This window comes from Bacillus sp. FSL M8-0025 (assembly GCF_037975475.1).
Lineage (GTDB): Bacteria > Bacillota > Bacilli > Bacillales > Bacillaceae > Bacillus > Bacillus subtilis.
Map to the genome: position 1 here is coordinate 395,687 of NZ_CP150258.1, position 115,343 is coordinate 511,029.

Genomic DNA, 115,343 nt, shown 5'->3' on the forward strand with positions numbered 1-115,343 from the left:
GTTTATCCTGCGCTTGAAATCTCAGCTTCTCACAGCAATTCAGCAGCTCATCCAGAATCCGGATCAGCCTGTCAGCACGATCAACCTCGTTGACGACATGGAGAGAGAATTTTTGCTTACCGGCTTAAACCCGCCGGCTCAAACTCATGAGACAAAGCCTCTGACCGATTGGTTTAAGGAAGCGGTGAATGTCAATCCGAATGCACCGGCGCTTACGTATTCCGACCAGACCCTGTCTTATCGCGAATTAGATGAGGAAACGAACCGCCTTGCACGCCGGCTGCAAAAACACGGTGCGGGCAAAGGCTCTGTTGTAGCGCTGTACACGAAGCGCTCACTTGAACTGGTGATCGGCATTCTCGGTGTATTAAAGGCGGGAGCAGCCTATCTGCCGGTTGATCCGAAGCTGCCAGAGGACCGAATCTCGTATATGCTGGCTGACAGTGCGGCAGCCTGTCTTCTGACGCATCAGGAGATGAAAGAACAAGCGGCTGAGCTGCCGTATACAGGCACAACGCTCTTCATTGATGATCAAACACGGTTTGAAGAACAGGCAAGCGATCCTGCAACCGCGATTGATCCTAATGATCCGGCATATATCATGTACACGTCCGGCACAACCGGAAAGCCAAAGGGCAATATCACCACTCATGCCAATATTCAAGGATTGGTCAAGCATGTAGACTACATGGCATTCTCTGAGAAAGATACATTCTTATCTGTTTCCAATTACGCCTTTGACGCATTTACCTTTGATTTCTACGCTTCAATATTGAATGCGGCACGGCTCATTATCGCAGATGAACATACGCTGCTTGATACAGAGCGGCTCACTGATCTGATCAAGCAGGAGAATGTCAATGTCATGTTTGCCACAACTGCGCTGTTTAATCTTCTCACAGATGCGGGAGAGGATTGGATGAAGGGGCTTCGCTGTGTATTATTCGGCGGAGAGCGCGCGTCAGTGCCTCATGTTAGAAAAGCGCTGCGGGTCATGGGGCCGGGCAAGCTGATTAACTGCTACGGGCCGACCGAGGGAACAGTGTTTGCGACTGCTCACGTCATGCATGATATACCGGATTCCATCTCCTCATTGCCGATCGGAAAGCCAATCAGCAATGCCAGTGTTTATATTATGAATGAGCAAAGCCAGCTCCAGCCATTCGGGGCGATCGGTGAACTGTGCATCAGCGGAATGGGCGTGTCAAAAGGATATGTAAATCGTGCTGACCTCACGAAGGAAAAGTTTATCAAGAACCCGTTCAAGCCGGGAGAAACGCTTTACCGCACAGGGGATTTAGCGCGCTGGCTGCCGGATGGAACGATTGAATACGCCGGCCGTATTGACGACCAGGTCAAAATACGCGGACACCGGATTGAGCTTGAAGAAATCGAAAAGCAGCTGCAGGAATACCCAGGTGTGAAAGATGCGGTCGTTGTGGCGGACCGCCATGAGTCTGGCGATGCATCAATCAATGCCTACCTTGTGAACCGAACGCAGCTTTCAGCTGAAGACGTGAAGGCGCACCTGAAAAAACAGCTTCCTGCTTACATGGTGCCGCAAACCTTTACCTTCTTGGATGAGCTTCCTTTAACGACGAACGGGAAAGTCAATAAACGGCTGCTCCCAAAACCTGATCAGGATCAGCTGGCGGAAGAATGGATTGGACCGCGGAACGAGATGGAAGAAACAATCGCACAAATATGGTCTGAGGTTCTCGGCAGAAAGCAAATTGGCATTCATGACGATTTCTTTGCGCTCGGAGGGCATTCCTTGAAGGCCATGACCGCCGCGTCCCGCATCAAGAAAGGGCTCGGGATTGATCTTCCAGTAAAGCTTTTGTTTGAAGCGCCGACGATCGCCGGCATTTCAGCGTATTTGAAAAACGGGGGTCCTGATGGCTTGCAGGATGTAACGATAATGAATCAGGATCAGGAGCAGATCATTTTCGCATTCCCGCCGGTCTTGGGCTATGGCCTTATGTACCAAAATCTATCCAGCCGCTTGCCGTCATACAAGCTGTGCGCCTTTGATTTTATTGAGGAGGAAGACCGGCTTGACCGCTATGCGGATTTGATCCAGAAGCTGCAGCCGGAAGGGCCTTTAACATTGTTTGGATATTCAGCGGGATGCAGCCTGGCGTTTGAAGCTGCGAAAAAGCTTGAGGAACAAGGCCGTATTGTTCAGCGGATCATCATGGTCGATTCCTATAAAAAACAAGGTGTCAGTGATCTGGACGGACGCACGGTTGAAAGTGATGTCGAAGCGTTGATGAATGTCAATCGGGACAATGAAGCGCTCAACAGCGAAGCCGTCAAACAAGGCCTCAAGCAAAAAACACATGCCTTTTACTCATACTACGTCAGCCTGATCAGCACAGGCCAGGTGAAAGCAGATATTGATCTGTTGACTTCCGGCACTGATTTTGACATGCCGGAATGGCTTGCATCATGGGAAGAAGCTACAACAGGTGCTTACCGTGTGAAAAGAGGCTTCGGAACACACGCAGAAATGCTGCAGGGCGAAACGCTAGATAGGAATGCGGGGATTTTGCTCGAATTTCTTAATACACAAACCGTAACGGTTTCATAAATGAAGTGATGAAAGGAGGAGACAGCCAATGAGCCAACTCTTCAAATCATTTGATGCGTCGGAAAAAACGCAGCTCATCTGTTTTCCGTTTGCCGGCGGCTACTCGGCGTCGTTTCGCCCTCTCCATGCTTTTTTGCAGGGGGAGTGCGAGATGCTCGCTGCCGAGCCGCCGGGACACGGCACGAATCAAACGTCAGCCATTGAGGATCTCGAAGAGCTGACAGATTTGTACAAGCAAGAACTGAACCTTCGCCCTGATCGGCCGTTTGTGCTGTTCGGACACAGTATGGGCGGAATGATCACCTTCAGGCTGGCACAAAAGCTTGAGCGTGAAGGCATCTTTCCGCAGGCGGTTATCATTTCTGCAATCCAGCCGCCTCATATTCAGCGGAAGAAAGTGTCCCACCTGCCTGATGATCAGTTTCTCGATCATATTATCCAATTAGGCGGAATGCCCGCAGAGCTTGTTGAAAATAAGGAGGTCATGTCCTTTTTCCTGCCTTCTTTCCGATCAGATTACCGGGCTCTTGAACAATTTGAGCTTTACGATCTGGCCCAGATCCAGTCGCCTGTTCATGTCTTTAACGGGCTTGATGATAAAAAGTGCATACGAGATGCGGAAGGGTGGAAGAAGTGGGCAAAAGACATCACATTCCATCAATTTGACGGCGGGCACATGTTCCTGCTGTCACAAACGGAAGAAGTCGCAGAACGGATTTTTGCGATCTTGAATCAGCATCCGATCATTCAACCGTGATCAAAAGCGGACAGCTTCGGCTGTTCCGCTTTTTTTGTGTTGAATGCCAATTTTTGCATGGTATAATAGTCGAAATACTCAAATAAAGGCAGGTCGAAACATGCGCACGTCTCCCAGGATGAAATGGTTTGTATTGCTGTTTACGTTTGTTTTCGCCATCGGAATGAACTCATTCAGAAATTCCTTTCAATTTTTTATGCTGCCAATGGCAGATGCCTTCCATGCCGACAGGTCGCTGATCTCGGTTTCTGTCAGCATTTTTATGATCACAACCGGCATCGTCCAGTTTTTTGTCGGTTTTTTTATCGACCGTTTCAGTGTCAGAAAAATTATGGCGCTTGGAGCTGTCTGCATCAGCGCAAGCTTTTTGGTGCTTCCTTATTCACCGAATGTTCATGTGTTTTCCGCCATTTACGGTGTGCTTGGCGGAATAGGCTATTCCTGCGCGGTCGGCGTGACGACCCAGTATTTCATCAGCCGTTGGTTTGACACACACAAAGGTCTGGCGCTTGCTATTTTGACCAATGCCAACTCTGCGGGCCTGCTGCTTCTCTCGCCCATTTGGGCTGCGGCTCCGTATCATGCCGGCTGGCAGAGCACCTATACGATTTTGGGAATCGTCATGGCGGCTGTTCTGCTGCCGCTCCTCGTCTTTGGGATGAAGCACCCGCCACATGCGCAAGCGGAGTCTGTGAAAAAATCTTATGATTGGCGGGGATTTTGGAACGTAATGAAGCAATCCCGCCTCATTCATATCCTGTACTTCGGCGTGTTTACTTGCGGATTTACGATGGGAATTATTGATGCTCACCTCGTCCCGATACTGAAGGATGCGCATGTCTCTCATGTCAACGGAATGATGGCCGCGTTCGGGGCGTTTATCATCATTGGCGGATTATTGGCGGGCTGGCTGTCCGATCTCCTCGGCAGCAGAAGCGTCATGCTATCCATCTTATTTTTCATTCGGCTGCTCAGCCTAATTTGCCTGTTCATTCCCATTCTCGGAATTCATCACAGCGACCTTTGGTATTTTGGCTTTATTCTGTTATTCGGGCTCAGTTACACAGGCGTGATCCCGCTGACCGCGGCGTCAATTTCGGAAAGCTATCAAACAGGATTGATCGGATCGCTGTTAGGCATCAATTTCTTTATCCATCAGGTTGCCGGAGCTCTCAGCGTGTATGCGGGCGGTTTGTTTTTTGACATGACTCATGGTTATTTGCTGATTGTCGCTGTGTGCATCGTGTTTGTGGGTTTATCAGCTGTAATAGAGCTGGTGCCGTTTTTAGATAAACAAAAGGCAAAAGAAACCCACCAATCAATATAAAAGGATCAGCACTGTCAATGCTGATCCTTTTTAAATTTGAGTTTTTTTTTTTCGGTATTTTTAAGGATAATCTCCTTGAATCTGTTCATCTCCACTTCGGAATGGAAAAAATGTTTTGGGATCGCAATATATTGTCCACTTGATGTATTGACCCTGAAGATATTTTTATATTCGAAAACAGCTGTGATTTCATTCCAATTGAAAATGAGGTCATATTTTTTAGAACATATACGAATTCCTTCTTGGTTCAGAGTATATGTTCTTTTCGATTTCATCCGTTCGTTCTTCTTGTATGCTCTGGAAAACTTCACATATAGAAGAAGGAGGAGCAGCAGTGTAAACAGAACGGACATCACGATAATCAACATACTGTTCATAAACAAGTTAAGCGCGTCACTGCCATAAACGATACGGGGCCATCCGTTAATGAAGTTAACTGCAGCAAATATGGCGCAAAACAACAGAAAGTAAAAGCATGATATTTTTGCGATTTGATAAAAAAAGATTTCTCTTACATCCTTAAAAGCGATTTCTCCTGGAAGATTGATACTTTCACTAGCATATTGAATCATACGGTAAACCTACACCTCTAACCATGTTTTTCCTTTCAGTCTAGCATAATTTCTCATTTTTTTGCAGGCATACCAGGGCGCTTTGTTTTTTTCTCCAGATTGATATTGCTCCCCACCACGCCAATCATAATACAAACAGCCCCGGCAAGATGATACCAGGCCAGGCTTTCGTTGAGAATCACAACTCCTGCAATCATCGTCACAATGGTAGATACATGATTAAAAGCGCTCATTTTAAACGCCTCAATTCGCGACAGCGTATAGTTAGACAGAAATGAAGTGACAAGTGAAGACAGCACGCCCAAATACACAATGGCGAGAACGAAGCCGGGCTCCCGGAACGGCAGAAAATAAGTGCCGACTGTTCCCGCCGCTCCGTGACGCACAAGGGCGATGGCGTTGAAGACGACAAAGCCGATGGCTGACATGATGTAGGTGAGCTCTGTCAGCTTGAACCGCTGCGTCATTTTTCTGGCAGCAGTATTGTACATCGCTGAAGACAAAGCGGATAATAGGATCAGCAAAGACCCTTTTAAGCTGGCTGATTCCACGTCAACGCCTTTCATCACAAAAATAAACATGACGCCGGCAACGGATAAAACCGTGAACCCCTTTTGCGTCCACGTTGGGCGTTCCTTTAAAACATAAGCGGCAAAGACCATCGTGAAAATCGGAATGGCTGCTTGAATAATTCCCGCTTCAGAGGAGGACGAGTACACAAGGCCGAATGCCTGAAAGCTGAAAAATAACGCGGGATACAGCAGGGCGAGCGGCAAAATGGCAATGACGTCCTTTACGCGGATTGATAGCTTTACCCAGCCGAATAAGATCGGTATAGTGGCCGCAGCAAACGCAATGGTGAACCGATGCGCCAAAATATCAAACGGCTCTGCTGTTTGCAGTGCGATTTTTACGAATAGAAAGGATAAACCGATAATGAACGAATATAAAGTAGCCGCTATATAAGCGGGGGCTTGCTGATGTTTAACCATAATGGGAAGTGCTCCTTTACCTGAATTGCAGCGCCGGTCGCTCCCTTTATTGTATGGCCGCGGTCAGAACGGTACAATGAGAAAAACAATGAACTGTACCGGTACAAAACAGGGGGAGAAGGCATGGAGAAATATATGAGTCTAGTAACGAGGATAGAGGAGATGATGCAAAGCCCCGCCTATCAAGAAGGAGACAGGCTTCCATCTATCCGTCAGCTGTCCGCCCGCTACCAAGTTAGCAAAAGCACAGTGATCCGCGCGTTGCAGGAGCTGGAAAAACGCCACCTTATCTATTCTGTTCCGAAAAGCGGCTATTATATTGTGAAAAAGACAGGGAAATCAAAAAGCGGGCAGCCTGACCCCATCGACTTTGCCACATCTGCGCCGGACCCAGATGTGTTTCCGTATCTTGATTTTCAGCACTGTATCAACAAAGCGATTGATACATACAAGAACGATTTGTTTATTTATGGGACGCCAAAGGGTCTTCCATCACTCATCCGTGTACTCCGAAAGCTCTTGGCCACTCAACAGGTATTTGCGGATGAACGGCATATTTTCATTACATCAGGTGTCCAGCAGGCGTTATCCTTGCTTTGTGCCATGCCGTTCCCAAATGGGAAAGAGAAGATCGCCATTGAACAGCCGGGCTACCATTTGATGGTCGAACAGCTTGAGACGCTCGGGATTCCCGCCATCGGGGTGAAACGAATGGAAGAAGGGCTTGATATAGCCGAGGTTGAGCGGTTATTTCAAACAGAATCGATTAAATTTTTTTATACGATGCCGCGCTTCCATAACCCGCTTGGCTGCTCATTGTCAGAGCGTGATAAACAGGAGCTTGTGAGACTGGCAGAAGCGTATGATGTCTATCTCGTTGAGGATGATTACCTCGGTGATCTGGAGGAAAATAAAAAGGCAGATCCGCTGTACGCATATGATCTGTCCTCACATGTCATCTATTTGAAAAGCTTCTCGAAAATGATGTTCCCCGGCCTTCGCGTGGGGGCGGCTGTTTTGCCCGAAGCGCTGACTGACACGTTCTATGCGTACAAAAAGCTGAACGACATCGACTGTTCGATGATTTCTCAAGCGGCATTGGAGATTTACCTGAAAAGCGGTATGTACGGCAGGCATAAGGAGAAAATCAGAGATTCTTATAAAGAGCGGTCACTGAGGCTACATCAAGCCATTCGAACTCACAGGCAGCTGGGAAGCGGACGCTTTACGTTCTCCAGCGGGCAGGCACCCTGTATGCACACCCATCTGGTGCTTCCTCAGGATCTGCCCGCCTCAAGAGTGATTCATAGACTGAAAAAACAAGGGGTTCTCCTTGAGGCGATAGACCGTCATTATTTATCAGATTATCCGAAAGAAAATCTATTAAAAATCAATATTTCCAATGTGAAAACGGAAGATATTGAGCGCGGTGTCAAGCTGTTGATGAGCCATTTATAAAAGCTCTTCGTACGAGACCATTGTGATATCCTCGGGGAAATCAGGGTGTGCGGCGCATACAGCCATTTTGTAGCCGGGATCGACCTCATACGTTTTGATATAGCATGGGGAATGGCTGTCCGGAAGCTCAATGGATACTTGTCCGTCCTGATGCAGGCACACTGAAAAGGAATCAAGCGGAAGCGATAAACCTTTGCCTTCCTGTTTGATAAAGCTTTCTTTCATTGACCATAGATGATAAAAATAGTCTGTCTGCTCGTCCTTGTCTTTTGCTAAAAGGTCGCTGTACTCTGTTTTTGAAAAGAAGCGCTTGGCGATCTCAAGGCTGATCGGTTTCGTTTTTTCGATATCTATGCCGATCGGCTGTGAATCAAACGCACCAATGACCCAGCGGCCGGAGTGAGAAATGTTGAAATGAGCGTCGGGAAGATCAGGGATGCACGGCTTCCCGTATTCCTGCGTGCTAAAGCGGATATCGGATTTGTCCAACTGATACTGCCTGCTTATGACTGAGCGAACGAGCACATCTCCCAGCAGGGTGCGGTGAGCATCTTCTTTATGATAAAATCTCCAGCATTTCTCCCGTTTTTCAGGTGATATGAAAGACATGAACCGTTCATTTTCTTCCTGTGAAAGCGGGCGGTCCATATAAATTCCGTAAATCTTCATTCTAGATCCTCCGTCTGCAAAAGATTGTCAAAACCATCCTATCATACTTCCACAAGACTCATATAGAGGAGAAAATAAAAAAACAAAGCCAAGGCGGCTTTGTTTTAGTGTACAGGCGGAGATGCTTTCACAGCGGCTGTCCGCCTTGCCACAGCATAATTCAGCAACTGGATTGACTGGGGCAATGAAAAGCGCAAAATAAGTCCGGTGAGGATGGCGGTCAAAATGGTGCCAAAACCGATCGGGCCGCCCATGCCCCATGCCGCAAACAAAATGGTTATTTCCATGCCGTTCCGCACCCATTGCACATTCCAGCCGGTTTTTTCTGTAATCAGCATCATCAGTGAATCACGCGGCCCCGCACCAAGGCCTGCTGATACGTAAACACCGACGCCGTAACCGATCAGCACTACGCCGAGAGAGAAGACGATGATCGAGCCTGTGTAGGTCGAGGGGGCAGGCAGAATGAAATTGAAAAAATCTATAAATACACCGATGAGCACCATATTCAGGAGGGCCCCAATTTTCGGCCAAGCTCTCGTAAACAATGACGTGAATCCGACGATGAGCGCTCCAATAATGATGGACCACTGGCCGACGGTAAGCCCGAAGTGCTGAAACAGGCTGTAATGAAATGCATCCCACGGACTAATGCCGAGTGCTTTTCCTTCTATCGTCAGGGATACACCAAAAGCCAAAATGATCAAACCGGCAAAATAAAATGTCCAGCGCAGAACAAGTTCTTGCTTCACGTGAGGTCCCTTCTTTCGTAAAAATCAGTCGATTGTCATTGTAGCACATCTGACAGAAGGGCGGAATAGGCGAAAGGGGCTCAACAAAAAAACAGGGCCGCCGCGGGCGCCCTGTTTCAGTGTGTTGGAAATCCCTTGCATTCGTTGTCAGGCCTGCGCTTCGGTGCTCACGAATTTCACATTCGCTGTGCTCCAATGCTCGCCCTTCCTAGACTTCAAAGGTTTTCAATCACGCTGAAAATCACAAAATCCTAAAACGAAAATCGTTTTAGGATTTTGTCAACAATCTGTAACAGGGCGCTGACGCCCTGTTTTTCTTATTACAGCGGGTTCAAAATCCGGTTCAAGAACCGCTGTGTCCGTTCTTCTTTTGGTGCGGAGAAAATTTGCTCCGGCGGTCCTTGCTCCACGATAACGCCGCCGTCGATGAAGATGACTTCATCCGCAACTTCCTGCGCGAACTTGATTTCGTGGGTCACGACGACCATGGTCCAGCCTTCATTGGCCAAGTCCTTGATAACCTTCAGCACCTCTCCGACAAGCTCGGGATCAAGCGCTGAGGTCGGTTCGTCAAACAGCATGAGCTCAGGCTGAATCGCCAGTGCGCGGGCGATGCCGACGCGCTGCTGCTGTCCGCCGGAAAGTTGGAATGGATATAAATCCATTTTGTCCTTCAATCCGACTTTATCAAGAAGCTGAATCGCTTCTTTTCTGACTTCCTCTTTGTTCCGTTTTTGCACCTGAACAGGGCCCTCCATCACATTTTCGAGGGCTGTGCGGTGCGGGAACAGGTGATACGCCTGAAACACCATTCCGGATTTTCGGCGAAGCTTTAGGATATCCGCCTGTTTCACCTTTTTGGAGAAATCGATGGAGAAATCATCAAATGCAAGTTCTCCGCGATTCGGGATCTCCAGAGCGTTCAGGCAGCGGAGCAGCGTCGTTTTCCCTGAACCTGAAGGCCCAAGTATGGCGATGACTTTTCCTTTTTCAATCTTCATATCTATCTTTTTTAAAATTTCATTTTCACCGAATGATTTGTTTAATCCTTTAACGGTAAGCATACTCGGAACCTCCTTATTTGGCCACGTAGCGGTCAAGACGCCGTTCGATGACATGCTGGACGAGTGAGAGCAGGAAGCAGATAATCCAATAAATAAAGGCTGCTTCAATATAGATCACTAAAATTTGATCAAGATTCCGCGCGCCGATTTCCTGGGCTTTTCTGAACAGCTCAGCGACCAGAATTTGAGAGGCGAGGGATGTATCTTTAATCAGGCTGATAAAGGTATTGGATAATGGCGGGATCGACACACGAAACGCCTGCGGCAAAATGACGCGGAACAGCGTTTTTTGATGTGTCATGCCAATTGTGTAGCCGGCTTCCCATTGCCCTTTCGGAACGGATAAAATAGATGCCCGAATAATTTCAGATGCATAGGCGCCGACGTTTAATGAAAAGGCGATAACTGCGCTTGGAAATGGATCTAATGTGACATTAAAGGCCGGGAACAGATAGAAAATGATGAACAATTGAACGAGAAGAGGAGTGCCGCGTATTGCGGATACGTATACGCTGAACACCCATCTCAAAGGTCTCACTTTCGACATTCTGGCAAGCGCCGTAATCAGCGCCAGGATCATTCCGAATATAAAGGAAAGAATCGTAAGGGGAATCGTATAGTAGATTCCCCCTGAAAGTATCGGCCAGAATGACTGCTGCACCAGATCCCACGGGATCGCCGTGCCAAGCGTCAATGCCGGCAGATTATTTAGAAACATCTTCGCCGAACCATTTTTTAGAAATTTTAGAAAGAGTCCCGTCCTCTTTCATTTCTTTTAATGCTTTGTTGACTTGATCAACAACCTCGCCGCTTCCTTTACGGAACGTGAAATATGTTGACTGAGGCTCACCTGTTTCAAACGCGATTTTCACGTTTTTATTGCCAGATGTTTTTAAGTAGTTCAATACGGCAAGCTTATCGTTGTATGTCATATCGACGCGGCCTTGCTGGATCATTTGAAGGGCCTGCGCCATGCCTTCAACGCCTTCTACTTTCGCGCCGGCATTTGTAGCTAATTTGTTGTAGTTGCTTGTCAGTGATTGAGCTGACGTTTTTCCTTTTACATCTGCTTCAGACTTAATATCGTTGTTGTCTTTTTTCGTTACGACAACGGCACTTGATGTTGTGTATTTATCTGAGAAATCATATTGATTTTCACGATCTGTTTTTCCGACTTGGTTGGCAACAACGTCAAACCGTTTGGAATTCAGGCCGGCAAACATACTGTCCCACTGTGTTTCCTTAAAGTCGACTTTAAGCCCGAGGCGTTTTGCGACTTCTGTGATAACTTCGACATCATAGCCAGTCAGTTTATCAGTGTCTTTGTCGTGGTAAGTGAACGGCTCATATGTTCCTTCCGTTCCGACTGTGAGCACACCTTTTTTCTTAATTGAAGCCCAAAGATCGCCACCTTTGGCATTATCTTTTGACTGATTGTCATTTCCTGCTCCGCAAGCTGCAAGAGCTGCAATACTTACGACCATGAATAAAGCCAATAATGCTTTTTTCATCTTATTCCCCACTTTTCTGGTTGATTTTATTGAAATAAAAAAATAGCTTACAAATCTAAAGGATAACTTTTTTTTAGTATGAGTCAAGTAATTGGTTTTCATAAGGCGAAATCTTTTAAAATAAATCCAAAAATTGCTGTGCCGGTTTAGGCAAATAACTGTCCGTTCTCCACATGACAGCCGGTGTCATAATGAAGGGATTATTTTCGATATGGACGGTGTGAACGTGATTTCTCATATGAACGGGAATCATTGTGACAGGCAAAATAGACGCGCCGAATCCGGATGACACGAGGCTGAGCAAAGTTGCAGAGTCGTGGCATTCACAAACAATGCGCGGCTCCAGGTTCAAACGATGAAATTCATTCATGACCTGATTATAGACGCCTTTTCCGTTGACAGGCCGCAGCAGGATCAGCGGAAATGAAGGAATGTCCACCATCTTAATGGTGTCTCCGCACGGATATCCGGCTTCATCTGAAAGCACGAGCACACATGGAATGTCATCAAGCTGCTTGAATTGTACTGTGTCACTTTTGATCAGTGTTGTCGTGACCGCCGCATCGATTTGCCGGCTTTCCAGCAGCTCCAACAGTGTCGCGGGCTCATTTTCCCAAATATTAAAGGTGAGATGGGGGTATCTCTCTTTGATCTGTGTTACTTTTTCAAGCATCAGAGCCGCGCAATAAATTGTTGATCCCACGGCAAGTGTGCCGGCTACTTCCTCCTTCAGCTCCTGTACCTCAATGACTGCATCTTCAAACCTATGCAGAATCTCTTTTGCTCTTTTTAGAAAAACAGCTCCTTCATATGTAAGAGTCATTTGTTTTTTCTTGTTCCGGTCGAACAGAACAACACCAAGCTCGTCCTCCAGCTGTTTGAGCTGCCTGCTTAAAGGCGGCTGCGCCATGTGAAGCTTTTTGGCTGCGGACGTGATTTTCTGTTCTTGGGCAATGGTAATGAAATATCGAAGCTGGCGAATGTCCAAAAGAAAGCGCCTCCTTATCATACCTTTTAGGTATGAAATATAGATTTAATAGATATTTTTCATATGGATATATCAGGAGTATGATTGAAATGAAAGCAGAATTCAAGCGTAAAGGAGGGGGCAAAGTGAAACTCGTTGTCGGAATGACAGGGGCAACAGGGGCCATTTTCGGGGTCAGGCTGCTGCAGTGGCTGAAGGCCGCCGGAGTGGAAACCCATCTCGTTGTGTCTCCTTGGGCAAACGTCACGATCAAACACGAAACAGGCTATACCTTACAAGAAGTAGAACAACTGGCCACATACACTTACTCACATAAGGATCAGGCGGCAGCCATTTCAAGCGGGTCGTTTGATACCGATGGAATGATTGTTGCGCCGTGCAGCATGAAGTCTCTCGCAAGCATTCGCACCGGAATGGCGGATAATCTGCTGACACGTGCGGCGGATGTCATGCTCAAGGAGAGAAAAAAACTCGTCCTCTTAACGAGAGAGACGCCTTTGAACCAAATTCATCTCGAAAATATGCTAGCGCTTACGAAAATGGGCACCATCATTCTTCCTCCGATGCCGGCATTTTATAATCAGCCGAGAAGCTTAGAGGAAATGGTTGACCATATTGTTTTTAGAACGTTGGACCAATTCGGCATTCGGCTTCCTGAAGCGAAGCGCTGGAATGGGATTGAAAAACAAAAAGGAGGAGCTTGATCATGGCTTATCAAGATTTCAGAGAATTTCTCGCTGCCCTTGAAAAAGAAGGACAGCTGCTTACAGTGAATGAAGAGGTAAAGCCGGAACCGGATTTAGGGGCCGCCGCACGGGCAGCCAGCAATCTTGGCGATAAAAGCCCTGCGCTCTTATTTAACAACATTTACGGCTATCATAACGCGCGAATTGCGATGAATGTCATCGGCTCTTGGCCAAACCATGCCATGATGCTGGGCATGCCGAAAGACACACCGGTAAAAGAACAGTTTTTTGAATTCGCAAAGCGTTATGACCAGTTTCCGATGCCGGTCAAACGTGAGGAAACAGCGCCATTTCATGAAAATGAAATCACAGAAGATATCAATTTGTTCGATATACTGCCTCTTTTCAGAATTAACCAGGGTGATGGAGGCTACTATTTAGACAAAGCATGTGTCATTTCCCGTGATCTTGAGGACCCTGACAACTTCGGCAAACAAAATGTCGGCATTTACAGAATGCAAGTCAAAGGAAAAGACCGCCTTGGCATTCAGCCTGTCCCGCAGCACGATATTGCAATCCATCTGCGCCAAGCTGAAGAACGCGGCATCAACCTTCCGGTCACTATTGCGCTCGGCTGTGAGCCGGTCATTACAACGGCGGCATCGACTCCGCTTCTCTATGATCAATCAGAATACGAAATGGCAGGTGCGATTCAAGGCGAACCATATCGCATCGTCAAATCAAAGCTGTCTGATCTTGATGTTCCGTGGGGCGCTGAAGTGGTGCTTGAAGGTGAGATTATTGCCGGAGAGCGCGAATATGAAGGGCCGTTCGGTGAATTCACAGGCCATTATTCCGGCGGACGCAGCATGCCGATTATCAAAATTAAACGCGTCTATCACAGAAACAATCCGATCTTTGAACATTTATACTTAGGCATGCCTTGGACAGAATGCGATTACATGATCGGCATTAACACATGCGTGCCGCTTTATCAGCAGTTAAAAGAAGCGTATCCGAACGAAATTGTGGCAGTGAACGCCATGTACACACACGGTTTAATCGCGATTGTTTCCACAAAAACCCGCTATGGCGGATTTGCGAAAGCGGTCGGCATGCGCGCACTCACAACGCCGCACGGACTCGGCTACTGCAAAATGGTCATAGTCGTTGATGAGGATGTCGATCCATTCAACCTTCCGCAGGTCATGTGGGCGCTTTCGACCAAAATGCATCCGAAACATGATGCGGTCATCATTCCGGACTTATCTGTCCTGCCGCTTGATCCGGGATCCAATCCATCAGGAATCACTCACAAAATGATTCTCGACGCCACTACACCGGTTGCGCCGGAAACAAGAGGCCATTATTCACAGCCGCTTGATTCTCCGCTAACAACGAAAGAATGGGAACAAAAACTAATGGACTTAATGAATAAATAAGGAAAGGATGTTCGAAATGCATACATGTCCTCGATGCGACTCAAAAAAGGGAGAAGTCATGAGCAAATCGCCTGTAGAAGGCGCATGGGAAGTTTATCAGTGCCAAACATGCTTTTTTACATGGAGATCCTGTGAACCGGAAAGCATTACAAATCCCGAAAAATACAATCCAGCGTTTAAAATTGATCCAAAGGAAACAGAAACAGCAATTGAAGTTCCGGCGGTGCCGGAACGAAAGGCTTGATCCGCTTGAACTGTATGTCAGACCGTCTCTTTGAGCTGCTTGACGGGAGCTGCCTGAATGAGAAGCAGCATGAGGCCTTCGTTCTGCAAACAGTATCAGAGGATGGCTGGCGGCATTCCGCTATGATCAGTGCAGGTGAAATCATCGCGCTGAGCCGAACTGATATCCGAATCGCTCTGTGGAAAAACACAATGACTTCGGCCAACATCCTTCGCACAGGAAAAGCACAGTTCACGGCGTGGTGGAAGGGAGCGGCCTATTATGTAAAGCTTGAATGCGCGCCTTTACCGCCTTTGAAAGATGCCGAATATGAAAGAGACCGTTTTTCCTGCCGCATCGTTTCAGTGAAGGAGGACGTTGCGAAATACGCTGATTTGACTTCAGGTGTCCGTATACAGCTTCACAGCGCTGAAGAGGTGCTGAGCAGATGGGAAAAGACCCTGGAAGATTTAAAGCGGTAATATCGATAGCCTGACGCCATGCGTCAGGCTTTTTTTATATAATGAAAACAAAGGGGGCGTGAGAAATGGAACGTGCGGGGATCTGTCACTCGGACGGCTTTGATTTAGCTTATCGAATTGAGGGCGAGGGCGCACCCATCCTTGTGATCGGGAGTGCGGTTTACTATCCGCGCCTTTTTTCCTCAGATATCAAACAGAAATATCAATGGGTCTTTATCGACCATAGGGGATTTGCTAAGCCTAAGCGGGAGCTTCGTGAGGAGGATTCGAGGCTTGATGCCGTCTTGGCTGATATCGAAAGGATGAGAACATTTCTTCAGCTTGAGGATGTTACTATCCTGGGACATTCCGGGCACGCTTTTATGGCTTTAGAGTATGCCAGGACATATCCCAAACAAGTTCGGAAGGTGGCGCTCTTCAATACTGCGCCTGATAACAGTGAAGAAAGACAGCGAAAAAGCGAATCATTTTTCATGGAAACAGCCAGCCTTGAGAGAAAGAAACGCTTTGAAAAAGACATCGCGAATTTGCCGCAGGGCATCGACAAAGATCCTAAAAGGCGCTTTGTGCACATGTGTATTCGCGCTGAAGCGAAAAGCTTTTATCAAGAGCGGCCGCATGCTGCGGCCTTATGGGACGGTGTATTCACGAATATGCCGATCATGGATGAATTATGGGGCAAAACATTTGCCCGGCTTGACCTTATTCAGCGGTTAGCTGATGTTCGTATGCCGGTGTATATCGGATTAGGGAGATATGATTATTTGGTTGCGCCTGTTGCGCTATGGGATGCTGTTGACGGTTTATATCCCCATGTGGATAAGGTTATTTTTGAAAAGAGCGGCCATCAGCCGATGCTGGAAGAACCGGAAGCCTTTGATCAAAGCTTCAGCAAATGGCTGGATCAATAAAAAAACAGCCCGCAGATCAACATCCGCGGGCTGTTTCTGATTATAAGACCCCTTTCATCGCGCGTTTGATTACCGGCGAGAGCAGCAGGAGAATACCGCCAAGAACGATAGAAATCAAACCGATGGTGCCGAAGTACATTGTTTCAGGAATTTTATCAAACAATCCGGCTACTTGGGCATTGATCGCTTGGGCTGCTGCGTTCGTCAGAAACCACATACTCATTGTCTGTGCAGAGAAGGCAGCTGGGGCCAGTTTCGTTGTCACGGATAAACCGACTGGAGACAGGCACAGCTCTCCAAGCACGACAAGCAGGAAGCTGAGAACGAGCCAAAGCGGGCTTACGAGTGCTTCTTTTCCTTGCATAGCAGGGAATACCATAATGATAAATGACAATCCGGCTAAAATAATTCCGATTGAGAATTTAACTGGTGTAGACGGCTGGCGTTTGCCAAGCTTCATCCAGAGCCATGCGAATATTGGTGCAAAAATGACAACAAACAATGGATTTAATGATTGGAACCAAGATGACTGAAGTTCGAATCCGCCCAATGAAAGTCTTATGCGTTCATCAGCGTATACCGCAAGAATGGTCGCTCCCTGTTCCTGAATGGCCCAGAACATGACAGCACCGATAAACAAAGGAACGTAAGCGGCAAGACGGGATTTTTCTGTTTTGTCCGCTTTTTTGCTTGTAAACATGATGATGAAATAAATCACAGGAATCAAAATACCGAGAATACTTACAAGGTCGATAAAACGATTGATCGTCAGCACGCCTGTTTGTACAGAGATAATCACTGCGATCGCCACAATGATAACACCGATTCCGGTGCCAATTGCAGATTTTTTAGACAGCGGATTCGGCACATTGGAACCTGCAAGCCCGAGGTTTTTCTTTCTTGTCAAAGCAAAAACGATAAGTCCGAGAAGCATTCCGACCGCGGCAGCTCCGAAGCCGAGATGATAGTTGTACTTCTGTCCGAGTGTTCCGACAATTAACGGTGCAAGTAAACCACCGAGGTTAATCCCCATGTAGAAAATACTGAAACCTGAGTCGCGGCGCGGGTCTTCTTTCGTGTAAAGATCCCCAACCACGCTTGAAACGTTTGGTTTTAATAAGCCTGTTCCGACAATAATAAGCACCATGCTGATATAGAATGCGATCGCGCTGCCCGGATAGGCGAGTGCAATGTGGCCGAACATAATGAATATGCCGCCGTAAAACACGGTGTTTGCGGTACCGAATACCCGGTCAGCGAGCCATCCGCCAATAATGGTGGACATGTATACGAGTGATCCGTAAATCGACATAATGGCAACCGCAGTGCCCTTGTCAAAGCCGAGCCCTCCGTTTACCGTCTCTGTATACAAATAGTAAAGTAAGATTGCTCTCATTCCATAGTAAGAGAAACGCTCCCAAAATTCGGTGAAAAATAGTGTAAATAGTCCTCGCGGGTGACCAAAGAACCCTTTTTGCGGGACGCTTTTAATGATACTTTCGTTATCAATCGAAGCCATGTCAGCCAAACCCTTTCTAAAAAAAGTGTATTATAAAAATCATATTCTTATATAATACTTGTGTCAATATAATTTATACTCATTTCAAATAGTTCCATATTGGAAAAATTATAAATACCTAAAAATAGTGATTTCCTCCTAATTTTTAAACTTTTTATCGTGAGATTTTCTTACACAACTATTCCTTTATATTTTTTTAATAAAATTTTAGAGAAATGTACAAGCAGATCGGGCCTTTGTGAGTAACATGATAGTAATCATAGAGAAGGAGGCTCGCAATTGGCTGAATTCATATTAAATGCAGCGGATTTCGGTGTTCCTGGAGATGGTAAAACGGATTCGACAGAACGGATTAATCAGTGCCTCAGTACAGCTGTTTCGAAAGGCTATCATACTGTCTGGTTTCCAAAGGGAACATATTTAATAGACGCAACGCTTGGCGGAGATCTTAATCAGAGGTTTCGAAACGCGGGGATCATTGTTCCCGGCAACCTTGAGATTATGATGGACCCCGAATGTATCATGAAAGTGATACCGAATAGTTCGTGGGGTTATTCCGCATTTTATGTAGGCAAGCAAGAGAATATAACCATTTCCGGGGGACAAATTATCGGCGAACGGGATGAGCATACGTATGCCTCGGCAGGGATAAGGTCAACCCATGAATGGGGCTTTGGCATATGTATTGAAGGATGCTCGAATGTTGTCATTGATGATGTGAAAATATCCGATTTTACTGGCGATGGGATCATAGTCAGCCCAAGGGGATTAAAGACCAATCAAGATTATCAAACGTCAGAGCAAATTATCATCCGCCGCTGTGAGGTTCGGCGGTCAAGGAGAAATAACATTTCCATTACCGGATGTGACATGGTCACGGTGGAGGAATGCTTGATTGAAGATGCCGGAACGGGGAATGGAACAGCGCCGAAATTCGGAATTGACATTGAAGGATATGGCGAAGGTGACGTTGATTATGAGGAACCGATTAATGTATCAATTCGCAATAACCACTTTGTTGGAAACGTTTCAAGTTCTGTGACCAATTTTAACGGGTATGGCATTTTAATAGAAGGAAATCACTCTGACAATACAATCAGCTACGGATATGGGACGCAAACAGTGATCAAGGGAAATATTCTGAGACGCCCTGAAGACGCGGCGGCTGCGCCAAGAGTCGGGATAACCGGACTCGGTGTATCACAAGGAAAAGAGACCAGTGATGCAGTGATCGCTGGCAACCTCATTACCGGATTTTCAACTGGAATTGATGTCAGGGGAAAGAGCGTTCTTGTGACCAACAACAAAATCAGCAACTTTGAAAACACAGGGATATTGGTTTACCAGTCTTCCGACGTAAAGGTAGACGGAAACCAAATTCAAAACGGACTGTCTGAAACAAGGCGCAGCATCGGTCTTCGCGCAGTGCTGTCAGATGACATCGCTTTTCTGAATAACTGCCTCATTCAAGTCGTTGACGGTGTGAACGTTTCCGGCGGAAATATGATCATTAAAGATAATCTCCTGAGAAAATTCAGCCGGGGCATCTGGATTGCTCAAGGGAACGCGGTGATTGAAGGGAATACACTGAATCCTGACGCGTTTGAAGCAGTGACGGAATCATATTCTGTTTCCGTCACAAACAATGCCAGCGCCATCATCAAAAACAATACATTTAAAGAGTTCAAAAATTACCCCATTTACTGCTCCACAAGTGCAAAAACCTCAATTATCGGCAACCACTTAGAGAGATCTCCGCTTTTGGTCACCATCTATATCAGCGCCGGTGTGCATGAGATTTTTGATAATACCATTTCAGTCAACAGAACAGCCGGGAATCCGATTGTGATTTATCTCAATGGCTCTGCAGGCTCTATCATCTCAGGAAACACCATCAATAACCTCTCCGCGGGCACTGCGACAGCTATTCAAACAAACACGTCAACCAACTCCAAAATCATCGGCAACCGCATTTTTAAAGGGACAATCAACAAACACAGCAGTGATGCAATAGACGGCAATATTATCGTCTGAAAAAAGCGCCCCCTCTAGGGGTTCTTTTTTTTCGATTTATAGATCACGTACATTTCTCTCACAAGTACTAAAACAAAAAATAAAATTACAACCCATTCCGCAAATGTTGTCATCTTAAAGCTGGACATATTGTTATAAACGGCTTTTGTTAAACTGAACCCTTGAAGCATGTCCATCAATACAGAAATAGCTAATAAACAAATTAATATGACTCCAGTCACGCCCAATATCTTCATGCTTCATCATCCTCCGCTTTTAGTGTCTATCGTTGGCGGAGAAGTTATACCGCATCTAACCCTAATGCATAATCTCAATTTTAAAAGGAAGAATATGAGAAAACGACAAGGAAAGGTATTTGTGTATGCCTTTATTTTCTAAGCGAAAGAACAATACCGATTCAAAAGACAAGCAGAATACAGACGAAAGGAACCAGGAACAGCAGCAAGAAAAAGAAAGGCCGGTTCTCATTTCTCCAAGTTTGGCAAAGAATATAGCGGAAACGAAAAAGGAAGTCGGAAGCAGCTCTGACGTCATCATTCGCGAGATTAAAATCGGGGAGCAGGATCATGTCCACCTAGCTGTTATCTATATTGCTGGGCTGGTCGATAATAACACGATCCATGAGTCGTTAATTGACCCATTGGTACAGGATGAGTCTATCCAGAATACTCATGCGATCCAGCAAATTCTTGAAAAAACGCTCCCGCTGGGCGGGGTGAAAGCGGAAAAGAGCTGGGACAAGCTTTTTTCCGAGTTAATGCTCGGCAATGCGCTCATTTTTGCTGATGGCCATGATGAAGCTTTGATTTGCAGCACTCAAGGGGGAGAGCAGCGCTCCATCCAAGAGCCGAGCACCCAGGTGTCATTCCGCGGTCCGCGCCAAGGGTTTACAGAGTCTCTGCAAACCAATATTTCCATGATCCGGCGATACATTAAAAATCCGAATTTATGGGTTGAAAAAATGAAAAAAGGTTCTGTTACGAATACGGATATCGCTCTCATGTACATTCAAGGAATATGCGATGAAAAGGTGCTGAAGGAAGTGAAGCAGCGCCTGGAAAAAATAGATATTGACAGTATTTTGGAATCTGGATATATTGAGCAGCTGATTGAAGATGAAACCTTTACGACGTTTCCGACTATGTATCATACAGAACGCCCTGATGTAGTAGCGGGTAATCTGTTAGAAGGAAGATTCGCGATTATTGTGGACGGAACACCGTTTGTGCTTATTGCCCCGGCCTTATTTGTCCAGTTTTTTCAGTCTGTTGAGGATTATTATTCGCGTTTTGACATTGCGACAAGCATAAGAATTCTTCGTGTTTTAGTCTTTTTCATTTCGCTTGTGGCTCCGGCTGTATACGTGGCAGCCACGACGTTTCATCAAGAAATGATACCGACTCAGCTGTTAGTGGTCATTGCGGCCCAGCGGGAAATTGTCCCGTTTCCGGCTGTTGTGGAGGCGCTGACGATGGAGGTTGCTTTTGAGATTCTGAGGGAAGCGGGATTCAGGCTGCCCCGGGTTGTTGGCTCGGCAGTGTCAATCGTAGGCGCGCTCGTAATCGGCCAGGCTGCCGTACAGGCTGGTATCGTCTCTCCGGCAATGGTGATTATCGTGGCACTCACCGCGATTGCGAGCTTCGCAACACCGGCGTTTGCAATGGCGATTTCAGCCCGGCTTATTCGGTTTATTTTTATTATTGCCTCAGCTGTTATGGGTTTTTACGGGCTGATTTTAGGGATCATTATGATGTTTGTCCACTTATGCAGTCTTCGTTCATTCGGCGTTCCATATATGTCGCCGCTTGCACCCTTTTCTTCACAAGGCGTAAAGGACGCGCTTTTCCGGGTTCCGTGGTGGGCCGATGAAAAAAGGCCGGAATCGGTCAGCAAGGAAGATAAGGTGCGGCAGGGGCAAGATCAACGCCCAGAGCCGGCCGCTTCACGAGGAATGGTGAACAAAGATTTGGAAGAAGGGGATCAGAATGGTACGTAAATGTCTATTAGCCGTTCTCATGCTTTTGAGCGCCATTGTGCTGCCCGGCTGCTGGGATAAGAGGGAGCTGACGGATCTTGCGATTATCTCGGCGATTGGCATCGATCGGACAAACGACAGCAACTACGTGCTGCATCTTCAAATTATCAATCCAGGAAATGTTGCCGGCGGCCTTCAGGGAGGCGGTGCTGGAGACAGGCCGCCTGTATATGTCTATTCGATTGAAGGTAACAATATAACGGAAGCACTCAGAAAAGCCTCCATGAAGGTATCACGGCGGCTTTATTTTGCCCATACCAATCTAGTCGTGATCAATGAAAAGCTGGCAAAAGAAGAAGGTTTGGATTTTGTATTAGATAATCTTGACCGGGACACAGAATTCAGGACAACAGCAACATTCGTCGTTGCCCATAAAACAAAAGCAGAAAATATTGTGAAAATCTTGACGCCAATTGATAAAATTCCATCAAATAAAGTCAATAAAACCTTGGATTTCACGGAGGCGCAATACGGGCGGGTGGTCAAAACCAATATTCAGGACGTTTTGAAAACACTTGCCGCCAACACTATGGCACCGGTCATCCCCGGATATATGATGATTGGTGACGATAAAAAAGGAGTCAGCATGGAAAACACGCAGGCGACTGACCCGAAAGCCATTCTTCAGGCAGATGGTCTGGCGGTTTTTGATAAGGCAGGATATTTAAAGTATTGGCTGGAAGATGATGAAAGCGTGGGGGCAGTCTGGCTTATGAATAAGATCCAGCATACGTTTATTAATGCTGACTGGGGCAAGACGAAGGATGCGGTCAGCTTGCAGGTTACCCATCAAGATACAAAGCTGGTACCGAAAATGCGGAACGGACGTCCGTACATCCATGTGAAAGTGTCGGTTGAAGGTATTATTGATGCTGTCAAATACCCTTTCCAATTGTCTGATCCCAAGGTGCTGGCCGCTATTGAAAAAGCGCTCAACAAAGAGCTTGAAAAGGAAATCAGCCATACTGTGAAAAAGATTAAGAAGAATAAAATAGATTTTATCGGTTTTGGTGACACGATATATAGAAAGTATCCGGAGCAGTGGGAGAAAATGAAGGACACATGGGACAAAGAATATTTGCCCGAACTGCCCATCGATGTGAAGGCCGAGACGTATATCAGAAGGACGGGATTGCGAAACGATCCGATCAAACACCAGTTTAAAGATGATTAGGTCTGAAGAAAGGGGAAGTGACAGATGGAAAAAGCCAGAATAAGCATAAGGCAGCTGTTTGTCATGATTATCATTTTTGAACTGGGCAGCTCCTTATTGATTACACCGGGATCAATGGCGGGCAGGGATGCTTGGATAGCAGTTTTATTAGGCTGTGCGATCGGACTGTTTCTTTTCTATTTGTATCAAGGCATTTATCAATGTTATCCGAATTCTTCTCCGAAAGAATATATGGATGATATGCTGGGAACCAAGCTGAGCTGGCTGTTTTCATTTCTCTATATATTGTACTTTGCCTATATTGCCGCAAGGGTGCTGCGTGACTTTGGAGAAATGCTGCTGACGTTTGCTTATCATGATACACCTATCATTATTGTAAATGCTTTATTAATGGTAGTAAGCATATATGCCGTAAGAAAAGGAATTGAAGTACTCGCACGCGCTGCCGAACTTCTTTTCGGGGTCATGTATTTACTGGGCGCGATCGGGCTCGTGCTGATTATTGTCTCAGGCACTATAGACCCGCACAATTTAAAGCCGGTTTTGGCAAACGGTATTTCTCCTATCCTTCACTCTGTTTTCACGCAGACCATGTACGTCCCATTTGGTGAAGTCGTTTTATTTGTGATGATTTTCCCTAACCTGAATGACAGAAAAGATGTGAAAAAAATGGGGATGATTGCCATGGCTATTAGCGGATTGGTTGTGGCGCTCACCGTGGCGATTAATATCATCGTGCTTGATGTTGATCTTACACTCAGATCCCAGTTCCCGCTTTTAAGTACGATTCAGACAATCAAGGTCGAAGAATTTTTAGACCGGCTCGATGTCTTTTTTATGCTGGCGCTGATCATCGGCGGCTTCTTTAAGGTCAGCCTCTACTTATATGCCACTGTGGTTGGGACATCTACGCTCTTTAAGGAAAAGAATCCCTCTCAATTGGCTTATCCGATGGGATTGGGCATCTTAATCCTTTCTTTAACGATCGCAACTAACTTTTCAGAGCACTTGAACGAAGGCTTGAACGTGGTGCCGCTGTATATTCATTTGCCTTTTCAATTATTGTTTCCGCTCTTTCTGTTTATTGTGGCTGTTTGGAAAAAGAAACGAAGAGAGAAGTCAAAAGGGACAGGAGCAAAGGAATGATAAAAAGAGCGGGGGGGATGCAGCCGCCGCTCTTTTTATGTTCACTTCTATATAAAAGGGGGATATAGGGTGCGCCCCTGTCTGCACTGGCAGAGGCGCGTTTTGTTATACCACTGCGACGTTTTCCTTCACAGTAAAGCTTCCTCTTGAAAGTCTGATATTGATGTCTGACACTTTTGCAATTTGTTCATCGTGCGTCACCATAATGACGCATTTATTTTCCTTGTGCGCCAGATCTTGAAAGAGGCGTACGATCTCTTTTGATGTGTCCTCATCAAGGTTTCCGGTCGGTTCATCGGCTACGATAAGATCCGTGTCACAGCAGAAAGCCCTTGTAATTGATACCCGCTGCTGCTGTCCGCCGCTCAGTGTGAGCACTTTTTGCCGGGCTTGTTTTTCGTTGATGCCAACCTTCTGCAGCATGTCAAGCGCATATGATTCTTTGTTCTTTTCTTTAGATCCTGTGATTTCCATAGCGGTTGTGACGTTCTGCAAAGCCGTCATATACGGGAGCAGGTTGTACGCCTGAAAGACGATTGATACATATTGATTTCTGAAATTGGTTAAGCCGATTTTAGAAACCGCTTTTCCGTCGTAAAGGATGTTTCCTTCTTTTGGTGCGTCAAGTCCGCCTGCCAGAGACAGGAAAGTGGTTTTCCCCGTCCCTGATGTGCCGACGATTGTGTAGAATTTTCCTTTTTGAAAGCTGATGTTAATATCCTGAAACAATGGCTGGCTTTTGTCTTTATACCAGTAGCCGACTTGTTGAAATTCTAATAAGCTCATAGGTTCCGCCTCTTTCTATTCCTGTTTTGTCAATATCGTTTTCGGATGAAGCCGCAGTACTGAAATTGACGGCAGCAATGTTGCAATGATTGCGATTAGGATGCCGATCCCGCCCAGAATAAGCATGTCGTTCATAGAAACCGCGACGTTCAGTGAATCGATAACGTCCACGTTTGATGAACTGTGGCCGAACATTCCGCCGCCCATGCCGCCACCGCCGCCGGGCATTTGTCCGCTTGCGGTTTGCGTTGAATCGGTTGATGAACTGATCTGCTGGGATAAAAGCTGATTTCCAAGCTGATTCGCGACGAGATTCCCCGTCACAGATGCAAGGCCGATAGCGATAACGGCCACAATCAGAATCTCAGTCAAGAACTGTCCAATCAATTTCCATCGTTTTTCACCGATGGCCATTAACACGCCCATTTCGTATTTGCGCTCCCTGATTGACATCATGACAATCAGGCCAAGGATGACGGCGCCTGCTACTGATACAAGATACACGACGTTTTTAGAGAAAGAAGCCACATTTTCAATCGGGCCGACCATTTGCTGGTAAAGCTGATCGTTTGTATTCAGTGTGTACGTATCGAAGTCAATTGATGTTTTCTTCGCTGCTTTTACGAAAGCATCCATATTTTTCGCGTCGTCCATATAGTAAACAGCTGAGTCAATCGTATTTTTATAGTCGTCACCTTTCAGCGCCGCTGTTGCTGTGTAAGGTGTATAAAGCTTGTTATAAGGATTTAAGAAAGAGAAATTTTGGGCTTGGTCATCACCTGAAGATGTTGTTTTATAAATACCGACGATCTTCAGCTTTACTGTTGTATCCTCATCCGTTGCTGATTCAATTGTGATCGAATCGCCAACGCTTAAATCATTTTCTTCCGCTAATGTTTCGTTGATCACTGTTACTTTTTTGCCGACATCTGATTTTGTAATCGCGCGTCCGTCAGTGATTTTTGAATCTCCGTCAGAGAAGTCATCAACTAATGCTGTGCTGATGACACCTTCAATCGAAAGATCGGCTTGAACCATTTGCGGTCCGCCTTGTCCGCCGCCTTGGCTGTTTTTAGCGTTTGAGCTTGAACTGCTGGAGCTGGAATCACTTGAACTAGAGCTTTCAATCGCATCAAAGTTTCCCGCGTTGGCTGAAGCTGATGTGGTGTAATTGTAGCTCTTCACATGGTCAAGCGCTGCAAGCTTATTCGCATCAGACACTTTGATCGGTGTTGATTCGAAGCTGCGTTTTTCACCGCTGTCCTGCTGTTTTTCCATTTGCTTTTGGCGGTCAACCTGAAGTGTCACGCTTCCGCCGAGTTCCTGTCTGGCCAGTTCGCTTGACTTTTGTGCTGCCGACTGGATGGTGAGGCCTGATAGAACAAAGACACATATGACTGTAAACACAAATAATTGCAATAACGTTTTTCCCTTTTTAGCCTTCATATTCCAAAAGGCCCGTTTGATAAAGTTCATTTATGTTCCTCCGTATAGGTTTTTTTATGGATAAGACCGCCTCTGGGGCGCGTCCCCTTGCTGATAAATTAATTGTAGTCCAAAGGTATGAAAAAAATATGAACAATCTATTTCTAGTTGATGAAATAAAAACTAACAATTGTGAAACGCAAAACCTTCTGTTTAAAATGGTGCTATTATATAAAAAAGCATCAAAACAACCGGAGGATATAATGAAAATATTAATGATAGAAGATAATGTTAGTGTATGTACGATGACGGAGATGTTCTTTTTTAAAGAAGGTTTTGAAGCGGAATTCGTTCATGACGGGTTAGAAGGGTACCAGCGTTTTACGGAAGAAAATTGGGATCTGATCATTTTGGATATCATGCTTCCATCTATGGACGGCGTGACCATCTGCAGAAAAATAAGAGAGACAAGCACGGTGCCGATTATCATGCTGACTGCCAAAGACACTGAATCAGATCAGGTCATCGGCTTTGAGATGGGGGCGGACGATTATGTCACAAAGCCGTTCAGTCCGCTGACATTGGTTGCCCGCATCAAAGCCGTCATCAGAAGATACAAGGCGACAGGCAAAGCGGTTATTGATGAAGATATGATCGAAACGGAATGCTTTACCATCAATAAGAAGACGAGAGAAGTATTATTAAACGGAGAGCCTGTAGAAAATCTCACGCCGAAGGAATTCGATCTGCTTTATTACCTTGTCCAAAATCCGCGGCAGGTGTTCTCCAGAGAACAGCTGCTTGAGCAGGTATGGGGCTATCAATTTTACGGAGATGAGCGAACGGTTGACGTTCATATCAAACGGCTGCGGAAAAAGCTTGCCAGCGAGGACAAGCCTTTCCTGTATACTGTGTGGGGAGTAGGGTATAAATTTGATGAAGATTAAATATTTATATCAGCTGCTGCTAAGCCACATCAGCATTTTGATTTTAGCATTTGTCATTATCATTTCTCTGTTTTCCCACTTTGTGAAGGAATTTGCCTATCAAAACAAAGTAGAGGAATTGACATCATATGCGGTGCAGATTGCAAATGAATTCCAAGCCGGCCAGGTGGACATGCGCAGGCTCTATCCTTATCAGGACATTTTAAGCACAAGAAAGACGCAGTTTATCATCTTTAATGAAGAGCAGCAGCCCTATTTTCTTCCTGAAGGCTTTCATCACCCACCAAGGGAACAGCTGAAGAAGTCAGAATGGAATAAGCTAAAAAAAGGGCAGACTGTCATGATCAGGGCAGATGGCCGTTTTGATGATGAAGTGTCACTTGTGGCGCAGCCTATATTTGTTCAGAACGAATTTAAAGGCGCTGTTCTGCTGATTTCTCCGATCAGCGGTGTTGAACAGATGGTCAATCAGGTCAACCTCTATATGTTTTACGCTGTGATCAGCACGCTTGTGATTACGATTCTCGTGAGTTGGCTTCTGTCCAAATTCCATGTCAAGCGGATTCAAAAGCTGAGAGAAGCGACAGATAAAGTGGCTTCCGGCGATTATGACATCCATTTGGAAAACAGCTACGGGGACGAAATCGGCATACTGGCGTCTGACTTTAATATCATGGCGAAAAAACTAAAGCAGTCAAGGGATGAAATCGATCGCCTTGAGAAGCGGAGAAGGCAGTTTATCGCTGATGTGTCACATGAATTAAAAACACCGCTGACGACGATCAACGGTTTGGTTGAAGGGTTGAACAGTCATACGATTCCTGAGGATAAAAAGGATAAATGCTTCTCGCTGATCAGTGAGGAAACGAAGCGCATGCTGCGGCTCGTAAAAGAAAATCTGGATTATGAAAAAATCAGATCCCAGCAAATTACATTGAACAAGCTAGACGTTCCTCTGATCGAGGTGTTTGAAATCGTGAAAGAGCACTTGCAGCAGCAGGCGGAAGAAAAACAAAACAAGCTGATGATCCAAGTAGAGGATCACGTCATCGTACATGCCGATTATGACCGGTTCATTCAAATTCTCGTCAACATTACGAAAAACAGCATCCAATTTACGCAAAACGGTGACATTTGGCTGCGCGGAATGGAAGGTTATAAAGAGACGATTATTGAAATTGAAGACACGGGAATCGGCATTCCAAAAGAGGATATTGAGCATATTTGGGAGCGATTCTATAAAGCAGATATTTCAAGAACGAACACGGCATATGGTGAATACGGACTCGGTCTCTCGATCGTCAAGCAGCTCGTTGAAATGCACCAGGGCACAGTAGAAATCCAGAGTGAAGAAGGGAAAGGCACAAAGTTCATCATCCGCCTTCCTTTAACGGCAAAACAGCAATAGCATACAGGGCGGCGCATCAACTGATGCAGCCGCCTTTTTTGCACACCGCTTCGGTTTATTGCGTGCTCCCGAAAACAAAGATTGCGTGTTTTTCGGGTTGGGACGATCTATAAACATGATAAAATATGACATAAACAGTTTTTGATGGGAGAGGGTGAAGGAATGAAGAGCGGGGTAATTCCTTCTTCAGCGGTCGGTCAAAAAATTAACGAGTGGTACAGATATATCCGGACATTCAGCGTGCCGGATGCCGAAGTGTTAAAAGCTGAAATCCAGCAGGAACTGAAACACATGCAGCATGATTCCAACTTGCTGCTTTATTATTCACTAATGGAATTCCGGCACCAGCTTATGCTGGATTATCTTGAGCCGTTAGAGAAATTAAATATCGAAGACCAGCCAAGCCTGTCTGAATTATCAAGAAACATTGACAGCAACCAGGCAGATCTCAAAGGGCTGCTCGACTATTACGTGAATTTTTTTCGCGGGATGTATGAATTTGATAAGCGGGAATTTATTTCTGCCATTACATACTATAAACAGGCGGAGAAAAAGCTCTCCTTTGTCGCAGACCATATTGAACGGGCTGAATTTTATTTTAAAATCGCGGAAGCTTATTATTATATGAAGCAAACGTATTTTTCATTGATTAATATAAAAAACGCCTATGAAATTTACGTGGAGCAGGAAACCTATAATGTGAGAATCATTCAGTGCCATTTCGTGTTCGGGGTCAACCTGATGGATGAAAGAAATTTCGAACAAGCCGCACGCCATTTCAAATTGGCGCTCAACATGGCCCAAGCGGAACAAAAAGCCCAGCTGGTCGGAAGAGCATACTACAATCTCGGGTTATGCTATTACAATCAAGACCTTCTAGACCCTGCCATTGATTACTTTGAAAAAGCGGTCTCCACATTTGAAAGCAGCAGGATCGTCAATTCTCTCCCGCAAGCCTATTTTTTAATCACCCTGATTTATTATAAACAGGGAAAACATGATAAAGCTTCGGAATATCACAAGCGGGGCTATGAATATGCTAAAGAAACAGACGATGCAGACTATGCCGTAAAATTCGAGTTTTTGCAATCCCTATATCAGGATCAGCCCAATGAAGAAGGAATCGAACGATGTTTCCAATACTTAAAAAATAAAAATATGTACGCTGATATAGAGGATTTAGCCCTAGAAGTAGCAAAATATTACTATGAACAGAAATGGTTTAAACTGTCTGCTTCCTACTTTCTACAAGTTGAAGAGGCAAGAAAACAAATACAAAGGAGTGAAGGTTTGTATGAAATTGAAATCTAAGTTGTTTGTTATTTGTTTGGCCGCAGCCGCGATTTTTACAGCGGCTGGCGTTTCTGCTAATGCGGAAGCACTCGACTTTCATGTGACAGAAAGAGGAATGACGTAAGAACAAGCCCCTTCTCATTTGCGAGAAGGGGTTTTTCTTTTCAAAAACACCGCAAGACATAGTCTTGCGGTGCCGCCTTCATGGAGATTACGTTTATTTAGTAGCCTCCTACAAATGCAGTTCCCACAATGATCAAGAGGATAAATAACACAACAATCAAAGCGAAAGAAGTTCCGTAACCTGACATTTTGTGCACCTCCTTGCGAGATTGCTTCAGCATATACTGCAAAACTGTGGCGGACAGGGTCCCGCAGAGACGGTCAGCAGCTTAGAAGCCGCCAACAAACGCAGTCCCTACGATAATTAAAAGAATAAACAATACAACGATTAAAGCGAAAGAACTGATGCCGCCGTAACCGCCGCCGTTAGAGTATCCTGACATAAGGTTTCACCTCCCTATGAAGGATACTATAAGATATGCTGAACCGATCCATTTGGCAGGGATAATAGTGGACAAGAGAAAAAATGAACAATTCGGCTATATGAAGGTGATATAAAAAATAGCGGGCGCTGCCGCCCGCTATTTATGTACGATTAAGAGATTAGCACGCCCGCGAAAAATTCCTGGTATAACGCTTGAACGGCTTTTCTTTCTTCGGCTTCTTTTACGCCAAACATCATGCTCACTTCAGAAGATCCCTGATTGATCATTTCGATATTCACCTGTGCCTCTGATAATGCTTTGGCGGCTCTTGCCGTTGTACCGACATTGTGGCGCATCGCTTCCCCTACAACCATAATCAGGGCGAGATGATGCTCGACGATGACTTCATCGGCATGCAAATCCTCTTCGATCCGTTTGATGACGCTGCGTTCAGTGGCGGCATCCATTTGCCCCTGCCGTAAAATGATCGTCATGTCATCAATTCCCGATGGAACATGTTCATACGTCAAACCATGCTCCTCCAGAATTTGAAGGGCTCTGCGGCCAAAACCGATTTCTCTGTTCATGAGATACTTGCTGATATAAATGCTGCAAAAACCGGTGTCGCTGGCAATGCCGACGACAGGGCCGTTTGTGTTATCCCGCTTGCTGACGACGCGGGTGCCTTCGGATGAGGGGTTGTTCGTATTTTTGATCTGAACAGGAATCCCCGCTCTGAATGCCGGAATGAGCGCTTCATCATGAAACACCGAAAAACCCGCGTAGGACAGCTCCCGCATCTCTCTGTATGTCAGCTCGCTGATTTCCTTTGGATTCTCAACGAAGGACGGATTGACAGAATACACAGCGTCTACGTCTGTAAAGTTTTCGTACAAATCGGCTTGTAGTCCGTTGGCAAGAATCGAACCGGTAATATCAGAACCGCTCCGTGAGAATGTGATCACATCGCCATCCTTGCTGAATCCGAAAAAACCGGGAAAAATGATGAGTCCGTCACGTTCCCGAAGACGATAGAGGTTTTGATAGGATTCAGGAAGAACTTGCGCGTTGCCGGGTTCATTTGTCACAAAGAGGCCGGCATCCTTCGGGTTTACATATTCCGCTTTGACGCCTTTATAGCGGAAGTAAGCGGCGATCAGCTTGGCATTGTTATCCTCTCCGCTGGCCTTGACTGCGTCAAGGTATTGCTCGGGATTGCTTTTATCTCCTTCTAAAAGCGTAAACAGATCATCTCTGATTTTTTCGATAATGCTTTGCCCCAGCTGAAGCTCACTGGCGATGAGAGCGTACCGTTCCACAACAGCTTCCGCCAGTTCAGGTGCGCTGCCTGTTGCCAAATATTGTTCTGCACATGCGATTAAGAGATCAGTCACTTTCGTATCCTCGGCATAGCGTTTTCCCGGAGCTGAAACGACTACAGCTTTCCGTGCCGGGTCTGAGGTAACGATGTGAAACACCTTGTCAAGCTGGGCGCCTGAAGCAAGTGAGCTGCCTCCGAATTTAACGACCTTCATGTTTACATCTCCTAATGTTTAAAATTTTCACACAAATTTAGTATTTATTATCTCTCTTTCAGTACTGTAAATCAAGGGGGAATTTCTTTCTGGAGAGAACATTTGTATTTTTCACGAGGAATGGTGTCAGGTTTGCTGACCGTATGCCTGCGTTATAAAGATAAATATGGTAAACAGCCTAACGTTTTGAGATGGAAAATGGTTAGAATGATTAGTAAAATGGATAAATGACTAGGTTAATATTTTTAAAGAATATTGACTAACCCTAAAAAAATGGTAATATGTAAATGATAATGATAATCAATTACTATATGGCCATATTGTTTTGAGTCCTTGCGGAGTAGGAGATACGTTCTTTTTGCTGTAAGGATGTAAGGAGGCAGCATGAAGCTACGTTACTTATTTATTCTACTTATCATATTAGCAGTCACATCTGTATTTATCGGCGTAGAAGATCTGTCGCCGCTTGATCTCTTCGATTTAAGCAAACAAGAGGCGTCAACGCTGTTTGCAAGCCGTTTGCCGCGATTGATCAGCATTGTCATCGCGGGATTAAGCATGAGCATCTGCGGTTTGATTATGCAGCAGATCAGCAGAAATAAATTCGTGTCACCGACGACGGCGGGCACGATGGATTGGGCGAGGCTCGGCATTTTAATTTCCTTGCTGCTGTTTACATCCGCCAGTCCTTTAATCAAAATGCTGGTCGCGTTTGTCTTTGCCCTTGCAGGAAATTTTCTGTTTATGAAAATCCTTGAAAGAATCAAGTTTAACGACACCATCTTTATTCCGCTTGTCGGTCTAATGCTCGGGAATATCGTCAGTTCAATCGCGACATTTATCGCATATAAATATGACTTGATCCAGAATGTGTCATCATGGCTGCAGGGAGACTTCTCTTTAGTCGTGAAAGGAAGATACGAGCTTCTTTATCTGAGTATTCCGCTCGTCATCATTGCCTATGTGTATGCGGATAAATTGACATTGGCCGGTATGGGTGAAAGCTTTTCTGTCAACCTCGGCCTGAAGTACAAACGGGTTGTGAACATCGGGCTCATTATCGTGTCCCTGATCACGTCTCTTGTCATTTTGACTGTCGGTATGCTGCCGTTTCTCGGTTTAATCATCCCGAATATTGTATCGATTTACAGAGGAGACAATCTGAAGAGCAGCCTGCCGCATACTGCACTATTGGGAGCGGTTTTTGTGCTGTTTTGCGATATACTGGGCAGAATCATTATCTTCCCTTATGAAATCTCGATTGGCCTGATGGTCGGAATCATCGGCAGCGGCATTTTCCTGTTTATGCTGTTAAGGAGAAAAGCCTATGCGTAACCAGATGAAAATAGCTTTGCTCGTTGTTTTAGCCATTGTATGTATAGGCTTGTTTTTGTTTTATGACTTAGGCAATTGGGATTACACCCTGCCGAGACGAATCAAAAAAGTCGCTGCCATTGTACTGACGGGGGGAGCGATTGCGTTTTCGACCATGATCTTTCAAACGATTACGAACAACCGCATCCTGACGCCGAGCATTTTGGGCCTTGATTCTCTCTACATGCTGATTCAGACTGGCATTATCTTTTTGTTCGGTTCTGCGAATATGGTCATCATGAATAAAAACATCAACTTTATCATCTCTGTTCTGCTGATGATCCTGTTTTCTCTTGTTTTGTATCAGATCATGTTCAAGGGTGAGGGGAGAAATATCTTTTTCCTTCTGCTTATCGGAATCGTGTTTGGCACGCTGTTCAGCAGCCTGTCTTCTTTTATGCAGATGCTGATTGATCCGAACGAGTTCCAAGTTGTGCAGGACAAGATGTTTGCCAGCTTTAACAATATCAATACGGATTTGTTATGGCTCGCGTTCATCATCTTCCTGCTGACAGGCGTTTATGTCTGGCGTTTTACAAAATTTTTCGATGTGCTGTCGCTCGGACGCGAGCACGCCGTGAATTTGGGCATTGACTACGACGAAGTGGTGAAGCAGATGCTGATCGTGGTTGCGATTTTGGTTTCTGTTTCAACAGCGCTAGTTGGGCCGATTATGTTTTTAGGCCTTCTGGTCGTCAACCTGGCGAGAGAATTCCTGAAAACATATAAGCATTCATACTTAATCGCAGGCTCCGTTTTCATCAGCATCATTGCGCTGGTCGGAGGGCAGTTTGTGGTTGAGAAAGTGTTTACCTTCTCAACGACGCTGAGCGTCATTATTAATTTTGCCGGCGGGATTTATTTTATCTACTTGCTGTTAAAGGAGAATAAATCATGGTAGAGGTCAGAAATGTAAGCAAACAATATGGCGGGAAAGTTGTTCTTGAAGAGACGTCAGTCACGATTCAAAAGGGCAAAATCACCTCGTTTATCGGTCCTAACGGCGCCGGCAAAAGTACGCTGCTGTCTATCATGAGCCGCCTGATCAAAAAGGATTCCGGCGAGATTTACATAGACGGACAAGAGATTGGAGCATGTGACAGCAAAGAGCTTGCCAAGAAAATGAGCATTTTGAAGCAGGCGAACCAAATCAATATCAGGCTCACGATCAAAGACCTCGTCAGTTTTGGCAGGTTTCCGTACTCACAGGGCCGGCTGACAGAGGAAGACTGGGTTCATATCAACCAGGCGCTTAGCTATATGAAGCTGGAAGACATTCAAGACAAATACTTGGATCAGCTGAGCGGCGGACAGTGCCAAAGGGCATTTATCGCCATGGTCATTGCCCAGGACACAGATTATATCTTTCTGGATGAACCGCTGAACAATCTGGATATGAAACACTCAGTTGAAATTATGAAACTGCTGAAACGGCTGGTAGAGGAGCTTGGAAAAACGATCGTGATCGTCATTCACGATATCAATTTTGCTTCAGTCTATTCTGACTATATCGTCGCTTTGAAAAACGGCCGAATCGTTAAAGAAGGACCACCTGAAGAAATGATAGAAACATCAGTGCTTGAGGAAATCTACGATATGACCATCCCGATTCAGACGATTGATAATCAAAGAATAGGTGTTTATTTTTCTTAATATATAGAAGAGGTGAGGAGCATGAAAAAGTTCGCATTACTATTCATCGCTTTGGTGACGGCAGTTGTGATTTCTGCATGCGGAAACCAAAGCACAAGCAGCAAAGGTTCTGATTCTAAGGAAGAACAAATCACGGTGAAACACCAGCTGGACAAAAACGGAACAAAAGTACCGAAGAGCCCTAAAAAAGTTGTAGTATTTGACTTTGGAAGCTTAGATACATTAGATAAACTTGGACTTGATGATAAAGTAGCGGGATTGCCGAAACAAGCCCTTCCTAAATATCTGTCCAAATTCAAGGATGACAAATATGCTGACGTCGGAAGCTTAAAAGAGCCAGACTTCGAGAAAGTGGCAGATTTAGACCCTGACTTGATCATTATCTCAGGAAGACAATCTGAGTCTTACAAAGAATTCTCTAAAATTGCGCCGACAATTTACCTTGGCGTAGACACAGCGAAGTATATGGAATCATTTAAGTCTGACGCAGAAACAATCGGTAAGATCTTCGATAAAGAAGATGAAGTGAAGGATGAACTCTCAAAAATCGATCATTCAATCGCAGATGTAAAGAAAACGGCTGAAAAGCTTAACAAAAACGGTCTCGTCATCATGGCGAACGACGGGAAGATCAGCGCATTCGGTCCTAAATCAAGATACGGCCTGATCCATGACGTGTTCGGCGTGACACCGGCTGATAAAAACATCAAAGCGTCTACTCACGGACAAAGCGTTTCTTACGAGTACATTTCAAAAACAAACCCGGATTACCTGTTTGTCATTGACCGCGGTACAGCGATCGATGAAACATCATCTACTAAACAAGTCGTTGAAAATGATTATGTGAAAAATGTAAACGCAGTGAAAAATGATCATGTCGTCTACCTTGATTCTGCTACTTGGTACTTATCAGGAGGCGGTCTTGAGTCTATGGCACAAATGATCAAAGAAGTGAAAGACGGTTTAGAAAAGTAAAACCAAAAAGAGCCCCCGCTAAGTAGCGGGGCTCTTTTTTTGTTAATCAGCGTGCCGGCTGCTGTTCGGCAGGGCGCTGAGGTTTCTTTAATGTGAATGAGAGAAGGAAGCCGACAAGTGCAATGACGGCAGCCACAATAAAAGCGGCGTTCATGCCGTGCAGGGCGGCGTGCTTCACATTTGTCGTGCCTGCATGTGCCGCCTGGTTGCTCATCACGGAAACCAATAGTGCGGTTCCGATCGAGCCGCCGACTTGGCGAATCGTGTTGTTCATCGCAGTTCCGTGCGGAATCAAGTGGCGCGGCAGCGCGTTGATTCCGGCTGTTGTCACCGGCATCATGATCATGGCGGTGCCTAAGAGACGAACGGTGTATAAAACGACAATCCAAGCGAGTGACGTATGGTCAGTCAGCTGCATAAACGGCAGAGATGTCAGGAAGATGATGCAGAAACCTGCAATCGCCAGCCCTCTTCCGCCGACACGGTCAAAAATTCTTCCGATAATCGGTGACATGAAGCCCATCACAACAGCTCCCGGCAGAAGCATAAGCCCTGTATCAAAAGCTGTGACGTCTCTGACGTTTTGTGTATAAAGCGGCAGGATGGTTTCCGTACCGATCAATAATGCAAAGACGAGGGTTCCCAGCAGTGTTGTTAAGCTGAAAACGCCAAATGTGAAGACGCGGAATTCCAGCATCGGTTTTTCAAGCTTCATTTGTCTTGTGATAAACAAGAGCAGCGCGATGACACCCACCAGCAGTGAAATCAAGACGGTTGAACTGGACCAGCCATAAGAGCCGACGCTTGAGAAGCCGTACAGAAGCCCGCCGAACCCAAATGTTGAAAGGATGACTGATAAAATATCAATCTGTGTTTTTCTTAAAGTCGTCACGTTTTTCATCAGGATGCTGGCAAGAATCAAATCAATCACAGCAAACGGAAGAATAATATAAAACAATGATCTCCAAGAGAAAGCTTCGACAGCCCATCCGGAAAGAGTCGGTCCGATCGCAGGCGCGAATGAGATGACCAATCCGACCATACCCATAGCCTGGCCGCGCTTTTCAATCGGAAAGATTGTCAGGAATACAGTCTGCATGAGCGGCATCATAATGCCGGCTCCGGCCGCTTGAATGATACGCGCTGTCAGCAGAACCGGGAAGTTCGGCGCGAACGCTCCGACGACTGTTCCGGCAGTGAAAATGCTCATTGCTGTGATGAGCAGCGCCCGGCTTGTGAATTTCTCAATTAAAAACGCGGTAATCGGAATTAAAATCCCGTTGGTTAACATAAATGATGTGGTCAGCCATTGTGCTTGGTTGGCATCGACATTGAAATCCCTCATGATATGGGGAAGTGCGGTAATCAACAATGTCTGGTTCAAAATCGCCACAAACGCTCCGGCTAACAAAATGCCGACAATGACAGAACGGTTAAAAGGTTTTTGTTCAATACTTGTGTTCAATACATATCCCTTCTTTTCTCTAAGTAATTAACAGTGTTTTTAACATGGAAACGGGCTGTGTTAAAACACCGGTTTGTTCCAGATAGCCAATCAGTGATTTGAGTAAAAAAGCGCGGGGTTCTTCCTTCTTCGCTTCTTCCTCCAGCATAGCGGCTGCGGATGTCAGTTCATCTACGTCATAGTCCGCGGCGGACAGGGAAGAGATGCCTTTATGTAATTCCTTCAGGCTTTCCGATAATAGGACTGATTTATCCTTTGGCTTGTAGGAGGATGCTGAATGAATATAAAGCTCGATGGCTTCGGGCGGAAGAAGAGACTGGCGGGTTTCCCTGTTTTTGATAATCTGATTGAGGGTGCTGATGATAAACTCTGCGATCGGGTCAAGCTCAAGCGGTTTTTCCTCGATTTTGATCAGCATTAAAAACTCACGCATCATGCCGTGAAGAATGATAACCAAATCCCACACAAACGGGAGAATGGTTTCTCCATACGCCTGGATCAGCGAATCGCGGTGCCAGCAGATAATCGTCGATCTGGTCTGATGGATATGCTGTTTGACCCGGTCATTGTGCAGCTTGGGGTTTCCGTAGGTCAGCATATTGAAAAACTGCTGATTCCGCCTGAAGCCCTCCAGTTCCATTTTGACCTTTTGCGTCAAACGCTCCTCCGGTGTAAGTGCTGTATTTTCCTGAAGTCTTGAGGCCGCGGCCACCATTTGCTTCTGGTTAAATGACAGCAGCTCCAAAAGCAGATCTTCTTTAGATTGAAACAGCTTATATATCGAAGCTTTTGACATCTTACATTCTTCTGCGATCGCCTGCATGGAAACCGACGTAAAATCCTTTTCCGAAAAAAGCTTTCGCGCGGCTAACAAGATATCTGTTTTTTTATCAAGCATCTCATGGCTTCCTTCTTTCTTGAACATTAGAAAACCCATTGGTTCACAGAAAACCAATGAGTAACTATGAAAAAATTTTACCAAATAAACAAAATAGAAGTCAATGGATTTTAACCGGGTAAATGAAAGGCCTGCCGGAAAATCCGACAGGCCGAATAAGAGCTTATTTTTCAACTTTAAATCCTTGTTTTTCAAGCATTTCACGGATGTGCGGATAGTACAGGCGCTCATAGTAGGAAGCGATGCTCTGTGACCAGTTTCTTGTTTCTTTTCCGTTTGTCCGTTTATTCATGTATTCAGACATCTGTTCGTCGTATGCCTGAATGTGAGACGTCAGCTCATCCTGATTCAAATAAGTTTCCTGATGATTGACAGCTTCCTGCGGCAAGCGCGGTTTTTTCGCTGAACGGTCGGCAGGATGCCCAATGACAAGGCCGGATAAAGGGAACACGTATTTTGGAAGCTCAAGCAGTTCGATCAGCTCTTGAGGGTTTCCGCGAACCGCACCGATCGGAACTGTGCCAAGTCCGAGTGACTCAGCCGCTGCTGTTGCTGTGCCGAGGGCAATACCAGCGTCTACTGCGCCGACAAGAACAGATTCCAATCCATTTGTGATTTCCATTTTGAAATCATGCAGATCTTCAAGCGCAATTTTGGCCCGATTGAAATCTGCGCAGAACAGCAGGAAAACAGGAGCTTGATCGATCCATGGCTGGCCGCCTGCCAGCTCGGAGATTTTCTTTTTGCGCTCTTTATCCTGGACTGTGATCACAGTCACTTGCTGTCCGTTGATAGAAGAAGGGGCTGATTGCACCGCTTCAATGATTTGGTCCAATTGCTCCTGAGCTACAGGCTCATCTGTGTAGCTGCGAATCGAGCGGTGGTCTTTTAAAGATTTAATCACTTCATTCATATGGAACACCCTTTCTTTACTCGCTAAGCTCTGTGCGGACAACATCAAGAGGGGCGCTCAGCAGTTCTTTTCCTTTTGCGACAAACCCTTGGAAATGCGCAGTTTCGTTATGGAATTTCATTGCCGCTTCATCTTTCCATTTTTCAAGCATGACAAATGTATTTTCTTCGCCTACTTTTTCGAATAGGTCGTATTGCGCGTTGCCTTCCTCAGCTCTTGAATGCTGAACAAGTGATTGAGCCTCGCTCAAAAATTCCTCGCGTTTTTCTGGTTTTACTTTGATGTAAGCTTGTAATACGATCATTTAAATCTCCTCCGTTGTTATGCGAATTTATTGTTCGAATTTCATCGAACTAAATGTAACATGTATTCTAAATGAGGTAAAGGAAAAACCCTTATATAGTAAAATTGTCATTCTAATTGTTGTGTGATACATTTGTGTCATGAACATTCCAAACCATCCAGAAACAGAAACATTGCAGCTGACAAAGGTTCTTCATGCACTTAGTGATCCGCTTCGTTTAGAGCTCGTCAAGCAATTAGCTGAAGCAAAAGAAAAAACGTGCAGCACCTGTGCAGATGTGCAGGTTGCCAAATCGACTTTGTCGCATCATTTTAAAGTTTTGAGAGAATCGGGCATCGCTCAAGTTCGGATAGAAGGAAAGCGCCGGTATTATTCGCTTCGCGCTGAAGACCTTGAAAAGGCATTTCCGGGCCTGCTTGAAGCCGTGCTGAATGTAGACCAGGACCGCTGGTGAATCAATCCCCTGTAACGGGGATTTTTTTATGTCCGTAAACCGCTTTGAAAAGCCGCTGCACACCCTCCTGAATATCTTCTTCCTTCAGCCGTGCAAAACCAATAATGAGAGCTGGCCTGCCCGTTTGCCGCTTGTTTTCCTTCAAGTTAAATCGGCTCATTCCGAATATTTCAAGCTGCAGCCCGGCAGCATGTGACAGGATGTCTTGTTCGGTGCGCCTGGTATCAAATTCGGTAACAAAATGCAGCCCCGCATTTGCCCCTTTTACGGTAACCTCTCCGCTGAACTCTGCTTCTAAAGCGGTGATCAGGCGTTCTCTCTTTTCTTTATAATGCTGCTTCATTTTTTTTATATGCTTCTGATATTCACCAGACTCGATAAATTCCTGCAGGGTGAGCTGTGTGAGTGATGAGCAAGTCTGCAGATCATAGCCCCGCTGTTTGTATGCCCTCAACAGCTCAGGCGGCAACACCATATAGCTGATCCGCAAGCCGGGGAGAAGGGACTTTGAAAAGGTTCCCATATAGATGACATTTTGAAAACGGTCGAGGCTTTGCAGCGCCGGAATACTGTCTACATCATATGTGAATTCACTATCATAATCGTCCTCAATGATATATCGGCGCGGCTCCTCGGCTGCCCAGTTCAGCAGCTGAATTCTTCTGGATACAGGCATAATCGTTCCGGACGGAAACTGATGCGACGGGGTGGTCACCAGCACATCTGGCTGCTGTCTGGTGATTTCAGCAATCGACATGCCTTTTTCATCCAGCATGATCGTCTTGACTTGTTTTCCGGCATTCTTCAAAAGCTGATACATGCGCCTGTAGCCTGGCTCCTCCATCGCATACACGGCTTCCTTGGGTAAAAGCTCAGTCAACAGCTGCATGAGCACCTGTGTGCCTGCCCCTATGATCATTTGTTCTGGCCTGCATTTTACACCCCTCGTCAGGGAAATGAGCCTGGTAATGGCCGCTCTCACTTCATATATCCCTTGCGGATGTGACATATCGCCGAGCGTGCGGTATGAGCGGGAGGCCGCTTTTTGCTCGCAGCGGAACCAGCTTTTGATCGGAAAATGGTCTGTATCGGAACTCATGTGTGAAAACGATATCCAATTGTTCTGGTCGATGTGAATCTCTTTTAGATCATCCGGCAGTGCAAATGGAGGGTGCTCCTCGGCGGAAAACATGTCTAGTTCCTCCACGAAGAAACCCTTTCGTTCAATGGCGTACAAATACCCTTCAGCCAGTAGCTGCTGATAGGCTGAATTCACTGAATTTACGCTGACCTTGAGATTTTCAGCCAGCTCCCGCTTGGAGGGAACCTTCGAGTGCGGCAGCAGATTGCGGCTGAGGATTTCTTTTTTCAGCTTTTGATAAATTTGCTGATAGATATAATCGGCTTGCTCTGAACGATCGAGTGTAATTGTGATATCCATTTTGTAGTTTCTCCTTCTGATACCATCAAAAAGTTATAATTGGTACTTTTCATCATACCAAAGAGAAGTCAGAATGATAAGAAAATACCGACAGGGGGATATTCACATGAGTCAAACAACAGTAAGCATCACAACTGCACAATGGCAGCAAAAACGGGATCAATTTGTGTCAAAAGGTGTGAGCAACGGCAACCGCAGTCTGGCGGTCAAAGGAGAAGGGGCCGAGCTGTACGATCTGGATGGCCGGAGATTTATTGATTTTGCAGGCGCCATCGGCACGTTAAATGTCGGACACTCGCATCCGAAGGTGGTTGAGGCTGTGAAGCGGCAGGCGGAGGAGCTGATTCATCCTGGTTTTAATGTCATGATGTACCCGTCTTATATCGAGTTAGCCGAAAAACTGTGCGGCATTGCACCGGGCAGCCATGAGAAAAAAGCGATTTTTCTTAACTCAGGGGCAGAAGCGGTCGAAAACGCTGTGAAAATCGCCAGAAAGTATACAAAGCGCCAAGGCGTTGTCTCGTTTACGCGCGGGTTTCACGGGCGCACGAATATGACGATGAGCATGACAAGCAAGGTAAAACCTTATAAATTCGGTTTCGGGCCTTTTGCGCCAGAGGTTTATCAAGCGCCGTTCCCTTATTATTATCAGAAGCCGGCCGGCATGAGTGATGAAAGCTATGACGATATGGTCATTCAAGCGTTCAATGATTTCTTTATCGCTTCAGTGGCGCCTGAAACGGTGGCGTGTGTCGTGATGGAGCCAGTGCAGGGAGAAGGCGGATTTATTATTCCTTCGAAACGGTTCGTACAGCACGTCGCTTCATTCTGCAAAGAACACGGCATTGTTTTTGTTGCTGATGAAATCCAAACCGGCTTTGCCAGAACTGGCACTTATTTCGCAATTGAGCACTTTGATGTAGTGCCCGATCTGATCACGGTTTCTAAATCGCTTGCGGCAGGCCTGCCATTAAGCGGTGTGATTGGGCGTGCGGAAATGCTTGATGCGGCAGCGCCAGGGGAGCTGGGCGGCACGTATGCCGGCAGCCCGCTCGGCTGCGCGGCGGCTTTGGCAGTCTTGGATATTATTGAAGAAGAAGGACTGAATGAGCGATCTGAAGAAATTGGCAAAATCATTGAAGACAAGGCGTATGAGTGGAAACAAGAATTCCCGTTCATCGGTGACATCCGCAGACTCGGGGCGATGGCCGCAATCGAAATCGTCAAGGATCCTGACACGCGTGAGCCTGATAAGGCAAAAGCAGCAGCGATCGCGGCCTATGCGAATCAAAACGGATTACTTTTGCTGACAGCGGGAATTAACGGTAATATCATCCGCTTTTTGACACCGCTCGTCATCTCAGACAGCCTATTAAATGAAGGGCTCAGCATCTTGGAGGCGGGCCTGCGAGCTTAATCATTGGAAAGAAAACGGCTGGGTCTGCTATCATTTTAAGTAATCATGAAAAGAAAGGAATGTTCAATATGCCAGATCAATTAACGGTCTACAACCCGGCTACGGGCGAGGAGATCAAAACGATTCCTCAGCAATCAGCCAAAGAAGTAGAAGAAGCCATTGAACGTTCACATCAAGCGTTTAAAACGTGGTCTAAAACATCAGCGAACGAAAGAGCGTCTCTTTTGAAAAAATGGTATGAGCTGATTGTTGAACATAAAGAAGAACTTGCAGATTTAATTACAAAGGAAAACGGAAAACCATACCAAGAAGCAGTTGGCGAGGTACTTTACGGCGCAGGCTATATCGAATGGTTCGCAGAGGAAGCGAAGCGTGTGTACGGAAGAACGGTCCCGGCCCCGACAACGGGTAAACGAATTGTTGTCACACGCCAGCCGGTCGGCCCCGTTGCTGCTATCACGCCCTGGAATTTCCCGAATGCGATGATTACGCGCAAAGCGGCGCCTGCTCTTGCCGCTGGCTGTACATTTATCATCAAGCCGGCGCCGGACACACCGCTGTCTGCTTATGAACTGGCGCGCCTCGCATATGAAGCGGGCATTCCGAAGGATGTTCTTCAGGTTGTAATCGGCGATGGAGAAGAAATCGGAAATGTGTTCACAAGCAGTCCGAAAATCCGCAAAATCACCTTCACAGGCTCAACACCTGTAGGGAAAATCCTTATGAAAAACAGCGCGGACACCGTGAAGCACGTCTCAATGGAACTCGGCGGACACGCCCCGCTGATCGTAGATGAAGATGCGGACATTGACCTTGCCGTTGAACAGGCGATGGCGTCCAAATACCGAAACGCCGGCCAAACCTGCGTATGTGCCAACCGCCTGATCGTTCATGAATCCATTAAAGATGAATTTGCTGCGAAACTGAGCGAGCAAGTGTCTAAGCTGAAAGTCGGAAATGGACTTGAGGAAGGCGTCAATGTCGGCCCGATCATTAACAAACGTGGCTTCGAAAAAATCGTCAGCCAAATTGATGATGCGGTTGAAAAAGGCGCGAAAGTGATTGCTGGGGGCACATATGACCGAAACGATGACAAAGGGTGCTACTTTGTGAATCCGACAGTGCTCACCGATGTCGATACGTCCATGAACATCATGCATGAGGAAACATTCGGCCCGGTCGCCCCGATCGTCACGTTTTCTGATATTGATGAAGCGATTCAGCTTGCCAACGATACACCGTATGGCTTGGCTGCTTACTTCTTCACAGAAAACTACCGCCGCGGCATCTATATTTCCGAGAATCTAGAGTATGGCATTATCGGCTGGAATGACGGCGGACCGTCAGCGGTTCAAGCGCCATTCGGCGGAATGAAAGAAAGCGGCATTGGCCGTGAAGGCGGTTCAGAAGGTATCGAGCCGTACCTTGAAACAAAATATTTGTCCATCGGTTTATAAAAGAATGCACGCTCCTGAGAGCTGCCGGATTTTCCGGCAGCTCTTTTTCTGTTCCGGCGAATAATCACAACAATTCCAGCCAAAATAACAGCAAATACATTTTGAAAGAAGGTTCCCCAACAATGGATTTATTATTGGCTCTTCTCCCGGCTTTGTTTTGGGGGAGCATTGTTCTCTTCAATGTGAAATTAGGCGGCGGGCCGTACAGCCAGACACTGGGAACGACGATCGGGGCACTCATTGTTTCTATCGTTATTTACTTTTTTGTTCAGCCCGTTCTGTCCCTTCGCATTTTTATTGTTGGAATCGTATCCGGCTTATTTTGGTCACTTGGACAGGCCAACCAGCTGAAAAGCATTCAATTGATGGGCGTGTCGAAAACAATGCCGATTTCCACAGGAATGCAGCTCGTTTCCACCTCGCTGTTCGGTGTGATCGTGTTCCGCGAATGGTCAACACCGATTGCGATTACGCTTGGCGTTCTCGCTTTGATCTTTATCATTGTGGGAATCATTCTCACGTCCTTGGAAGATAAGAATGATAAAAAAGAGGGCGAGCCAAGCAATTTGAAAAAGGGCATTTTGATTCTCCTTGTTTCGACTCTTGGTTATTTGGTTTATGTAGTCGTGGCTAGATTATTCAATGTGTCCGGCTGGTCCGCGCTGCTGCCACAGGCAATTGGCATGGTGGTCGGGGGGTTAGTTTTAACCTATAGACACAAACCCTTTAACAAGTATGCGATCAGAAATATTCTCCCAGGGTTAATCTGGGCAGGCGGAAATATGTTTTTGTTTATTTCTCAGCCGCGAGTCGGCGTTGCAACGAGCTTTTCCCTTTCACAAATGGGAATTGTCATTTCTACGCTCGGCGGTATTTTCATCCTGCGTGAAAAGAAAACGAAACGCCAGCTAATAGCAATTGCGATCGGGATTATCCTGATTATTGCCGCCGCCGTATTCTTAGGAATCGCCAAAACAAATTCATAACAAATGGAGGAGGATGTATATGTATCCGGATTTAAAAGGAAAAGTCGTCGCTATTACAGGAGCTGCTTCAGGGCTCGGAAAGGCGATGGCCATTCGCTTCGGCAAGGAGCAGGCAAAAGTGGTTATCAACTATTATAGTAATAAACAAGATCCGAACGAGGTAAAAGAAGAGGTCATCAAGGCGGGCGGTGAAGCTGTTGTCGTCCAAGGAGATGTCACGAAAGAGGAAGATGTAAAAAATATCGTGCAAACGGCAATTAAGGAGTTCGGCACACTCGATATTATGATTAATAATGCCGGTCTTGAAAATCCTGTGCCATCTCACGAAATGCCGCTCAAGGATTGGGATAAAGTCATCGGCACGAACTTAACGGGTGCCTTTTTAGGAAGCCGTGAAGCGATTAAATATTTCGTAGAAAACGATATCAAGGGAAATGTCATTAACATGTCCAGTGTGCACGAAGTGATTCCTTGGCCGTTATTTGTCCACTATGCGGCAAGTAAAGGCGGGATAAAGCTGATGACAGAAACATTAGCGTTGGAATACGCGCCGAAGGGCATTCGCGTCAATAATATTGGGCCAGGTGCGATCAACACGCCAATCAATGCTGAAAAATTCGCTGACCCTAAACAGAAAGCTGATGTAGAAAGCATGATTCCAATGGGATATATCGGCGAACCGGAGGAGATCGCCGCAGTAGCAGCCTGGCTTGCTTCGAAGGAAGCCAGCTACGTCACAGGCATCACGTTATTCGCGGACGGCGGTATGACACAATATCCTTCATTCCAGGCAGGCCGCGGTTAAACATAAAAAGCGACCCAGACATGACATCTGGATCGCTTTCTTTATTAGGCACGCTTTTTCTTTACAAGTGCTGCTACAGATAAAATAATGGCAGCCGCAGACAGCACCATCGCTGTAATGTCTAGAGCTGAAGAACCTGAGTTTTCGGAATCGTCTTCTGTTTTCGTGGCGCCGTGCTCATCTGTCACTTGCTTTGCAGACGTGATGTTTGTAATGGAATGAGGTGTATCGGCATCCTCGTCACCTGTCCACTCAACAATGCTGCCGTCTTTGTAATATTGGTATGCGTCCCAAGCAGCTTCCTCCGCTTTGTCAGGGTTTTTGGCAACAAAGGTAAACTGCTGGAACTGGCCTTCCTGAATGCCTCCGTCAGTCGCCTCCCATGTCACGGATACTGATTTGTCATCATGTTTTTGAGTGGAAACCTTCCAGCCCGGAATTGGCTCATATTGCTGGAATTCAACATCCTTCGGCATTTTGAGGACAACCTTCGTTGTCGGCAGATTTTTCTCAGAAGGAACCTTCATTGTATACGTTTCCCAAGAGCCTGCAGCAGACTCAGCCGGTTTTACAGAAACATGCGCGCTGGCAGGGGCCGTAAAGAATAAGAGGGAGCCGACAATAGCCGGACATAGTGTCAATGCGATTTTTTTCAACAACGTAAACACTCCTTAATTGGTCTTTGTAAACATGATATTGATTTCGTTAAAGTCGCCGGTCAGGCCGTGGACTTTGATCTTCCAGTTTCCTTTTTCATTAATCGACAGGTTTTGATCTTGGAAGACGCCTTTTGTTTTTTCTTTTAATGTAAAGGTGCTTTTGTTTTCGCTGCCTGACAGGCCTGTTTTATAAACGGTTAACGTGATTTGCTGGATGTTTTTCACGGGATCTCCGTTATGGTCGGTGACACGCAGCTCAAAAACATTTTTTCCGGGCTGGTTTGGGCTGATGCTGAGAGAAACGCTTTGTCCGTTCTCTATCGCTTTGGTTTGGTAGAACGGTTCCGGCGCTGGCTCAGGCGGGCTTGGCAGGCTTGTAAACACGGCCGCTGTGATCAATACAGCGATGCCGATTGCCCACTCCGCTTTCAACGTTCGGCTGATTCCTGTGCGGCGCTGCTTTCTAGTAAGCAGAAAATGAATTGCGCCTAAGACCAGCATGAAAACAAACAGCCCGCTTTTCACTAAAAGAGCTTGGCCGTACGCTGTATGGAACAGTGAATCCATTGAACGAATGATGAAAAATCCATTGAGCAAGCCTGAAAACAAAATGACGCCGACTGCAGTGAGCGCCCATGGGGAGAACCGTCTGACCGTCTCCCACGCGAGCGTTTTGTCAGGCTGCCTCCATTCTTTTGAGAGCAGCAAAACGAGTGCCGCTATTCCGCCGACCCAGATGGAAGCGGAAGTTAAATGAAGGAAATCCATCAAAATGCCGACCGTTTTTTCTTCAACGACAGCAGCATGCCCGGTAAACGCCTTGGCAAGCAGGAGACCGAAAAAGAAAATGAGCGGCGCTATCCAATAGCCAAAGGATGAAAAGCGGTTTTTCCGTATCGCAGGAATTACAGACAGTGCGAGCAGCACGAACAGCGCGGCCTGTATGATCCAAATGGAGCCGCCTGCTGTCTCAAACAGTGTTTCTCTGATGTAGCCCGGCTGGAATGCGCTGCCCCAGCCGCCGCCTGCGTTCGCTTTTGTCTGAATCGGAAGCTGAAGCAAAAGCGCCAGCCCCAATGCTGCGATCGAGCCGGTCAGGATACGTCTCGTCCGTTTGACGAGCTGGTCTGATTTCCCTTTATACCAGAAAAGATGGAAGAAAACCGTTCCGATAAACAGAGATAAGGCTGTATACAGAATCGCGCGATCTGCTGCTGTTCCCGGATTCAGAGCTGAGTCGGCTGCTTTTTGGCTGCTGAATCCGCCATCCGCTTTCCCGATACTGAACGGAATGACGCCGGAAACAGGATGTCCATCCGCGGATACGGCATTCCATTCCGCTCTGTACACATCTTTAGGCAGATTCTTCTTCAGCTTCACTGTCATGATGTGATGATTATCTTTTTTGATTTCAGTCTTGTCCGTATCCACACGGTCGCCGTTTGAATTATAGACTTTAATGTAATGAAACCCTTCTTCAACCGGTTCATTAAATTCGATTTCCACCTGTGCAGGGGCGCTTTTTAATTCGCTGTTTTCCCCAGGTGAAGATTTGACAATATAGGCGTGAGCAAAGCTTGTTTTCGGCAGGAAAACAAGAAAAAGCAGAAGGATGATCCACCATCTGTTTCGCTTCATCACTCAGACACCACCTTCCGCTGTATGTGTTGTGTTATTTCTTGGTGCAGGTGCAGCGTTTCTTTCGGTCTCGAAGCATGTCTTCCAGCGCTTGGTCGAAAGTGCGGACGGCTCCGCCGAATCCTTTTTGAAATCGTTCGGCATGGTCAAGTGTCGCAAACGGAATGGCCTGCGGCTGGCAGCAATGCAGGTTTAATTCAGCATTTACGACGAAATAAGCCGAACCGGCACTGACGGTTGTCTGTAACAGAAAATCTCTGCAAATCAAGTGTGAAACCTCTTCCGTTTTATCCGCGTAACGCAAAAACGCACAATGTGCGCAGCATAGCTGTTCAATGTCTTGGTTTACCGTAATCAGCTGAACCGAATGAGCTTGATTGACGGGCTTCAAGCAATAGCTGCACATATGATCCGTTTGAGGTGTTCGGGCGGGGAGCGTGATGCCGCCGGCCGTTTTAATGACCTGATTTGACTGAACCAGCTGATTGACATCTCTGTATACCGTCATTTCCGAAACGCCAAACCTTGCGCTGATGTCAGAAATTCTGAGCGCGCCTTCTTCTTTCAGCCACTTCAGTATGTGTTGCTGTCTATTAATCGGAAGCATTCATACACCCTCTTCATTAAGATCTATTTAAGCGTAGAGGATTTTAGAGACAGAGACAAGTAAGCTGATGATAAAAAATGTGAAAATGTGTTGAACAGCAACAAAACGAAACAGAAGGGACTCTGGTATAATAGACATATGGAATAGAAAGTGAGGAATACCCTATGAAAGAAACACCATGCCCGAACTGCGGCAAACCTTTGACAGGCGACATGGTCAGATCATCAAATGTGCCTTGTCAATTTCGCTGCGGACATTGCCGGGAACGGCTTTATGAATATAAAGTATCAGCTCCGATTATGCTGGTATCATTAGCGGCTATTGTGCTGCTCATTTATCTTTTGCTGCTCCTCCGCAATGCGGCAGGTTCAATGCTGCCGGCCGTACAGCACGTGCCAATGGCTGTTTTTGCGCTTGTGTGCGCCTATCCCGTCTTTATTGTGAGTGAGCGAATGATCGCTAAGTACGTGATTCAAAACGGCAACATTATTTATAGAGGAAAGAGAAAAGGCTCCTGAAACCAGGAGCCTTTTTATTTTTAAAAAATTGTCACAGTCATGTGCCAAAGTCCTCTTTACTTTCAATTGTATAGGGACTGTAAGCGTTTTAACATAGAGTCAAAGGGAAGCATCATTCTCTGAACATATTTTTGCACCTTACAGCGACAAACAAAACAGGGAGGGTTTATATATGCAGCAGCAAGAACAGCAGCAAGGCGGCATGAAAGTGAAAGTGCAGCGCTTTGGGAGTTATTTGAGCGGAATGATCATGCCGAATATCGGCGCGTTCATCGCGTGGGGTATCATTACCGCGCTGTTTATTCCGGCAGGATGGTTTCCGAATGAACAGTTGAACACGCTGGTCAGCCCGATGATTACGTATTTATTGCCGCTTTTGATAGCGTATACAGGCGGAAAAATGATCTACGACCACCGCGGCGGAGTTGTCGGAGCGACAGCGGCAATTGGGGTGATTGTCGGATCGGATATTCCAATGTTTTTAGGCGCAATGATTATGGGTCCGCTTGGCGGATACCTCATTAAACAGACTGATAAATTATTCAAGGATAAAGTCAAACAAGGCTTTGAAATGCTGATCAACAACTTTACGGCAGGGATTGTCGGCGCGGCTTTAACGATTCTCGCGTTTTACGCCATCGGCCCGGTTGTCCTGACGCTAAATAAATTGCTGGCGGCTGGTGTGGAAGTCATTGTACACGCTAATTTACTGCCGGTAGCCAGTGTTTTTGTAGAACCGGCGAAAGTGTTGTTCCTCAACAACGCCATTAACCACGGAATCTTAAGCCCGATCGGAATCGAGCAAGCATCCCAAACAGGAAAATCAATTCTGTTTTTAGTAGAAGCAAACCCTGGACCGGGGCTCGGCATTTTGCTGGCGTACATGTTCTTTGGCAAAGGATCTTCAAAATCAACGGCTCCCGGTGCGGCGATCATCCATTTCTTCGGAGGGATTCACGAGATTTACTTCCCGTACATTCTGATGAAACCGGCCCTGATTCTCGCAGCCATTGCCGGCGGAGCAAGCGGACTCTTAACGTTTACGATCTTTAATGCCGGACTTGTCGCGGCAGCGTCACCGGGAAGCATTATTGCATTGATGGCAATGACGCCAAGAGGAGGCTATTTCGGCGTATTGGCGGGCGTATTGGTCGCTGCAGCTGTATCGTTCATCGTTTCAGCAGTGATCCTGAAATCCTCAAAAGCAAGTGAAGAAGACCTGGCTGCCGCAACAGAAAAAATGCAGTCCATGAAGGGGAAGAAAAGCCAAGCAGCAGCTGCTTTAGAGGCGGAACAAGCCAAAGCAGAAGAAGCGTCTGAGCTGTCTCCTGAAAGCGTGAACAAAATTATCTTTGCGTGTGATGCGGGAATGGGATCAAGTGCCATGGGGGCATCCATCTTAAGAAACAAAGTGAAAAAAGCGGAGCTTGACATCAGTGTGACCAACACGGCCATTAATAATCTGCCAAGCGATGCGGATATTGTCATCACCCACAAAGATTTAACAGACCGCGCGAAAGCAAAGCTGCCGAACGCGACGCACATATCAGTGGATAACTTCTTAAACAGCCCGAAATACGACGAGCTGATTGAAAAGCTGAAAAAGTAATCTTATAGAAAGAGAGTGATACTCATGCAAGTACTCGCAAAGGAAAATATTAAACTCAATCAAACGGTATCATCAAAAGAAGAGGCCATCAAATTGGCAGGCCAGACGCTGATTGACAACGGCTACGTGACAGAGGGTTACATTAGCAAAATGTTTGAACGTGAAGAAACGTCTTCTACGTTTATGGGGAATTTCATTGCCATTCCACACGGCACAGAAGAAGCGAAAAGCGAGGTGCTTCACTCTGGAATTTCAATCATACAAATTCCAGAGGGCGTTGAGTACGGAGAAGGCAACACGGCAAAAGTGGTATTCGGCATTGCGGGTAAAAATAATGAGCATTTAGACATTTTGTCTAACATCGCCATTATCTGTTCAGAAGAAGAAAACATTGAACGCCTGATCTCCGCTAAAAGCGAAGAAGATTTGATCGCCATTTTCAACGAGGTGAACTGACATGATCGCCTTACATTTCGGTGCGGGAAATATCGGGAGAGGGTTTATCGGCGCGCTGCTTCACCACTCCGGCTATGATGTGGTGTTTGCGGATGTAAACGACACGATGGTCAGCCTCCTCAACGAAAAAAAAGAATACACAGTGGAACTGGCGGAAGAGGGACGTTCATCGGAGATCATTGGCCCGGTGAGCGCTATTAACAGCGGCAGTCAGACCGAGGAGCTGTACCGGCTGATGAATGAGGCGGCGCTCATCACAACAGCTGTCGGCCCGAACGTGCTGAAGCTGATTGCTCCGTCTATCGCAGAAGGTTTAAGACGAAGAAACACTGCAAACACACTGAATATCATTGCCTGCGAAAATATGATTGGCGGAAGCAGCTTCTTAAAGAAAGAAATATACAGCCATTTAACGGAAGCAGAGCAGAAATCCGTCAGTGAAACGGTAGGTTTTCCGAATTCTGCCGTTGACCGGATCGTCCCGATTCAGCATCATGAAGACCCGCTGAAAGTATCGGTTGAACCATTTTTCGAATGGGTCATTGATGAATCAGGCTTTAAAGGGAAAACACCAGTCATAAACGGCGCACTGTTTGTTGATGATTTAACGCCGTACATCGAACGGAAGCTGTTTACGGTCAATACCGGACACGCGGTCACAGCGTATGTCGGCTATCAGCGCGGACTCAAAACGGTCAAAGAAGCAATTGATCATCCGGAAATCCGCCGTGTTGTTCATTCGGCGCTGCTTGAAACTGGTGACTATCTCGTCAAATCGTATGGCTTTAAGCAAACTGAACACGAACAATATATCAAAAAAATCATCGGTCGCTTTGAAAATCCTTTCATTTCGGACGATGTGACCCGCGTAGCGAGGTCACCTCTCAGAAAACTGGGAGAAAATGATAGACTTGTAGGCCCGGCAAAGAAAATAAAAGAACCGAATGCACTGGCTGAAGGAATTGCCGCAGCACTGCGCTTCGATTTCACCGGTGACCCTGAAGCGGTTGAACTGCAAGCGCTGATCGAAGAAAAAGGATACAGCGGCGTACTTCAAGAGGTGTGCGGCATTCAGTCCCATGAACCGTTGCACGCCATCATTTTAAAGAAACTTAATCAATAACCGACCACCCGTGACACAATGTCACGGGCTTTTTTTACTATCTCGCAATCTAGTATAATAGAAAGCGCTTACGATAACGGGGGAAGGAGAATGACGATGAAACAATTTGAGATTGCGGCAATACCGGGAGACGGAGTAGGAAAAGAGGTTGTAGCGGCTGCTGAGAAAGTGCTTCATACAGCGGCTGAGGTACACGGAGGTTTGTCATTCTCATTCACAGCTTTTCCATGGAGCTGTGATTATTACTTGGAGCACGGCAAAATGATGCCCGAAGATGGAATACATACGCTTACTCAATTTGAAGCAGTTTTTTTGGGAGCTGTCGGAAATCCGAAGCTGGTTCCCGATCATATATCGTTATGGGGGCTGCTGCTGAAAATCCGGAGGGAGCTTGAGCTTTCCATTAATATGAGACCCGCCAAACAAATGGCAGGCATTACGTCGCCGCTTCTGCATCCAAATGATTTTGACTTCGTGGTGATTCGCGAGAACAGTGAAGGTGAATACAGTGAAGTTGGCGGGCGCATTCACAGAGGCGATGATGAAATCGCCATCCAGAATGCCGTGTTTACGAGAAAAGCGACAGAACGTGTCATGCGCTTTGCCTTCGAATTGGCGAAAAAACGGCGCAGCCATGTGACAAGCGCCACAAAGTCTAACGGCATTTATCACGCGATGCCGTTTTGGGATGAAGTCTTTCAGCAGACAGCCGCTGATTATAGCGGAATCGAAACATCATCTCAGCATATTGATGCGCTGGCCGCTTTTTTTGTGACGCGTCCGGAAACGTTTGATGTCATTGTGGCGAGCAACTTGTTCGGTGATATTTTAACCGACATCAGCTCAAGCCTGATGGGAAGCATCGGCATTGCGCCTTCTGCGAACATCAATCCATCCGGCAAATATCCGTCCATGTTTGAACCGGTTCACGGCTCAGCTCCTGACATTGCCGGACAGGGCCTTGCCAATCCGATCGGCCAGATTTGGACAGCGAAGCTGATGCTCGACCACTTCGGAGAGGAAGAGCTGGGGGCAAAAATTCTGGATGTAATGGAGCAAGTGACTGCCGACGGCATCAAAACACGCGACATTGGGGGACAAAGCACAACGGCTGAGGTCACTGATGAAATCTGTTCACGCTTAAGAAAGCTCTGATGAATCAGGCCGGGGCAGATGGCTGCCCCGGCCTGTCCATTTCCTTACGAAAATTTCCACGAAAGTCTAACCAAGCAGATCCAAATGCTGTATAATAATTTGGAATTCTTAGGAAAGCATCGGGTGAAGGAAGTTGAATGCAAAAACAATCACGTTAAAGAAAAAAAGAAAAATCAAAACGATCGTTGTACTCAGTATCATTATGATCGCAGCTCTCATTTTTACGATCAGATTGGTGTTTTACAAGCCTTTTCTTATTGAAGGATCATCAATGGCCCCAACGCTTAAAGACTCAGAAAGAATTCTGGTTGATAAAGCAGTCAAATGGACTGGCGGGTTTCACAGAGGAGACATCATAGTCATTCATGACAAAAAGAGCGGCCGCTCATTTGTCAAACGTTTAATCGGTTTGCCTGGTGACAGCATTAAAATGAAAAATGATCAGCTATACATAAATGATAAAAAGGTGGAAGAACCATACTTAAAGGAATATAAACAGGAGGTCAAAGAGTCGGGTGTAACCTTAACAGGTGACTTCGAAGTTGAGGTTCCTTCCGGTAAATATTTTGTGATGGGAGATAACCGTCTCAATTCACTGGATAGCAGAAACGGAATGGGCATGCCTTCTGAGGACGATATCATCGGTACTGAATCTCTCGTCTTTTATCCATTCGGTGAGATGAGACAGGCAAAATAAAATGCAATGCAAAAAGAACATGGAACATGACGGCACCGATAATAAAGCGCCGTGCACGTTTAAAAAAATGATGATGAAACGGTGCGGAGCCGGCTTTCCGCCCCGTTTTTTATGATAGAGAGCGTTTTGAAGAAAAGGGCCCTGTTGAAATAAACAGAATCAGGATTGGCGAAGCCGTGAAGCGCATCGAATTGATAAATCTCAAGATGGGTATGCTGTTTTTTCCGCAGTTTTTTGATAAGAAGCGCTACGTCAAACGACGGCTCATAATTAGGGAAAAACAATAGGACCGGGCAGGCTGGCACGTGATGAAGAGAGTCGCGTATCCGGGAACCGTAATAACAAACCGATCCGCTCACCTCAGGCATACTGCTGCATTTCCATGCGATAGTAGCCCCCACGCTGAATCCAATCACAAAGATGTGCCGTCCGGCGTTTTGCCTGATCACATTCTGGATGATGGTTTCTCCCGTTTTCAGCCGTTCGTGTTTTGTAAATTGTTCGTATGCCGTTTTTTCTTCTTGCAGTGTGTAGACTTCATCCTCGCCGAGCAGGTTGGGCGTCAACACATCATATCCAGCCATTTTGATCAGCCGGCCCATCTTTTTCATATGGCTGTTTACACCATATATTTCGTGTACGAGAATGACAAGCGGTTTTGGGAACATAACGGCCTCCTTTTGTGTTTTTTCCATTATATCCTATCGTTTCACTTTAGGCTGAGATATAATGGTCAAAAAAAGGAGATATAAAATGAACTCATTATCTTTGCCTCACCGCTATCCATTTTTGTTTATTGATGGCGTGACGGATAGCGAGCCCGGCAAACATGCGGCAGCTTATAAGCTGATTAGTGAGAACGACTGGTTTCTCACTGATACGCAAACAGAAATGCCGTTTTCACTTGTGATTGAAGCGCTTGCGCAAACCGCGGCTTTTACAGGAATTACAGATGAGAACAGCTTGGGATTATTGTCTTCGGTGAAGAAAGCGGAAAAGCTGGGAGAAGCTGTGCCCGGTGACCGGCTTGATCTTACGTTTGAAGTCACGCGCAATCGGCGCGGGTTTGTGTTCGGACATGCCAAGGCGTCAGTTGGAGAGCAGCCTGTTGCTGAAGCTGAAATCGGCATCTATATTGAAAAATGAAAAAAACCCTTCACAACATTTTGTGAGGGGTTCTATTTTGTGTCGTAATCCCGTTCGCTTTGAGAGTTATCTCTTTGCTGGCGTTTGTGTTTTTCATCATTCATATTTTCCTTCAGCTCTTCATTAGGAATCGGATCGGTTAAGTCGTTGTGCTCGGGGTTTTCATTTGGTTTGTTTTGCTGTTTTTTTTCTGTCATGTTTGATCACCTCACCGTTTGTTTTCCTCTTATCCATTCTCCTCAAACATAGGAAATCGCTTTTTTGTCCCGCTGGGTATAATGTATTAGAATAGAGAGAAGCACAACAAAAAGATAAAGAGAGGTACATATATGTCTGTTCAAAGAGAAGATGTAGATATCAAGCTGATCGCAATTGATATGGATGGTACACTGCTGAACGACGAGCAGCTGATCTCGGATGAAAACCGCAAAGCCATTCGTGAAGCGGAGGATAAAGGTGTGTATGTGGTGATCAGCACGGGCCGGACGCTGATGACGTGCAGGGAGCTGGCGGAATCGCTAAAGCTGTCATCCTTTCTAATCACGGCAAACGGCAGTGAAATTTGGGATTCGAATTTTAATTTGGTGGAACGGAAGCTGCTTCATACGGACCATATTCAAATGATGTGGGATTTGCGGAATAAGCACAACACTAATTTCTGGGCTTCTACGGTGAATAAAGTATGGAGAGGCGAGTTTCCGGAAAACATTACGGATCATGAATGGCTCAAATTCGGCTTTGACATCGAGGATGACGATATCCGAAACGAAGTGCTTGAGGAGCTGAGAAAAAACAAAGAGCTCGAAATCACAAATTCAAGTCCGACAAACATTGAAGTCAACGCGCTTGGCATCAACAAAGCTGCAGCCCTTGCCAAGGTTACGGAAAAACTCGGCTTTACAATGGAGAATGTGATGGCGATGGGCGACAGCCTTAATGACATTGCGATGATCAAAGAAGCGGGTCTTGGCGTCGCAATGGGCAATGCGCAAGACATCGTAAAAGAAACGGCTGATTATATCACGGATACAAATATTGAGGATGGTGTCGCTAAAGCGATTCGCCATTGGGTACTATAAAAAAAGAGAGTCCTAAGATGGACTCTCTTTTTTAGTTTGGCAGGTTTTATTCTGGGACCATGGTAGGTTTTCTGACAAAAGTATTTCACAAACTGATATGATTCACTTATAATGAAATAAAGTTCAAAAATTCGGAATAGTCGTTCCGAATTTCGGGACAATAAATGACATAAAGCATATCGTTTGCTTTGGCAGGAGGGATTCTGTGTTTCAGATTGATTTAAACTGTGATTTAGGAGAAAGCTTCGGAGCCTACAAGATAGGCCTTGACCAAGATATTTTAGAGTATGTGACATCAGCGAATATCGCATGCGGATTTCATGCAGGAGATCCTAGTGTTATGCGAAAAACCGTCGCGCTTGCAGCAGAAAGAGGCGTGAAAATGGGTGCGCATCCGGGCTTGCCGGATTTACTCGGTTTTGGGCGCCGCAATATGGCGATTTCTCCTGAGGAAGCGTATGATCTTGTCGTTTATCAAATTGGCGCGCTCTCTGGCTTTCTAAAAGCAGAGGGACTTCACATGCAGCACGTCAAGCCGCATGGCGCTTTATACAATATGGCGGCAGTCGATCAAAAACTGTCGGATGCTATCGCGAAAGCTGTCTATAAGGTTGATCCCGGCCTGATTCTTTTCGGTCTTGCTGAGAGCGAGCTTGTAAAAGCGGGAGAACGGATCGGACTTCAGACCGCAAATGAAGTGTTCGCCGACAGAACATACCAATCGGACGGCACGCTGACACCGCGCTCCCAGCCGGACGCACTCATTGAAAGTGATGATGCCGCCGTCACCCAGGTCATCAAAATGGTGAAAGAAGGGGCGGTCAAATCTCAGCAAGGACATGATGTGTCATTAAAAGCAGATACAGTCTGCATTCATGGAGATGGAGCCCATGCGCTGACATTTGCGCAAAAAATCAGAAAACAGCTCAAAGCGGCTGGAATTGAAGTGACAGCTATTTCAGAACAGAGGTCAACATAAAGGAGGAACAATAGATGGAGCAGCAGAAAAAGACAGCAGGAAAAAAAGCGGGCAGCTGGTCATTGCTGATGGGCGCCGCCTTTTTAATGGCGACATCAGCAATCGGACCGGGTTTCCTCACCCAAACCGCAACATTCACAAACACACTCGCAGCAAGCTTCGGTTTTGTCATCTTAATCTCTATTATTTTAGATATTTTCGCCCAAACCAATGTGTGGCGCATCATCGCAGTTTCTGGAAAACGAGGTCAGGAAATTGCGAATATGGTGCTTCCCGGACTGGGATATTTCATCGCCATTCTCGTCGTGCTTGGCGGACTAGCTTTTAATATTGGGAATATCGGAGGGGCCGGGCTGGGACTTCAGGTGCTGTTCGGCATTACACCTGAAACAGGCGCTTTAATCAGTGCCGTTATCGCCATTTTGATTTTTGTCATCAAGGAAGCAGGAAAAGCGATGGACCGTTTTACGCAAATCGCGGGGTTCGTGATGATTATTTTAACGGTCTACGTTGCGGCGACGACAGCTCCTCCGGTCGGACAGGCAGTCGCAAATACATTCGTCCCGGAACACATCAGCATATTTGCCATTGTCACCCTAGTGGGCGGAACCGTCGGCGGTTATATCACATTTGCCGGGGGACACCGTTTGCTTGATGCCGGAATTAAAGGGAAGGAATCCATTCCGCAGGTGACAAAAAGCTCGGTTGTCGGCATTTTAATTACATCTGTCATGCGTATCGCTCTTTTTCTTGCGGTTCTAGGCGTTGTATCGAAAGGCCTGCACATCGATGAAAGCAACCCGGCGGCTTCTGTCTTCAAGCTGGCTGCTGGAAATGTTGGTTATAAAATTTTCGGATTGATCATGTGGTCTGCGGCGATTACGTCTGTTATTGGAGCAGCCTATACATCTGTTTCATTTTTCAAGACCTTTTCTCCAAAAATTGAAAAGAATTCACGTGGTATTATTATCGGATTTATTGTGGTTTCTACGTTAGCTTTTGTCACAATCGGCCAGCCTGCGAAGATCCTCGTCCTTGTCGGTTCACTGAACGGCTTAATTCTGCCGATTGCGCTCGGAACGCTGCTTGTTGCCGCCTACAAGAAAAACATTGTCGGTGATTATAAGCATCCGCTTTGGCTGACAAGCACAGGCGCGCTTGTAGTGATTGTAATGGCAGTTATGGGAATCTACACGTTAATCACACAACTTCCTCAATTGTGGAGCTGATATAAGTGGAGCAATTAAACAAAATGGCGCCAAAGGATGTACGCGCCCTGATACGAGAGGGGAAAATAAACGGGGGGACCGCAGGCATGTCTGGCGGCTACGCCCAAGCGAATCTTGTGGTTTTGAAAAAGGACCTTGCTTTTGATTTTCTGCTGTTTTGCCAGCGAAATCAAAAGCCCTGCCCCGTGCTGGATGTGACTGAAGCAGGTTCGCCTGTGCCGTCTCTGGCTGCGCCGGATGCTGATATCAGAACGGACTTTCCGAAATACCGTATTTACAGGCACGGTATCCTAACGGAAGAAGTATCTGATATTACGCCATACTGGGAGGACGATTTTGTCGGCTTTCTGATCGGATGCAGTTTCTCCTTTGAACAGGCACTAATCAATAATGGGATAGCTGTCCGGCATATTGATGAGGGGACAAACGTCTCGATGTATAAAACGAATATCGATTGTGTTCCGGCGGGGGCGTTTCACGGACAGATGGTTGTCAGCATGAGGCCGGTTCCTGAACGGCTGGCTGTACGTGCTGCACAAGTGACCTCGCGTTTTCCGGCTGTGCACGGAGGGCCGATCCATATCGGCAATCCGGGAGCAATCGGGATTCGCGATCTCGGGAAACCGGATTTCGGAGATGCCGTTCCCATTCGTGACGGCGAGGTTCCTGTTTTTTGGGCATGCGGGGTGACCCCGCAAGCCGTGGCTATGAATGTAAAGCCTGAAATGGTCATCACACATGCGCCGGGGCATATGCTCATCACAGATATTCGAGACGAGTCGCTTGCGGTGCTGTAGCCTCTCGTCATCCTGATGAACGAGAAATAAAAGAGGTGAGAAAGATGACTGTACGATATCAAATCGAACAGCTCGGTGATTCTGCAATGATGATCCGATTCGGAGAAGAAATCAATGAACAGGTCAACGGCATTGTCCATGCCGCGGCCGCTTATATAGAAGAACAGCCATTTCCGGGATTCATTGAATGTATCCCGGCTTTTACAAGTCTAACCGTATTTTATGATATGTATGAAGTGTACAAGCATTTGCCTCAAGGCATAAGCTCACCTTTTGAGAGTGTCAAGCGCGATGTCGAAGAGCGGCTGGCAGAAATAGCCGAAGACTATGAGGTCAACCGCCGTATTGTAGAAATTCCCGTTTGCTATGGCGGTGAATTCGGTCCGGATTTAGAAGAGGTGGCGAAGATCAATCAACTGTCACCGGAGGAAGTAATCGACATTCATACAAACGGTGAATATGTGGTGTATATGCTTGGCTTCGCGCCCGGTTTTCCTTTTCTAGGCGGGATGTCAAAACGCATTGCAGCTCCGAGAAAATCATCACCAAGACCGTCGATTCCCGCAGGTTCGGTCGGTATTGCGGGATTGCAGACAGGCGTTTATCCGATTTCAACGCCGGGCGGCTGGCAGCTGATCGGCAAAACGCCGCTGGCTCTTTTCCGGCCGCAGGAAAACCCGCCGACATTGCTGCGGGCGGGAGATATTGTGAAATTCGTTCGCATCTCAGAAAAAGACTATCACGCCTATAAGGAGGAGTCCAATTGAGCATGAAAGTATTAAAGCCCGGACTGCTCACAACGGTTCAGGATATAGGCAGAACGGGTTACCAAAAATACGGCGTTCTGGCCAGCGGCGCTATGGACACGGTTTCACTGCGCATTGCCAATCTGTTGATAGGAAACGGCGAAAATGAAGCAGGTCTCGAAATAACGATGATGGGGCCCGGTCCGTCGTTTCATTTTTCAAAACAGACACTGATTGCTGTGACAGGGGCGGACTTCACGCTGCGTATTAATGACGAGGAAGCGCCTTTATGGAAGCCTGTGCTCATCAAGGAAAACAGCACGGTCAGCTTTGGCCCCTGCAAACTCGGCAGCCGTGCTTATTTGGCGGCAGCTGGCGGCATTGAGGTGCCTGCCGTCATGGAAAGTAAAAGCACATACGTCAGAGGAAGCATTGGCGGACTTCATGGCAGAGCGCTTCAAAAAGAAGATGAACTGAACATTGGAGAGATGTCAGCTCTTTCGCAAACCATCCTTTCTCGCTTAAGTTCGCAGCTTGGAAAACAGGGATTTGCAGCACCGAAGTGGTCAGTCAGCCGCGGCAGATTTCTGCCATTGAAGAAGAATCCCGTCATTCGGGTGCTGGAAGGAAAGCAATTTGCCTTTTTCACAGAAGAATCAAAAACGCGTTTTTATGAAGAAGCATTTCGTGTCACGCCGCAGTCCGACCGTATGGGCTACAGGCTCAAAGGAGAACCGCTCGAACTGAAGGCCCCGCTTGAGATGGTGTCGGAAGCGGTTTCATTCGGAACAGTTCAGGTGCCGCCTGACGGCAACCCGATTATCCTGCTTGCAGACCGGCAGACGACTGGCGGCTATCCGAGGATCGCGCACATCATATCCGCTGATCTTCCGATTGTTTCCCAAATCATGCCGGGCGAGCACGTTCAGTTTGAGCCTGTGTCCCTCCAGGAGGCAGAAGCGCTTGCGGTAGAACGGGAACAGCATATAAAAGAACTGAAAACGAGAATGAAGATGGAATGGCTGACATAGCAAAGGGGATGAATGATGCAGAATAAAAATAAAACCGTAGTCAAATCTATGGCGCTGCTTAATTTGTTTTTGCATAAACCAAGCCTAACCTTAAGTGAACTGGTGTCGCTGACGGGAATGCCGAAGACCTCTGTTCACCGGATGGTCAGCTCTTTGGAGGAAATGGGGTTCCTCAGTCGGGATGCGTCCGGCGCTTATTCGCTGGGATTGGTGTTTTTGGAATTCGGACAGCTTGTCGCTGACAGGCTGGATATCAGAAAAATAGCGAAACCGGTGATGGAAGAGTTGTGCCGGGAAGTGGATGAGGCCGTGCAGTTGATCATGAGGGACGGCAATGAAGCGATATACGTTGAGAAAATAGAAGGGACACAGACTGTGCGGCTGTATACGGCGATCGGCAGGCGTTCCCCCCTATACGCGGGAGCGTGCGCCAGAAGCATTCTGTCCTTTCTTCCCCGTGAAGAAATCGAAGCATACATCAAACAAACCGAGCTCATTTCGATTGGCTCCGGAACGATTACCGATCCCGAAAAACTGCTTCAGGAGATTGATGCCTCTGTGCAAAATGGCTATACTGTCAGCTATTCAGAGCTCGAAAACTATACGGCGGCGATCGGCGCCCCGATCTTTAACCATAAGCGTCAGGTGGCAGCCGGCATTAGCATTGCAGGCTTTGAAGCGAGATTTACAGAGGACAGGCTGCCCTATTTAACAGAAAAGGTGAAGGACGCCGCTTTACAGATTTCAAGAAAAATAGGATATACATAAGTAGCCAATCTTTTCTCTGCTGCGTACATTAACGTATCGACGTTCAAGAGTGGAGGAAAGAACATGGTGCTTCGATATACAGCTCTGGGCGATTCCTTGACGACAGGGAGAGGCTCCGGGCTGTTTTCACCCGGCTTCGTCCAGCGTTTTGGGGACATAATGGAAGCTGACTTGAAAACAAGAACGGCAATAAACATATTTGCCAGATCAGGCCTGAATACAGAAGAGATTTTGGGACTCCTGTCATATCCCTATGTGCAAAAATGCATTCGAGATGCTGATATGATAACGATCACAGGGTGCGGAAACGATCTCATCGATTCGGTCTTAGCCTACCAAACCTCTAAGGATGAAACGATTTTCAGCCGTGTATCCGCCCATTGCCATGAGAATTTTGAAAAGATGATTGCCAAAATCGCCGAGATTAAAGGAGAAAATCCTTCCCCGTACGCCATTCGTGTGTTCAACCTATACAATCCGTTTCCCGAAATTGATATCGCCGGCAAATGGATCACTTCGTTTAATTCACATTTAGAAACACTTGCATCAGCACCCCATGTCAAAATCGCGGATGCCTATAGCATCTTCAAAGGCAAAGAACAGGAATATCTGTCCTTTGACGGTGTCCATCCGAACAGCAAAGGCTATCAAGCGATGGCTGAAGCCGTTCACAAGCTAGGCTATAAAGAATTATCAGTTTCATAGAAAACGCGCCTCATGACAGGCGCGTTTTTTATGTGTGATCGAAATATTAAAAGAAACTTAAAATTCTCTGTCTTCTGTTCTACAGACAAACAAAGTGCGCTAGAATAATGGAGGGCGTAGGCAAATATAGCCATAACGTTCAATATTTCGTATATAAGGAAGGATGGTCCTTTTGTTTCGGATTTTTAAAATGTCTTTTGCGGTTATCATTATTATACTGGCGCTTATTGCTTTTAACTATACGGAACACACCTCTGTTATCCAATCGGTCATGCTCGTCTTTCTTGGTGCGGTCATGTTTATGCAGGGGCTTGAAGAACGCAAAAAAGAAAATGACGGCTCAGGCGCTTTTAATATTTATACCGCCGTTTTTGTATGGTCTGTCTCCCTTATCGGTTTTACACTTCATATTATATAAATCTATTACACATCCTGAAAATGCTCGACCGTCGGGAACGGGGTATAGAATCGATGAAGCAAGGCTTTCCACTCTTGATACTCTGAAGAACCGCGAAAGCCTTCCGTATGGTTCTCAAGTGTTTCCCACTCCACAAGAAGCAGATATTTATGCGTTTCCTCCATGCATTTTGATAACGAGTGAGTGATATAGCCCTTCATGCCGGAAATAATCGGCGCCGCTTGCCGGAATGCATCCTCAAACTCTTGTTCAAGGCCTTCTTTAATGTGAAGCATTGCTGCCTCTCTGACCATGCTATCCCTTCTTTCTGTCTTTTCAAATAGTCTACAGCAAACGATAGGAGATTTCTGCAAAATCGGTGAACTTTTCCTTCATTTTCAAAAAAATCTTGCACGCACCAATTCAATTAAGAGAAAATAACAAGTGGAAGGCAGGGGAAAGTCATGTTAAAAAAGTGTATTCTACTAGTATTTCTATGCGTCGGATTGATTGGGTTAATCGGATGCTCCAAAACAGATTCACCAGAGGATCGCATGGAAGCATTCGTGAAACAGTGGAACGATCAGCAATTCGATGACATGTATCAAAGCCTGACTAAAGATGTCAAAAAAGAAATCTCCAAAAAAGATTTCGTCAACAGGTATAAAGCCATCTATGAGCAGGCCGGCGTAAAAAATTTGAAAGTCACTGCGGGAGAAGTAGATAAGGACGATCAAGACAACAAGACAATGAAACATATCCCGTATAAAGTCAGCATGAACACAAATGCCGGCAAAGTCAGCTTCAAGAATACTGCTGTGCTGAAATTAGAAAAAACAGATGACGAGGAGTCATGGAATATAGATTGGGACCCATCGTTTATTTTCAAGCAGCTGGCTGACGACAAAACCGTGCAAATTATGAGCATTGAACCGAAACGAGGCCAAATTTACGATAAAAATGGAAAAGGTTTAGCTGTCAATACAGATGTTCCGGAAATTGGAATTGTTCCCGGAGAGCTTGGCGATAAAAAAGAGAAAGTTATAAAAGAACTCGCCAAAAAACTTGATTTGACTGAAGACGACATCAAGAAAAAGCTGGATCAAGGCTGGGTAAAAGACGATTCGTTTGTGCCGCTCAAAAAGGTCAAGCCTGACCAGGAGAAGTTAGTTTCAGAAGCGACGTCATTACAAGGCGTAACAAGAACGAATGTCAGCTCCCGCTACTATCCGTATGGCGAAAAGACAGCCCATTTAACAGGCTATGTCCGCGCCATTACAGCGGAAGAACTGAAGAAAAAGAAAGAAGGAACGTACAGCGATACGTCTAACATCGGTATCGCCGGACTTGAAAATGTGTATGAAGACAAGCTAAGAGGCACAACTGGCTGGAAAATCTACGTGCCGCAAACCGGGGAAGTCATCGCTGAAAAGAAAGCAAAGGACGGCGAGGATCTTCACCTCACAATTGATATCAAAACGCAAACGAAGCTGTATGATGAACTGAAGGATGACAGCGGGGCGGCAGTCGCGCTGCAGCCGAAGACAGGCGAAACACTCGCCCTTGTCAGCGCGCCTTCCTACGATCCAAACGGATTTATTTTCGGCTGGAGCGATAAGGAATGGAAAAAGCTAAACAAAGATAAAAACAATCCGTTTTCAGCGAAATTCAATAAGACATACGCGCCAGGTTCTACCATTAAACCGATTGCGGCTGCTATTGGAATCAAAAACGGCACCCTTAAAGCCGATGAGAAGAAAACAATCAAAGGCAAGGAGTGGCAAAAAGATTCGAGCTGGGGCGGCTATTCAGTGACACGTGTGTCTGAGAGACTTCAACAAGTCGATTTGGAAAACGCCCTTATTACGTCAGACAATATTTATTTTGCCCAGAATGCGCTTGATATGGGAGCGGACACCTTCACAAAAGGCTTGAAGACATTCGGTTTTTCAGAGGACGTTCCGTACGAATTCCCGATCCAGAAATCGTCTATTGCAAATGACAAGCTTGATTCAGACATTTTGCTTGCGGATACAGGCTACGGACAAGGGCAAATGCAAATGTCTCCGCTTCACTTGGCAACTGCTTACACGCCATTTGTTGACAATGGAGACCTTGTCAAACCGACGCTGATCAAAAAAGATTCACAAACAGCTGATGTTTGGCACAAGCAAGTGGTCACCAAGGAAGGAGCGGCAGACATTACAAAAGGTCTGAAAGGCGTTGTGGAAGATGAGCGCGGATCAGCGTATCAGCCTGTCGTGAAAGGAATCACAGTGGCCGGGAAAACAGGAACAGCCGAGCTGAAAACATCAAAAGATGATAAAGACGGCACGGAAAATGGCTGGTTTGTCGGCTACGATTACAAAAACAAAGACCTGCTTGTCGCCATGATGATCCAAAATGTGCAGGACCGCGGCGGCAGCCACTATGTCGTTGAGAAAGCGAAAAAGCAATTTCAATCGAATTAAAATGTCTTTTTAAAAGGAGCGAAAGGAAAAAGGGGATCTGAGGCCGAATGAACTAGTAAGGGGCAAAACCCGGTTTATACAAAGAAAAGAGGGATTTTGCATGCAGCGTATTCAATTGGCGGAGGATCTTCAATTTTCAAGAGTCATACACGGGCTTTGGCGGCTGAATGAATGGAACTATTCAGATGCTGAACTTCTGAGCCTCATTGAATGGTGTATCGATCACGGCATCACGACCTTTGATCATGCGGATATTTATGGAGGCTATACGTGCGAAAAGTTGTTTGGAAACGCCCTTGCCCTTTCACCTGGATTAAGAGAAAACATAGAGTTGGTCACAAAATGCGGTATCGTTCTTGAATCGCCTGAACGGCCCGCTCACAGATCGCATCATTATAACACAAGCAAATCGCATATTTTGGCATCCGTTGAGCAATCGCTTATGAACCTTAGGACGGATTATATCGATATGCTTTTGATTCACAGACCGGACCCGCTCATGGATCCGGAGGGGGTAGCAGAGGCGTTTCAGGCATTGAAATGCTCTGGCAAGGTCAGGTACTTTGGCGTTTCAAATTTTAAAGATCACCAGTATCGGATGCTGGAATCATATTTGCCTGAGAAGCTCGTAACCAACCAGATTGAGCTTTCCGCATACGAATTAGAAAATATGCTCGACGGCACTTTGAACCTGTGCCAGGAAAAACGGATTCCGCCGATGGCTTGGTCGCCTCTGGCAGGCGGCAAAGTTTTCACTGGTGACACGGAAAAAGACCGGCGTGTCCGCACGGCGCTTGAATCCGTTCAAGCAGAGATTGGCGCCGCTTCATTGGACGAGGTGATGTACGCATGGCTGTATACGCATCCGGCCGGCATCATGCCGATTGTCGGAAGCGGAAAGCGCGAGCGGATTTCCGCCGCGATAAATGCGTTGTCATACAAGCTTGACCAGGATCAATGGTTCCGCATTTTTACAGCCGTACAGGGTTACGATATTCCATAAAAAGCATCAGCTTACCAGCTGATGCTTTTTCAATATTGTCACACCGCTTAGTGCCAAATTACCATTTATAAGTGATTGATTCTTTCTTGAAAGCGTTTTATATTAAAAGGAAACCTCTCTATATCCTCTACTGCATCTCCTTGCGACTTCATCCGCACATCAAGATAGTCTAGGAGGTCTTTTTTATGTATATGACTGCCAGAGAACAAAAGCTGTTAAAGCACTTATTATTACAAAACAGATATATAACCGTAACTGAGCTTGCTGAGCTGATGCAAGTCAGCACGAGAACCATTCACAGGGAACTCAAATCAATTAAACCGCTGATGGAAACCGTGGGGCTTACGTTAGATAAACAGCCCGGTAAAGGTTTGAAAGCAGTGGGAAGTCCCGAAGATAAACAAAAGCTGCTTACTGATTTATCATATGAACAGCATGAATACAGCGCCGACGAACGGAAACTGCTCATTCTTTGTTCGTTATTAGAGTCTCAGGAGCCCGTCAAACTGTACACGCTTGCTCATGATCTCCAGGTGACGAATGCCACGGTCAGCTATGACTTAGATGAGCTCGAGAAGTGGATTTCTCCCTTCGGACTGACACTGATCCGCAAAAGAGGTTTTGGCATCCAGCTTATAGGGCCGGAGAATGCGAAACGGAAAATTGTCGGCAACTTGATTGTGAACCGTCTCGACATCCAAATGTTTTTGGAAGCGGTTGAATTAAACATCAAAGGAAAAACCGATTCTTCAGAGAAAATGTTCGGGGTTGTCAGCAAAGGTGAGCTGTTAAAAATGGAGCGCATCTTATTTCAGCTCAAAGAAAAAATCGCTTTTTCATTGTCCGACAGCTCCTATATAGCGCTCGTCGTCCATCTGACGTATGCTATCGAACGAATTAAGCTTGGGGAAACTATCACCATGGAGCAAAATGAGCTTGAGGAACTGAAGAATGCGAAGGAATACAGCTCCGCTCTTGAAATCGCGGGCGAGCTTGAACGTGCCTTCGGCGTGACGATTCCAGAGGCGGAGGTCGGCTATATTACAATCCACCTTCGAAGCGCCAATCGAAAATACAAAACAGAATACAAAGCGCAGGAAATTGAGCTGGAAACAGCCCTGCAAACAAAGCGGCTCATTGCTTTTATTTCAGACAAAATCAGAATGGATCTAACGAAAAACTACTCTTTATATGAAGGCTTGATTGCCCATTTGGAGCCGGCCGTCAGCCGCATAAAAGAAAATATTGAGATATACAATCCGATGAAGGAACAGATCAAGCGCGATTATTTTCTGCTTTATATGGCGATCGAAGAAGGCGTCGAAAAGTATTTTCCGGGCATGTCCTTTTCTGATGATGAAATCGCTTTTATCGTTCTTCACTTTGGCTCGGCTCTTGAAATCAAAAAAGAAGAAGCAAAAGTGAAAGCGCTTGTCGTCTGCTCAAGCGGGATCGGCTCCTCGAAAATGCTTGCCTCCAGACTGAAAAAAGAGCTGCCGGAAATTGAATCGTTTGATATGTCATCCCTGATCGAGCTAAAGGGGAAGGATGTTCAAGCCTATGATATGATTGTGTCCACTGTACCGATTCCTTATGAAAACATTGATTACATCATGGTCAGCCCGCTATTAAATGAGGAAGACGCAAACCAGGTCAAGCAGTATATCAAGCGGAAGATTCCCCTTATTCTTAACAAAAAAAGAAGCCCGAAGGAAGAGGCGCAGCAAGCTGATGTACCTGACATGCTAGAGGCGGCGGAAAGCATAGGGCGGTATATGGAAGTTATCCAAGATGTTCTGCGCCATTTTACGCTAGCTCAACTCAAAACAAACCCGGACCATAGCATGCTTCTGCTAGAGCTTTTTCAACAGCTGAAGAAGGATGGCCTGATCCGTGATCCGGAAAAAGCTGCGGTTTGCCTGGCTGAGCGGGAGAAACAAGGGGGATTGGGAATCCCCGGAACAAACATGGCGCTTTATCATCTCAAAAATGATGAAATCGTCCTGCCTTTTTTCAAAATGTTTGATCTCAGCACCTCCTATGAAGTGGATGGCATGGACGGAAATACCCTCAGGATGACACGCATTCTCGTCATGATGGCGCCTAGCTCATTATCTGCTGAAGGCTCGGAGATTTTAAGCGCGATCAGCTCGGCAATTATCGAGAGCGGAGAAAGCATGGCGGGGTTTCAGGAAGAAGGAGAACAAGAATTGTATCAGCGGTTAAACCGCATATTTTTCACATGGATGAAAGAAAAAAACATACTGTAAACCTGCATGGCACACGTCAAAAATTTGGCGTGTGTTTTTCTGTGGATGGGGAACAAAATAAGAAAATGTGGGACTATTTTATCATTCAGTATTGGAATAATTCCAAAATGAAATAGTTTTACAAGTTATCTTTTTTGGGTTAAAATGGGTGAGGTAAGGAAGAAAATCTAACAAATTATTGAAGATTCAAGAGAATATAGGAGATGACGATATGGAAACATTACAGCATCTGATTCTGCATGACATGCCGAATAGCGAAGAAATAGAGGCTGTAAAAAGCGGAGACCATACACTGACATATAAAGGTTACCGTAAACGGATTAATCAGCTGGCGAATGCCATGCTTCAAAAAGGAATTCAAAAGGGCGACCGTGTTGCATTGCTTTGCAAAAACGGCCATCCCGCATCAACTGTTATGTTCGCCGCGCTTGAAATAGGTGCTGTTGTCGTACCTGTCAGCTGGCAGCTGAAACCATATGAAATGACAGGCATTTTAAAAGCAAGTGAACCGAAAGCGATGTTTTACGGAGCGGAGTTTAAAGAGATACTGGATGAAGTTCTACCTGAATTGTCCTCACTGTGTGTAACAATGGAAACAGGAACAGCTTACGAAACATCTGCTGAATTTGAAGCGCTGTTTGCAGGTCCTGATCATTTGCCAGAGACGGAAATGGTTTCACCTGATGATACAGCACTTCTGATGTTTACATCTGGAACAACGGGAAACCCGAAAAGATGCATGATTACACATGGCGGCATATACAGATACGTTAAAAAATCCAACAGCTCAATAGCACGTATGAAGGGCCTTCGTTTTCTCGCGTGCCATCCGATTTATCATACGAGTGCGCTCATTTGCATCATGCTTGGAACGTTTGCAGAAACAACCTTTGTGTTTACAAAGGATCAAGATCCTGTTCACATGCTGAAGGTCATTGAAGAAGAGAAAATTCAGACCGTGATGGCTCTTCCTGTGTTTTACACGTATTTGCTTGAGGCGTGGGAAACGCACCAAACTGACTTATCTTCACTTGTTATTTTAATGACAGGCGGAACAAAAGTGCCGAGCAGCCTAATCCGCCGCTATCTTGATATTGGCATTCCGCTCGCGCATGGCTATGGAAGCACTGAGGCTTGGGGCATCAGCACATGGACGCCTGATATGGGAATGGATAAAGCGGCATCTGCAGGAAAACCTGTGGCAGGTGTTAAAGTCAAAGTGGAAGATCCTCTGACCGGAGAAGAACTTCCTCAAGGAGAAATCGGCGAAATCGTTGTTCATACTCCATTCTTATTTAAAGGCTATGAAGACAATCCTGAAGCAACAGCGAAAGTGCTGCAAAATGGATGGTTTAGAACCGGAGATTCAGGATATGTAGATGAAGATGGCTTTATTTTCATCACGGGACGCTACAAGGATGTCATTATTTACGGAGGCGATAACGTCTATCCTGATCAGGTTGAAGAAGTTATCCAGCAGATCCCGGGAATCCTTGAAACGGCTGTGGTCGGTATTCCAGACCCGCTTTACGGTGAAAAACCGAAAGCTTTTATCGTGAAAAATGGCGGCCAGCGCATCACAGAAGAGGATGTCATCGCATTTTGTAAAGAACGCCTGTCCGCTTACAAAATACCTGAAGTTGAATTTGTTAACGAACTGCCGAAAAACAACCTTGGCAAGGTGAAAAAAGACGTCCTGCGCAATCAGGCTGTACATTCATAAAAGAAGAAGCCCGTCCACTTTATGTGGCGGGCTTCTTTGCACTTGCACAGACGGAAAGCTCAGGCTTAATGTTCTTAAATTGTATATCAATGTCTTCGAAGCCGGCTGCTTTAAAGTCAGCAATCATCTGTCTTCCAAATGATTTGGTTTTTTCAGGACTGGCATCCGCTTCCCGCGGCTGCATCGTAATGGCTGCTTTGCCGCCTGGCTTTAATGCCCGATAAATCTGTTTCATGCCTTTTGTTTGGTCATTCCAAATGGTGTAGTTGTTAACGGAAATCACTTTATCATAAAACGAGGCGGGGAGAGGAAATGTCTCGATGCTTCCTTGTATCAGGCGTACGCCCTTTGGTTTCACTCTGCGGGCGGCCAGCTTCAGCATGGCCTCTGACACATCAATCCCATGAAGATGAACATCCTTCTCGCGTTTCAGCATCTGCTGCATGCAGTATCCCGGGCCAAACCCGACTTCTAAAATGCTGTCCCCGCGCGTGATACCCAGCTGATTGATTGTCCACTGATTCAGTGTTTGATTTTCAGCAGCCATGATGTACCCGGCAATCATGCCGATGACGCCCTTTGGCCTGCTGAATCTTCTAGAAAGCATGTTAATCATTCAGCAACCAACCCCCTTTTTGAGTTAATTTCCTCCCAGCGTTCCATGTGAAACATTTTTCTGATAAAGCAATGCGAAGGTGCCAAGCCATGTTTATCCATAGAGTGTGTGAGGTACACAACAAATAGACATGAAAACAAAGGAGGAGAATCATCATGGCAAATTATCCAAAAGAACTGCCGGCACAAACTCAAAGTCGCCAGCCGGGAATTGAAAGCGAAATGAATCCAAGTCCGGTGTATGAGTACGAGGATTATAAAGGAGCAGACAAATTAAAAGGAAAAGTAGCTCTTATTACAGGCGGCGACAGCGGGATCGGACGCGCGGTTTCCGTCGCTTACGCAAAGGAAGGCGCAGACATCGCCATTGTGTATAAGGATGAGCATGAAGACGCTGAGAAGACGAAGAAACGTGTTGAACAAGAAGGCGTAAAATGCCTGCTGATTGCTGGTGACGTAGGTGAAGAGGAATTCTGCAATGAAGCGGTTGAAAAAACGGTCAAGGAACTAGGCGGCCTTGACATCCTTGTCAACAATGCAGGTGAACAGCATCCGAAGGAAAGCATCAAAGATATTACGAGCGAACAGCTTCACCGCACATTCAAAACAAATTTTTATTCTCAATTTTATTTGACTAAAAAAGCAATTGATTACCTGAAACCGGGCAGCGCCATCATCAATACGACATCCATCAACCCGTACGTAGGGAACCCGACACTGATTGATTATACAGCGACAAAAGGGGCGATCAACGCCTTTACAAGAACAATGGCGCAGGCGCTTGTTAAAGACGGCATCCGTGTAAATGCAGTCGCGCCGGGTCCGATCTGGACGCCACTAATCCCAGCTACGTTCCCTGAAGAAACAGTTGCTCAATTTGGGCAGGATACGCCGATGGGCCGTCCTGGACAGCCTGTTGAGCACGTCGGCTGTTATGTGCTCCTGGCATCAGATGAGTCCTCTTACATGACAGGACAGACCCTGCATGTCAACGGCGGAAACTTTGTGACGACATAAGAGGGAGTGAGACATATGAGCATCACGAAAGAAGAAGTGAACAGCTACTATCAAAAAGCAGGGATTGTATTAACGGACGAGGAAGTAGACCAAATCCAGCTGATGGATTACGGCTTAGGAAAAGAAAGAAAAGTCGGGCTCCAGCTCTTCGTCTACGTCAATACAGACCGTTATTGTTCAAAGGAATTGGTGCTGTTTCCGGGACAGACTTGCCCGGAACACCGCCATCCGCCGGTCGACGGCCAGGAAGGCAAGCAGGAGACCTTCCGCTGCCGCTACGGAAAAGTGTATCTTTACGTAGAAGGAGAAAAAACGCCGCTTCCAAAAGTTCTCCCTCCTCAGGAAGACAGAGAACACTATACGGTCTGGCACGAAATTGAGCTAGAACCGGGCGGGCAATACACGATTCCACCAAACACAAAGCATTGGTTCCAGGCCGGGGAAGAAGGTGCCGTCGTGACGGAAATGTCATCGACGAGTACGGATAAACATGATATCTTTACCGATCCAAGAATATAAGGATGGGCTTAACAGCCCATCCTTTTTGTATTGAAAAAAACAGAATCATCGCTATAATGGGTAAAAAAGGAAAGAGGGCGAGGCGATGTTCACTTGCAAGGTAAATGAGCACATCACCATCCGATTATTGGAGCCGAAGGATGCGGAGCGGCTGGCCGAACTCATTATCCAAAATCAGCAGCGGCTTGGCAAGTGGCTGTTTTTTGCGGAAAATCCAAGCAGCGCTGAAACGTACCGAGAAACAATCATTCCAGATTGGCGGCGCCAGTATGCCGACCTGAACTGCATTGAGGCGGGGCTCCTTTATGACGGCAGCCTATGCGGCATGATCAGCCTGCATAACCTTGATCAAGTGAATCGTAAGGCGGAAATCGGATATTGGATTGCCAAAGAATTTGAAGGGAAAGGCATTATTACAGCTGCCTGCCGAAAACTCATTACGTATGCTTTTGAAGAGCTTGAGCTGAATCGTGTGGCGATCTGTGCGGCTGTCGGAAACGAAAAAAGCAGAGCGGTTCCGGAGCGGCTCGGGTTTCTAGAGGAAGGCAGGGCACGGGACGGCTTATACGTAAACGGCATGCATCACGACCTCGTCTACTACAGTCTGTTAAAGCGTGAATGGGAAGGCGAAAAATAAAGAGCACACTTTCTTGTTTAAATCTTCCCCGGATGTGGAAAAGTAACAGCGGAGACGTTAAAAAGGAGTGATTCGAGATGAATCAGCAAGACATTAAACAAAAAGTGCTTGATGTTCTAGATCACCATAAAGTAGGTTCGCTCGCAACAGTTCAAAAGGGCAAACCGCATTCCCGCTACATGACTTTTTTCCATGACGGGCTGACGATTTACACACCGACAAGCAAGGAAACTCATAAAGCGGAAGAAATTGAGAACAACCCCAATGTCCACATTTTATTAGGCTATGATTGTGAAGGCTTTGGCGACGCATATGTCGAAGTTGCCGGAAAAGCCAAAATCAACAATTCGGCAGAACTCAAGGACAAAATATGGAGTTCCAAATTAGAGCGCTGGTTTGACGGCAAGGATGATCCGAATCTGGTGATTCTTGAAATTGAACCAGAGGATATCAGATTAATGAATGCCGGGGAGAAAACACCGGTCTCACTCGAACTATAAAAAATTTGTGTTTTCAGGGGCGATATGTTATTATGAATAGCTAGTAAGAAAAATAAGCAAATAAAAAAGAAAGTAAACTTCTTTTTTCTGTTTTGAGAGAGAAGCTTACCGCTTCCCAAGCAGCATAACCAGCTGCCCTTATTCTTTTCCTTCATAACAAATCGCCCCTAACGATGAGATGGAAAAAAGACTTTTTTGTTTTACAATTCACACCGGCGCGGCTTCGGAGCCGCAGTGACGATTGAGAGGTAGGGCTTTCGTTGTCTTGTGTTCAAGAAATTTCCATGGTGTTTACTTTCCAGAATGATTCTTCGGAACAATGCTTTATGAATCTAACCCGCCTGACTTGGCGGATGATATAATCTTTATTTGCGTATAGAAAAGAATAAGACAAACCGCCCGGCGTACGCCGGACGGTTTTTTTATTGCAAAAAACACATCGTACTGAAACCTCCTTGTCTTCTTTCCAGTCTTATCTCTAGGATGAAATTGGAGGAAGAATAACGTGCATGTCATTACAACACAAGTACTTTTTATTTTTTGTTTTTTATTGCTGATTCACTCGATAGAAACCTTAGCCTATGCTACAAGGCTTTCCGGGGCCCGCGTTGGATTTATTGCGTCCGCGCTTTCTCTGTTTAATGTCATGGTCATCGTATCCAGAATGTCGAACATGGTGCAGCAGCCCTTTACTGGGCATTTAATTGATGCTGCTGGAAAAAACGCACTGGCGATTGTAGGGGAGCAGTTCCGCTTTTTAATTTTCGGATCGACAGTCGGCACCATTTTGGGCATTATCCTGCTCCCGTCTTTTGTCGCTCTTTTTTCACGGGCGATTATTCACTTGGCGGGCGGCGGCGGCTCCGTTTTTCAAGTATTCCGAAAGGGATTCTCGAAACAAGGATTCAAAAATGCCCTTTCCTATTTGCGTCTGCCGTCCATTTCATATGTAAAAGGATTTCATATGCGCTTGATTCCGAAGCGTTTGTTTGTCATCAACATGCTGATCACATCGATTTATACGATTGGCGTGCTTTCGGCTTTATACGCAGGCCTTCTGGCGCCGGAGCGCAGCACGACAGCCGTCATGGCTTCGGGTTTGATCAACGGAATTGCGACGATGCTGCTGGCCATTTTTGTTGATCCTAAAGTATCCGTTCTAGCTGATGATGTGGCAAAAGGAAAACGAAGCTATCTCTATTTAAAATGGACCTCTATCACAATGGTCACATCAAGGGTGGCGGGCACACTCCTCGCCCAGCTCATGTTTATTCCGGGGGCCTACTATATCGCGTGGCTGACAAAGTGGTTTTAATAAGAAAGGCTGGATCATAAAGATCCAGCCTTTTTTGCATTCCCTTATTTATATTTCCTTAATCCGCGGTCGTACAAAAAATTTCCGAATGGGACGAAAGCAGCGACGAAGCCGGCAGCTGACCATTTCAGCGGCCATTTGACAGAGAAGGTTGCATAAGCCAAGACAAGCAAATACAAAATGAACAACCCGCCGTGAACCGAACCGACAATTGTCACCGCAAGCGGAAGGCCTGCCCAATATTTAAGCGGCATAGCGATGAACAACAGGATTAAGAGTGACATTCCTTCAATAAAACCCATCGTGCGAAGTCTTCCGATCGGCGTGTGCAGCATAAATCGCCCTCCTTGTGGACACGTTTTCATTTTATACTATAAACAATCCGGAGGGGCATATGACAGCTTTCAAAAAATGTTCGGAAAACATTCATTTTTACATGCCTTTTCTAGGGAACTGTACTTGTCATTTACAAAAATACCCGAGATAATGTGTACAAAATCAAAAAAGAAGGATGTTGAAATGAAACTTGACCAGATTGATCTGAATATCATTGAGGAGCTGAAGAAGGACAGCCGTTTGTCGATGAGGGAATTAGGCAGAAAAATTAAGCTGTCGCCTCCATCTGTGACAGAACGGGTAAGGCAGCTTGAATCGTTTGGCATCATCAAGCAATACACGCTGGAGGTCGACCAGAAAAAACTTGGGCTTCCCGTTTCCTGTATTGTGGAAGCAACCGTTAAAAACGCGGATTACGAGCGGTTCAAAAGCTATATTCAAACATTGCCGAATATTGAATTTTGCTACCGGATTGCAGGTGCAGCCTGCTATATGCTGAAAATCAATGCCGAAAGCCTCGAAGCGGTAGAAGATTTCATTAACAAAACATCGCCCTACGCGCAAACCGTCACTCACGTCATTTTCTCAGAAATTGACACGAAAAACGGGCGCGGTTAGAGAGTGCCGCGTGAAGTCTGTTATAATAACAGGATGAGCGCGAAAGAAAGAGAAGTGATCAAGCATGTCAAAAACAGTTGTATTAGCTGAAAAACCTTCAGTCGGCCGGGATTTAGCCCGGGTGCTGAAGTGCCATAAAAAAGGAAACGGTTATCTCGAAGGCGATCAATATATTGTGACCTGGGCTTTAGGCCATTTGGTGACGCTTGCTGATCCGGAAGGCTACGGAAAAGAATTTCAATCATGGCGCCTAGAGGATCTGCCGATTATTCCAGAACCCTTGAAGCTTGTGGTGATAAAAAAAACCGGAAAGCAGTTCAATGCAGTCAAATCCCAGCTTACCCGTAAAGACGTCAATCAGATTGTCATCGCGACTGACGCAGGCCGGGAAGGTGAGCTTGTTGCGCGCTGGATCATTGAGAAAGCGAATGTCCGAAAACCAATCAAGCGGCTGTGGATTTCATCTGTGACGGATAAAGCGATCAAGGAAGGTTTTCAAAAGCTGCGCAGCGGCAAAGAATATGAAAACCTGTACCATTCTGCCGTCGCCAGAGCGGAAGCGGATTGGATTGTGGGGATCAACGCCACCCGTGCACTTACCACAAAATTCAATGCCCAGCTCTCATGCGGGCGTGTGCAGACTCCGACGCTTGCCATGATTGCAAAGCGCGAGGCAGACATTCAGGCGTTTACGCCCGTTCCGTATTACGGCATCCGTGCTGCAGTCGACGGCATGACGCTGACGTGGCAGGATAAGAAATCAAAGCAGACGAGAACGTTCAATCAAGATGTAACAAGCCGTCTGCTAAAAAATCTCCAAGGAAAGCAAGCGGTCGTAGCTGAGCTGAAAAAAACAGCGAAAAAAAGCTTTGCGCCTGCGCTTTATGATTTAACGGAGCTGCAGCGTGACGCCCACAAGCGCTTCGGTTTTTCTGCCAAAGAAACGCTTTCTGTCCTGCAGAAGCTATATGAGCAGCATAAGCTCGTCACATATCCGCGGACGGACTCTAGATTTTTATCCAGTGACATCGTCCCGACGTTAAAAGACCGTCTGGAAGGCATGGAAGTAAAACCGTATGCCCAATATGTCAGCCAAATTAAAAAACGCGGCATTAAATCTCATAAAGGATATGTCAATGACGCGAAGGTGTCAGACCACCACGCGATTATCCCGACCGAAGAGCCGCTCGTTCTCAGCAGTCTGAGTGATAAAGAACGAAAGCTGTATGACCTGATTGCGAAACGTTTCCTGGCTGTATTAATGCCTGCATTCGAATATGAGGAAACAAAGGTCATCGCAGAAATCGGCGGAGAAACCTTTACGGCGAAAGGCAAAACCGTGCAGTCGCAAGGGTGGAAAGCCGTTTATGATATGGCGGATGAGGATGATGAGCAGGAGGATGACAGAGATCAGACACTTCCTGCGCTTCAAAAAGGCGACACACTTGCCGTCCGCACGTTAACGGAAACAAGCGGCCAAACGAAGCCGCCTGCCCGCTTTAATGAAGGAACCTTGCTGTCAGCGATGGAAAACCCAAGCGCGTTTATGCAGGGAGAAGAAAAAGGCCTCGTCAAAACGCTTGGAGAAACAGGCGGCCTCGGCACGGTGGCAACGCGTGCCGACATTATTGAAAAACTGTTCAACAGCTTTTTAATCGAGAAAAAAGGCCAAGATATTTTTATCACATCTAAAGGAAAACAGCTCCTGCAGCTTGTTCCGGAGGATCTGAAATCACCGGCCTTAACAGCAGAATGGGAGCAAAAGCTGTCTGCGATCGCGGCCGGCAAATTGAAATCGGCTGTTTTTATTAAAGATATGAAGGCTTACGCTCACCAAACGGTAAAAGAAATCAAAAACAGCAGCCAAACCTTCCGACATGACAACATTACGGGAACGGCATGTCCGGAATGCGGCAAAATGATGCTGAAAGTAAACGGCAAACGCGGGACGATGCTCGTGTGCCAAGATCGTGAATGCGGAAGCAGAAAAACGATTGCCCGAAAAACAAACGCACGCTGCCCAAATTGCCATAAAAGAATGGAGCTTCGCGGCCAAGGCGAGGGCCAAACCTTTGCGTGTGTGTGCGGTCACCGTGAAAAGCTCTCTGTATTTGAAAAACGAAAAAACAAAGACAAAGCGCGTGCTACCAAACGGGACGTATCCTCTTATATGAAAAAACAAAATAAAGATGAGCCGATTAACAACGCGCTGGCAGAACAGCTGAAAAAACTCGGTTTGGATAAATAATAAAAAAACCTGTGCCTATCGCACAGGTTTTTTTAGTGGACTTAGGTCCTGTTTTCTTAATGTTCAAAAAGGGGAAAAAAAGCTAGCAATCTGCATTTTTTTCTTTTATAGTAAATGTACTTTGTAACATGGCAGTCATATTTTCGTCTATAACTATTTGTGAGCGTCTGATTTGCTTCAGGCGACAAAGGGGGATTTGCCTGTGAGGCATGTACTAATTGCTGTCATCTTATTCTTCTTATCTATCGGACTTTCCGCAGGGTGTGCTGAAGCTGGAAACAAGACCCAAAATCAGTCGGCGACAGAAGTGAATGCCAGCCCGCTCCAGCCGGCGGAATATTTCATCTATCACAATTTAATGAATGACAAAGGGCTGATCAAAACCGATTTTTCAGACCAGCCTTCTTACTTGTCGGAATCTCTCGGCCTGTGGATGGAGTTTCTGCTCAGCAAAAATGACGCACCGCATTTCCAGGATCAATATCAGCATCTGACTGATTCATTTCTGATGAGCAATCACTTGGTGACGTGGAAGATTCAAAATGGCCAAGCGAGCGAGACGAATGCGCTGATAGATGATATGAGAATTATGCTGTCTCTTGACCAAGCCGCCGCAAAATGGGGCCGCAGCGACTACGCGCAAACGGCTAGGGATATCGGCACGTCTTTGAAGACATACAATATGAACAACGGGTTTTTTACAGACTTTTACGACTCACAGGCCGCTTCAAAGGATGTGACGCTTTCATACGTCATGCCTGATGCCTTAGCTGTCTTAAAGAAGAATGGAATCATAGACGAAGAAACAGAACAGCGGAATGCCAATGTTCTCTATTCAGCTCCTTTAAAAAATGGCTTTCTGCCGAATACATACAGCTCGGAGACGAAGGAATACACATATGATAGTGAAATCAACCTGATTGATCAGCTTTACGCTGCTTGGCATTTGCCGGAAGGGGATGAAAAAGCATCTGTTTTAGCGGACTGGATCAAGCAGGAATTTCAGAAAAACGGAAAGCTGTACGGGCGGTATTCGGCAGATACGAAGGAGCCTGCCGTCCAATATGAGTCTCCATCCGTATATGCATTAGCCGTATTGTTTTTGACAAAACAGCATGAAAACAGTTCTGTCATCAAAGCCATATATGACAGAATGAATGACTTTGAAATTCATGATCCGGTGAAATCTTATTATGGAGGCTATATGAGCGGCACTCAGACGCATTCATTTGACAATCTGCTGCCGCTGTTAGCCGAAAGGAAGCTTTTTAATGAAAATATCATTCAGTGAATCACAAAAATTATTTGCTTATTTTTCAGGGCTCATCGCGGCCCTGTCTTTGTTTATTTATTATGTGTCAGCCCAGCAATCAGAAGGTGCTCTGATCCTTTGCATCACATTTGTCGTCATCGCCGCAGGCATCTGGTTCGGCCCGATTTACGCGCTGGCAGTGACCTTAATCGTACTCTTTGTTCTCGGCACCTTAATGATGTTTTTCCAGACTGGACAGACATCGCTCTTTCCGGCTGAGGAAGGGCTGCGAATGCTTGTCGTGTGGGGAATCGCGCTTTTGCTGTTTTCTTTTATTTCTGGAAGAATCCACGATATTACAGCAGAGCTTCGGCGCTCAATGACACGGCTTCAATCCGAAATTAAAAGCTATGTTGCTGTTGACAGAGTGACTGGTTTTGATAACAAGCAAAGGATGAAGCTGGAACTTTCAGAAGAAATCAAGCGGGCGGAGCGCTACGGCAATTCTTTTGTGTTTTTGCTGCTCCATATGCATTATTTCAAAGAGTTTAAGTCTTTGTACGGTGAAAAAGAAACGGACCGCCTCTTCCAATATGTCGGTCAGCAAATCAGGACAAGCGTTCGGGAAACGGATAAGAAATTCCGTCCCTCTGACGAGCGTATCGGGATCGTGCTGACGCACACGCCTGCTGAACATATGCCGGCCGTTCTGACTAAGCTGAAGAAACAATTGGATACATATCAGCTGGAAAATGGAAAGTATGTGTCGCTTACGTTCCACGTTTGCTATTTGCCCTACCGCAACGATATCCAAACAGCTGATCAATTTTTAGAAGAACTGGAAAACGAGATGATGATGAATGAACTATAAAGGAATCACATTGCTATGCGTCATGATGCTTCTATTTTCAGCTATTGCGTCTTTTCCCGTTTCTGCGCAAGCGAAAGATCAGGATGCCGGCATTCTCATCATCTACTCAACCTTGGACGGCAAAGAGTCGTCACAAGTCAAAATGCTCGATTTGCTTGCGGGCCACTTTACATCCCATGTGACAGTCAAAAAAGATTCAGACGTTGAAGCGTCGGATTTCAAAGGGAAAGACCATGTGATTTATTACGGCCAAACGAAAAGAAAGCTCAGCCAAAAATTGCTGTCTCTTATCAGCGGCGTAAAAAAACCGGTTGTCGCCATTGGCTATAACGCAGGCCAAATCAGCCAATTTTCTGGGCTTTCATTAGCCCGCAAAGAAAATGTGTTTCAGGTTCACAGCAGGTCAGAAAAGGCCGATGTGTCTCTGGAAAGCGGGCTTAACGTGCTGAGTGTATCAGGCCTGAAAGGAACGGCGCTTTACACCTTCAAAGCGGATGAAGGCACAACGCATTCTTTTATATGGAAAACAAAAAAAGGGAATGTGTACATTGGATTAACAAATTTGTTAAATGACAATTTGATCGTGGCGAAACAGCTCAGAGAAGCTTTCGGAGAGAAGGCGGGGACGACGTTATTGTATTTGCGTCTCGAGGATATCAGCCCGATGTCTGATGAAAAACTGCTGCTTCAAGCCGGTACATACCTGCATAAGCGGCATATTCCTTTTATCCTGGCGGTCATTCCGGTTTACTTGAATCCGGAAACAGGCGACAAAGTGTATTTGTCTGATCAACCGAAGATGGTCAAGGTGCTGAAGAAGCTGCAAAGCATGGGCGGCAGTATCATTGTTCACGGCTATACTCACGCTTATCGCTACAGTGAAACAGGAGAGGGCTTTGAATTTTGGGATGCAAAGGCGGATCAGCCGATTACATCCGGAAATGCCGAAGACCCCCCGTCCATTTTGGAGAAAGAACAGGACTTCCCGAACGAACAAGCCTATCACAGCTATCTCGAACCATTTCGGGAAAAGGAAGAAACGTATACAAAACAAAAACTGACGCGTGCCATTGAGGATTTGACATCATCGGGTCTTTACCCGCTGGCGTTTGAAGCGCCGCATTACACGATGTCCGATTATGGCTATCAAATCGCCTCGCAGTATTTTACAAGCATTTTCGGCCAGGTCCAGCTCAGCAGCACAACATGGAAAACATCCGGTGCACCTCCGTTTGTGACTGCTCCTTCGATGTTGCACGGAATGACGCTTTATCCGGAAACGATCGGCTTTGTCGACACATCGAAGCAAAACCCGCTCGGTGAGATGGAGGAGCACATCTCCCAGATGATTGATTTTGAAGGCGGAGTAGCCGGAGGATTTTATCACCCGTACCTCGGGATGAAATATCTGCCGGAGCTGGTTGATCAGATGGAACGCATTCCAGACAGTGAATGGCTTGATTTAAAGAAAACGAAACAAACCGTCAAAACAGACAAAGTGGAAATTCATACAAGCGGTGACGGAACGATTCAGGTGAAAAACGGCGTAAGCGCCATTGACGAGTTTTTCGATCATCATCGCCAAACCCCTCTGGAAAAGGCGTTATGGATTCTCTCCGCTGTTGTGCTCTTATTTGTCATTATGTTTGTCAGTTATACGTTTTACTTGAGAGCCACATTGAAAAAACGAATTTTTAAGGAGAGAAGAAGCCTTGGGTAATACGCTGTTCTTTATCTCGCTAAGTTTAATATGGGTTATGCTTCTCTACCACATGTTCCTCATGCAGGGCGGGTTTCGCCACTATATGACCTTCGAACGGAATATCCCGAAGTGGAGAGAAAATATGAAGGAACTGCCGAAGGTCAGCGTCCTCATCCCGGCGCATAACGAAGAGGTTGTGATTCGGCAGACGCTGAAGGCCATGGTCAACCTTTATTATCCGAAGGACCGGCTGGAGATTATCGTCGTTAATGATAATTCATCAGACCGGACGGGTGATATCGTCAATGAATTTTCCGAGAAATACGATTTCATCAAAATGGTGATTACGAAGCCGCCAAATGCAGGAAAAGGAAAATCCTCTGCACTTAACTCGGGTTTTGCCGAATCGAACGGCGATGTGATCTGTGTGTATGACGCCGACAACACGCCTGAGAAAATGGCCGTGTATTACCTCGTGCTCGGCCTGATGAATGACGAAAAGGCAGGCGCCGTGGTAGGGAAATTCCGCGTCATCAATGCGGCAAAGACGCTGCTGACGAGGTTTATTAATATCGAAACGATCTGTTTTCAGTGGATGGCCCAGGGAGGCAGATGGAAGTGGTTCAAAATCGCCACGATCCCAGGCACCAACTTCGCGATCCGCAGAAGCATTATCGAAAAGCTCGGAGGCTGGGATGACAAAGCGCTCGCTGAGGATACTGAGCTGACCATCCGGGTATATAATCTCGGCTATCACATCCGCTTTTTCCCTGCCGCCATCACGTGGGAGCAGGAACCGGAAACATGGAAGGTATGGTGGCGCCAGCGCACCCGATGGGCGCGCGGCAATCAATATGTCGTGCTCAAATTTTTGGCGCAGTTTTTTAAGCTGAAACGAAAACGGATTATCTTTGATTTGTTTTATTTTTTCTTTACGTACTTCCTGTTTTTCTTTGGCGTGATCATGTCAAATGCGATTTTTGTAGTGAATTTGTTTTATGATTTGCATTTGTCTGTTGGATTTTTGGCAATGATTCTCTGGATTTTGGCGTTTTTCTTATTTATGACAGAGGTCATGATTACGTTGAGCATTGAAAAAACAGAAATGAACAAGCAAAACTTTTTTATCGTATTTCTCATGTACTTCACATACTCGCAGGCATGGATTGTGCTTGTTATCTACTCTTTATTCGTAGAAATCAAGCACCGTTTATTCAAGCAAGAGGTCAAATGGTACAAGACAGAACGATACAATCAACATAAAAGCGGGTGACCTTTTTGAAACAAATAATGATTTTTCTCACAAGCTTCATGCTGCTGGCGATGACTGGACAAACGGCTCTTGCCAAAGACGTACAGGTCAGTGGTTCGCTCCTCGGGAAAAGCAGCCAAGAACAAGCCAAACAGCAGGTGCTGACAAGCGAGTTGATTACACTGTATGGATCAAAAGACAGCGCAGAGCTGACGTATCAGATCCCAGCAGGCGCCTCTTCGGGCAATCAGCAATTGGTAATCGAATACGAGGCATCAAATCTTTTAATTTCTCCATCATCGTTAACGGCTGTCATTGATGATGAACCGGTCAAGACGTTAAAGCTTGATGGTGATTCCAAACGGAAAACAGTGAAGCTGAATCTGAATAAAAGCCAGTCTGCGCAAGGCTATCACAACGTATCGCTGAAATTCTACGGCGTAATGAAAGAGGGCGTGTGCGTCAGACAGGATACATCAGGCAACTGGATCAAAATTTATCCGGACAGCCGGCTGACACTTGCTGACAGCAGTGAAGCGAAGGGAACGTCGCTGGACCATTATCCGTATCCTTTCGCCCAATCTGGAAATACAGCTGAAGAAACAGCTATCGTCATTCCGGATAACCCAAGTTCAGCAGAAATAGAAGCTGCTGTTAAAACAGAAGGCTATTTGAAAACGGTGGACAGCAGTGTCAGTATTGCGTATGTCACGGAATCTGAACTGAAAAAAATCGATAAGCCGACGATTGTTATCGGCGTGGACAAGCATTGGAACGGCAAAGTGAAAAAACTGTTGAAACAAGCTGGGCTACAGGCAAAAGGAGAAAACCTTCTGCTTGCGGAGCGGGTGCTGAAAGCAGAGGGCAAGCAGCAGTCGGTTTTGTTTGCGCAAGCTGCGTCCGAGGACGCGCTCACTAAAAAAATCAGCGTGATAACAGATCAGACATATACAGGCCAGCTCAGCGGCGATACACTTTCAATCAGCAAGCTTCAGCAGACTGAAAAAAAAGAAAGCGATAAGCTGACCCTTGAGAATTTTGGAGCGGGCGATATCACAATTGGAGCTGACAAAACATCTTCAGCACATTATTTTTATCCGGCTTCGGCTGTTTTAGATGAAAACCAATCGGCGAAGCTGTCGCTTAAACTGAAAAAGTCTGAAACGATTCAAGCCTCAACGGCTGAAAACGAGTCAGCCTCTCAGGCTGCAGAACTGAAAGTGATGATCAACGGCCAGCCGCACTCGGTCCGGCTTGATGAATTAGGAAAAGAAGATAAAAACGGATTCTATCATGTCACAGTGAAAGTGGACCCTAAGCTGCTGCAAAAAAACCGCTACATTGATATTCAGTTTGTCACGATCGGTTTAAAGGAAAACAACCCTTGTAATACGACTGATGAAGAAAAGTGGGTTTTTATCGATAAAAACAGTACATTATCATACGCTATCAAAGGCATGTCTCCTTCAGCGGATTTTCAAGAGTGGCCGCTTCCTTACGCCGGAAACCAGGATCAAACAACGTTAATCGTGCTTCCTGACACCGTAAGCCAATCGAAGCTTGAGGAGCTTTCTCTCGTGACGGAATCCTTTGGCAGCGAAGCACAGCATTCATATACGGTAAAGAAATCATCTGACGTTACAGCAAATGATGCGAAAGGACGAAACCTCATTTTCATAGGAGGGATCAATCAATTTTCTCTTCTGAAGGAGAAATCATCAGATCTGCTTGTGCCGCAGGAAAAGAACGGCTCGTTTGATGTATCTAGTTTCGAGATGCTGAATGAGACGACAAAACAAGTGGTATTTACCCAAGCATCGGTTTGGGATTCACGCTATACAATGGCTGTCTTTGCACCGTCAAAAGGAGATGGCACGGCTGTCACAAAAGAGATCATCAGTTATCTGAACAGCAACGATGAGTCGGCAACCGTCCTTAATGAAACAAACAGCCAGCAGGTGTTTACAAACCACCAGCAGCTCAAATCGGAAACAAACAGTTCCGATGCAGAACAACCAACACAGGATCATAGCCAGAAATGGATGTATATTGGTGTGCTGGCACTCATTATGGTGGTTGCGGCAGTGTTCATTTGGATTGCCGTAAGACGCAAAAAAAGAAAGACAGATACAGAATAAAACAGAGGCGATTTTAGCCTCTGTTTTTTTATTTTTGGTAAGTAAATTCCATTTGTGGAACCTGTCATTTTATTTTTTTCTCTCAGCCAATAAGCCTCTTTACAACGTGCGGGAACGGGAGTATGATCTCTTTTAGAAAACAAATCGCTTAATCTGAAATCAGAGCGGGGGACCCAATAGAACGGCTTTTTGCCGTTGGGGTGAATCCTTTTTAGGTAGGGCTAACTCTCATATGCCCGAATCCGTCAGCTAACCTCGTAAGCGTTCGTGAGAGGAGATGAATGAAACCTGTGTTCGATGTTATGGCACAGGGGCATCCGTTTGCCTCTGTGTTTTTTGTTGTTCATTTTTGAATGCAAATCGCATACAGAGACATCATAGCAGAAAGGACTATCATCAACATGTGAGAGCAAGACACTGATGGATGTTTTATTGTTTTAATTGAAAAATGAGAAATTAAAAGGGGAAGACATCGATGTATCATTCAATCAAACGTTTTTTGATTGGGAAACCACTAAAATCCCAAGCAGCTGGAGAGCAAAAACTGACGAAATTAAAAGCCTTGGCTATGCTTTCCTCAGATGCGCTGTCATCTGTCGCATATGGGACAGAACAAATTCTAATCATTTTGGCAACAATCAGTGCAGCCGCATTTTGGTACTCCATTCCGATTGCGGTTGGCGTTCTCATCTTGCTGCTCGCACTGATTCTTTCATACAGGCAAATTATTTACGCTTATCCGCAGGGCGGCGGGGCGTATATCGTTTCTAAAGAAAATCTCGGTGAAAAACCGGGATTGATTGCGGGCGGTTCATTGCTTGTTGATTATATTTTAACAGTAGCGGTAAGTATTTCCGCAGGCACGGATGCCATCACGTCAGCCTTTCCTGCATTGCATGATTATCATGTGCCGATCGCTATTTTTCTCGTGTTAGTGATTATGATTTTGAACCTGCGCGGGCTTTCGGAATCAGCATCCATACTTGCCTACCCGGTTTATCTGTTTGTGGTGGCGCTTTTGGTTCTCATTGCAGTCGGGTTGTTTAAACTTATGACAGGACAAATAGACCAGCCAGCCCATCATACATCGCTCGGCACACCTGTAGCCGGCATTACGCTATTTTTGCTGCTTAAGGCTTTTTCCTCCGGATGCTCAGCGTTGACCGGGGTTGAGGCCATTTCTAATGCGATTCCTGCATTCAAAAACCCGCCTGCGCGAAACGCGGCAAGAACGCTTGCGATGATGGGGATTTTGCTGGCGATTCTGTTTTCCGGCATCACGGTTCTCGCGTACGGGTATGGTACGGCGCCGAAACCTGATGAAACAGTGGTTTCACAAATTGCGTCCGAAACCTTTGGGCGGAATGTGTTCTACTATGTCATCCAAGGTGTCACATCGCTTATTTTGGTTCTTGCGGCAAATACGGGATTCTCAGCCTTCCCGCAGCTTGCCTTCAACCTGGCGAGAGACCAGTATATGCCGCGAATGTTTACAGTCAGGGGCGACCGCTTAGGCTTCTCAAATGGGATTATCTTTTTAGGCTTTGCCTCCATTGTTCTCATTATCTTATTCGGGGGACAGACGGAGCACTTAATCCCGTTATATGCTGTGGGCGTATTTATTCCATTTACGCTTTCACAAACCGGCATGTGCATGAAATGGATCAAGCAAAAACCAAAAGGCTGGATCGGAAAAATGCTGATCAACTCCTGCGGCGCTCTGATATCATTTATGGTTCTATCCATTCTGTTTGTGACGAAGTTTAATGTCGTATGGCCTGTGTTAATCTTTATGCCTATCGTCGTTTTGCTGTTTTTTGCGATTAAAAATCACTATACTGCGGTTGGTGAACAGCTTCGCATCGTAGACAAAGAGCCGGAAGAAATCAAAGGCACCGTTGTGATTGTGCCTGTGGCCGGTGTCACCACCGTCGTGCAAAAATCGATTCACTATGCGAAATCACTGTCCGATCAGGTGATCGCCGTTCACGTGTCATTTGACAGAGAACAGGAAAAGAAATTCGAAAAACGTTGGGAAGAGCTTAATAACGGAGTGCGTCTCGTGACGCTTCACTCCTCTTACAGAAGCCTTGTCCATCCGTTTGATAAGTTTTTGGAAACAGTTGAGGCAAAAGCGAAGAAGGAGCAGTTTTCCGTTATGGTGCTGTTTCCGCAATTTATAACGAAAAAACGCTGGCACACCATCCTTCACAACCAATCGGCCTTCCTCCTCAGAGTCCGGCTGTTCTGGAAAAAGGACATAATGGTTGCCACACTGCCGTATCATTTTAAAAAGTAAAGCTCTAGGACCAAGGGAATCACCTTGGTCCTTTTTAGCGGGAAAAGGAGGTATGGGGGTGTATACACAAGGTGCTTTTGTGATCGTATTGAACGAAAGTCAGCAAATTCTGCTGGTGAAACGAAAAGATGTCCCTCTATGGGATTTGCCCGGCGGCAGGGTTGATCCCGGGGAATCGGCTGAGGAAGCGGCAGTGCGGGAGATATTGGAAGAAACGGGATACAATGCAGCGCTTTCTGCGAAAATAGGTGTTTACCAAAGGCCAAAGTTTCAAGATGAACAGCATCTGTTTTTCGGAAGCATTACAGGCGGACAAGCAATGGCTGACGGCACAGAGACAGCGGGATTAAAGTGGGTTTCCCCGGGGCGTTTGCCGCTTTTTATGGTGCCGAATCGAAAAAGGCAGATCAATGATTTCAAGAACGGCGCTCAAGATGTAAATGTCACCGTCAAGGATAGCGGGTTGCTCGCGGCGATCGACCTGTTGAAAAGAAGACTGGGCAAGCGATTCAGGTCTCCGGGTTTTAAAGCCTTTCTCCTGTGGTATTGAAAAAAGGAAAAAGGAGGATACGTTATGGCACATAAAACTGCAGGACAAGTAATGACAGAGCTGCTTGAGCAATGGGGAGTTGATCATGTATACGGCATCCCCGGAGACAGTATAAATGAGTTTATTGAAGAATTAAGACACGAAAGAAATCAACTGAAGTTCATTCAAACCCGCCACGAAGAGGTAGCGGCACTGGCAGCCGCAGCTGAAGCAAAACTCACCGGCAAGGTCGGAGTCTGTCTGTCAATCGCAGGGCCGGGAGCGGTGCACTTATTAAATGGTTTATATGATGCAAAAGCGGACGGCGCCCCTGTGCTGGCGATTGCAGGACAGGTTTCTTCTGGCGAAGTCGGACGGGACTATTTCCAGGAGATTAAGCTGGAGCAAATGTTTGAGGACGTGGCTGTGTTCAACAGAGAGGTACATAGCGCAGAATCACTTCCGGATCTCTTAAATCAGGCGATCAGGACCGCCTACAGCAAAAAAGGCGTTGCGGTATTGAGCGTGTCAGATGATTTGTTTGCGGAGAAAATCAAACGGGAGCCCGTGTATACTTCACCGGTGTATATTGAAGGGAACCTTGAACCGAAAAAAGAACAGCTCGTCACCTGCGCCCAATATATTAATAACGCTAAGAAGCCGATTATCCTGGCAGGGCAGGGAATGAAAAAGGCGAAACGGGAGCTCTTAGAATTTGCGGACAAAGCCGCCGCTCCGATCGTTGTTACACTCCCGGCAAAGGGTGTTGTTCCCGATAAGCACCCGCATTTTCTCGGCAACCTCGGGCAGATCGGAACAAAGCCGGCTTACGAGGCAATGGAGGAATGTGACTTATTAATCATGCTCGGAACGTCATTCCCATACCGTGATTATTTGCCTGATGACACGCCGGCGATACAGCTCGATTCAGACCCGGCGAAAATCGGAAAACGGTATCCGGTGACAGCGGGCCTTGTCTGCGATTCGGCTCTCGGCCTGCGCGAATTGACAGAGTATATTGAACGCAAGGAAGACAGAAGATTCCTGAATGCCTGCACAGAACATATGCAGCATTGGTGGAACGAAATCGAAAAAGATGAGACAGAGGCCACAACACCGCTTAAACCTCAGCAGGTCGTGGCACGTCTTCAGGAAGCAGCAGCCGATGATGCGGTGCTCTCTGTCGATGTCGGCACTGTGACAGTCTGGATGGCGCGTCATTTCAAAATGAACGCGAACCAGGATTTCATCGTCTCCAGCTGGCTTGCGACAATGGGCTGCGGCCTGCCGGGAGCGATCGCCGCAAGCTTGTCCGAACCGGAACGCCAGGCGATCGCCGTCTGTGGTGACGGGGGATTTTCCATGGTCATGCAGGATCTTCCGACCGCTGTCAAATATAAGCTCCCGATCACAGTCGTCATTTTAAACAACGAAAATCTTGGCATGATTGAGTACGAGCAGCAGGTCAAAGGCAATATCGACTATGTCACAAAACTTCAAAATGTCGACTATGCCGCATTTGCAGAAAGCTGCGGAGCAAAGGGCATCAAAGTGACTAAAGCGGAAGAGCTTGCGCCGGCATTCCATGAGGCGCTGCACTCTGACCAACCTGTTGTTGTGGATGTCATGATTGGAAACGAACCGCCGCTGCCTGGCAAAATCACCTACGGGCAGGCGAAAGGCTTTAGCAAGTACATGCTGAAAAACTTCTTCGAAAACCAAAAATTTGAAATGCCGTCACTGAAGAAAAGTTTGAAACGGTTATTCTAAAAAAACAGAGGCCCCAAAAGGCCTCTGTTTTTTGTTGGAAACAAACGTATTTTCAGCTATAACATGTTTGAATTCATAAAATGATCGGTGTATGTATTAGGAACTGATTTCGCCATACTCGAAACAGACAAAAGGACAAATGCATCTTGTTTCAAAGGAAGATGCATTTGTCCTTGCATGCTTATTCTTATCAAATCTTACAGAACTCTTCTCATTATAAGCTTATTTCTCTTTTTTCTTCAGCCCGAAGAAGAAAGGAAAAGCAGAACCGACCAAGAAGGTGCCGAATAAAAACATGCCGCCGATAAACACGTGGAAATTTGTGTGTCCGGCCGTAAACGCCGTGATTAAGGAAATGATACTGAGCACGATCATGGCAATGCCGGGCGCGACTCTCATTTTTCCCTTGGATCTATGGGCAGCAACAGAACATAAAATGCCGATAACAATAGGAACAATCCACAAATAAAACAGAATAAATACTGACATCATCAAAACTCCGATTTTTCTTCTATCATAACAAATTTCTGTCAAAAAGGGTATCAATGAGCTTTGCGAAAAAATAAAAACCGGCTTTAGAAGCCGGTTTTTTTATCGAAACGTATCTACAATTAAAAACACATTCAAAGCAACGATCAATACAGCAATCAGCCAAGACACCACTGTGATCCATTTGGCGTTGATCAGAGATCCCATGATCCGTTTATTGCTTGTAAACATAATAAGCGGAATGAGGGCAAAGGCGATCCCGAAGGACAGCACGACCTGGCTCAGTACGAGAGCGGTCGTCGGATTAACACCTGACGCGATGATCAAGATCGGCGGAATGATCGTGATAAAACGCCGTACATACAGCGGAATGCGGTAGTTGATAAATCCTTGCATAATCACGTCGCCTGAAAGTGTGCCGACAGACGAACTGGATAGACCGGCAACGAGCAGCCCGATCCCGAATAAAGCCGCAGACATAGGGCTGACAAGATGTCCGAATTGCTGAAATGCGACGTCGAGATCCTCAACAAACAGGCCGTTTTTGAAGAATAATGCGGCAGCCACGATCAGCATACTTGCATTAATAGCCCCTGCAATCAGCATCGCTATTAAAATATCAATAAATTCAAACCTAAAGATTTTTTTCCGTTCTGCATCAGTTTTGCCAACCACCCGCCGCTGTGTAAGGGCAGAGTGTAAATAAATGGCGTGCGGCATAACAGTTGCGCCAAGAATACCCGCTGCAAGAAGCACACTGTCGGTGCCATGAAACGCCGGGACAAAAAGGCCCTTCATCACTGACACGGCATCAGGCTTTGCGAAAAAGGTCTGCAGCGCAAAGGCGATCACGACCACAAACAGCATACCGGCAATACCGGCTTCAAGTGAGCGATAACCGCGGCGCTGAAGCTCCAATATCGCGAAAGAACCGATCGCCGCAATAATAGACGCTTCAAGCATCGGAATGCCGAACAGCAAATACAGTCCCAGAGCCGCTCCGATAAATTCCGCCAGGTCAGTTGCGATAATGACAAGCTCGCCCTGAATCCATAATCCGATCGAGACAGGCTTCGGGAATTCTTCACGGGCAACCTCAGGCAGATTTTTGCCTGTCGCAATACCGAGTTTGGCGGATAGGGATTGAATTAAAAGGGCCATGATATTAGAAAATAAGATCACCCATAAGAGCATATATCCGTATTTAGAACCCGCCGAAATATTCGTTGCGAAGTTGCCGGGATCAATATAGGCAATGGCTGCTATAAATGCAGGGCCGAGAAAAGGGAGCAGCCCTCTGAATCCTCTGATTTTCCCGTCAAGCGCATCTTGGACGGCTTTGGAACGGGGAGATTGTGCTGTGATGTCCTTGTTCATCATGTCTCACCTGAATTCTGTTTGTTTTTGCCGTACAACAAAGAGTTTCCTTAAGGCAAATTATTTTATCTACATCATATGACCATCCCGGTTTCTTGTCAACCGAAAATGTTCAAAATACACTTCTGAATTTTTCCCTGTTATGTAACATGATATGTAGGGATTCGGGATAAGGTCCCATATAAAAAGACATCGTTTCATTTCGAAACGATGCCTCCTGTATCTAATGAGTCTAGGCTTCCTTCCGCAGCCCGCGGAATATAAGGCCCAGCAAGAACACGAAGATGGCTGCCCCGATGATGGCCGGGAAAATAGCAAAGCCGGCGAGGCTCGGTCCCCATGTGCCAAGAAGTCCGTGCCCAATCCAAGCGCCGATCAGCCCTGCAATCATAGAGCCGAAAATTCCTCCCGGCAGCCGGTTTCCTACAATGGCGCTCCCAATTAATCCGATAACAATAGCAACAACTAATGAAACCAAAAAGCTAAGCATCATGATCACCTCTCATAAATGATTTACCAATCAATAACCGCTCCTGATCATTTCGAAACACCTAAAAGCATATTCCTTTATGATCCTGTTTTAATCTTTCTCTGCACACTGCCGTCAGCTAAATGAACAATGACCTCAGTGCCTTTATGCGCCGCGATTTCCTTTGCCCGTTCAATCGCTTCTTTCTTTGTATCCTTGATTTCAGACACACGTTTGGCGCCCTCGGCTTTGACTGCCCAGCCTTTTTTATGCTTAATAACATGCTCTGCTTTATTCATGAGCTCGGGGCCGCTGCCGCTGCTTGGATCAGCATCGCGTTCTGTCTCATCATCATGCGTCAGGAAATCATCAATTTCATCTGTAGAGGCGTTTTCCGCCCATTCCTTCGCTTTGCTTGTCGCAATTGGAATCGCGCGCCCTTCCTCATAGCCTTCATCAATCATCGCATTCGCAATGTCTATCGCCTTTTTTCTCACCGGCTTCTCAAGATTTTTTAATGAAGCAGGATAATCCTTCATCGACCAAGGCATGTCCATCACTCCTTTTCCTTTTATAAAAATGGTACCCGCAGGTGAAAAATAAAAACGCATCCGAAAAAATGAAGGTATACTATATAGTAGAAAAAACGGAAGGGAAGTGCGGATTGGGTGCCAACAGAACGAAAAGAAGACTTACATCAGCAATTAAAAGAGATAGAGAAATGGGAAAAAGATCAGCAAAAAGTCTGGTTTTGGGAAAAGCTCAGCCGTCTCCCGTTTCAACTCCTGGACAAGCTGACACCGGAATTCATCCAGAAAAAGATCGGCAAGCTCTTGGATGAGGTCGGCAGCTTTGTTCAAACAGGCGGACAGTACCTGACATCTGAAAAACAGATTATCAGGATATTTCAAAAGAAACTGCCGGAGGAGATCTTTGAATCGCTGGAGGACATCCGGAAAGCGCCTCTTCCTGTCATGGATGAAATTGCGGAAGGAATGGGCAAAAACAGAACCAACGCAGCAACCGTTCAAGGCGCGACAACCGGTGTGGGCGGCGTGTTTACGCTGGCGGCAGACATTCCGGCAGTGCTTGGCTTATCACTAAAAACATTACAGGATATCGCAGTCGCATACGGCTATGACCCAAAGGAGAAAAAAGAACGCGTCTTCATTGTGAAATGTCTGCAGCTGACGTCGGCTGATGTTGTCGGCAAAAGATCGATTTTGCAGGAATTAAAACACTACGATCAAGACCGTACATATAAGAATGTCGCTTCTCAAATCCAAGGCTGGCGAGAAGTCGTTTTGGGCTATCGAGACACGTTTGGCTGGAAAAAACTTTTCCAGATGGTGCCGGTTGCCGGAATGGTTTTTGGCGCCGCTGCCAATCGCTCAACATTAAACGACATTACCGAGACAGGCATGATGCTGTACAAAAAGAGGCGCATTCTTGAACGACTGAAAGAAACAGAACGAGAGATGGAATAGCAGAAAGCAGACGGACACCGCGATCCGCCTGCTTTTTTTAGTGGAAACATACCCAATGTGTTTTGTTTGTTTAAAAGAATTGTGAGCGGGAATACAACAACCAACACCAATTAAAGGAGGAATTCAAAATGGCAGACAATAACAAAATGAGCAGAGAAGAAGCAGGTAGAAAAGGCGGAGAAACAACAAGCAAGAACCATGACAAAGAATTCTATCAAGAGATTGGTCAAAAAGGCGGAGAAGCCACTAGCAAAAACCATGACAAAGAATTCTATCAGGAAATCGGCGAAAAAGGCGGAGAAGCCACTAGCAAGAACCATGACAAAGAGTTCTATCAAGAAATCGGTGAAAAAGGCGGAGAAGCCACTAGCGAAAATCATGACAAAGAATTCTATCAAGAAATCGGCCGAAAAGGCGGAGAGGCAACAAGCAAAAATCATGATAAAGAATTCTACCAAGAAATTGGCTCAAAAGGCGGAAACGCCCGCAACAACGACTAATCAAAAGCATAAAGGCAGACAACCTGTAAATAAAAAAGCGATCCGGCACATCAGCTGGATCGCTTTTTTTTGGAATCTTCTCAATTTATGCCGCTATTGCGATACAATAAGTGAAAAAGGGGTTTTCGCTAATGTCCAAGATGCAAAACTTGCTCGCCATCGCAAATGAAGTCAAAGAAAAGCACGCCAATTTTTCAATCTCAGAGGTCAACGACCACTGCGTGCGCCTTGCGGTGTTTACGGGAGAATATGACTGGCACCATCACCCTGACTCAGACGAATTGTTTATTGTTCTTGAAGGGGAGCTGCTGATCGATTTTAAGGACAAAGAAACCGCGGTGCTCAAAGCAAATGACAGCCTGCTGATCCCGAAAGGCACGGTTCACCGCACACGCTCTTATGTCAGAACGGTTAATCTCTGTGTGGAGCATAAACAAGCCGAAACCGTCATCATAGAGGAGCAGCCATGCTAATCAAAAAGGTGATATGTGAAGTAGACGCTGCAAACGCTGAAGCATTTGCAAAAGCGCAGTCACAGTGGGAAGCATTATCGCATATAAGCGGCTTTATCAAACAGGCCGGCGGCTGGCGAAAAACGATAGACGAGCCGCTCACCGCAGAAATCATCAGTGTATGGGAAAACAGAGAAGCCTATGATCATTTTATGGAGAACGAACATGACAGCATATACGAGGAAAACGATCAGAAGGCTGTAATTCTTTCGATAGAGGTGACGGTGTACGAAGAGGATAAACCGTTCGTTCACGATCTGTTACATAACCCTGATATCCGGTACGAACCAGACTGGACGGTTCTGAAGGCATAATCAAAGCCCAAAACATCATGTTTTGGGCTTGTCTCTTTACTCGCGTCCCGGAAGTGTATTATGAACAAAAGGCGGTGCTGGTTTTAACTCCGGTTTTTCTCCAAACGTTTTTGCTTCTTTCACATATTCAAAGGCTTCTCCGTCCGGCGCTTTTTCATTCAGCCAGTTTTGCTCGGCGCTTTCTTCGCCTTCAGAGAAATTGATAAGCTGATGTGAGAACTCTTGTTTTTCGAGCGCTTTCGGGAATGTACCCGGCACAACCGGACCTTCCTGTGCTTCTAATTCTTTAATGGCGGCAAGCCATTGGTTCTGGTGCATTGTGTCACGCGCCAGCAGGAAGCTGAGCATATCTTTGACGCCTTTGTCATCCGTCATTTCAAACAGGCGTGCGACCTGCAGACGGCCCTGAGATTCCGCATTCAGGTTGGCGCGGAAGTCTGCCAGCAGGTTTCCGCTTGCTACGATATAACCGCCGTTCCAAGGTACGCCTGTACTGCTTTCCGGCATGGCGCCAAGTCCTGATACAATCGCATGGTGAGGGTTCATGCCGCCCAGGATGGAGCCGATGACCGGATCTTCAGCAGCTTTTTCCTGCTGATCAAGAGGGGCATCCTCAAGAAGTCTGGCAATCATCGTTGCGATCATTTCAACATGCCCGAGCTCCTCAGTTGCCGTATCCATCAGCAAGTCCTTGTATTTTTCATTTCCTCTTGTGTTCCAGCCTTGAAATAAGTACTGCATGGCAACTGAAATTTCTCCGAATTGCCCGCCTAAAATTTCTTGCATTTTTTTAGCGAATAATGGATCTGGACGATCTGGTTTAGCAGGATGCTGCAGCATTTTTGTGTGCTTAAACATGTACCCATCTCCTTTTTCGATTATCTCTTTTTATATTTCCGATCGATAGAAAGATAAACGAAAAACAGCGTATCGAGATGGGAACTATGAATCTTTTCGCAGCTCCAACAGTTCCCGGATCAGCTCCCGGCCAAAGATGGGCTCATACTGCCGGTAAACAGGGTCAAGACGCTTCATCCATTCTTTTTTCTCTTTATCTGACAGCTCATAAATATGTATAGCAGAATTCTTTTTGATTTCTTCCAGCTGCTCCTTGTTCATTTGTTCGGCATACGTTTCATTCCACTCCGTCGTCTCCTTCATCGCTTCAGTCAAAATGCGTCTTGTTTCTGGTGTTTGCGCCTTCCAGAAGTGTTCATCAGTCATGACAGCGTAGCCGAGGTAACCGTGGCTGCTTATTGTCAAATAGTCCTGAACATTATAAAATTTTTTAGAATAGATGTTTGAAATTGTATTTTCTTCGCCATCGACTACATTGTTTTCTAACAGCTGAAAGGTAGAATTGAAGGATTCCTGATGAGGTGTTGCGCCAAGCAGCTTGAACTGATCCTCAATCACATCGCTTTGCATAATGCGCAGATCCTGCCCTTTTAAATCATCCGGTGTTTTGACCGGCCCTTGATTTGTTGTGATTTGCTTAAAGCCGTTCGTCCAATAGGCCAGTCCTCTTAATTGGTTTTTCTTTAGAGAATCAAACAGCTGTGTGCCGATGCTTCCGTTCAGCCCTTTTTTGGCGGCGTTGTAATCTGTAAATGCATACGGCAGATCCAGCACTCCCCATTCAGGCGAGAGCATGCCGAGCTTCGATGTGGAGGGGGCGATAAATTGAACATCGCCGTTTTGCAATGCTTCAATTTCTTCAATGTCCGAGTACAGGCTTCCATTCGGAAATACTTCTATTTTTATTTTCCCGCCTGATTTTTCGTTCACCAGATCAGCGAATTTATTGGCGGCCAGCCCTTTTGGCGTATTTTCAGCAACCACGTGGCTGAATTTAAACACGATTTGATCCTTCAGGCCTTCCTGGTCGTCATCATAAACAATCTTTTTATTGCCTGTATGATCATGGAATCCAATAAATAAAGCGGTTGCAATTCCAGCGATCATCAGTGCGAGACATGCAAGCAAACTCTTCATGAAAAGCCCTCCCCTATGTTAAGGATAATGGGGGCAATGACATTCGTAAAGACCTGAAAGGAGAAGCTGATGAACAAAAAGAAGCTCTCAATCCGTTGGAAAATCACAATCTTATCCTATATACTCGTCATTTTCTCCTTTTTGATCGGCGGCATTGTGCTCATCGGCAACATTCAGCATACAGAGGAGCGGGAGCTGAAAAAGCGGCTGATGAATACGGCCCGGACGGTGTCAGAGATGACAGAAGTGAAAGAAGCCTTGGCGCGAAAAAAACAAACAGAAGCTGTTCGCCATGCGGTTGAAGAAATCAGGATGATTAATGAAGCAGACTATATTGTCGTCATGGATATGAATCACATCCGATATACGCATCCTGTCAGCACAAGCATCGGCAAGAAATCAGAAGGTGCAGACGAGGAGGCAGCGTTTGCGGAGCACATTTATTTCTCTGAAGCAAAGGGCGAGATCGGCACGGCGGTTCGCGCTTTTTATCCGGTTAAGGATCAAGACCTGAACCAAATAGGCGTGGTGCTTGTCGGAAAAACGCTGCCGGGGATCGCTGACATCCTGCTTCATTTAAAGCGTGATATCGCCTTCATCGTTGTGCTGACACTCGGCTTCGGCCTTGCTGGTTCCTTTTTGCTGGCCCGCCATATCAAAAAACAAATGTTTCAGCTTGAACCCCATGAGATTGTCCGAATGTATGAAGAACGGACAGCGACGTTTCACTCGATGAATGAAGGGGTAATCGCCATTGACAATCGTCTCATCATTACGATTTTCAATGAAAAAGCGAAACAGATCTTTGAAGTGCAGGGGGATCTGATCGGCAAGGTGATTTGGGAGGTTCTCAAGGATTCGCGCCTGCCCGAAATCGTGGAGCGGAACAAAGCGGTTTATAATGAAGAAATTCGTGTTAGCGGAAAAGTCATCATGAGCAGCAGAATTCCGATCGTCATGAAGAAAAAAGTGATCGGCGCCGTCGCGATTTTTCAGGACAGAACGGAAGCGGCCAAGATGGCAGAGGAATTGACTGGTGTCAGAAACTTTGTGGAGGCGCTCCGTGTCCAAAACCATGAGCATATGAATAAGCTGCACACGATCGCCGGCCTCATCCAGCTGGGGAAATCTGAAAAAGCCTTGCAGCTTGCATTCCAGGCATCAACTGAGCAGGAAAATGTGACTGAATTTCTGCACCGCTCGATTCAAAATGACTCTGCGGCAGGCCTTCTTTTAAGTAAAATCAGAAGGGGAAGAGAGCTCGGCATTGCTGTTCATATAGATGAAAACAGCAGTCTTCAGCAATTTCCCGAGCATGTTGATCAGCATGATATTGTGGTGCTTTTGGGGAATCTGATTGAAAATGCCTTCGGCTCATTTGAAGCCGTTCAATCTGAAGACAAACGAATTGACATTAGTATCGAACAAACAGATGATATCCTTGCTATTTTAATAGAAGATAACGGCTGCGGAATTGATCCGGCACATATGCCTCGCCTTTACGACAAAGGTTTTACGGTCAATAAAACTGGCGGCACAGGCTATGGCCTGTATCTAGTGAAACAAATCATAGACAAAGGATCGGGCACGATAGAAGTTGATTCACATGCGGGGCAGGGGACATCTTTTTCTATCGTTTTTCCAATGAAGGGGGAGGAAGCACAGCATGGCTCGTAAAGAATGGAAGGTTCTGCTCATTGAAGACGATCCGATGGTTCAAGAGGTCAATAAGGATTTCATTACAACTGTTAAAGGCGTTACTGTCTGTGCAACGGCAGGAAACGGAGAGGAAGGCATGAAGCTGATTAAAGAAGAACAGCCGGATCTCGTCATTCTCGATGTGTACATGCCGAAAAAAGACGGCATCCAGACCTTGCAGGAGATCAGAAAGCAAAAGCTTGAAGTGGACGTCATTGTCGTCTCCGCTGCAAAAGACAAGGAAACGATCTCACTCATGCTGCAAAACGGGGCGATTGACTATATCTTAAAGCCGTTTAAGCTTGAGCGAATGAGACAGGCGCTCGAAAAGTACAAGCAATATAAACAAAAAATCGAAGCGAATGATACGCTGTCCCAGGAACAGCTCGATGCGATCCTGAATATTCCGCAGCAGGCCGTACAGGATCTGCCGAAAGGGTTGAATCACTTCACGATGAATGAAGTCACTGCTTTTTTGAAACAGCAAACCGCATCCCTTTCTGCTGAAGAGGTCGCCAAGGCGCTCGGCATCGCCAGAGTGACAGCCAGACGATATCTTGATTACTTAGAAAAAACCGGGATCATCAAATTGGACGTTCAATACGGCGGAGTCGGCCGGCCGGTCAACCGCTACGTGTTAAAAGGATAAACCTGAGACCAAAAAGACCAAAATGTCCGTTATGATCATAAACTTCCCCAGACGTTATGAAAACGCTATCATTCTAGTAAGAAAGACACAAAAGGCGAATAGGACAGGGGGATGAAGGATATGAAACTGTTTAAAAATTTAACAGTTCAGGTCATAACCGCGGTCATCATCGGGGTCATTGTCGGGCTGGTCTGGCCGGATGTCGGCAAAGAAATGAAACCGCTTGGCGATACATTTATCAACGCTGTTAAAATGGTGATCGCACCAATCATTTTCTTCACAATCGTTCTCGGGATTGCAAAAATGGGCGATATGAAGAAGGTTGGAAAAGTAGGGGGAAAAGCGTTTATCTATTTCGAGGTTGTCACCACCCTCGCACTCATTATCGGTTTATTTGTCGTCAATATTATGAAGCCGGGTGCGGGTCTTGATTACAGCAAGCTTGAAAAGGGAGATGTATCACAATACACGCAAAATGGCGGTCAGGGAATCGACTGGATTGAATTTGTTACACACATTGTTCCATCCAACATGGTTGATGCCTTCGCAAAAGGGGACATTTTGCAGGTCTTATTCTTTTCTATTCTTTTCGGAGTGGGTCTTGCGGCATTAGGTGAAAAAGGGAAAAGCGTCATTGATTTCTTCGACAAGGTTTCTCACGTTTTTTTCAAAATTATCGGCTACATTATGCGTGCCGCGCCAATCGGGGCATTCGGGGCGATGGCGTATACAATCGGACACTTCGGACTCGATTCCATCAAACCGCTGGCAAGCTTAATGATGTCTGTTTATATTACGATGTTCCTGTTCGTATTTGTTGCTTTAAATATCATCTGCAAGCTTTACGGATTCAGCCTGTGGAATTACCTTCGCTTCATTAAGGATGAGCTTTTGATCGTGCTTGGCACAAGCTCTTCCGAATCGGTGCTTCCGCGTATGATGGATAAAATGGAGCGCTACGGCTGTTCCAAATCCGTTGTCGGGCTAGTTATTCCGACGGGCTATTCGTTTAACCTCGACGGCACATCCATTTATTTATCAATGGCGACTGTCTTTTTGGCACAGGTGTTTGGGGTAGACCTCAGCATCGGCCAGCAAATTACGATTATCCTCGTTCTGATGCTGACATCGAAGGGAGCGGCAGGTGTGACGGGAAGCGGATTTATCGTCCTTGCCTCAACGCTGTCAGCGCTGCAGGTCATTCCGCTGGAGGGGCTTGCACTCCTGCTCGGGGTCGACCGTTTCATGAGTGAAGGAAGAGCCATTGTGAACCTGATCGGAAACGGAATCGCCACGATCATTGTTGCAAAAAGCGAAAATGAATTTGATGAAGCAAAAAGCGTAGAGGCTGTTGAAGGCATGAAAAAAATGAAAACAGCAGTCTGAAAAAAAAACGGCCCATCCATGGGGCCGTTTTTTTAATTGTTTAAGAATTATTAAGGTAAGGACAGAGACCTCAGCATTTTTTTGTTATATAATTTACAAATGGATACTATATTGAATGAAGGACGTTTGTCCTAACAGGAGTGTATAAATGGCCGCTTTAGTTAAATTTTTTCAGCACCCGGGAGTAAGGCGTTTCTCCATCTTTGTCGTGTTAACTGGTGTGTTATATCTATTTAAGAGCATGATCAACTTAATATTGCTTACCTTCATTTTCACATTTCTAATGGATCGTTTGGAGCTTGTCGTGCGGCAGTTTGTAAGCCAGTTCTTCCGCGTGAGCCAGCGGGTTGTCATTACGTTTCTTTACATGTTGCTGGCTGTGCTGCTTACAGTCGGGGGCTTTGTGTTTTATCCGGTCGTCGCGGCACAGATCCAGCAGCTGGTAAAGCAGATTAAACATATTGCGTATCATCCTGACAGCATCCCTTTCTTTGATGAGATCACCAGTGTCTTCGGAGATATTAACATCAGTTCATATGTCAAAGAGGGCTTCAATGTAGTGTATACGTATCTGGCCGATATCAGCACATTCGGCTTGCAGGTCGTGATGGCGCTCATTCTCAGCATGTTTTTCTTATTTGAGAAAAAACGGCTTTCTGAATTCATGGCGAAATTTAAAACGAGCAAACTGAGGGTCTTTTATGAGGAGATTGCTTTTTTCGGAAGCAAATTTGCAAGAACGTTCGGCAAGGTGCTCGAGGCTCAATTTATCATTGCGCTCGTCAACTGTATTCTGACGTTTATCGCGCTTTGGATTATGCATTTTCCGCAGCTGTTTGGGCTTTCGATTATGGTGTTCTTCCTTGGATTGATCCCTGTAGCAGGCGTCGTCATTTCCCTGATTCCGCTCAGCATTATCGCCTACAGCACTGGCGGTGGAATGTATGTGCTCTACATTGTCCTTGTCATATTCGCCATTCATGCGATCGAAACCTATTTCTTAAATCCGAAGCTGATGTCGGCGAAAACAGAGCTGCCAATTTTTTTCACCTTCACAGTACTCATTTTCTCTGAACACTTTTTCGGCATTTGGGGTTTAATTATCGGGATTCCGATCTTTGTGTTTCTCCTTGATATTCTGGATGTCACCAACAAGGAAGATAGGTCTAAAGGACCCCGAGAGAATAGCGATAAAATGTAGTTTAAAATCGAATAATGAGTGTGCCTCGATCTGCCGGCCTGCCTGTTCAGGGCATGGAATTAAGACTCGGAATCGGAGCTTGGCATTGCTTCGCACAGTGGTGAACACAACAGGTGACAATGCCTGTCATCATTACAGAAACTGAAAAGAACAAACAGTCGGAGCAAACGCTCATCATCGGTTTAACCAAACATTTGGAAGCAACAAATGCTATAATACAAACAGTGCCTAATGTTGGGCACTGTTTATTTTTTGTCGAAAAAGGAGGAAGGCTTTATGGCTGAGCCGATTTTACATATTGAAGGCCTCGATAAAAAGATTGGGTCTAAACAGATTTTAAAACAGATCAGCATGGACGTTATGGAGGGCGAAATCATCGGCCTGCTCGGTCCAAATGGTTCAGGGAAAACAACACTCATCCGTATCATCGTCGGGCTGCTGAAACAAAACAGCGGAAGCGTGACAATCAGCGGATTCCAGCATGATACAGAGTTTGAAAAAGCGATGGAAGCGGTTGGAGCGATTGTTGAGAACCCTGAGTTCTATCCGTACCTGACAGGCTGGGAAAACCTCAAGCACTTTGCGAATATGCACAAAAAAATAGTGGATGAACGGCTTGATGAAGTGGTGGAACGTGTCGGGCTGAAGTCAGCGATTCATGATAAGGTGAAAACCTATTCCCTTGGGATGCGCCAGCGTCTGGGAATCGCCCAGGCAATTCTTCACCGGCCGAAGCTTCTCATTCTAGATGAACCGACAAACGGCCTCGATCCTGCGGGGATGAAGGATTTTCGCGATCATGTTAAGGAACTCGCAGAAATGGAAGGAACAGCTGTCCTGTTCGCCACTCATTTATTGCGCGAGGTTGAAGACTTGTGCGACCGTGTCATCATCATTCAAAAAGGTGAGATCAAAGCGGAAGTCAGCTTACAAGGAACTGATCAAACCACAGAAAAAGCGATTATAGAAGTGCAGCCGCAAGAAAAAGCGCTCAATTGGCTGACAGGCAATCAATATCAAGCTGAGAGCCAAGACGGGACGATTGTAGTTGAGGTGGCAAAAGAAAACATACCGGAGCTGAACCGATCACTTGTCGGACAAGATCTGAATGTATTTTCCATTACGCCTTACACGCAGTCACTGGAAGACGAATTTATAAAAGCGACAACAGCTCATCAAGAGGAGGGAGAAGAGCTTGTCTAAATTAATTTGGAATGAACATATGAAACTTTTTAATCGGAAGGTCACTTTGGTTTCCCTTATCCTGATGGCTGTCTTTCAATTCTTCATGGCATTGATCATTAAACGGATTGTCATCAGTGCCGGAACAGATGAAAACTTCATCGGCTATTTATCGTATACACCGAGCCTGAACATTTTGCTGCAGGCTTTAACGATCGTAATTGCAGCAACAATTGTTTCGATGGAATTTGATAAAAAGACGATCAAATTTTTGCTCATTCGTCCGGTTAAACGCCAAAAGGTCTTTTGGTCAAAATTAATCACAGTCGTGATGGTCAGCTTCTATTTGTATCTGGCATACTACATTCTGGCATTATTATTCGGTCTCGTGTTTTTTGGCACATCGGTGACTGCGGAATCAAAGACATTGCTGGTCAACACCTTGGCGCTGATCGGGTCAAACTGGCTTGAAGCTGTAATGATGGGATTATTCGGGCTGCTTTGTTCTTCGCTGTTCCGCAACAGCGCGGTAGCAGTTGTTGTTTCTTTTGTCGTTTTATACGGAGCGAGTACACTTGTTCAGCTCATGAAGTTGTTTGAAAACAAGTGGGGCAGCTTTTTGCTTTTTGCGAACACTGACTTTACGCAATACAGAAGCGGAGAGACAGCGTTGTTTTCAGGCATGACGCCATTGTTTTCAATTGGAATTCTCATCATACATGCCATATTCTTCATCGTTGTTGGCTGGTGGTGCTTCTGTAAACGGGATGTTCGGGTCTAAAGGCAAGGAATGACATTTTTGTGAAAAAGCTCACGTAAATCAATATCATTTGATATTTTGGTTTATACTAAAGGTACTGACGGAGGTGTCTCGATTGAGGAACTTTATTACCGCTTTACCGATCGTATTGCTGCTTGGATTCTCATTTGTGTCATTCATGTTTCAGTTTGAACATCTTGTTTATTTCAGGCTCGCGCTTGGGTTGTTTTCTCTCGTGGGACTGTACATGATATATAAAATGAAGACGGGCATCCGCTATTTTATCATCTATCTGTATGCCAGCTGGATTGTGTTGGCCGCAGTGACCGCTTTTGAAGAGCCGATTTTCTCAAGCTTTTTCTTTGGCGGCCTGGTGATGACGATGGGTTACCTGACATATATGCTGATTTATCTCGGCATGAAACAAGACCGGGATGCAAATCCTGTGTAATCGCGCTGTTCCCTTGGGGAACGGCGTGTTTTTTTATACTGGACAAAAAGATTAACAGTTGCGGAAAAATGGCAGGAAATCTATAATACATATTAAATTTATCGGAATTAAAACTTGGGGGGCTGCCGGATGTCATTATTTATACAAAACGATCAACAGCGGCAATGGATGGAGAAAATCGGACGGATTGCGGATGAATTTCAGCAAACAGCTGCTGAAGATGACGAACAGGGACGTTTTCCTGCAGAGAAAATACAAAAACTGCGTGATGCTGGGTATACAGCATTAACATTGCCGGCATCTCATGGCGGAGGGGGCATTTCTGTTTACGATATGCTCCTGTTTCAAGAACGGCTTGCACGGGGAGATGCTCCGACGGCTCTTAGCATCGGCTGGCATTTGAGCGTGATCGGGGAGCTTGGAGAAGGCAACAGCTGGGATGAAGACGTATTTGCATTTGTTGCCAAGGAAGTCCAAAACGGAGCTGTCATTAACAGGGCGGCGACTGAAGCGAAAACCGGAAGCCCGACAAGAGGAGGGCGTCCCGGTACACACGCCGTCAAAAAGGATGGCAAATGGGCAGTGAACGGGAGAAAAACCTTTACGACGATGTCACAAGCTCTGGATTATTTTTTAGTAACCGCATGGATTGAGGACAAACAAACAACAGGCGTGTTTCTCATTCATAAAGATGATCCCGGCTTGTCGATTGAAGAAACGTGGGATATGATGGCGATGCGGGCGACTGGGAGCCATGACCTTGTACTGAACGAAGTTATGCTTGATGAGAATAAGCTGGTGGAACTGCTTCAAGGGCCTCGTGGAGCTAAGCCGAATGGCTGGCTGCTTCACATTCCTGCGATTTATCTTGGTGTGGCTCAAGCTGCTCGTGACTATGCAGTGCAATTTGCATCTGAGTATTCTCCAAACAGCTTGAATGGACCGATCAAGAATGTCCCGGCCGTACAGCAAAGAACAGGCGAAATGGAGCTTGAACTGCTCAATGCCAGACACTTTCTTTTCCATATCGCTCAATTGTATGACGATCCGGAGCGGCGTCCACACTTGACCAGCGAGCTCGGTGCGGCGAAACATATCGTCACAAACGCTGCGCTGTCTGTTGTTGATAAAGCGATGAGAATTGTCGGGGCCAAAAGCCTGGAACGAACCAACCCGCTTCAGCGCTATTACCGTGATGTGCGCGCCGGTCTTCACAACCCGCCGATGGATGACGCCGTGATACACAAGCTGGCAGCTGAAGCGTTTGAGTCATAAAAAAAGAGCCTAGCCGGCTCTTTTTATGTATTGTTTTGCTCCTGCAGATTTTTTTGATGCTTGCGGTCGATCCTGTCATAAATAACGTTCATCAGCTTTGGATTGCCCATAATCGCCTCTTTGTTTTCCTGGATCAGCTGTTGGTAAGTTTTCACTTTACGCTTCGGCATGCTCCGGCGCCCTCCTGACATGGTTGTATTCACTTTCTAACTCCGTCAGCGACAATTCATACAGATGACGCTTTGACTTTTTGTATATACCATTCTGTATTAACAGATGAATGAGCTGTTTTTTTCTGATTTCTGCAGACTGAGGTGTCATTGTGTCACCAACCTCCAATCAAACGATATTGATAATCATTATCAATTAACTTCAGTATACAATGTCCGCAATAGCCTGTAAAGATGAAAAGAGTCCTATTCTTGGCCAATTTACAAACATTCAACAAATCGACAAAAAGTTTCCCGGGCAATAATTTGCTGTCGAAATATTCCGCTTCATTGAACGCACCCTGCTATTTTTCATGTTTTGAACCATACTATGTAATAGAATGGAGGCTGGTATTCAATGGAGCGGACAGAAAATCTGAAAAAGGGAGAAAAAGGGGCGCTCCTCAATATTTTTGCATATGTCATTCTTGCTGTTGTAAAGCTAGTCATCGGGATTCTATATCATTCTGAAGCGCTGAGAGCAGACGGGTTAAATAATGGAACAGATATTGTTGCGTCAGTAGCAGTGCTGATAGGATTGCGGATTTCTCAAAGACCGGCTGACAGCGATCATCCATACGGCCATTATCGGGCTGAAACAATTTCGTCTCTTGTTGCGTCTTTTATTATGATGGCAGTCGGCATTGAAGTGTTAATCGGCGGAGGAAAAGCGATTGCGGGCGGCACAACGGAAACGCCAAATCTTATCGCGGCATGGACGGCGTTAGGCAGTGCTGTGTTTATGTATGGCATCTATTTATATAACAAAAGGCTGGCAGCGTCCATTAAAAGCTCTGCCCTGATGGCAGCGGCAAAGGACAGCAGGTCAGACGCTTTTGTAAGTGCCGGCGCGTTTATCGGTGTTTTTTCGTCCCAGCTGAAGCTGCCGTGGATTGATCCGGTAACGGCTTTTATCATCGGCATCATCATTTGCAAAACTGCGTGGGATATCTTTAAAGACGCTTCACATTCCTTAACAGACGGCTTCCATTTAAAAGATCTTGAGCCTTACAAACAGACCGTCGGCAGGATCGAAAATGTGCATCGCCTAAAGGATGTGAAAGCGAGGTATTTAGGCAGTACAGTTCATATCGAGATGGTCATTACGGTTGATCCGAAGCTTACAGTAGAAGAAGGCCATGGAGTGGCGGATGAAGTAGAAGACAAAATAAAACATGAACACGATGTCACTCATGTTCATGTTCATGTAGAGCCTGACGACATAAAATAAGGCTGTTTAACGAATTAGCTTATATGTTCAGATAAAAATTCAGTCACTTCTTCAGGCGTTTTGGCATTGGCGCTGTGAAGGTGAGCTGTTTTTTCACCATTTTTGAAAATAAGCAGGCTGGGAATGCCCATTACTTGGTATTTTTCAGCCAGGTCAGGAAGCTCGTCCTTATTCAGCTCATACCAATCGTTTTGGTTGTACTCTTCCAAAATATCGCCGATGAACATATTCATGCGTGTGCAGTCTGGGCACCAATCAGCATAAAACTTTACAATGATTTCTTTATCAGATTGAATCAGTTCATTAAATTGTTCGTTTGTTGTGATTTTTTTCATATGTCACATCTCCTTTTCAATGCCATTTTAATATAAAATAAAAAGGAATTACATACAAATGCATTCAACATCAGCATGCCCAAAAATAATTAGATCATTTTCCGGTGAAAATGATAAGATAGTAAAGATGAATTGTAGTGGGGGGAGTATCCATTGAAAACAAGTCTAGGATTAGTGTACGGAGGAAAGTCGGCAGAACATAATGTTTCCCTGCAGACGGCTCTGGCTGTAATCAAAGCGCTAAATACTGAGAAGTTTGATATACATCCGATTTATATAACAGAAAAAGGCGAATGGGTTAGAGGCGCCCGTTTAACTGAGCCTGTTTCAAACGTGAAAATGCTTCAATTTGAGCAAGGAGGCAGTGCTTTTTCTCCAGCTGCCCTGAACCAGGAGATGTTTCCGCAGGAAGCGTCACAGCAAAATGAAGCCATCGACGTCGTATTCCCGCTCCTCCACGGACCGAACGGAGAAGACGGTACGATCCAGGGAATGCTCGAGCTGTTGAACATTCCTTATGTCGGCAACGGAGTGCTTGCTTCCTCAGCCGGCATGGATAAAGTTGTCATGAAACATTTATTTGCTCAGGCCGGCCTTGCTCAGGCTAAATACGCAGCTTTCCTTAAGAAAGACTGGACTCGTTCTCCGAAAGAAAGCTGTGAGCAGGTTGAACAGGAATTAGGCTACCCTTGCTTCGTAAAACCGGCGAACCTCGGCTCAAGTGTCGGAATCAGCAAATGCCGAAACCGTGAAGAACTGCAAAAAGCGTTTGAGCTTGCTTTCCAATATGACCGCAAAGTCGTCGTCGAAGAAGGCATTAACGGCCGCGAGATCGAAATCGGCGTTCTTGGAAATGACGATCCTAAATGCTCTGTTGTGGGGGAAATCGCACCGAAGACGGATTTCTACGATTACAAAGCGAAATATGAGGATGGAGATACTGATCTGATGATTCCGGCGATTGTGACTGATGAGGAATACGCAACAATCAGTGATATGGCGATCAAAGCATTTAAAGCGATCGACGGTTCAGGACTCGTCAGAGCGGACTTTTTCCTGACAGCTGACGGCGAAGTTCTGATCAATGAAGTCAACACAATGCCTGGCTTTACACCTTTCAGCATGTTCCCGCTGCTCTGGAAAGAAGCCGGAGTGGAATATGCTGACCTGATTGAACAGCTTGTGGAGCTTGCAAAAGAACGCCACGCTGAAAAACAATTGATTAAGCATACATTCTAATGAAGAAGGACACTGCCGGTAAAAGGGCAGTGTTTTTTCCCGTATATACAAAAGAAAGAGAGGGACCTTACTTGATTAAGCGAACAGTAAAAAACATTGCCGAAATGGTTAATGGCACACTAACAAATCCGCAATATGAACAAACAGTCATTCATGGAGTGGCAACCGATACAAGAAAACTGGAACAACATCAGCTCTTCATTCCGCTGAAAGGGGAACGTTTTGACGGCCACACTTTTGTGGAGCAGGCTTTTGAAGCTGGTGTAGCGGCTGTTCTTTGGGATCGGTCAGAACCAAATCCGCCCGAGAATCACGCCGTCATTTTAGTGGACGATACCCTTACTGCACTTCAGCAGCTTGCAAAAGCCTATTTGCAGGAGCTTGGCACGCGTGTCATCGGAGTAACCGGAAGCAATGGCAAAACGACAACAAAAGATATGATTCACGCCGTATTGGGGACCCAGTACCGTGTCCACAAAACTGGAGGAAACTTCAATAATCATATCGGTTTGCCGCTGACGGTTTTAGCGATGCCTGAAAATACGGAGATCGCCGTATTGGAGATGGGAATGAGCGCCAAAGGAGAAATTGACCTCTTGAGCCGACTGGCAAACCCGGATGCGGCAGTGATTACGAATATCGGCGAATCGCATATGCAAGACCTTGGCTCTAGAGAGGGCATCGCGGAGGCGAAGCTTGAAATCATTAACGGGCTTAAAGAAGACGGAGTGCTGATTTATATCGGGGACGAACCGCTTCTTCAAAATGCATACAGCTGCCAGACGAAAACGTACGGTACGGGAGCGCATAATGATTATCAGCTTCAGGATGTCAGCCAGAGTGAGGAAGGAACCCATTTTACAATCAAAGGGATAAAAAACACGTTTTTTATTCCAATACTCGGCAAGCACAATGTGATGAACGCCATGGCAGCGATTGCTGCAGGAGCTTATTTTGGCATCACGCCTGAGGGTGCGGCAAAAGGACTGAGCGGCCTAAAGGTAACCGGGATGAGACTTGAACTCATCAAAACAGACAGCGGCCTTTCGATAATCAATGACGCTTATAATGCGAGCCCGACTTCCATGAAAGCTGCAATTCAATTGACAGAAAGCCTCGAAGGCTACGGCAAAAAAATGCTCGTGCTCGGTGATATGCTTGAACTCGGCGATCTTGAAGAAACGTTCCATAAAGAGTGCGGCGCTGTGATCAGCCCTGATAAAATTGACCGCGTCTTTACGTACGGAAAACTGGGAGCTTTTATCGCGGAAGGCGCCCTGAAACACTTTGAGAAAGACCGCGTCAGCCATTACACTGAGAAAAAAGATCTCCTCCAAGCTGTGAAGGAAAACGCATCAAAAGGCGATTTGATTTTATTCAAAGCGTCCAGAGGTATGAAGCTTGAAGAAATCGTTAAAGATTTAATAGAGAGCCCGCTTTCATAAGAAAATATTTTGCGAAAAAACGCATATTGCATCATAAAATAACATGATGTGCAAACACTAATGTATGCCGGCCGAAAATTATGTATATCTGGCCGGCTGCGGCTATGATACAATATATATAGGTTATTTCGCGATACGAACATATTCGTCCGGACTTTTCATCGTGACCCGAAGTTCTCCGCTGGATTCTTGGGAGCGGATGGAGCAGCAGCCGGCATATTCGAGATGCCGATCTGCTTCTCATCTTATTGAAAAACAAATAGTGTAATGGTAAGATAAAACTTAAAGTAATTCGGGCTTTGTATACGGATGGATCCTGTCCTTCTTGTCTAAAGGGCAGTTTTATAAGTGGTAAATCACGACATTACTGAAACAGCAATTAGAAGGAGTTTGAATAATTTGACTATAACGTTTCAAGATTTTAATTTAAGTTCTGATCTCATGAAAGCAATTAATCGTATGGGATTTGAAGAAGCAACACCGATTCAGGCACAAACGATACCGCTCGGACTTTCAAATAAAGACGTCATTGGACAAGCGCAAACAGGTACAGGTAAAACAGCTGCGTTTGGTATACCCCTTGTTGAAAAAATTAACCCCGAGTCTCCTAATATTCAAGCAATCGTAATCGCGCCAACCCGTGAATTAGCCATTCAAGTATCTGAAGAATTGTATAAAATCGGACAAGATAAACGTGCGAAGGTTCTTCCTATTTACGGCGGACAGGATATTGGACGGCAAATCCGGGCGTTAAAGAAGAATCCGAATATTATTGTCGGAACACCTGGCCGTCTTCTTGACCACATCAACCGCCGCACCATTCGTTTAAACAACGTAAATACCGTTGTAATGGATGAAGCGGATGAAATGCTGAACATGGGATTCATTGACGATATTGAATCTATCCTTTCAAACGTGCCAAGCGAGCATCAGACACTTCTGTTCTCTGCCACAATGCCTGCGCCGATCAAACGCATTGCAGAGCGCTTCATGACTGAGCCGGAACACGTAAAAGTAAAAGCGAAAGAAATGACGGTTTCTAACATTCAGCAGTTCTATTTGGAAGTGCAAGAACGCAAAAAATTCGATACACTGACTCGTCTTCTTGACATTCAGTCTCCTGAGCTTGCGATCGTATTCGGACGTACAAAACGCCGTGTCGATGAACTGGCTGAAGCTCTGAACCTTCGCGGATATGCAGCTGAAGGTATTCACGGTGACTTAACGCAGGCGAAACGTATGGTTGCGCTTCGTAAATTTAAAGAAGGCGCAATCGAAGTTCTAGTCGCAACTGATGTTGCCGCTCGCGGACTTGATATCTCAGGTGTTACACACGTATACAACTTCGACGTGCCTCAAGATCCTGAAAGCTACGTTCACCGTATCGGAAGAACGGGCCGTGCAGGAAAAACAGGTATGGCGATGACGTTCATTACACCGCGTGAGAAAAGCATGCTTCGCGCAATTGAACAAACAACAAAACGCAAAATGGACCGCATGAAGGAGCCTACACTTGATGAAGCGTTAGAAGGCCAGCAGCAGGTTACTGTTGAACGTCTTCGCACAACAATCAGTGAAAACAACCTGAACTTCTACATGACAGCGGCAGCTGAGCTGCTTGAAGATCATGATGCAGTAACAGTGGTTGCGGCGGCTATCAAAATGGCTACAAAAGAGCCAGACGACACACCGGTTCGCTTAACAGACGAAGCGCCGATGGTCAGCAAACGCTACAAGAACCAGCGCTCTTCTAAACGCAGAGACGGTCAAGGCGGCGGCTACCGCGGCGGAAAAGGGAAAAGCAACAACCGTTCTTCCTACGATAAAAAGCGTTCAAACGATCGTCGTTCTTCAGGTGACAGACGCCAGAAAAAATCTTACTAATTTGATCGATTCAGAGCCCAAAACATGATGTTTTGGGCTTTTTTATGTTCGCGATTTGTTATTCAGCAAACTTTCAGCTGACGGAAGCCATTTTTCTCTGTATGCTTAAGAATGAAACCTTTCTGTAAAAGAGACGTATAAATAACGACGAAAAAAAGGGAGGTAGGTATTTTTGAGAGAGCAGCCAAAAAACCAAATCAGTCCAGACGGATTAAAGGTTTGGCGACTTCAAGAGATCATCATATCTGCTGTTTGCTTACTTATTGTCATTGCAGTTGCAGTGTTAAGCTATTATTTTCATTGGCCGTACTGGATCAGCGGCGTGCTCGGCGCGGTTTGGCTGTTGGGATCGATTGTGACGGTCTTTATCATTCCGAAGGTCCGTCATAAGGTGTGGCGATATGAAGTCCATGAACATGAAATAGATATTCAGTCAGGTATTTTTGTGGTAACACGTGTGATTGTTCCGATGGTCAGAGTTCAGCACGTCGATACGTCACAAGGGCCATTATTAAAAAAATACAACCTGGCAACGGTGAAAATTTCCACGGCCGCGACCGTTCATTCGATCCCCGCTTTAGAGATGGAGGAAGCGGATCGGCTGAGAGACTCCATTTCCCGTCTGGCGAGGGTGACTGACGATGATGTCTGAACCGAAACGCCTGCACCCGGCAGCAGTCATTTTGAATTTATGCCATACCATTATTCAAACGATAAAAAATATCATTCTGCCATTCTTTTTTGTGTATATTGTCAATTCAAACCATACTGTCCGTTTTTACGGAGCCATTGCGCTCGGTGTGCTATTCATCTGGCTTGTAGCGGCAAGCATTATCAAATGGAGAAGGTTTACCTATCGAATTGAAGATGATGAATTTAGAATCGAAGAAGGCTTATTTGTTACGAAAAAGCGATACATATCGATTGATCGGATTCAAACGATGAATACGAGCGCAGGCCTTGTCCAGCAAATCTTTAAGCTTGTGAAGCTGCAAATTGAAACAGCAGGCGGAGGCAAGGAGGCAGAAGCCGTTCTTTCTGCTATTTCTGTTGAAGAAGCGGAACGCATCAAAGAAGCTGTCTTTAAGAAAAAAGCGCAAAGACGAGAAAATGAACTTGATGAAGAACGGCTTGAAGCTGAAGAGGAGTTGGTTCCGGCCGTTGAGGTGCAAGAGCACTATCGCATGAACGCGAAAGAATTGCTCATGGCCGCTTCTACCTCCGGCGGAATCGGAGTCATTATCTCCGCTGTATTTGCACTTATTTCCCAGCTTGATGAAGTGCTGCCAATGGATTGGTTATTCGATAAGTTTTCCTTCCTTCAGCACGCCAGCATCGGTATTTACGCGGTACTGATTTTTATCGGTTTATTTATCGCCTGGATTTTCAGCATCGCGGGCATGATGTTTAGATACGCGAACTTTCAAATCATAAAAAAAGAGCAGGAACTGGTGATTTCAAGGGGAATTATTGAAAAACATCAAGTCACGATTCCATTGCGAAAAATACAAGCCATTAAAATCAAAGAAAATATCATTCGCCAGCTTTTCGGCTTTGTAACGGTGTCCATCGTCAGCGCAGGAGGCGGCGACCGGGAAAAAGAAGAAGGCGCTTTGACCATTCTCTTTCCAATGATTCATAAAAAAAAGCTTCCGCACATGCTCCGAACATTTACGCCGGAATATACGCTGGAAGAAAACTGCCGCCGCCTGCCGCGGCGCGCGTTGAAACGCTATTTGTTCCGTTCTGTCATTTTTTCACTCTTTTTGATCATTCCGTTATGTATCTTCTTTCAGCCATGGGGCTATCTGTCAGTCAGCCTGCTGCCGATAGAGTTGCTCTTCGGCTATCTCGCGTATAAAGAGGCTGCATGGACGATCAACGGGGACCGTCTTCAGCTGACGTCTAGATTTATAGGCAGAACAACCGCCATTGTACTGAAAAAACGAATGCAGGTCTGCAAGTTCAGCCAATCCTATTTCCAAAAGAAAGGCCGCTTGTATACCATTTCTACTTCGGTGAAATCATCGAGCCATATGGAAGAATTAACGGTGAGGGATGTAGGTGAAGAGGATGCAGCCTTCATTTTAAACTGGTACTCATATGAAAAAGCGGACGGTTAATACCGCCGCTCCAGCGTGTCGACAAACCCTCGCATTCGTTGTCAGGACTGCGCTTCGGTGCTCACGAATTAGAACATTCGCTCCGCTCCTATGCTCGTCCTTCCTAGACTTCAAGGGTTTTCAATCACGCTGAAAAGATGACAAAATCCTAAAATGAAAACCATTTTAGGATTTTGTCAACAATCTGAAGCGGCGGTTAATACCGCCGCTCTTTTTTTTGCACGAATAAAAACGAAAGAAGAAGCCCGCCGCATAGTCCAAACAGATGGGCCATCATGTTAATATTGGAGTTGATAAACGACATGAGAACGGCAAATGCGAGCAGTGTGATGATCATTTTGGAATGCTC

119 protein-coding genes and 1 riboswitch (2 of these 120 running past the window's edge) are annotated in these 115,343 nt (G+C 45.9%); of the genes, 80 read left to right on the top strand and 39 right to left on the bottom strand.

The genetic code is table 11. The features are described from left to right. The 3 genes from srfAC to MKX38_RS02025 all read left to right on the top strand — a co-directional run. On the top strand, positions 1–2,593 hold the 3' portion of the coding sequence (gene srfAC, locus MKX38_RS02015; RefSeq protein ID WP_339188454.1) for a surfactin non-ribosomal peptide synthetase SrfAC. Its footprint begins 1,235 nt before the window's first position; only the last 2,593 of its 3,828 coding nucleotides appear in the window; its start codon lies off the left edge, out of view; it ends in the stop codon at positions 2,591–2,593. Positions 2,594–2,621: 28 nt separating this feature from the next. After that, positions 2,622–3,350: a surfactin biosynthesis thioesterase SrfAD gene (gene srfAD, locus MKX38_RS02020; protein ID WP_003234568.1), complete on the top strand. Its 729-nt coding sequence runs from the start codon at positions 2,622–2,624 to the stop codon at positions 3,348–3,350. 100 nt (positions 3,351–3,450) lie between these two features. Then, positions 3,451–4,677, top strand: coding sequence for an MFS transporter (locus tag MKX38_RS02025; protein ID WP_339188457.1), 1,227 nt, complete (start codon positions 3,451–3,453; stop codon positions 4,675–4,677). Positions 4,678–4,691: 14 nt separating this feature from the next. Here the strand turns inward: MKX38_RS02025 and MKX38_RS02030 are convergent, their stop codons facing one another. Beyond that, positions 4,692–5,249 carry a YcxB family protein gene (locus tag MKX38_RS02030; protein ID WP_339188460.1) on the bottom strand — a complete coding sequence of 186 codons (558 nt, stop codon included), beginning with the start codon at positions 5,247–5,249 and terminating at the stop codon, positions 4,692–4,694. A 53-nt stretch (positions 5,250–5,302) separates the two neighbouring features. Next, positions 5,303–6,241 (bottom strand): DMT family transporter, encoded by a 939-nt coding sequence (locus tag MKX38_RS02035; protein WP_133953698.1) that lies wholly within the window; start codon positions 6,239–6,241, stop codon positions 5,303–5,305. 123 nt (positions 6,242–6,364) lie between these two features. On the opposite strand from MKX38_RS02035, the gene MKX38_RS02040 reads away from it, so the two are divergent. Next, positions 6,365–7,699 (top strand): PLP-dependent aminotransferase family protein, encoded by a 1,335-nt coding sequence (locus tag MKX38_RS02040; protein WP_339188465.1) that lies wholly within the window; start codon positions 6,365–6,367, stop codon positions 7,697–7,699. Here the strand turns inward: MKX38_RS02040 and MKX38_RS02045 are convergent. From MKX38_RS02045 to bsdA, 6 genes are all read right to left on the bottom strand, one after another. After that, the gene (locus tag MKX38_RS02045; RefSeq protein WP_339188467.1) at positions 7,694–8,368 is read right to left on the bottom strand and encodes a 4'-phosphopantetheinyl transferase; all 675 of its coding nucleotides are present in this window, start codon (positions 8,366–8,368) and stop codon (positions 7,694–7,696) included. The two genes, MKX38_RS02040 and MKX38_RS02045, sit on opposite strands and share 6 nt — an antisense overlap. A gap of 104 nt (positions 8,369–8,472) precedes the next feature. Next, positions 8,473–9,120, bottom strand: a complete 648-nt coding sequence (locus tag MKX38_RS02050; protein WP_014475783.1) for a YitT family protein — start codon at positions 9,118–9,120, stop codon at positions 8,473–8,475. Positions 9,121–9,440: 320 nt separating this feature from the next. Next, the gene (gene tcyC, locus MKX38_RS02055; RefSeq protein ID WP_003246629.1) at positions 9,441–10,184 is read right to left on the bottom strand and encodes a cystine ABC transporter ATP-binding protein TcyC; all 744 of its coding nucleotides are present in this window, start codon (positions 10,182–10,184) and stop codon (positions 9,441–9,443) included. 13 nt (positions 10,185–10,197) lie between these two features. Then, positions 10,198–10,902, bottom strand: coding sequence for a cystine ABC transporter permease TcyB (gene tcyB / locus MKX38_RS02060; RefSeq protein ID WP_003234541.1), 705 nt, complete (start codon positions 10,900–10,902; stop codon positions 10,198–10,200). Beyond that, on the bottom strand, positions 10,889–11,695 hold the full coding sequence (gene tcyA, locus MKX38_RS02065) for a cystine ABC transporter substrate-binding lipoprotein TcyA (RefSeq protein ID WP_033883665.1): 807 nt from the start codon (positions 11,693–11,695) through the stop codon (positions 10,889–10,891). The genes tcyB and tcyA overlap by 14 nt, the downstream gene beginning before the upstream one ends. 115 nt (positions 11,696–11,810) lie before the next feature. Beyond that, the gene (gene bsdA, locus MKX38_RS02070; RefSeq protein WP_003246552.1) at positions 11,811–12,683 is read right to left on the bottom strand and encodes a transcriptional regulator BsdA; all 873 of its coding nucleotides are present in this window, start codon (positions 12,681–12,683) and stop codon (positions 11,811–11,813) included. 89 nt (positions 12,684–12,772) lie between these two features. Here bsdA and MKX38_RS02075 point away from each other — a divergent pair, with 89 nt between their 5' ends. From MKX38_RS02075 to MKX38_RS02095, 5 genes are all read left to right on the top strand, one after another. Continuing rightward, positions 12,773–13,387: a non-oxidative hydroxyarylic acid decarboxylases subunit B gene (locus tag MKX38_RS02075; protein WP_015715236.1), complete on the top strand. Its 615-nt coding sequence runs from the start codon at positions 12,773–12,775 to the stop codon at positions 13,385–13,387. 2 nt (positions 13,388–13,389) lie between these two features. Next, positions 13,390–14,811, top strand: coding sequence for a phenolic acid decarboxylase BsdC (bsdC, locus tag MKX38_RS02080; protein ID WP_003234529.1), 1,422 nt, complete (start codon positions 13,390–13,392; stop codon positions 14,809–14,811). Between the two features lie 16 nt (positions 14,812–14,827). Next, entirely contained in the window at positions 14,828–15,055 is a 228-nt protein-coding gene (gene bsdD, locus MKX38_RS02085) for a phenolic acid decarboxylase subunit BsdD (RefSeq protein WP_010886405.1), read from the top strand. Further along, a complete protein-coding gene (locus tag MKX38_RS02090) occupies positions 15,052–15,516 on the top strand; it encodes a pyridoxamine 5'-phosphate oxidase family protein (RefSeq protein ID WP_339188471.1) in 465 nt (154 codons plus the stop codon). Before bsdD ends, MKX38_RS02090 begins: the two co-directional genes overlap by 4 nt. 65 nt (positions 15,517–15,581) lie before the next feature. Then, on the top strand, positions 15,582–16,427 hold the full coding sequence (locus MKX38_RS02095) for an alpha/beta hydrolase (RefSeq protein ID WP_264099466.1): 846 nt from the start codon (positions 15,582–15,584) through the stop codon (positions 16,425–16,427). Between the two features lie 40 nt (positions 16,428–16,467). On the opposite strand, the gene MKX38_RS02100 is transcribed toward MKX38_RS02095, so the two are convergent. Beyond that, the gene (locus MKX38_RS02100) at positions 16,468–17,946 is read right to left on the bottom strand and encodes a peptide MFS transporter (protein WP_029726571.1); all 1,479 of its coding nucleotides are present in this window, start codon (positions 17,944–17,946) and stop codon (positions 16,468–16,470) included. Between the two features lie 279 nt (positions 17,947–18,225). Between MKX38_RS02100 and MKX38_RS02105 the strand changes: the two genes are divergently transcribed. Next, positions 18,226–19,980, top strand: coding sequence for a right-handed parallel beta-helix repeat-containing protein (locus tag MKX38_RS02105; RefSeq protein WP_264099467.1), 1,755 nt, complete (start codon positions 18,226–18,228; stop codon positions 19,978–19,980). 14 nt (positions 19,981–19,994) lie between these two features. On the opposite strand, the gene MKX38_RS02110 is transcribed toward MKX38_RS02105, so the two are convergent. Continuing rightward, the gene (locus MKX38_RS02110) at positions 19,995–20,216 is read right to left on the bottom strand and encodes a hypothetical protein (protein ID WP_015252828.1); all 222 of its coding nucleotides are present in this window, start codon (positions 20,214–20,216) and stop codon (positions 19,995–19,997) included. 125 nt (positions 20,217–20,341) lie between these two features. On the opposite strand from MKX38_RS02110, the gene gerKA reads away from it, so the two are divergent. The 3 genes from gerKA to gerKB are packed head-to-tail and all read left to right on the top strand — an operon-like array spanning position 20,342 to position 24,335. Then, positions 20,342–21,976, top strand: coding sequence for a spore germination protein GerKA (gene gerKA / locus MKX38_RS02115; protein ID WP_086343453.1), 1,635 nt, complete (start codon positions 20,342–20,344; stop codon positions 21,974–21,976). Next, positions 21,966–23,189, top strand: coding sequence for a spore germination protein GerKC (gene gerKC, locus MKX38_RS02120; protein ID WP_049141361.1), 1,224 nt, complete (start codon positions 21,966–21,968; stop codon positions 23,187–23,189). Before gerKA ends, gerKC begins: the two co-directional genes overlap by 11 nt. Before the next feature lie 24 nt (positions 23,190–23,213). After that, positions 23,214–24,335 (top strand): spore germination protein GerKB, encoded by a 1,122-nt coding sequence (gene gerKB, locus MKX38_RS02125; RefSeq protein WP_049141363.1) that lies wholly within the window; start codon positions 23,214–23,216, stop codon positions 24,333–24,335. Positions 24,336–24,440: 105 nt separating this feature from the next. Here gerKB and MKX38_RS02130 read toward each other — a convergent pair whose 3' ends face one another. Further along, a complete protein-coding gene (locus MKX38_RS02130; protein WP_015382762.1) occupies positions 24,441–25,121 on the bottom strand; it encodes an ABC transporter ATP-binding protein in 681 nt (226 codons plus the stop codon). A 15-nt stretch (positions 25,122–25,136) separates the two neighbouring features. Next, positions 25,137–26,597: an ABC transporter permease gene (locus tag MKX38_RS02135; RefSeq protein WP_015382763.1), complete on the bottom strand. Its 1,461-nt coding sequence runs from the start codon at positions 26,595–26,597 to the stop codon at positions 25,137–25,139. Between the two features lie 212 nt (positions 26,598–26,809). Here MKX38_RS02135 and yclJ point away from each other — a divergent pair, with 212 nt between their 5' ends. From yclJ to phrC, 4 genes are all read left to right on the top strand, one after another. Continuing rightward, on the top strand, positions 26,810–27,493 hold the full coding sequence (yclJ, locus tag MKX38_RS02140; RefSeq protein ID WP_003246532.1) for a two-component system response regulator YclJ: 684 nt from the start codon (positions 26,810–26,812) through the stop codon (positions 27,491–27,493). Next, complete coding sequence (yclK, locus tag MKX38_RS02145; RefSeq protein WP_163190361.1) at positions 27,480–28,901, top strand: two-component system sensor histidine kinase YclK; 1,422 nt, start codon at positions 27,480–27,482, stop codon at positions 28,899–28,901. The genes yclJ and yclK overlap by 14 nt, the downstream gene beginning before the upstream one ends. A 162-nt stretch (positions 28,902–29,063) precedes the next feature. After that, positions 29,064–30,212 (top strand): response regulator aspartate phosphatase RapC, encoded by a 1,149-nt coding sequence (rapC, locus tag MKX38_RS02150; RefSeq protein ID WP_014475800.1) that lies wholly within the window; start codon positions 29,064–29,066, stop codon positions 30,210–30,212. After that, a complete protein-coding gene (gene phrC, locus MKX38_RS02155; RefSeq protein ID WP_003224994.1) occupies positions 30,196–30,318 on the top strand; it encodes a phosphatase RapC inhibitor PhrC in 123 nt (40 codons plus the stop codon). Before rapC ends, phrC begins: the two co-directional genes overlap by 17 nt. A gap of 97 nt (positions 30,319–30,415) precedes the next feature. Here phrC and MKX38_RS02160 read toward each other — a convergent pair whose 3' ends face one another. From MKX38_RS02160 to MKX38_RS02170, 3 genes are all read right to left on the bottom strand, one after another. Further along, positions 30,416–30,505 (bottom strand): YjcZ family sporulation protein, encoded by a 90-nt coding sequence (locus tag MKX38_RS02160; protein WP_015482794.1) that lies wholly within the window; start codon positions 30,503–30,505, stop codon positions 30,416–30,418. An 81-nt stretch (positions 30,506–30,586) separates the two neighbouring features. Further along, positions 30,587–30,700 (bottom strand): YjcZ family sporulation protein, encoded by a 114-nt coding sequence (locus tag MKX38_RS02165; protein ID WP_003234495.1) that lies wholly within the window; start codon positions 30,698–30,700, stop codon positions 30,587–30,589. Between the two features lie 152 nt (positions 30,701–30,852). Beyond that, positions 30,853–32,217, bottom strand: coding sequence for an aspartate kinase (locus MKX38_RS02170; protein WP_041340152.1), 1,365 nt, complete (start codon positions 32,215–32,217; stop codon positions 30,853–30,855). A 384-nt stretch (positions 32,218–32,601) separates the two neighbouring features. Between MKX38_RS02170 and yclN the strand changes: the two genes are divergently transcribed. From yclN to yclQ, 4 genes are read left to right on the top strand one after another with little or no spacing between them, the layout of a single operon-like run. Continuing rightward, positions 32,602–33,552 carry a petrobactin ABC transporter permease YclN gene (yclN, locus tag MKX38_RS02175; protein WP_262120201.1) on the top strand — a complete coding sequence of 317 codons (951 nt, stop codon included), beginning with the start codon at positions 32,602–32,604 and terminating at the stop codon, positions 33,550–33,552. Continuing rightward, positions 33,545–34,492 carry a petrobactin ABC transporter permease YclO gene (yclO, locus tag MKX38_RS02180; protein ID WP_338382220.1) on the top strand — a complete coding sequence of 316 codons (948 nt, stop codon included), beginning with the start codon at positions 33,545–33,547 and terminating at the stop codon, positions 34,490–34,492. The genes yclN and yclO overlap by 8 nt, the downstream gene beginning before the upstream one ends. Beyond that, a complete protein-coding gene (gene yclP, locus MKX38_RS02185) occupies positions 34,486–35,244 on the top strand; it encodes a petrobactin ABC transporter ATP-binding protein YclP (protein ID WP_003234487.1) in 759 nt (252 codons plus the stop codon). Before yclO ends, yclP begins: the two co-directional genes overlap by 7 nt. A gap of 21 nt (positions 35,245–35,265) precedes the next feature. Further along, positions 35,266–36,219: a petrobactin ABC transporter substrate-binding protein YclQ gene (gene yclQ / locus MKX38_RS02190; protein WP_339188484.1), complete on the top strand. Its 954-nt coding sequence runs from the start codon at positions 35,266–35,268 to the stop codon at positions 36,217–36,219. Positions 36,220–36,265: 46 nt separating this feature from the next. On the opposite strand, the gene MKX38_RS02195 is transcribed toward yclQ, so the two are convergent. From MKX38_RS02195 to MKX38_RS02210, 4 genes are all read right to left on the bottom strand, one after another. Continuing rightward, entirely contained in the window at positions 36,266–37,684 is a 1,419-nt protein-coding gene (locus tag MKX38_RS02195) for an MDR family MFS transporter (protein WP_014478836.1), read from the bottom strand. Positions 37,685–37,703: 19 nt separating this feature from the next. Beyond that, complete coding sequence (locus tag MKX38_RS02200; protein WP_003246592.1) at positions 37,704–38,582, bottom strand: TetR/AcrR family transcriptional regulator; 879 nt, start codon at positions 38,580–38,582, stop codon at positions 37,704–37,706. Between the two features lie 163 nt (positions 38,583–38,745). Beyond that, positions 38,746–39,495, bottom strand: coding sequence for an oxygen-insensitive NADPH nitroreductase (gene nfsA, locus MKX38_RS02205; RefSeq protein ID WP_014475811.1), 750 nt, complete (start codon positions 39,493–39,495; stop codon positions 38,746–38,748). Between the two features lie 16 nt (positions 39,496–39,511). Then, positions 39,512–39,799 (bottom strand): putative quinol monooxygenase, encoded by a 288-nt coding sequence (locus MKX38_RS02210; protein ID WP_003234477.1) that lies wholly within the window; start codon positions 39,797–39,799, stop codon positions 39,512–39,514. 139 nt (positions 39,800–39,938) lie between these two features. Here MKX38_RS02210 and MKX38_RS02215 point away from each other — a divergent pair, with 139 nt between their 5' ends. Then, the gene (locus tag MKX38_RS02215; RefSeq protein ID WP_003234476.1) at positions 39,939–40,253 is read left to right on the top strand and encodes a metalloregulator ArsR/SmtB family transcription factor; all 315 of its coding nucleotides are present in this window, start codon (positions 39,939–39,941) and stop codon (positions 40,251–40,253) included. 1 nt (position 40,254) lies between these two features. Here the strand turns inward: MKX38_RS02215 and gabR are convergent, their stop codons facing one another. Beyond that, positions 40,255–41,694 carry a transcriptional regulator GabR gene (gene gabR / locus MKX38_RS02220; protein WP_163131647.1) on the bottom strand — a complete coding sequence of 480 codons (1,440 nt, stop codon included), beginning with the start codon at positions 41,692–41,694 and terminating at the stop codon, positions 40,255–40,257. Between the two features lie 106 nt (positions 41,695–41,800). On the opposite strand from gabR, the gene gabT reads away from it, so the two are divergent. From gabT to gdh, 4 genes are all read left to right on the top strand, one after another. Next, the gene (gene gabT, locus MKX38_RS02225) at positions 41,801–43,111 is read left to right on the top strand and encodes a 4-aminobutyrate--2-oxoglutarate transaminase (protein ID WP_283934059.1); all 1,311 of its coding nucleotides are present in this window, start codon (positions 41,801–41,803) and stop codon (positions 43,109–43,111) included. A gap of 68 nt (positions 43,112–43,179) precedes the next feature. Next, positions 43,180–44,568 (top strand): succinate-semialdehyde dehydrogenase, encoded by a 1,389-nt coding sequence (gene gabD, locus MKX38_RS02230; protein ID WP_021481750.1) that lies wholly within the window; start codon positions 43,180–43,182, stop codon positions 44,566–44,568. A 122-nt stretch (positions 44,569–44,690) separates the two neighbouring features. After that, on the top strand, positions 44,691–45,554 hold the full coding sequence (glcU, locus tag MKX38_RS02235) for a glucose uptake protein GlcU (RefSeq protein WP_003234455.1): 864 nt from the start codon (positions 44,691–44,693) through the stop codon (positions 45,552–45,554). 19 nt (positions 45,555–45,573) lie between these two features. Continuing rightward, entirely contained in the window at positions 45,574–46,359 is a 786-nt protein-coding gene (gene gdh, locus MKX38_RS02240) for a glucose 1-dehydrogenase (RefSeq protein WP_003246720.1), read from the top strand. 44 nt (positions 46,360–46,403) lie between these two features. On the opposite strand, the gene MKX38_RS02245 is transcribed toward gdh, so the two are convergent. The 3 genes from MKX38_RS02245 to ycnK are packed head-to-tail and all read right to left on the bottom strand — an operon-like array spanning position 46,404 to position 49,263. Continuing rightward, a complete protein-coding gene (locus tag MKX38_RS02245; protein WP_003246657.1) occupies positions 46,404–47,018 on the bottom strand; it encodes a DUF1775 domain-containing protein in 615 nt (204 codons plus the stop codon). A gap of 12 nt (positions 47,019–47,030) precedes the next feature. Next, a complete protein-coding gene (ycnJ, locus tag MKX38_RS02250; RefSeq protein ID WP_042977436.1) occupies positions 47,031–48,656 on the bottom strand; it encodes a copper transporter YcnJ in 1,626 nt (541 codons plus the stop codon). Between the two features lie 34 nt (positions 48,657–48,690). After that, a complete protein-coding gene (gene ycnK / locus MKX38_RS02255) occupies positions 48,691–49,263 on the bottom strand; it encodes a copper uptake transcriptional regulator YcnK (RefSeq protein ID WP_042977160.1) in 573 nt (190 codons plus the stop codon). 164 nt (positions 49,264–49,427) lie between these two features. Here ycnK and MKX38_RS02260 point away from each other — a divergent pair, with 164 nt between their 5' ends. The 6 genes from MKX38_RS02260 to lepB all read left to right on the top strand — a co-directional run bounded on the left by MKX38_RS02260 (position 49,428) and on the right by lepB (position 54,821). Continuing rightward, a complete protein-coding gene (locus MKX38_RS02260) occupies positions 49,428–49,781 on the top strand; it encodes a hypothetical protein (protein WP_003234445.1) in 354 nt (117 codons plus the stop codon). 172 nt (positions 49,782–49,953) lie between these two features. After that, a complete protein-coding gene (locus MKX38_RS02265; RefSeq protein WP_010886406.1) occupies positions 49,954–51,390 on the top strand; it encodes a PTS mannitol transporter subunit IICB in 1,437 nt (478 codons plus the stop codon). A gap of 24 nt (positions 51,391–51,414) precedes the next feature. Next, entirely contained in the window at positions 51,415–51,846 is a 432-nt protein-coding gene (locus MKX38_RS02270) for a PTS sugar transporter subunit IIA (RefSeq protein WP_339188488.1), read from the top strand. Position 51,847: 1 nt separating this feature from the next. Then, complete coding sequence (locus tag MKX38_RS02275; protein ID WP_029946494.1) at positions 51,848–52,969, top strand: mannitol-1-phosphate 5-dehydrogenase; 1,122 nt, start codon at positions 51,848–51,850, stop codon at positions 52,967–52,969. Positions 52,970–53,059: 90 nt separating this feature from the next. After that, positions 53,060–54,124 carry a tartrate dehydrogenase gene (locus tag MKX38_RS02280; RefSeq protein WP_003234436.1) on the top strand — a complete coding sequence of 355 codons (1,065 nt, stop codon included), beginning with the start codon at positions 53,060–53,062 and terminating at the stop codon, positions 54,122–54,124. A gap of 133 nt (positions 54,125–54,257) precedes the next feature. After that, a complete protein-coding gene (lepB, locus tag MKX38_RS02285) occupies positions 54,258–54,821 on the top strand; it encodes a signal peptidase I (protein ID WP_003234434.1) in 564 nt (187 codons plus the stop codon). Positions 54,822–54,880: 59 nt separating this feature from the next. Here lepB and MKX38_RS02290 read toward each other — a convergent pair whose 3' ends face one another. After that, positions 54,881–55,489, bottom strand: a complete 609-nt coding sequence (locus tag MKX38_RS02290; RefSeq protein WP_339188490.1) for a dienelactone hydrolase family protein — start codon at positions 55,487–55,489, stop codon at positions 54,881–54,883. An 85-nt stretch (positions 55,490–55,574) separates the two neighbouring features. Here MKX38_RS02290 and MKX38_RS02295 point away from each other — a divergent pair, with 85 nt between their 5' ends. After that, positions 55,575–55,967: a 3-hydroxyacyl-ACP dehydratase FabZ family protein gene (locus MKX38_RS02295; protein ID WP_339188493.1), complete on the top strand. Its 393-nt coding sequence runs from the start codon at positions 55,575–55,577 to the stop codon at positions 55,965–55,967. 32 nt (positions 55,968–55,999) lie between these two features. Here the strand turns inward: MKX38_RS02295 and MKX38_RS02300 are convergent, their stop codons facing one another. Then, positions 56,000–56,164, bottom strand: a complete 165-nt coding sequence (locus MKX38_RS02300; RefSeq protein WP_003234425.1) for a hypothetical protein — start codon at positions 56,162–56,164, stop codon at positions 56,000–56,002. A gap of 132 nt (positions 56,165–56,296) precedes the next feature. Here MKX38_RS02300 and MKX38_RS02305 point away from each other — a divergent pair, with 132 nt between their 5' ends. The 9 genes from MKX38_RS02305 (at position 56,297) to MKX38_RS02345 (ending at position 63,719) form a co-directional block, all read left to right on the top strand. Then, positions 56,297–57,046 (top strand): phosphoglycolate phosphatase, encoded by a 750-nt coding sequence (locus MKX38_RS02305; protein WP_003234424.1) that lies wholly within the window; start codon positions 56,297–56,299, stop codon positions 57,044–57,046. A gap of 205 nt (positions 57,047–57,251) precedes the next feature. Further along, the gene (gene pxpA, locus MKX38_RS02310; protein WP_003234423.1) at positions 57,252–58,025 is read left to right on the top strand and encodes a 5-oxoprolinase subunit PpxA; all 774 of its coding nucleotides are present in this window, start codon (positions 57,252–57,254) and stop codon (positions 58,023–58,025) included. 14 nt (positions 58,026–58,039) lie between these two features. Next, positions 58,040–59,254 (top strand): NRAMP family divalent metal transporter, encoded by a 1,215-nt coding sequence (locus MKX38_RS02315; protein ID WP_014478854.1) that lies wholly within the window; start codon positions 58,040–58,042, stop codon positions 59,252–59,254. A gap of 23 nt (positions 59,255–59,277) precedes the next feature. Next, a complete protein-coding gene (locus tag MKX38_RS02320; protein ID WP_339189375.1) occupies positions 59,278–60,051 on the top strand; it encodes a putative hydro-lyase in 774 nt (257 codons plus the stop codon). A gap of 44 nt (positions 60,052–60,095) precedes the next feature. Next, positions 60,096–60,818 (top strand): 5-oxoprolinase subunit B, encoded by a 723-nt coding sequence (pxpB, locus tag MKX38_RS02325; RefSeq protein ID WP_003234420.1) that lies wholly within the window; start codon positions 60,096–60,098, stop codon positions 60,816–60,818. A 2-nt stretch (positions 60,819–60,820) separates the two neighbouring features. Further along, on the top strand, positions 60,821–61,828 hold the full coding sequence (gene pxpC, locus MKX38_RS02330) for a 5-oxoprolinase subunit PxpC (RefSeq protein WP_003234419.1): 1,008 nt from the start codon (positions 60,821–60,823) through the stop codon (positions 61,826–61,828). A gap of 15 nt (positions 61,829–61,843) precedes the next feature. After that, the gene (locus MKX38_RS02335; protein ID WP_014478857.1) at positions 61,844–62,596 is read left to right on the top strand and encodes an IclR family transcriptional regulator; all 753 of its coding nucleotides are present in this window, start codon (positions 61,844–61,846) and stop codon (positions 62,594–62,596) included. Positions 62,597–62,659: 63 nt separating this feature from the next. Continuing rightward, positions 62,660–63,301 carry a spore germination lipase LipC gene (gene lipC, locus MKX38_RS02340; RefSeq protein WP_197196148.1) on the top strand — a complete coding sequence of 214 codons (642 nt, stop codon included), beginning with the start codon at positions 62,660–62,662 and terminating at the stop codon, positions 63,299–63,301. 172 nt (positions 63,302–63,473) lie between these two features. Further along, positions 63,474–63,719 (top strand): YczI family protein, encoded by a 246-nt coding sequence (locus MKX38_RS02345; protein ID WP_003240256.1) that lies wholly within the window; start codon positions 63,474–63,476, stop codon positions 63,717–63,719. A gap of 5 nt (positions 63,720–63,724) precedes the next feature. Here MKX38_RS02345 and MKX38_RS02350 read toward each other — a convergent pair whose 3' ends face one another. Further along, a complete protein-coding gene (locus tag MKX38_RS02350) occupies positions 63,725–64,012 on the bottom strand; it encodes an antibiotic biosynthesis monooxygenase (RefSeq protein WP_014478859.1) in 288 nt (95 codons plus the stop codon). A gap of 150 nt (positions 64,013–64,162) precedes the next feature. On the opposite strand from MKX38_RS02350, the gene pbpC reads away from it, so the two are divergent. The 4 genes from pbpC to MKX38_RS02370 all read left to right on the top strand — a co-directional run bounded on the left by pbpC (position 64,163) and on the right by MKX38_RS02370 (position 71,165). After that, complete coding sequence (pbpC, locus tag MKX38_RS02355; RefSeq protein WP_014478860.1) at positions 64,163–66,169, top strand: penicillin-binding protein 3; 2,007 nt, start codon at positions 64,163–64,165, stop codon at positions 66,167–66,169. A 100-nt stretch (positions 66,170–66,269) separates the two neighbouring features. Beyond that, positions 66,270–67,172, top strand: coding sequence for an aldo/keto reductase family oxidoreductase (locus tag MKX38_RS02360; protein ID WP_101172135.1), 903 nt, complete (start codon positions 66,270–66,272; stop codon positions 67,170–67,172). Positions 67,173–67,357: 185 nt separating this feature from the next. Next, positions 67,358–69,442: a mannitol operon transcriptional activator MtlR gene (gene mtlR / locus MKX38_RS02365; protein WP_080528932.1), complete on the top strand. Its 2,085-nt coding sequence runs from the start codon at positions 67,358–67,360 to the stop codon at positions 69,440–69,442. Between the two features lie 211 nt (positions 69,443–69,653). Continuing rightward, on the top strand, positions 69,654–71,165 hold the full coding sequence (locus MKX38_RS02370; RefSeq protein WP_014478863.1) for a class I adenylate-forming enzyme family protein: 1,512 nt from the start codon (positions 69,654–69,656) through the stop codon (positions 71,163–71,165). 19 nt (positions 71,166–71,184) lie between these two features. Here MKX38_RS02370 and MKX38_RS02375 read toward each other — a convergent pair whose 3' ends face one another. Beyond that, a complete protein-coding gene (locus tag MKX38_RS02375) occupies positions 71,185–71,781 on the bottom strand; it encodes a class I SAM-dependent methyltransferase (protein WP_014478864.1) in 597 nt (198 codons plus the stop codon). Between the two features lie 155 nt (positions 71,782–71,936). Here MKX38_RS02375 and MKX38_RS02380 point away from each other — a divergent pair, with 155 nt between their 5' ends. From MKX38_RS02380 to amj, 5 genes are all read left to right on the top strand, one after another. Continuing rightward, positions 71,937–72,797 carry an SDR family oxidoreductase gene (locus MKX38_RS02380; protein WP_003234401.1) on the top strand — a complete coding sequence of 287 codons (861 nt, stop codon included), beginning with the start codon at positions 71,937–71,939 and terminating at the stop codon, positions 72,795–72,797. Positions 72,798–72,812: 15 nt separating this feature from the next. Continuing rightward, complete coding sequence (gene lyxE, locus MKX38_RS02385; protein WP_021481729.1) at positions 72,813–73,316, top strand: D-lyxose ketol-isomerase; 504 nt, start codon at positions 72,813–72,815, stop codon at positions 73,314–73,316. Between the two features lie 85 nt (positions 73,317–73,401). Continuing rightward, positions 73,402–73,953 (top strand): GNAT family protein, encoded by a 552-nt coding sequence (locus MKX38_RS02390; RefSeq protein WP_232567182.1) that lies wholly within the window; start codon positions 73,402–73,404, stop codon positions 73,951–73,953. 77 nt (positions 73,954–74,030) lie between these two features. Then, positions 74,031–74,453 (top strand): pyridoxamine 5'-phosphate oxidase family protein, encoded by a 423-nt coding sequence (locus MKX38_RS02395; protein WP_003234396.1) that lies wholly within the window; start codon positions 74,031–74,033, stop codon positions 74,451–74,453. 505 nt (positions 74,454–74,958) lie between these two features. After that, positions 74,959–75,768 carry a lipid II flippase Amj gene (gene amj / locus MKX38_RS02400; protein WP_032722918.1) on the top strand — a complete coding sequence of 270 codons (810 nt, stop codon included), beginning with the start codon at positions 74,959–74,961 and terminating at the stop codon, positions 75,766–75,768. A gap of 44 nt (positions 75,769–75,812) precedes the next feature. Here amj and MKX38_RS02405 read toward each other — a convergent pair whose 3' ends face one another. Next, a complete protein-coding gene (locus MKX38_RS02405) occupies positions 75,813–76,103 on the bottom strand; it encodes a DUF3817 domain-containing protein (protein WP_015252794.1) in 291 nt (96 codons plus the stop codon). A 184-nt stretch (positions 76,104–76,287) separates the two neighbouring features. Here MKX38_RS02405 and lrpC point away from each other — a divergent pair, with 184 nt between their 5' ends. The 10 genes from lrpC to MKX38_RS02455 all read left to right on the top strand — a co-directional run bounded on the left by lrpC (position 76,288) and on the right by MKX38_RS02455 (position 90,783). Continuing rightward, complete coding sequence (gene lrpC, locus MKX38_RS02410) at positions 76,288–76,722, top strand: transcriptional regulator LrpC (RefSeq protein ID WP_003246585.1); 435 nt, start codon at positions 76,288–76,290, stop codon at positions 76,720–76,722. A gap of 64 nt (positions 76,723–76,786) precedes the next feature. Beyond that, on the top strand, positions 76,787–78,970 hold the full coding sequence (locus tag MKX38_RS02415) for a DNA topoisomerase III (protein ID WP_029317313.1): 2,184 nt from the start codon (positions 76,787–76,789) through the stop codon (positions 78,968–78,970). Positions 78,971–79,172: 202 nt separating this feature from the next. Further along, a complete protein-coding gene (locus MKX38_RS02420; RefSeq protein ID WP_339188503.1) occupies positions 79,173–80,261 on the top strand; it encodes a glycosyl hydrolase family 8 in 1,089 nt (362 codons plus the stop codon). Further along, on the top strand, positions 80,242–81,093 hold the full coding sequence (gene epsK / locus MKX38_RS02425; protein ID WP_273796280.1) for a cyclic-di-GMP receptor EpsK: 852 nt from the start codon (positions 80,242–80,244) through the stop codon (positions 81,091–81,093). The genes MKX38_RS02420 and epsK overlap by 20 nt, the downstream gene beginning before the upstream one ends. Before the next feature lie 10 nt (positions 81,094–81,103). Then, entirely contained in the window at positions 81,104–82,813 is a 1,710-nt protein-coding gene (locus MKX38_RS02430) for a DUF2334 domain-containing protein (protein ID WP_339189378.1), read from the top strand. Further along, positions 82,806–84,068 carry a glycosyltransferase family 2 protein gene (locus tag MKX38_RS02435; RefSeq protein ID WP_003246697.1) on the top strand — a complete coding sequence of 421 codons (1,263 nt, stop codon included), beginning with the start codon at positions 82,806–82,808 and terminating at the stop codon, positions 84,066–84,068. The genes MKX38_RS02430 and MKX38_RS02435 overlap by 8 nt, the downstream gene beginning before the upstream one ends. Positions 84,069–84,073: 5 nt before the next feature. Next, positions 84,074–86,185 carry a cellulose biosynthesis cyclic di-GMP-binding regulatory protein BcsB gene (locus MKX38_RS02440; protein ID WP_339188506.1) on the top strand — a complete coding sequence of 704 codons (2,112 nt, stop codon included), beginning with the start codon at positions 84,074–84,076 and terminating at the stop codon, positions 86,183–86,185. Between the two features lie 135 nt (positions 86,186–86,320). Next, positions 86,321–86,464, top strand: a riboswitch (cyclic di-AMP (ydaO/yuaA leader). A gap of 196 nt (positions 86,465–86,660) precedes the next feature. Then, the gene (gene kimA / locus MKX38_RS02445) at positions 86,661–88,484 is read left to right on the top strand and encodes a potassium transporter KimA (protein WP_003246693.1); all 1,824 of its coding nucleotides are present in this window, start codon (positions 86,661–86,663) and stop codon (positions 88,482–88,484) included. 58 nt (positions 88,485–88,542) lie between these two features. Then, positions 88,543–89,034 carry an 8-oxo-dGTP diphosphatase MutT gene (gene mutT, locus MKX38_RS02450; protein WP_048217621.1) on the top strand — a complete coding sequence of 164 codons (492 nt, stop codon included), beginning with the start codon at positions 88,543–88,545 and terminating at the stop codon, positions 89,032–89,034. Between the two features lie 24 nt (positions 89,035–89,058). Next, a complete protein-coding gene (locus tag MKX38_RS02455; RefSeq protein WP_167407869.1) occupies positions 89,059–90,783 on the top strand; it encodes a pyruvate oxidase in 1,725 nt (574 codons plus the stop codon). A gap of 56 nt (positions 90,784–90,839) precedes the next feature. Here the strand turns inward: MKX38_RS02455 and MKX38_RS02460 are convergent, their stop codons facing one another. The 5 genes from MKX38_RS02460 to MKX38_RS02480 form a co-directional block, all read right to left on the bottom strand. Next, a complete protein-coding gene (locus MKX38_RS02460; protein ID WP_050496044.1) occupies positions 90,840–90,977 on the bottom strand; it encodes a hypothetical protein in 138 nt (45 codons plus the stop codon). 28 nt (positions 90,978–91,005) lie between these two features. Continuing rightward, positions 91,006–91,272: a hypothetical protein gene (locus MKX38_RS02465; protein ID WP_021481716.1), complete on the bottom strand. Its 267-nt coding sequence runs from the start codon at positions 91,270–91,272 to the stop codon at positions 91,006–91,008. Positions 91,273–91,374: 102 nt separating this feature from the next. Next, the gene (locus MKX38_RS02470) at positions 91,375–92,652 is read right to left on the bottom strand and encodes an Nramp family divalent metal transporter (protein WP_003234364.1); all 1,278 of its coding nucleotides are present in this window, start codon (positions 92,650–92,652) and stop codon (positions 91,375–91,377) included. A 229-nt stretch (positions 92,653–92,881) separates the two neighbouring features. Continuing rightward, a complete protein-coding gene (locus MKX38_RS02475) occupies positions 92,882–93,139 on the bottom strand; it encodes a GlsB/YeaQ/YmgE family stress response membrane protein (RefSeq protein WP_003246519.1) in 258 nt (85 codons plus the stop codon). A gap of 77 nt (positions 93,140–93,216) precedes the next feature. Next, positions 93,217–93,669: a DUF2188 domain-containing protein gene (locus tag MKX38_RS02480; protein ID WP_003246574.1), complete on the bottom strand. Its 453-nt coding sequence runs from the start codon at positions 93,667–93,669 to the stop codon at positions 93,217–93,219. A gap of 117 nt (positions 93,670–93,786) precedes the next feature. Between MKX38_RS02480 and MKX38_RS02485 the strand changes: the two genes are divergently transcribed. From MKX38_RS02485 to MKX38_RS02500, 4 genes are all read left to right on the top strand, one after another. Next, positions 93,787–94,605 carry an EcsC family protein gene (locus tag MKX38_RS02485; RefSeq protein ID WP_003234359.1) on the top strand — a complete coding sequence of 273 codons (819 nt, stop codon included), beginning with the start codon at positions 93,787–93,789 and terminating at the stop codon, positions 94,603–94,605. Positions 94,606–94,733: 128 nt separating this feature from the next. Beyond that, a complete protein-coding gene (gene gsiB, locus MKX38_RS02490; protein ID WP_003246542.1) occupies positions 94,734–95,105 on the top strand; it encodes a glucose starvation-inducible protein GsiB in 372 nt (123 codons plus the stop codon). Positions 95,106–95,236: 131 nt separating this feature from the next. Then, positions 95,237–95,578 carry a cupin domain-containing protein gene (locus MKX38_RS02495; protein ID WP_003246564.1) on the top strand — a complete coding sequence of 114 codons (342 nt, stop codon included), beginning with the start codon at positions 95,237–95,239 and terminating at the stop codon, positions 95,576–95,578. Beyond that, positions 95,572–95,931 carry a YdbC family protein gene (locus MKX38_RS02500; protein ID WP_032722920.1) on the top strand — a complete coding sequence of 120 codons (360 nt, stop codon included), beginning with the start codon at positions 95,572–95,574 and terminating at the stop codon, positions 95,929–95,931. Before MKX38_RS02495 ends, MKX38_RS02500 begins: the two co-directional genes overlap by 7 nt. A gap of 36 nt (positions 95,932–95,967) precedes the next feature. Here MKX38_RS02500 and MKX38_RS02505 read toward each other — a convergent pair whose 3' ends face one another. After that, complete coding sequence (locus MKX38_RS02505) at positions 95,968–96,789, bottom strand: manganese catalase family protein (protein WP_123372831.1); 822 nt, start codon at positions 96,787–96,789, stop codon at positions 95,968–95,970. Between the two features lie 84 nt (positions 96,790–96,873). Beyond that, complete coding sequence (dctB, locus tag MKX38_RS02510; RefSeq protein WP_339188509.1) at positions 96,874–97,926, bottom strand: C4-dicarboxylate TRAP transporter substrate-binding protein DctB; 1,053 nt, start codon at positions 97,924–97,926, stop codon at positions 96,874–96,876. A gap of 69 nt (positions 97,927–97,995) precedes the next feature. Here dctB and dctS point away from each other — a divergent pair, with 69 nt between their 5' ends. The 9 genes from dctS to MKX38_RS02555 all read left to right on the top strand — a co-directional run bounded on the left by dctS (position 97,996) and on the right by MKX38_RS02555 (position 106,528). Continuing rightward, positions 97,996–99,603 carry a two-component system sensor histidine kinase DctS gene (gene dctS, locus MKX38_RS02515; RefSeq protein WP_339188511.1) on the top strand — a complete coding sequence of 536 codons (1,608 nt, stop codon included), beginning with the start codon at positions 97,996–97,998 and terminating at the stop codon, positions 99,601–99,603. Next, positions 99,593–100,273, top strand: a complete 681-nt coding sequence (dctR, locus tag MKX38_RS02520; RefSeq protein ID WP_339188513.1) for a two-component system response regulator DctR — start codon at positions 99,593–99,595, stop codon at positions 100,271–100,273. Before dctS ends, dctR begins: the two co-directional genes overlap by 11 nt. A gap of 120 nt (positions 100,274–100,393) precedes the next feature. Next, positions 100,394–101,659, top strand: a complete 1,266-nt coding sequence (gene dctP / locus MKX38_RS02525; RefSeq protein WP_014475862.1) for a C4-dicarboxylate transporter DctP — start codon at positions 100,394–100,396, stop codon at positions 101,657–101,659. Positions 101,660–101,807: 148 nt separating this feature from the next. After that, on the top strand, positions 101,808–102,860 hold the full coding sequence (locus MKX38_RS02530) for an AI-2E family transporter (protein WP_015252777.1): 1,053 nt from the start codon (positions 101,808–101,810) through the stop codon (positions 102,858–102,860). A 119-nt stretch (positions 102,861–102,979) separates the two neighbouring features. Beyond that, the gene (locus MKX38_RS02535; protein WP_014475863.1) at positions 102,980–103,144 is read left to right on the top strand and encodes a hypothetical protein; all 165 of its coding nucleotides are present in this window, start codon (positions 102,980–102,982) and stop codon (positions 103,142–103,144) included. Then, entirely contained in the window at positions 103,137–104,063 is a 927-nt protein-coding gene (locus MKX38_RS02540; RefSeq protein WP_181216799.1) for an ABC transporter ATP-binding protein, read from the top strand. The genes MKX38_RS02535 and MKX38_RS02540 overlap by 8 nt, the downstream gene beginning before the upstream one ends. Further along, positions 104,056–104,823, top strand: coding sequence for an ABC transporter permease (locus MKX38_RS02545; protein WP_015715273.1), 768 nt, complete (start codon positions 104,056–104,058; stop codon positions 104,821–104,823). The genes MKX38_RS02540 and MKX38_RS02545 overlap by 8 nt, the downstream gene beginning before the upstream one ends. 94 nt (positions 104,824–104,917) lie before the next feature. Further along, on the top strand, positions 104,918–105,253 hold the full coding sequence (locus MKX38_RS02550) for a hypothetical protein (RefSeq protein ID WP_003225151.1): 336 nt from the start codon (positions 104,918–104,920) through the stop codon (positions 105,251–105,253). Between the two features lie 129 nt (positions 105,254–105,382). Continuing rightward, a complete protein-coding gene (locus tag MKX38_RS02555; protein WP_015715274.1) occupies positions 105,383–106,528 on the top strand; it encodes an acyl-CoA dehydrogenase family protein in 1,146 nt (381 codons plus the stop codon). A gap of 23 nt (positions 106,529–106,551) precedes the next feature. Here the strand turns inward: MKX38_RS02555 and fbpB are convergent, their stop codons facing one another. Then, positions 106,552–106,731: a Fur-regulated basic protein FbpB gene (fbpB, locus tag MKX38_RS02560; RefSeq protein ID WP_072592579.1), complete on the bottom strand. Its 180-nt coding sequence runs from the start codon at positions 106,729–106,731 to the stop codon at positions 106,552–106,554. Then, positions 106,685–106,849 (bottom strand): Fur-regulated basic protein FbpA, encoded by a 165-nt coding sequence (locus MKX38_RS02565; protein WP_014478893.1) that lies wholly within the window; start codon positions 106,847–106,849, stop codon positions 106,685–106,687. Before MKX38_RS02565 ends, fbpB begins: the two co-directional genes overlap by 47 nt. A gap of 246 nt (positions 106,850–107,095) precedes the next feature. On the opposite strand from MKX38_RS02565, the gene MKX38_RS02570 reads away from it, so the two are divergent. After that, complete coding sequence (locus MKX38_RS02570; protein WP_014475869.1) at positions 107,096–107,968, top strand: cation diffusion facilitator family transporter; 873 nt, start codon at positions 107,096–107,098, stop codon at positions 107,966–107,968. A gap of 14 nt (positions 107,969–107,982) precedes the next feature. Here the strand turns inward: MKX38_RS02570 and MKX38_RS02575 are convergent, their stop codons facing one another. Beyond that, entirely contained in the window at positions 107,983–108,303 is a 321-nt protein-coding gene (locus tag MKX38_RS02575) for a thioredoxin family protein (RefSeq protein WP_003234326.1), read from the bottom strand. A gap of 153 nt (positions 108,304–108,456) precedes the next feature. Here MKX38_RS02575 and MKX38_RS02580 point away from each other — a divergent pair, with 153 nt between their 5' ends. The 5 genes from MKX38_RS02580 (at position 108,457) to MKX38_RS02600 (ending at position 114,994) form a co-directional block, all read left to right on the top strand. Continuing rightward, a complete protein-coding gene (locus MKX38_RS02580) occupies positions 108,457–109,542 on the top strand; it encodes a D-alanine--D-alanine ligase (RefSeq protein ID WP_014475870.1) in 1,086 nt (361 codons plus the stop codon). Positions 109,543–109,613: 71 nt separating this feature from the next. Continuing rightward, on the top strand, positions 109,614–110,987 hold the full coding sequence (gene murF, locus MKX38_RS02585; protein ID WP_116316461.1) for a UDP-N-acetylmuramoyl-tripeptide--D-alanyl-D-alanine ligase: 1,374 nt from the start codon (positions 109,614–109,616) through the stop codon (positions 110,985–110,987). A 399-nt stretch (positions 110,988–111,386) separates the two neighbouring features. Beyond that, positions 111,387–112,871, top strand: coding sequence for an ATP-dependent RNA helicase CshA (gene cshA, locus MKX38_RS02590; protein ID WP_003246685.1), 1,485 nt, complete (start codon positions 111,387–111,389; stop codon positions 112,869–112,871). Between the two features lie 172 nt (positions 112,872–113,043). Further along, a complete protein-coding gene (locus MKX38_RS02595) occupies positions 113,044–113,523 on the top strand; it encodes a PH domain-containing protein (protein ID WP_003234318.1) in 480 nt (159 codons plus the stop codon). Continuing rightward, positions 113,513–114,994, top strand: a complete 1,482-nt coding sequence (locus tag MKX38_RS02600) for a PH domain-containing protein (RefSeq protein ID WP_339188516.1) — start codon at positions 113,513–113,515, stop codon at positions 114,992–114,994. Before MKX38_RS02595 ends, MKX38_RS02600 begins: the two co-directional genes overlap by 11 nt. A 196-nt stretch (positions 114,995–115,190) precedes the next feature. Here the strand turns inward: MKX38_RS02600 and MKX38_RS02605 are convergent, their stop codons facing one another. Beyond that, positions 115,191–115,343: the final stretch of a rhomboid family intramembrane serine protease gene (locus tag MKX38_RS02605; RefSeq protein ID WP_032722928.1), read on the bottom strand. The gene runs 447 nt beyond the window's last position; the window shows 153 of its 600 coding nt (coding positions 448–600); its start codon lies off the right edge, out of view — the gene reads right to left on this strand; it ends in the stop codon at positions 115,191–115,193.

Coding starts and splice junctions, on each gene's coding strand:
- dctR (WP_339188513.1), top strand. CDS start 99,593: ATGGCTCGTAAAGAATGGAAGGTTCTGCTCATTGAAGACGATCCGATG.
- glcU (WP_003234455.1), top strand. CDS start 44,691: ATGGATTTATTATTGGCTCTTCTCCCGGCTTTGTTTTGGGGGAGCATT.
- MKX38_RS02405 (WP_015252794.1), bottom strand. CDS start 76,103: ATGCTGCACACGCCGATCGGAAGACTTCGCACGATGGGTTTTATTGAA.
- srfAD (WP_003234568.1), top strand. CDS start 2,622: ATGAGCCAACTCTTCAAATCATTTGATGCGTCGGAAAAAACGCAGCTC.
- pxpB (WP_003234420.1), top strand. CDS start 60,096: ATGACTGTACGATATCAAATCGAACAGCTCGGTGATTCTGCAATGATG.
- bsdD (WP_010886405.1), top strand. CDS start 14,828: ATGCATACATGTCCTCGATGCGACTCAAAAAAGGGAGAAGTCATGAGC.
- mtlR (WP_080528932.1), top strand. CDS start 67,358: ATGTATATGACTGCCAGAGAACAAAAGCTGTTAAAGCACTTATTATTA.
- dctS (WP_339188511.1), top strand. CDS start 97,996: ATGAACAAAAAGAAGCTCTCAATCCGTTGGAAAATCACAATCTTATCC.
- gsiB (WP_003246542.1), top strand. CDS start 94,734: ATGGCAGACAATAACAAAATGAGCAGAGAAGAAGCAGGTAGAAAAGGC.
- kimA (WP_003246693.1), top strand. CDS start 86,661: ATGTATCATTCAATCAAACGTTTTTTGATTGGGAAACCACTAAAATCC.
- gerKC (WP_049141361.1), top strand. CDS start 21,966: ATGGTACGTAAATGTCTATTAGCCGTTCTCATGCTTTTGAGCGCCATT.
- MKX38_RS02565 (WP_014478893.1), bottom strand. CDS start 106,849: ATGACACCTCAGTCTGCAGAAATCAGAAAAAAACAGCTCATTCATCTG.
- tcyA (WP_033883665.1), bottom strand. CDS start 11,695: ATGAAAAAAGCATTATTGGCTTTATTCATGGTCGTAAGTATTGCAGCT.
- MKX38_RS02210 (WP_003234477.1), bottom strand. CDS start 39,799: ATGATCGTATTACAAGCTTACATCAAAGTAAAACCAGAAAAACGCGAG.
- bsdC (WP_003234529.1), top strand. CDS start 13,390: ATGGCTTATCAAGATTTCAGAGAATTTCTCGCTGCCCTTGAAAAAGAA.
- MKX38_RS02200 (WP_003246592.1), bottom strand. CDS start 38,582: ATGCTTGATAAAAAAACAGATATCTTGTTAGCCGCGCGAAAGCTTTTT.
- MKX38_RS02600 (WP_339188516.1), top strand. CDS start 113,513: ATGATGTCTGAACCGAAACGCCTGCACCCGGCAGCAGTCATTTTGAAT.
- MKX38_RS02570 (WP_014475869.1), top strand. CDS start 107,096: ATGGAGCGGACAGAAAATCTGAAAAAGGGAGAAAAAGGGGCGCTCCTC.
- MKX38_RS02465 (WP_021481716.1), bottom strand. CDS start 91,272: ATGTCAGTATTTATTCTGTTTTATTTGTGGATTGTTCCTATTGTTATC.
- MKX38_RS02495 (WP_003246564.1), top strand. CDS start 95,237: ATGTCCAAGATGCAAAACTTGCTCGCCATCGCAAATGAAGTCAAAGAA.
- MKX38_RS02270 (WP_339188488.1), top strand. CDS start 51,415: ATGCAAGTACTCGCAAAGGAAAATATTAAACTCAATCAAACGGTATCA.
- MKX38_RS02295 (WP_339188493.1), top strand. CDS start 55,575: ATGAACTCATTATCTTTGCCTCACCGCTATCCATTTTTGTTTATTGAT.
- MKX38_RS02535 (WP_014475863.1), top strand. CDS start 102,980: ATGCCTGTCATCATTACAGAAACTGAAAAGAACAAACAGTCGGAGCAA.
- pxpC (WP_003234419.1), top strand. CDS start 60,821: ATGAAAGTATTAAAGCCCGGACTGCTCACAACGGTTCAGGATATAGGC.
- tcyC (WP_003246629.1), bottom strand. CDS start 10,184: ATGCTTACCGTTAAAGGATTAAACAAATCATTCGGTGAAAATGAAATT.
- MKX38_RS02095 (WP_264099466.1), top strand. CDS start 15,582: ATGGAACGTGCGGGGATCTGTCACTCGGACGGCTTTGATTTAGCTTAT.
- MKX38_RS02265 (WP_010886406.1), top strand. CDS start 49,954: ATGCAGCAGCAAGAACAGCAGCAAGGCGGCATGAAAGTGAAAGTGCAG.
- MKX38_RS02160 (WP_015482794.1), bottom strand. CDS start 30,505: ATGTCAGGTTACGGAACTTCTTTCGCTTTGATTGTTGTGTTATTTATC.
- dctP (WP_014475862.1), top strand. CDS start 100,394: ATGAAACTGTTTAAAAATTTAACAGTTCAGGTCATAACCGCGGTCATC.
- lyxE (WP_021481729.1), top strand. CDS start 72,813: ATGAGCATCACGAAAGAAGAAGTGAACAGCTACTATCAAAAAGCAGGG.
- epsK (WP_273796280.1), top strand. CDS start 80,242: ATGAAAATATCATTCAGTGAATCACAAAAATTATTTGCTTATTTTTCA.
- gerKB (WP_049141363.1), top strand. CDS start 23,214: ATGGAAAAAGCCAGAATAAGCATAAGGCAGCTGTTTGTCATGATTATC.
- gabR (WP_163131647.1), bottom strand. CDS start 41,694: ATGGATATCACAATTACACTCGATCGTTCAGAGCAAGCCGATTATATC.
- MKX38_RS02300 (WP_003234425.1), bottom strand. CDS start 56,164: ATGACAGAAAAAAAACAGCAAAACAAACCAAATGAAAACCCCGAGCAC.
- gerKA (WP_086343453.1), top strand. CDS start 20,342: ATGCCTTTATTTTCTAAGCGAAAGAACAATACCGATTCAAAAGACAAG.
- MKX38_RS02305 (WP_003234424.1), top strand. CDS start 56,297: ATGTCTGTTCAAAGAGAAGATGTAGATATCAAGCTGATCGCAATTGAT.
- yclN (WP_262120201.1), top strand. CDS start 32,602: ATGAAGCTACGTTACTTATTTATTCTACTTATCATATTAGCAGTCACA.
- MKX38_RS02170 (WP_041340152.1), bottom strand. CDS start 32,217: ATGAAGGTCGTTAAATTCGGAGGCAGCTCACTTGCTTCAGGCGCCCAG.
- MKX38_RS02045 (WP_339188467.1), bottom strand. CDS start 8,368: ATGAAGATTTACGGAATTTATATGGACCGCCCGCTTTCACAGGAAGAA.
- MKX38_RS02165 (WP_003234495.1), bottom strand. CDS start 30,700: ATGTCAGGATACTCTAACGGCGGCGGTTACGGCGGCATCAGTTCTTTC.
- MKX38_RS02275 (WP_029946494.1), top strand. CDS start 51,848: ATGATCGCCTTACATTTCGGTGCGGGAAATATCGGGAGAGGGTTTATC.
- lipC (WP_197196148.1), top strand. CDS start 62,660: ATGGTGCTTCGATATACAGCTCTGGGCGATTCCTTGACGACAGGGAGA.
- nfsA (WP_014475811.1), bottom strand. CDS start 39,495: ATGAATGAAGTGATTAAATCTTTAAAAGACCACCGCTCGATTCGCAGC.
- dctB (WP_339188509.1), bottom strand. CDS start 97,926: ATGAAGAGTTTGCTTGCATGTCTCGCACTGATGATCGCTGGAATTGCA.
- MKX38_RS02320 (WP_339189375.1), top strand. CDS start 59,278: ATGGCGCCAAAGGATGTACGCGCCCTGATACGAGAGGGGAAAATAAAC.
- tcyB (WP_003234541.1), bottom strand. CDS start 10,902: ATGTTTCTAAATAATCTGCCGGCATTGACGCTTGGCACGGCGATCCCG.
- yclP (WP_003234487.1), top strand. CDS start 34,486: ATGGTAGAGGTCAGAAATGTAAGCAAACAATATGGCGGGAAAGTTGTT.
- MKX38_RS02360 (WP_101172135.1), top strand. CDS start 66,270: ATGCAGCGTATTCAATTGGCGGAGGATCTTCAATTTTCAAGAGTCATA.
- MKX38_RS02375 (WP_014478864.1), bottom strand. CDS start 71,781: ATGATTAACATGCTTTCTAGAAGATTCAGCAGGCCAAAGGGCGTCATC.
- lrpC (WP_003246585.1), top strand. CDS start 76,288: ATGAAACTTGACCAGATTGATCTGAATATCATTGAGGAGCTGAAGAAG.
- phrC (WP_003224994.1), top strand. CDS start 30,196: ATGAAATTGAAATCTAAGTTGTTTGTTATTTGTTTGGCCGCAGCCGCG.
- MKX38_RS02380 (WP_003234401.1), top strand. CDS start 71,937: ATGGCAAATTATCCAAAAGAACTGCCGGCACAAACTCAAAGTCGCCAG.
- MKX38_RS02390 (WP_232567182.1), top strand. CDS start 73,402: ATGTTCACTTGCAAGGTAAATGAGCACATCACCATCCGATTATTGGAG.
- rapC (WP_014475800.1), top strand. CDS start 29,064: ATGAAGAGCGGGGTAATTCCTTCTTCAGCGGTCGGTCAAAAAATTAAC.
- MKX38_RS02555 (WP_015715274.1), top strand. CDS start 105,383: ATGTCATTATTTATACAAAACGATCAACAGCGGCAATGGATGGAGAAA.
- MKX38_RS02135 (WP_015382763.1), bottom strand. CDS start 26,597: ATGAACTTTATCAAACGGGCCTTTTGGAATATGAAGGCTAAAAAGGGA.
- MKX38_RS02030 (WP_339188460.1), bottom strand. CDS start 5,249: ATGATTCAATATGCTAGTGAAAGTATCAATCTTCCAGGAGAAATCGCT.
- MKX38_RS02470 (WP_003234364.1), bottom strand. CDS start 92,652: ATGATGAACAAGGACATCACAGCACAATCTCCCCGTTCCAAAGCCGTC.
- MKX38_RS02505 (WP_123372831.1), bottom strand. CDS start 96,789: ATGTTTAAGCACACAAAAATGCTGCAGCATCCTGCTAAACCAGATCGT.
- gdh (WP_003246720.1), top strand. CDS start 45,574: ATGTATCCGGATTTAAAAGGAAAAGTCGTCGCTATTACAGGAGCTGCT.
- MKX38_RS02415 (WP_029317313.1), top strand. CDS start 76,787: ATGTCAAAAACAGTTGTATTAGCTGAAAAACCTTCAGTCGGCCGGGAT.
- pbpC (WP_014478860.1), top strand. CDS start 64,163: ATGTTAAAAAAGTGTATTCTACTAGTATTTCTATGCGTCGGATTGATT.
- ycnK (WP_042977160.1), bottom strand. CDS start 49,263: ATGCTTCCGATTAATAGACAGCAACACATACTGAAGTGGCTGAAAGAA.
- ycnJ (WP_042977436.1), bottom strand. CDS start 48,656: ATGAAGCGAAACAGATGGTGGATCATCCTTCTGCTTTTTCTTGTTTTC.
- MKX38_RS02370 (WP_014478863.1), top strand. CDS start 69,654: ATGGAAACATTACAGCATCTGATTCTGCATGACATGCCGAATAGCGAA.
- MKX38_RS02130 (WP_015382762.1), bottom strand. CDS start 25,121: ATGAGCTTATTAGAATTTCAACAAGTCGGCTACTGGTATAAAGACAAA.
- MKX38_RS02025 (WP_339188457.1), top strand. CDS start 3,451: ATGCGCACGTCTCCCAGGATGAAATGGTTTGTATTGCTGTTTACGTTT.
- MKX38_RS02500 (WP_032722920.1), top strand. CDS start 95,572: ATGCTAATCAAAAAGGTGATATGTGAAGTAGACGCTGCAAACGCTGAA.
- MKX38_RS02215 (WP_003234476.1), top strand. CDS start 39,939: ATGAACATTCCAAACCATCCAGAAACAGAAACATTGCAGCTGACAAAG.
- MKX38_RS02475 (WP_003246519.1), bottom strand. CDS start 93,139: ATGCTTAGCTTTTTGGTTTCATTAGTTGTTGCTATTGTTATCGGATTA.
- MKX38_RS02075 (WP_015715236.1), top strand. CDS start 12,773: ATGAAAGCAGAATTCAAGCGTAAAGGAGGGGGCAAAGTGAAACTCGTT.
- MKX38_RS02040 (WP_339188465.1), top strand. CDS start 6,365: ATGGAGAAATATATGAGTCTAGTAACGAGGATAGAGGAGATGATGCAA.
- MKX38_RS02540 (WP_181216799.1), top strand. CDS start 103,137: ATGGCTGAGCCGATTTTACATATTGAAGGCCTCGATAAAAAGATTGGG.
- MKX38_RS02100 (WP_029726571.1), bottom strand. CDS start 17,946: ATGGCTTCGATTGATAACGAAAGTATCATTAAAAGCGTCCCGCAAAAA.
- MKX38_RS02480 (WP_003246574.1), bottom strand. CDS start 93,669: ATGCCTTGGTCGATGAAGGATTATCCTGCTTCATTAAAAAATCTTGAG.
- yclO (WP_338382220.1), top strand. CDS start 33,545: ATGCGTAACCAGATGAAAATAGCTTTGCTCGTTGTTTTAGCCATTGTA.
- MKX38_RS02280 (WP_003234436.1), top strand. CDS start 53,060: ATGACGATGAAACAATTTGAGATTGCGGCAATACCGGGAGACGGAGTA.
- MKX38_RS02110 (WP_015252828.1), bottom strand. CDS start 20,216: ATGAAGATATTGGGCGTGACTGGAGTCATATTAATTTGTTTATTAGCT.
- MKX38_RS02455 (WP_167407869.1), top strand. CDS start 89,059: ATGGCACATAAAACTGCAGGACAAGTAATGACAGAGCTGCTTGAGCAA.
- MKX38_RS02315 (WP_014478854.1), top strand. CDS start 58,040: ATGGAGCAGCAGAAAAAGACAGCAGGAAAAAAAGCGGGCAGCTGGTCA.
- gabT (WP_283934059.1), top strand. CDS start 41,801: ATGAGTCAAACAACAGTAAGCATCACAACTGCACAATGGCAGCAAAAA.
- MKX38_RS02290 (WP_339188490.1), bottom strand. CDS start 55,489: ATGTTCCCAAAACCGCTTGTCATTCTCGTACACGAAATATATGGTGTA.
- yclQ (WP_339188484.1), top strand. CDS start 35,266: ATGAAAAAGTTCGCATTACTATTCATCGCTTTGGTGACGGCAGTTGTG.
- MKX38_RS02575 (WP_003234326.1), bottom strand. CDS start 108,303: ATGAAAAAAATCACAACAAACGAACAATTTAATGAACTGATTCAATCT.
- gabD (WP_021481750.1), top strand. CDS start 43,180: ATGCCAGATCAATTAACGGTCTACAACCCGGCTACGGGCGAGGAGATC.
- MKX38_RS02335 (WP_014478857.1), top strand. CDS start 61,844: ATGCAGAATAAAAATAAAACCGTAGTCAAATCTATGGCGCTGCTTAAT.
- yclJ (WP_003246532.1), top strand. CDS start 26,810: ATGAAAATATTAATGATAGAAGATAATGTTAGTGTATGTACGATGACG.
- MKX38_RS02395 (WP_003234396.1), top strand. CDS start 74,031: ATGAATCAGCAAGACATTAAACAAAAAGTGCTTGATGTTCTAGATCAC.
- MKX38_RS02260 (WP_003234445.1), top strand. CDS start 49,428: ATGAAAGAAACACCATGCCCGAACTGCGGCAAACCTTTGACAGGCGAC.
- MKX38_RS02530 (WP_015252777.1), top strand. CDS start 101,808: ATGGCCGCTTTAGTTAAATTTTTTCAGCACCCGGGAGTAAGGCGTTTC.
- MKX38_RS02035 (WP_133953698.1), bottom strand. CDS start 6,241: ATGGTTAAACATCAGCAAGCCCCCGCTTATATAGCGGCTACTTTATAT.
- MKX38_RS02350 (WP_014478859.1), bottom strand. CDS start 64,012: ATGGTCAGAGAGGCAGCAATGCTTCACATTAAAGAAGGCCTTGAACAA.